The organism is Stenotrophomonas sp. YJH_SMC_73, assembly GCF_059370155.1.
In genome coordinates, this window is the sequence record NZ_JCAFTJ010000002.1 from 1 (window position 1) to 111,014 (window position 111,014).

General features: G+C 66.1%; 107 protein-coding genes, 1 tRNA gene and 1 pseudogene (1 of these 109 running past the window's edge). 46 read left to right on the forward strand and 63 right to left on the reverse strand.

Annotated features, from left to right (window positions below; all coding sequences use genetic code 11):
• From AC5P8R_RS03230 to AC5P8R_RS03290, 13 genes are all read right to left on the reverse strand, one after another.
• A partial coding sequence (locus AC5P8R_RS03230) for a TrbL/VirB6 family protein (protein WP_495222986.1) occupies positions 1–788 on the reverse strand: 788 nt, incomplete at its 3' end.
• Positions 789–864: 76 nt separating this feature from the next.
• Positions 865–1,692, reverse strand: a complete 828-nt coding sequence (locus tag AC5P8R_RS03235; protein ID WP_236636397.1) for a hypothetical protein — start codon at positions 1,690–1,692, stop codon at positions 865–867.
• On the reverse strand, positions 1,689–4,130 hold the full coding sequence (locus AC5P8R_RS03240) for a VirB4 family type IV secretion/conjugal transfer ATPase (protein ID WP_169411838.1): 2,442 nt from the start codon (positions 4,128–4,130) through the stop codon (positions 1,689–1,691). Before AC5P8R_RS03240 ends, AC5P8R_RS03235 begins: the two co-directional genes overlap by 4 nt.
• 80 nt (positions 4,131–4,210) lie before the next feature.
• Positions 4,211–4,519, reverse strand: coding sequence for a VirB3 family type IV secretion system protein (locus AC5P8R_RS03245; RefSeq protein ID WP_019660289.1), 309 nt, complete (start codon positions 4,517–4,519; stop codon positions 4,211–4,213).
• Positions 4,512–4,916 (reverse strand): TrbC/VirB2 family protein, encoded by a 405-nt coding sequence (locus AC5P8R_RS03250; protein ID WP_014647573.1) that lies wholly within the window; start codon positions 4,914–4,916, stop codon positions 4,512–4,514. The genes AC5P8R_RS03245 and AC5P8R_RS03250 overlap by 8 nt, the downstream gene beginning before the upstream one ends.
• 73 nt (positions 4,917–4,989) lie before the next feature.
• Positions 4,990–5,973, reverse strand: a complete 984-nt coding sequence (locus AC5P8R_RS03255; protein WP_014647574.1) for a lytic transglycosylase domain-containing protein — start codon at positions 5,971–5,973, stop codon at positions 4,990–4,992.
• 3 nt (positions 5,974–5,976) lie between these two features.
• Entirely contained in the window at positions 5,977–7,020 is a 1,044-nt protein-coding gene (gene virB11, locus AC5P8R_RS03260) for a P-type DNA transfer ATPase VirB11 (protein WP_014647575.1), read from the reverse strand.
• 14 nt (positions 7,021–7,034) lie between these two features.
• Positions 7,035–8,288: a TrbI/VirB10 family protein gene (locus tag AC5P8R_RS03265; RefSeq protein WP_169411833.1), complete on the reverse strand. Its 1,254-nt coding sequence runs from the start codon at positions 8,286–8,288 to the stop codon at positions 7,035–7,037.
• The gene (locus tag AC5P8R_RS03270; protein ID WP_014647577.1) at positions 8,285–9,064 is read right to left on the reverse strand and encodes a TrbG/VirB9 family P-type conjugative transfer protein; all 780 of its coding nucleotides are present in this window, start codon (positions 9,062–9,064) and stop codon (positions 8,285–8,287) included. The genes AC5P8R_RS03265 and AC5P8R_RS03270 overlap by 4 nt, the downstream gene beginning before the upstream one ends.
• Positions 9,061–10,101 carry a VirB8 family type IV secretion system protein gene (locus tag AC5P8R_RS03275; protein ID WP_014647578.1) on the reverse strand — a complete coding sequence of 347 codons (1,041 nt, stop codon included), beginning with the start codon at positions 10,099–10,101 and terminating at the stop codon, positions 9,061–9,063. The genes AC5P8R_RS03270 and AC5P8R_RS03275 overlap by 4 nt, the downstream gene beginning before the upstream one ends.
• 89 nt (positions 10,102–10,190) lie before the next feature.
• Positions 10,191–10,637: a hypothetical protein gene (locus tag AC5P8R_RS03280; RefSeq protein WP_032957008.1), complete on the reverse strand. Its 447-nt coding sequence runs from the start codon at positions 10,635–10,637 to the stop codon at positions 10,191–10,193.
• 424 nt (positions 10,638–11,061) lie between these two features.
• On the reverse strand, positions 11,062–12,741 hold the full coding sequence (locus AC5P8R_RS03285) for a type IV secretory system conjugative DNA transfer family protein (RefSeq protein WP_014647580.1): 1,680 nt from the start codon (positions 12,739–12,741) through the stop codon (positions 11,062–11,064).
• 35 nt (positions 12,742–12,776) lie between these two features.
• The gene (locus tag AC5P8R_RS03290; RefSeq protein WP_014647581.1) at positions 12,777–13,034 is read right to left on the reverse strand and encodes a hypothetical protein; all 258 of its coding nucleotides are present in this window, start codon (positions 13,032–13,034) and stop codon (positions 12,777–12,779) included.
• Positions 13,035–13,164: 130 nt separating this feature from the next.
• Here AC5P8R_RS03290 and AC5P8R_RS03295 point away from each other — a divergent pair, with 130 nt between their 5' ends.
• Positions 13,165–13,584 (forward strand): HD domain-containing protein, encoded by a 420-nt coding sequence (locus AC5P8R_RS03295; RefSeq protein ID WP_053495383.1) that lies wholly within the window; start codon positions 13,165–13,167, stop codon positions 13,582–13,584.
• A gap of 127 nt (positions 13,585–13,711) precedes the next feature.
• Complete coding sequence (locus AC5P8R_RS03300) at positions 13,712–14,923, forward strand: MFS transporter (RefSeq protein ID WP_495222987.1); 1,212 nt, start codon at positions 13,712–13,714, stop codon at positions 14,921–14,923.
• A gap of 16 nt (positions 14,924–14,939) precedes the next feature.
• Here AC5P8R_RS03300 and AC5P8R_RS03305 read toward each other — a convergent pair whose 3' ends face one another.
• A complete protein-coding gene (locus tag AC5P8R_RS03305) occupies positions 14,940–15,419 on the reverse strand; it encodes a MerR family transcriptional regulator (protein WP_053495385.1) in 480 nt (159 codons plus the stop codon).
• Between the two features lie 89 nt (positions 15,420–15,508).
• Here AC5P8R_RS03305 and AC5P8R_RS03310 point away from each other — a divergent pair, with 89 nt between their 5' ends.
• From AC5P8R_RS03310 to AC5P8R_RS03335, 6 genes are all read left to right on the forward strand, one after another.
• A complete protein-coding gene (locus AC5P8R_RS03310) occupies positions 15,509–16,747 on the forward strand; it encodes an NADH:flavin oxidoreductase/NADH oxidase family protein (protein ID WP_069118283.1) in 1,239 nt (412 codons plus the stop codon).
• Between the two features lie 92 nt (positions 16,748–16,839).
• The gene (locus tag AC5P8R_RS03315) at positions 16,840–17,316 is read left to right on the forward strand and encodes a hypothetical protein (RefSeq protein WP_046431353.1); all 477 of its coding nucleotides are present in this window, start codon (positions 16,840–16,842) and stop codon (positions 17,314–17,316) included.
• A 103-nt stretch (positions 17,317–17,419) separates the two neighbouring features.
• The gene (locus AC5P8R_RS03320) at positions 17,420–17,689 is read left to right on the forward strand and encodes a hypothetical protein (protein ID WP_197621172.1); all 270 of its coding nucleotides are present in this window, start codon (positions 17,420–17,422) and stop codon (positions 17,687–17,689) included.
• Positions 17,690–17,814: 125 nt separating this feature from the next.
• Positions 17,815–18,060 (forward strand): hypothetical protein, encoded by a 246-nt coding sequence (locus tag AC5P8R_RS03325; RefSeq protein ID WP_032957423.1) that lies wholly within the window; start codon positions 17,815–17,817, stop codon positions 18,058–18,060.
• A gap of 114 nt (positions 18,061–18,174) precedes the next feature.
• Positions 18,175–18,423, forward strand: coding sequence for a hypothetical protein (locus AC5P8R_RS03330; protein ID WP_014647589.1), 249 nt, complete (start codon positions 18,175–18,177; stop codon positions 18,421–18,423).
• A gap of 378 nt (positions 18,424–18,801) precedes the next feature.
• Positions 18,802–20,505 (forward strand): ATP-binding protein, encoded by a 1,704-nt coding sequence (locus AC5P8R_RS03335; RefSeq protein ID WP_495222988.1) that lies wholly within the window; start codon positions 18,802–18,804, stop codon positions 20,503–20,505.
• A 7-nt stretch (positions 20,506–20,512) separates the two neighbouring features.
• On the opposite strand, the gene AC5P8R_RS03340 is transcribed toward AC5P8R_RS03335, so the two are convergent.
• Positions 20,513–22,036 (reverse strand): FAD-dependent monooxygenase, encoded by a 1,524-nt coding sequence (locus tag AC5P8R_RS03340; RefSeq protein ID WP_495222989.1) that lies wholly within the window; start codon positions 22,034–22,036, stop codon positions 20,513–20,515.
• Between the two features lie 82 nt (positions 22,037–22,118).
• Between AC5P8R_RS03340 and AC5P8R_RS03345 the strand changes: the two genes are divergently transcribed.
• The 4 genes from AC5P8R_RS03345 to AC5P8R_RS03360 all read left to right on the forward strand — a co-directional run bounded on the left by AC5P8R_RS03345 (position 22,119) and on the right by AC5P8R_RS03360 (position 26,201).
• Positions 22,119–22,763 (forward strand): TetR/AcrR family transcriptional regulator, encoded by a 645-nt coding sequence (locus tag AC5P8R_RS03345; protein WP_046431363.1) that lies wholly within the window; start codon positions 22,119–22,121, stop codon positions 22,761–22,763.
• Between the two features lie 73 nt (positions 22,764–22,836).
• The gene (locus tag AC5P8R_RS03350) at positions 22,837–24,978 is read left to right on the forward strand and encodes a TonB-dependent siderophore receptor (RefSeq protein WP_495222990.1); all 2,142 of its coding nucleotides are present in this window, start codon (positions 22,837–22,839) and stop codon (positions 24,976–24,978) included.
• A gap of 189 nt (positions 24,979–25,167) precedes the next feature.
• Positions 25,168–25,734 carry a putative periplasmic lipoprotein gene (locus AC5P8R_RS03355; RefSeq protein ID WP_032957416.1) on the forward strand — a complete coding sequence of 189 codons (567 nt, stop codon included), beginning with the start codon at positions 25,168–25,170 and terminating at the stop codon, positions 25,732–25,734.
• Complete coding sequence (locus tag AC5P8R_RS03360; protein WP_032957414.1) at positions 25,731–26,201, forward strand: outer membrane lipoprotein; 471 nt, start codon at positions 25,731–25,733, stop codon at positions 26,199–26,201. The genes AC5P8R_RS03355 and AC5P8R_RS03360 overlap by 4 nt, the downstream gene beginning before the upstream one ends.
• A gap of 80 nt (positions 26,202–26,281) precedes the next feature.
• Here the strand turns inward: AC5P8R_RS03360 and AC5P8R_RS03365 are convergent, their stop codons facing one another.
• Entirely contained in the window at positions 26,282–26,563 is a 282-nt protein-coding gene (locus tag AC5P8R_RS03365; RefSeq protein WP_329890004.1) for a hypothetical protein, read from the reverse strand.
• Between the two features lie 210 nt (positions 26,564–26,773).
• Between AC5P8R_RS03365 and AC5P8R_RS03370 the strand changes: the two genes are divergently transcribed.
• The 7 genes from AC5P8R_RS03370 to AC5P8R_RS03400 all read left to right on the forward strand — a co-directional run bounded on the left by AC5P8R_RS03370 (position 26,774) and on the right by AC5P8R_RS03400 (position 33,731).
• Positions 26,774–27,448: a response regulator transcription factor gene (locus AC5P8R_RS03370; RefSeq protein WP_014647595.1), complete on the forward strand. Its 675-nt coding sequence runs from the start codon at positions 26,774–26,776 to the stop codon at positions 27,446–27,448.
• Positions 27,448–28,797, forward strand: a complete 1,350-nt coding sequence (locus tag AC5P8R_RS03375; RefSeq protein WP_197556815.1) for a sensor histidine kinase — start codon at positions 27,448–27,450, stop codon at positions 28,795–28,797. Before AC5P8R_RS03370 ends, AC5P8R_RS03375 begins: the two co-directional genes overlap by 1 nt.
• Before the next feature lie 303 nt (positions 28,798–29,100).
• Positions 29,101–29,550 (forward strand): hypothetical protein, encoded by a 450-nt coding sequence (locus tag AC5P8R_RS03380; RefSeq protein ID WP_080053038.1) that lies wholly within the window; start codon positions 29,101–29,103, stop codon positions 29,548–29,550.
• Positions 29,551–29,685: 135 nt separating this feature from the next.
• Positions 29,686–30,876 carry an efflux RND transporter periplasmic adaptor subunit gene (locus AC5P8R_RS03385; RefSeq protein ID WP_046431376.1) on the forward strand — a complete coding sequence of 397 codons (1,191 nt, stop codon included), beginning with the start codon at positions 29,686–29,688 and terminating at the stop codon, positions 30,874–30,876.
• Positions 30,873–32,837 carry a MacB family efflux pump subunit gene (locus AC5P8R_RS03390; protein ID WP_495222991.1) on the forward strand — a complete coding sequence of 655 codons (1,965 nt, stop codon included), beginning with the start codon at positions 30,873–30,875 and terminating at the stop codon, positions 32,835–32,837. The genes AC5P8R_RS03385 and AC5P8R_RS03390 overlap by 4 nt, the downstream gene beginning before the upstream one ends.
• Positions 32,838–32,927: 90 nt before the next feature.
• Positions 32,928–33,326, forward strand: a complete 399-nt coding sequence (locus AC5P8R_RS03395) for a hypothetical protein (RefSeq protein ID WP_197621176.1) — start codon at positions 32,928–32,930, stop codon at positions 33,324–33,326.
• Positions 33,327–33,353: 27 nt separating this feature from the next.
• On the forward strand, positions 33,354–33,731 hold the full coding sequence (locus AC5P8R_RS03400; RefSeq protein ID WP_014647601.1) for an EF-hand domain-containing protein: 378 nt from the start codon (positions 33,354–33,356) through the stop codon (positions 33,729–33,731).
• 245 nt (positions 33,732–33,976) lie between these two features.
• Here AC5P8R_RS03400 and AC5P8R_RS03405 read toward each other — a convergent pair whose 3' ends face one another.
• The 6 genes and pseudogenes from AC5P8R_RS03405 to AC5P8R_RS03430 all read right to left on the reverse strand — a co-directional run bounded on the left by AC5P8R_RS03405 (position 33,977) and on the right by AC5P8R_RS03430 (position 38,780).
• Positions 33,977–35,299, reverse strand: a complete 1,323-nt coding sequence (locus tag AC5P8R_RS03405; protein WP_495222992.1) for a Smlt3024 family type IV secretion system effector — start codon at positions 35,297–35,299, stop codon at positions 33,977–33,979.
• Between the two features lie 19 nt (positions 35,300–35,318).
• The gene (locus AC5P8R_RS03410; RefSeq protein ID WP_014647603.1) at positions 35,319–36,185 is read right to left on the reverse strand and encodes a Smlt3025 familytype IV secretion system inhibitor; all 867 of its coding nucleotides are present in this window, start codon (positions 36,183–36,185) and stop codon (positions 35,319–35,321) included.
• A 162-nt stretch (positions 36,186–36,347) separates the two neighbouring features.
• A pseudogene (locus tag AC5P8R_RS03415) lies at positions 36,348–36,572 on the reverse strand (Smlt3024 family type IV secretion system effector); the annotation flags it as partial.
• A 31-nt stretch (positions 36,573–36,603) separates the two neighbouring features.
• Entirely contained in the window at positions 36,604–37,467 is an 864-nt protein-coding gene (locus AC5P8R_RS03420) for a Smlt3025 familytype IV secretion system inhibitor (RefSeq protein WP_495222993.1), read from the reverse strand.
• Positions 37,468–37,537: 70 nt separating this feature from the next.
• Positions 37,538–37,945 carry a hypothetical protein gene (locus AC5P8R_RS03425; RefSeq protein ID WP_134809047.1) on the reverse strand — a complete coding sequence of 136 codons (408 nt, stop codon included), beginning with the start codon at positions 37,943–37,945 and terminating at the stop codon, positions 37,538–37,540.
• 487 nt (positions 37,946–38,432) lie between these two features.
• Positions 38,433–38,780 (reverse strand): winged helix-turn-helix transcriptional regulator, encoded by a 348-nt coding sequence (locus AC5P8R_RS03430; protein WP_014037677.1) that lies wholly within the window; start codon positions 38,778–38,780, stop codon positions 38,433–38,435.
• A gap of 103 nt (positions 38,781–38,883) precedes the next feature.
• Between AC5P8R_RS03430 and acuI the strand changes: the two genes are divergently transcribed.
• Positions 38,884–39,873 carry an acrylyl-CoA reductase (NADPH) gene (gene acuI / locus AC5P8R_RS03435; protein ID WP_032957399.1) on the forward strand — a complete coding sequence of 330 codons (990 nt, stop codon included), beginning with the start codon at positions 38,884–38,886 and terminating at the stop codon, positions 39,871–39,873.
• 150 nt (positions 39,874–40,023) lie between these two features.
• Positions 40,024–42,777, forward strand: a complete 2,754-nt coding sequence (locus AC5P8R_RS03440; protein ID WP_495223056.1) for a UvrD-helicase domain-containing protein — start codon at positions 40,024–40,026, stop codon at positions 42,775–42,777.
• Positions 42,778–43,422: 645 nt separating this feature from the next.
• On the opposite strand, the gene AC5P8R_RS03445 is transcribed toward AC5P8R_RS03440, so the two are convergent.
• Positions 43,423–43,512: transfer RNA gene (locus tag AC5P8R_RS03445), tRNA-Ser, on the reverse strand.
• A 124-nt stretch (positions 43,513–43,636) separates the two neighbouring features.
• On the opposite strand from AC5P8R_RS03445, the gene AC5P8R_RS03450 reads away from it, so the two are divergent.
• Positions 43,637–44,710 (forward strand): DUF4241 domain-containing protein, encoded by a 1,074-nt coding sequence (locus tag AC5P8R_RS03450; protein ID WP_032957394.1) that lies wholly within the window; start codon positions 43,637–43,639, stop codon positions 44,708–44,710.
• Between the two features lie 55 nt (positions 44,711–44,765).
• Here the strand turns inward: AC5P8R_RS03450 and AC5P8R_RS03455 are convergent, their stop codons facing one another.
• Positions 44,766–45,758: a LysR family transcriptional regulator gene (locus AC5P8R_RS03455; protein ID WP_005410175.1), complete on the reverse strand. Its 993-nt coding sequence runs from the start codon at positions 45,756–45,758 to the stop codon at positions 44,766–44,768.
• Between the two features lie 127 nt (positions 45,759–45,885).
• Here AC5P8R_RS03455 and AC5P8R_RS03460 point away from each other — a divergent pair, with 127 nt between their 5' ends.
• Both AC5P8R_RS03460 and AC5P8R_RS03465 read left to right on the forward strand, forming a co-directional pair.
• Positions 45,886–46,473, forward strand: a complete 588-nt coding sequence (locus AC5P8R_RS03460) for an FMN-dependent NADH-azoreductase (RefSeq protein ID WP_014647610.1) — start codon at positions 45,886–45,888, stop codon at positions 46,471–46,473.
• A 136-nt stretch (positions 46,474–46,609) separates the two neighbouring features.
• A complete protein-coding gene (locus tag AC5P8R_RS03465; RefSeq protein WP_053495993.1) occupies positions 46,610–46,972 on the forward strand; it encodes an SH3 domain-containing protein in 363 nt (120 codons plus the stop codon).
• Between the two features lie 66 nt (positions 46,973–47,038).
• Here AC5P8R_RS03465 and serS read toward each other — a convergent pair whose 3' ends face one another.
• Positions 47,039–48,319: a serine--tRNA ligase gene (serS, locus tag AC5P8R_RS03470; RefSeq protein WP_014647612.1), complete on the reverse strand. Its 1,281-nt coding sequence runs from the start codon at positions 48,317–48,319 to the stop codon at positions 47,039–47,041.
• A gap of 113 nt (positions 48,320–48,432) precedes the next feature.
• Here serS and AC5P8R_RS03475 point away from each other — a divergent pair, with 113 nt between their 5' ends.
• Together AC5P8R_RS03475 and AC5P8R_RS03480 are read left to right on the forward strand one after the other, a co-directional pair.
• Positions 48,433–49,071 carry an energy transducer TonB gene (locus tag AC5P8R_RS03475; protein WP_495222994.1) on the forward strand — a complete coding sequence of 213 codons (639 nt, stop codon included), beginning with the start codon at positions 48,433–48,435 and terminating at the stop codon, positions 49,069–49,071.
• Positions 49,072–49,190: 119 nt separating this feature from the next.
• Positions 49,191–49,763, forward strand: coding sequence for an energy transducer TonB (locus AC5P8R_RS03480; protein WP_046431429.1), 573 nt, complete (start codon positions 49,191–49,193; stop codon positions 49,761–49,763).
• A gap of 148 nt (positions 49,764–49,911) precedes the next feature.
• On the opposite strand, the gene aroA is transcribed toward AC5P8R_RS03480, so the two are convergent.
• The 4 genes from aroA to AC5P8R_RS03500 all read right to left on the reverse strand — a co-directional run bounded on the left by aroA (position 49,912) and on the right by AC5P8R_RS03500 (position 54,723).
• A complete protein-coding gene (aroA, locus tag AC5P8R_RS03485; protein WP_014647615.1) occupies positions 49,912–51,219 on the reverse strand; it encodes a 3-phosphoshikimate 1-carboxyvinyltransferase in 1,308 nt (435 codons plus the stop codon).
• A 76-nt stretch (positions 51,220–51,295) separates the two neighbouring features.
• Positions 51,296–52,495, reverse strand: coding sequence for a prephenate dehydratase (gene pheA / locus AC5P8R_RS03490; RefSeq protein ID WP_014647616.1), 1,200 nt, complete (start codon positions 52,493–52,495; stop codon positions 51,296–51,298).
• A gap of 51 nt (positions 52,496–52,546) precedes the next feature.
• Positions 52,547–53,632, reverse strand: coding sequence for a 3-phosphoserine/phosphohydroxythreonine transaminase (gene serC, locus AC5P8R_RS03495; RefSeq protein WP_014647617.1), 1,086 nt, complete (start codon positions 53,630–53,632; stop codon positions 52,547–52,549).
• 284 nt (positions 53,633–53,916) lie between these two features.
• Positions 53,917–54,723 (reverse strand): FHA domain-containing protein, encoded by an 807-nt coding sequence (locus tag AC5P8R_RS03500; protein ID WP_032961655.1) that lies wholly within the window; start codon positions 54,721–54,723, stop codon positions 53,917–53,919.
• 125 nt (positions 54,724–54,848) lie between these two features.
• Between AC5P8R_RS03500 and AC5P8R_RS03505 the strand changes: the two genes are divergently transcribed.
• The 3 genes from AC5P8R_RS03505 (at position 54,849) to AC5P8R_RS03515 (ending at position 56,937) form a co-directional block, all read left to right on the forward strand.
• The gene (locus AC5P8R_RS03505) at positions 54,849–55,124 is read left to right on the forward strand and encodes a polyhydroxyalkanoic acid system family protein (protein ID WP_005417302.1); all 276 of its coding nucleotides are present in this window, start codon (positions 54,849–54,851) and stop codon (positions 55,122–55,124) included.
• Between the two features lie 80 nt (positions 55,125–55,204).
• Positions 55,205–55,696, forward strand: a complete 492-nt coding sequence (locus tag AC5P8R_RS03510) for a phasin family protein (RefSeq protein ID WP_014647619.1) — start codon at positions 55,205–55,207, stop codon at positions 55,694–55,696.
• A 236-nt stretch (positions 55,697–55,932) separates the two neighbouring features.
• Positions 55,933–56,937: a restriction endonuclease gene (locus AC5P8R_RS03515; protein ID WP_049442482.1), complete on the forward strand. Its 1,005-nt coding sequence runs from the start codon at positions 55,933–55,935 to the stop codon at positions 56,935–56,937.
• Positions 56,938–57,083: 146 nt separating this feature from the next.
• On the opposite strand, the gene AC5P8R_RS03520 is transcribed toward AC5P8R_RS03515, so the two are convergent.
• The 4 genes from AC5P8R_RS03520 to AC5P8R_RS03535 all read right to left on the reverse strand — a co-directional run bounded on the left by AC5P8R_RS03520 (position 57,084) and on the right by AC5P8R_RS03535 (position 59,889).
• Positions 57,084–57,476, reverse strand: coding sequence for a type II toxin-antitoxin system HicB family antitoxin (locus AC5P8R_RS03520; protein ID WP_041863589.1), 393 nt, complete (start codon positions 57,474–57,476; stop codon positions 57,084–57,086).
• A gap of 8 nt (positions 57,477–57,484) precedes the next feature.
• Positions 57,485–57,667 carry a type II toxin-antitoxin system HicA family toxin gene (locus AC5P8R_RS03525; protein ID WP_080053039.1) on the reverse strand — a complete coding sequence of 61 codons (183 nt, stop codon included), beginning with the start codon at positions 57,665–57,667 and terminating at the stop codon, positions 57,485–57,487.
• A gap of 94 nt (positions 57,668–57,761) precedes the next feature.
• On the reverse strand, positions 57,762–58,490 hold the full coding sequence (hutC, locus tag AC5P8R_RS03530) for a histidine utilization transcriptional repressor HutC (RefSeq protein WP_032957259.1): 729 nt from the start codon (positions 58,488–58,490) through the stop codon (positions 57,762–57,764).
• A gap of 28 nt (positions 58,491–58,518) precedes the next feature.
• Positions 58,519–59,889: a formimidoylglutamate deiminase gene (locus AC5P8R_RS03535; RefSeq protein ID WP_495222995.1), complete on the reverse strand. Its 1,371-nt coding sequence runs from the start codon at positions 59,887–59,889 to the stop codon at positions 58,519–58,521.
• A gap of 67 nt (positions 59,890–59,956) precedes the next feature.
• Here AC5P8R_RS03535 and hutI point away from each other — a divergent pair, with 67 nt between their 5' ends.
• From hutI to AC5P8R_RS03565, 6 genes are all read left to right on the forward strand, one after another.
• Positions 59,957–61,180, forward strand: a complete 1,224-nt coding sequence (gene hutI / locus AC5P8R_RS03540; protein WP_495222996.1) for an imidazolonepropionase — start codon at positions 59,957–59,959, stop codon at positions 61,178–61,180.
• Positions 61,177–62,718, forward strand: coding sequence for a histidine ammonia-lyase (gene hutH / locus AC5P8R_RS03545; protein ID WP_495222997.1), 1,542 nt, complete (start codon positions 61,177–61,179; stop codon positions 62,716–62,718). The genes hutI and hutH overlap by 4 nt, the downstream gene beginning before the upstream one ends.
• The gene (gene hutG, locus AC5P8R_RS03550) at positions 62,715–63,569 is read left to right on the forward strand and encodes an N-formylglutamate deformylase (protein ID WP_014647626.1); all 855 of its coding nucleotides are present in this window, start codon (positions 62,715–62,717) and stop codon (positions 63,567–63,569) included. Before hutH ends, hutG begins: the two co-directional genes overlap by 4 nt.
• Complete coding sequence (hutU, locus tag AC5P8R_RS03555; RefSeq protein WP_495222998.1) at positions 63,566–65,233, forward strand: urocanate hydratase; 1,668 nt, start codon at positions 63,566–63,568, stop codon at positions 65,231–65,233. The genes hutG and hutU overlap by 4 nt, the downstream gene beginning before the upstream one ends.
• Before the next feature lie 148 nt (positions 65,234–65,381).
• Positions 65,382–66,818 carry a serine hydrolase domain-containing protein gene (locus AC5P8R_RS03560; protein WP_169411397.1) on the forward strand — a complete coding sequence of 479 codons (1,437 nt, stop codon included), beginning with the start codon at positions 65,382–65,384 and terminating at the stop codon, positions 66,816–66,818.
• Between the two features lie 194 nt (positions 66,819–67,012).
• Positions 67,013–69,124 carry a TonB-dependent receptor family protein gene (locus tag AC5P8R_RS03565; protein ID WP_495222999.1) on the forward strand — a complete coding sequence of 704 codons (2,112 nt, stop codon included), beginning with the start codon at positions 67,013–67,015 and terminating at the stop codon, positions 69,122–69,124.
• A gap of 46 nt (positions 69,125–69,170) precedes the next feature.
• Here the strand turns inward: AC5P8R_RS03565 and AC5P8R_RS03570 are convergent, their stop codons facing one another.
• The 3 genes from AC5P8R_RS03570 to AC5P8R_RS03580 all read right to left on the reverse strand — a co-directional run bounded on the left by AC5P8R_RS03570 (position 69,171) and on the right by AC5P8R_RS03580 (position 70,335).
• Entirely contained in the window at positions 69,171–69,689 is a 519-nt protein-coding gene (locus AC5P8R_RS03570; protein WP_134967225.1) for a hypothetical protein, read from the reverse strand.
• Positions 69,690–69,817: 128 nt separating this feature from the next.
• On the reverse strand, positions 69,818–70,123 hold the full coding sequence (locus AC5P8R_RS03575; protein WP_401728674.1) for a hypothetical protein: 306 nt from the start codon (positions 70,121–70,123) through the stop codon (positions 69,818–69,820).
• Entirely contained in the window at positions 70,087–70,335 is a 249-nt protein-coding gene (locus tag AC5P8R_RS03580) for a hypothetical protein (protein WP_495223000.1), read from the reverse strand. Before AC5P8R_RS03580 ends, AC5P8R_RS03575 begins: the two co-directional genes overlap by 37 nt.
• Before the next feature lie 252 nt (positions 70,336–70,587).
• Between AC5P8R_RS03580 and AC5P8R_RS03585 the strand changes: the two genes are divergently transcribed.
• Positions 70,588–70,899, forward strand: a complete 312-nt coding sequence (locus tag AC5P8R_RS03585; protein WP_227863918.1) for a hypothetical protein — start codon at positions 70,588–70,590, stop codon at positions 70,897–70,899.
• Positions 70,900–70,933: 34 nt separating this feature from the next.
• On the opposite strand, the gene AC5P8R_RS03590 is transcribed toward AC5P8R_RS03585, so the two are convergent.
• The gene (locus tag AC5P8R_RS03590) at positions 70,934–71,509 is read right to left on the reverse strand and encodes a TetR/AcrR family transcriptional regulator (protein WP_014647633.1); all 576 of its coding nucleotides are present in this window, start codon (positions 71,507–71,509) and stop codon (positions 70,934–70,936) included.
• A gap of 69 nt (positions 71,510–71,578) precedes the next feature.
• Between AC5P8R_RS03590 and AC5P8R_RS03595 the strand changes: the two genes are divergently transcribed.
• A complete protein-coding gene (locus AC5P8R_RS03595; protein ID WP_014647634.1) occupies positions 71,579–72,124 on the forward strand; it encodes a thioesterase family protein in 546 nt (181 codons plus the stop codon).
• A gap of 3 nt (positions 72,125–72,127) precedes the next feature.
• Here the strand turns inward: AC5P8R_RS03595 and AC5P8R_RS03600 are convergent, their stop codons facing one another.
• The 3 genes from AC5P8R_RS03600 to AC5P8R_RS03610 form a co-directional block, all read right to left on the reverse strand.
• Positions 72,128–72,805 carry a hypothetical protein gene (locus AC5P8R_RS03600; protein ID WP_495223001.1) on the reverse strand — a complete coding sequence of 226 codons (678 nt, stop codon included), beginning with the start codon at positions 72,803–72,805 and terminating at the stop codon, positions 72,128–72,130.
• Positions 72,806–72,946: 141 nt separating this feature from the next.
• Complete coding sequence (locus tag AC5P8R_RS03605; protein WP_014647636.1) at positions 72,947–73,729, reverse strand: SGNH/GDSL hydrolase family protein; 783 nt, start codon at positions 73,727–73,729, stop codon at positions 72,947–72,949.
• A 49-nt stretch (positions 73,730–73,778) separates the two neighbouring features.
• Positions 73,779–74,744: a DUF2268 domain-containing putative Zn-dependent protease gene (locus AC5P8R_RS03610; protein WP_032962009.1), complete on the reverse strand. Its 966-nt coding sequence runs from the start codon at positions 74,742–74,744 to the stop codon at positions 73,779–73,781.
• A gap of 138 nt (positions 74,745–74,882) precedes the next feature.
• Here AC5P8R_RS03610 and AC5P8R_RS03615 point away from each other — a divergent pair, with 138 nt between their 5' ends.
• Positions 74,883–75,866, forward strand: coding sequence for a hypothetical protein (locus AC5P8R_RS03615; protein WP_336357231.1), 984 nt, complete (start codon positions 74,883–74,885; stop codon positions 75,864–75,866).
• 13 nt (positions 75,867–75,879) lie between these two features.
• On the opposite strand, the gene AC5P8R_RS03620 is transcribed toward AC5P8R_RS03615, so the two are convergent.
• The 4 genes from AC5P8R_RS03620 to AC5P8R_RS03635 form a co-directional block, all read right to left on the reverse strand.
• The gene (locus AC5P8R_RS03620; protein WP_041863592.1) at positions 75,880–76,200 is read right to left on the reverse strand and encodes a hypothetical protein; all 321 of its coding nucleotides are present in this window, start codon (positions 76,198–76,200) and stop codon (positions 75,880–75,882) included.
• Positions 76,201–76,318: 118 nt separating this feature from the next.
• Positions 76,319–77,017, reverse strand: a complete 699-nt coding sequence (locus AC5P8R_RS03625) for a hypothetical protein (protein ID WP_232503914.1) — start codon at positions 77,015–77,017, stop codon at positions 76,319–76,321.
• Between the two features lie 169 nt (positions 77,018–77,186).
• Positions 77,187–79,649: a S9 family peptidase gene (locus AC5P8R_RS03630; RefSeq protein ID WP_111207043.1), complete on the reverse strand. Its 2,463-nt coding sequence runs from the start codon at positions 79,647–79,649 to the stop codon at positions 77,187–77,189.
• Between the two features lie 168 nt (positions 79,650–79,817).
• Positions 79,818–80,147 carry a hypothetical protein gene (locus AC5P8R_RS03635; protein WP_014647641.1) on the reverse strand — a complete coding sequence of 110 codons (330 nt, stop codon included), beginning with the start codon at positions 80,145–80,147 and terminating at the stop codon, positions 79,818–79,820.
• Positions 80,148–80,613: 466 nt separating this feature from the next.
• Here AC5P8R_RS03635 and AC5P8R_RS03640 point away from each other — a divergent pair, with 466 nt between their 5' ends.
• Together AC5P8R_RS03640 and AC5P8R_RS03645 are read left to right on the forward strand one after the other, a co-directional pair.
• Positions 80,614–81,390, forward strand: a complete 777-nt coding sequence (locus tag AC5P8R_RS03640) for a HipA family kinase (protein WP_014647642.1) — start codon at positions 80,614–80,616, stop codon at positions 81,388–81,390.
• Complete coding sequence (locus AC5P8R_RS03645) at positions 81,368–81,760, forward strand: DUF3037 domain-containing protein (RefSeq protein ID WP_014647643.1); 393 nt, start codon at positions 81,368–81,370, stop codon at positions 81,758–81,760. The genes AC5P8R_RS03640 and AC5P8R_RS03645 overlap by 23 nt, the downstream gene beginning before the upstream one ends.
• Positions 81,761–81,776: 16 nt before the next feature.
• Here AC5P8R_RS03645 and AC5P8R_RS03650 read toward each other — a convergent pair whose 3' ends face one another.
• The 3 genes from AC5P8R_RS03650 to AC5P8R_RS03660 all read right to left on the reverse strand — a co-directional run bounded on the left by AC5P8R_RS03650 (position 81,777) and on the right by AC5P8R_RS03660 (position 84,734).
• Positions 81,777–83,153 (reverse strand): serine hydrolase domain-containing protein, encoded by a 1,377-nt coding sequence (locus tag AC5P8R_RS03650; protein ID WP_249327285.1) that lies wholly within the window; start codon positions 83,151–83,153, stop codon positions 81,777–81,779.
• Entirely contained in the window at positions 83,074–83,766 is a 693-nt protein-coding gene (locus tag AC5P8R_RS03655; protein ID WP_249327283.1) for a DUF4952 domain-containing protein, read from the reverse strand. The genes AC5P8R_RS03650 and AC5P8R_RS03655 overlap by 80 nt, the downstream gene beginning before the upstream one ends.
• 62 nt (positions 83,767–83,828) lie before the next feature.
• Positions 83,829–84,734, reverse strand: a complete 906-nt coding sequence (locus AC5P8R_RS03660; RefSeq protein ID WP_049408602.1) for a LysR family transcriptional regulator — start codon at positions 84,732–84,734, stop codon at positions 83,829–83,831.
• Positions 84,735–84,853: 119 nt separating this feature from the next.
• Here AC5P8R_RS03660 and AC5P8R_RS03665 point away from each other — a divergent pair, with 119 nt between their 5' ends.
• Positions 84,854–85,843, forward strand: a complete 990-nt coding sequence (locus tag AC5P8R_RS03665) for a zinc-dependent alcohol dehydrogenase family protein (RefSeq protein ID WP_046431502.1) — start codon at positions 84,854–84,856, stop codon at positions 85,841–85,843.
• 51 nt (positions 85,844–85,894) lie between these two features.
• Here AC5P8R_RS03665 and AC5P8R_RS03670 read toward each other — a convergent pair whose 3' ends face one another.
• The 9 genes from AC5P8R_RS03670 to ligA all read right to left on the reverse strand — a co-directional run bounded on the left by AC5P8R_RS03670 (position 85,895) and on the right by ligA (position 100,412).
• Positions 85,895–87,526 (reverse strand): peptidoglycan-binding protein, encoded by a 1,632-nt coding sequence (locus tag AC5P8R_RS03670; RefSeq protein ID WP_169411412.1) that lies wholly within the window; start codon positions 87,524–87,526, stop codon positions 85,895–85,897.
• Between the two features lie 47 nt (positions 87,527–87,573).
• Positions 87,574–88,662, reverse strand: a complete 1,089-nt coding sequence (locus tag AC5P8R_RS03675; protein WP_169411414.1) for a lysozyme inhibitor LprI family protein — start codon at positions 88,660–88,662, stop codon at positions 87,574–87,576.
• A 124-nt stretch (positions 88,663–88,786) separates the two neighbouring features.
• A complete protein-coding gene (locus tag AC5P8R_RS03680; protein ID WP_046431508.1) occupies positions 88,787–91,315 on the reverse strand; it encodes a membrane-bound PQQ-dependent dehydrogenase, glucose/quinate/shikimate family in 2,529 nt (842 codons plus the stop codon).
• A gap of 131 nt (positions 91,316–91,446) precedes the next feature.
• Positions 91,447–94,173 carry a DNA gyrase subunit A gene (gene gyrA, locus AC5P8R_RS03685; RefSeq protein ID WP_495223002.1) on the reverse strand — a complete coding sequence of 909 codons (2,727 nt, stop codon included), beginning with the start codon at positions 94,171–94,173 and terminating at the stop codon, positions 91,447–91,449.
• 297 nt (positions 94,174–94,470) lie between these two features.
• Positions 94,471–95,535, reverse strand: coding sequence for an S-methyl-5-thioribose-1-phosphate isomerase (gene mtnA, locus AC5P8R_RS03690; protein WP_014647652.1), 1,065 nt, complete (start codon positions 95,533–95,535; stop codon positions 94,471–94,473).
• A 47-nt stretch (positions 95,536–95,582) separates the two neighbouring features.
• Positions 95,583–96,314 (reverse strand): DUF3011 domain-containing protein, encoded by a 732-nt coding sequence (locus tag AC5P8R_RS03695; protein ID WP_014647653.1) that lies wholly within the window; start codon positions 96,312–96,314, stop codon positions 95,583–95,585.
• A gap of 138 nt (positions 96,315–96,452) precedes the next feature.
• Positions 96,453–97,409, reverse strand: a complete 957-nt coding sequence (gene epmA / locus AC5P8R_RS03700; protein WP_495223003.1) for an EF-P lysine aminoacylase EpmA — start codon at positions 97,407–97,409, stop codon at positions 96,453–96,455.
• Positions 97,406–97,891: a GNAT family N-acetyltransferase gene (locus tag AC5P8R_RS03705; protein ID WP_010480482.1), complete on the reverse strand. Its 486-nt coding sequence runs from the start codon at positions 97,889–97,891 to the stop codon at positions 97,406–97,408. The genes epmA and AC5P8R_RS03705 overlap by 4 nt, the downstream gene beginning before the upstream one ends.
• Positions 97,892–97,940: 49 nt before the next feature.
• Positions 97,941–100,412: an NAD-dependent DNA ligase LigA gene (gene ligA / locus AC5P8R_RS03710; protein WP_169411436.1), complete on the reverse strand. Its 2,472-nt coding sequence runs from the start codon at positions 100,410–100,412 to the stop codon at positions 97,941–97,943.
• A 224-nt stretch (positions 100,413–100,636) separates the two neighbouring features.
• Between ligA and AC5P8R_RS03715 the strand changes: the two genes are divergently transcribed.
• A complete protein-coding gene (locus AC5P8R_RS03715; protein WP_049420860.1) occupies positions 100,637–101,761 on the forward strand; it encodes a pyridoxal phosphate-dependent aminotransferase in 1,125 nt (374 codons plus the stop codon).
• Positions 101,762–101,851: 90 nt separating this feature from the next.
• Here AC5P8R_RS03715 and zipA read toward each other — a convergent pair whose 3' ends face one another.
• The 7 genes from zipA to AC5P8R_RS03750 all read right to left on the reverse strand — a co-directional run bounded on the left by zipA (position 101,852) and on the right by AC5P8R_RS03750 (position 108,794).
• Positions 101,852–102,589, reverse strand: coding sequence for a cell division protein ZipA (gene zipA, locus AC5P8R_RS03720; RefSeq protein WP_014647658.1), 738 nt, complete (start codon positions 102,587–102,589; stop codon positions 101,852–101,854).
• Positions 102,590–102,635: 46 nt separating this feature from the next.
• On the reverse strand, positions 102,636–106,139 hold the full coding sequence (gene smc / locus AC5P8R_RS03725; RefSeq protein ID WP_495223004.1) for a chromosome segregation protein SMC: 3,504 nt from the start codon (positions 106,137–106,139) through the stop codon (positions 102,636–102,638).
• Positions 106,140–106,398: 259 nt separating this feature from the next.
• Positions 106,399–106,848, reverse strand: a complete 450-nt coding sequence (rplI, locus tag AC5P8R_RS03730) for a 50S ribosomal protein L9 (protein WP_014647660.1) — start codon at positions 106,846–106,848, stop codon at positions 106,399–106,401.
• A 105-nt stretch (positions 106,849–106,953) separates the two neighbouring features.
• The gene (rpsR, locus tag AC5P8R_RS03735; protein ID WP_002804494.1) at positions 106,954–107,184 is read right to left on the reverse strand and encodes a 30S ribosomal protein S18; all 231 of its coding nucleotides are present in this window, start codon (positions 107,182–107,184) and stop codon (positions 106,954–106,956) included.
• A gap of 11 nt (positions 107,185–107,195) precedes the next feature.
• Positions 107,196–107,633, reverse strand: a complete 438-nt coding sequence (rpsF, locus tag AC5P8R_RS03740) for a 30S ribosomal protein S6 (RefSeq protein ID WP_006452997.1) — start codon at positions 107,631–107,633, stop codon at positions 107,196–107,198.
• 185 nt (positions 107,634–107,818) lie between these two features.
• A complete protein-coding gene (locus AC5P8R_RS03745) occupies positions 107,819–108,361 on the reverse strand; it encodes a CbrC family protein (RefSeq protein ID WP_014647661.1) in 543 nt (180 codons plus the stop codon).
• 94 nt (positions 108,362–108,455) lie between these two features.
• Positions 108,456–108,794 (reverse strand): HesB/IscA family protein, encoded by a 339-nt coding sequence (locus AC5P8R_RS03750; RefSeq protein ID WP_014647662.1) that lies wholly within the window; start codon positions 108,792–108,794, stop codon positions 108,456–108,458.
• 128 nt (positions 108,795–108,922) lie between these two features.
• On the opposite strand from AC5P8R_RS03750, the gene asnS reads away from it, so the two are divergent.
• The 4 genes in view from asnS to AC5P8R_RS03770 are tightly spaced (at most 30 nt apart) and all read left to right on the forward strand, a layout consistent with a single transcriptional unit that may run on beyond the window.
• Positions 108,923–110,317, forward strand: a complete 1,395-nt coding sequence (asnS, locus tag AC5P8R_RS03755) for an asparagine--tRNA ligase (protein ID WP_014647663.1) — start codon at positions 108,923–108,925, stop codon at positions 110,315–110,317.
• A 30-nt stretch (positions 110,318–110,347) separates the two neighbouring features.
• A complete protein-coding gene (locus tag AC5P8R_RS03760) occupies positions 110,348–110,647 on the forward strand; it encodes a hypothetical protein (RefSeq protein ID WP_005410232.1) in 300 nt (99 codons plus the stop codon).
• 7 nt (positions 110,648–110,654) lie between these two features.
• Entirely contained in the window at positions 110,655–110,969 is a 315-nt protein-coding gene (locus AC5P8R_RS03765; protein WP_006453002.1) for a hypothetical protein, read from the forward strand.
• A 7-nt stretch (positions 110,970–110,976) separates the two neighbouring features.
• A protein-coding gene (locus AC5P8R_RS03770; RefSeq protein WP_014647665.1) for an FMN-binding negative transcriptional regulator crosses the window boundary here: on the forward strand, positions 110,977–111,014 show its 5' portion. It continues 601 nt past the right edge of the window; only the first 38 of its 639 coding nucleotides appear in the window; it begins with the start codon at positions 110,977–110,979; its stop codon lies beyond the right edge, outside the window.

The following is a 111,014-nucleotide window of genomic DNA, read 5'->3' on the forward strand; positions in this document are numbered from 1 at the left end:
ATGCCCTCGGTCAGGTTCGACCCCAGCAGTGCACCCAGCGCAGACGCACCCCAGAACGAAGCCGCCACGCGCGCCACCATTTCCATGGCAATGCCGGTCATCGCAGCCAACACCGCCATCGAGAACATGGTGCCGATGCCATAGAACAACCATCGTTGGAACAGGGACTTTGTCTGCTCAAACAGCAGGCAGAGGATGAACAGTGGACCAAAACCAATGAACAATGACATTGCGATCTGGTACAGCAATAGCATGGCGCCCGCCGTAACGGCTGGTCCGCCGGTGCCCAGCCCAATGAACCACATTGCACGGGTCTTTGCGCTATCCAGCGTTACGTCGCCGGCAACATCCAGCACACTTACCGACGTGAGCGCCAGCTGCATATAACCCAGGTTCTTGTCAATCAGTTCCTCGGCGGTCGACTTCTTTCCGGTCACGATATAGGTGATCTGGTCCTGCACATCGCCAGTCAGGAAGTTCTGCAGCTTGGTCCCAAACATGGCCATCGACGTAGCGACCGTAACGATCAGTGCCGCCCGTGCCATGTTCGTCATCAACGCAGCCATCGAGTCACGGCTTCGCCCAGTCACGATGCGGAAGCCCTGGATGAGCACCCACAGCGTCATCAGCACCAGGGCCATCGTGCCGACCCAGGTCATCATCCGGCTCAGGATACCGTTGCCGAAATTGGTGATCTCTTCGCGCAGATATTCCAGGATCAGCCGGAAGAAGACGAAGTCGCCCACGGAGGCGAACAACGTGCCGTGCAACAGATCATTGAACACCATACCGTGCATCATTCCCTGACTCATCACATCACCCGCCCCGCGTCGGGGCCCTGCTGGAGTGCGTTGCGCACGTGATTCACTTGGTGGAGAGCGCGGCCTTCAGCGCGCCGGCCTTGATGACACTTCCAATCGGGTTGCGCTCGCCCCGCAACGCACGCTCGGCCAGATTCTTCTGCCGCCCCTGCAAGGCAGCGATCTGCTGGTCGTAGACCTTGATGGTGGTCTCCCACTTCTTGAAGGCCTTCTCAAGCTCGACCGAGGTTGCCGTATTGTTGGAGATATCCTCCTGCAGTGCGCCTTCATTCTTGAACGCGTTGCGGATCCGACGCAGCTGCTGAAGCATCTGCTCCATCGCCGGCATGGACATCTGCACGACCTCGACAGTCTCGTTGTACTTCTTGTTCTCAAGCACCTGGATGTAAGAGCAGATCGCACGCTGCTGCGCGCCGATGTCACCGCCCGGGCTCATGTTCAACACTGCCATCAGACCATTCATGCTGATCATGGAATCGCCGCCGCACTTCTCGGCCACGTTCCAGTTCTCGGGAATCTTTGTCAGCGCAGGAGTCGGCGGCATCAGGGGGGAAGCAATGATCTGGGTCCAGTTCTGGAGCTTGGACATCCAGTTGTCGATGGTCTTGGAGTACTGCTGAGCCGTTTCACTCCAACGCTGCGCAGTCTGAAGATATTCCTGACCGGCCTTCATCTCCTGCATGAAATTCATGATCCAGTTGAATGGGTCATAGACCGTCATCGCCTGCGCGGGACTGGTGCCTGTACTGATGGTCATGCCCAGGGTCAACACTGCGGCCATCATCGGCGCGAAGCGCCTGCGTCGCACCGGAGTGCGGCGGAGTTCAGTTGTCATGGGGGTTTCCTTGTTCGTCTGAGCGAGCGTCTTCATGCCGTCTCCTCCTGCTCGGCCCGCTTCCCGGACCCTTTTCGATGTTTGTAGAAGTCTTCCAGCCACTGCTCCGGCGTGAGCTCGTCCACGGTGATCCGGTTGCGGACTGCAGCGGTCTGCAACACGCGATGCATGATGTCGATGTTGTCGGTCGAGGCCGAGATCACCGACAGAATGTCGTCCATGCCACGCAGGTTGAGCTGGCAGACGCTGGACGCATGGCCCTGCTTGACCAGGAAGCAGCGCGAGCGCTCGTCGAGCGCGGTAACCACCTTGAACTCGGCCTCGGTCAGCTTCAGGCCATCCATGTAATCGCTCTTGCTGGCATTCGGGTTCGGCAGCAGGATCAGGGTGGCGGTCTGTTCGATCAGCGCGGCGGAGATATCGCTCTTCAGCGCGTCCTCCGGGCTCTGCGTCGCGAAGATGCCCAGACCGTTCTGCTTACGGATGGTCTTCTGCTTGTTCTTCGCGAATTCCTTCAGGCCACCCTCGCCGTCCAGGATCTTCCAGAACTCATCCATCACGTAGATCAGCGGACGACCATCGATCAGCGACTCCAGGCGGTGCAGCAGGTAATTGATGACCGGCACGCGCACTTCGGGATTGTCGATGATGTCGGTGTAATCGAAGCCGATGATGTTGGCCCTGCTCAGGTCAACAGTGTCGACGGGATTGTCGAAGACCCAGCCCAGCGAATTGCCCGAGGTCCAGCGGCGCATGCGCGCGTAGAGCCCATCGTCGCCCATGTTGGGCAGGCTCTTCTGGAAGTTGGTCATGCTGCGAAGGTGCATCGGCGTATCGAGCATGCTTTCCACCGCGCGGTAGATGTCCTCTTCCTCGCGCGCACTGTACTCACGCTTGCCGGCCAGCACCTTGATCAGGTCGGCCAGGAACTGCACGTTGGCTTCGTTGTTCTCGCACTGGAACGGGTTGAAACCGGTCGGCGCGCCGTTCTCCAGGGCCAGATAGTTGCCACCGCAGGCGCGCACGAAGATCTCCGCACCACGATCCTTGTCGAAGAAGAAGATGGTCGGCGACGGCTCGTACTTCTGCACCTGGCTGAGCAGGAAGTTGATCAGCGCGGTCTTACCGGTACCCGACTTACCAATCACCATGGTGTTGGCAATCGCCTTCTCGCCCAGCGAGTTCTCCGACGGATGGGTCGCGTGGAAATTGAAGTAGTACGGCTGGCCGTTGGTGGTTTGCAGCGTGGTGACGCAGTCGCCCCACGGGTTGTTGTGCTGCTTGCCGGTCGCGAAGTTGTGCAGCGGCGACAGGCCCAGGAAGTTCAGCGAGCTGACATTGGCCAGGCGGGTGCGATAGCGCCAGTTGGCCGGTAGCTGCGAATAGAAGGACGAGGTGACCGCCAGGTCTTCCTTGGTCGACACGAAACCCGCATTGGACAACTCGGCGCGCGTCGTGGCCACGTTCTGCGACAGCTTGGCCTGGCTGTCGCCGTAGACCGTCATGATGAAGTGGTACTCGCCCAGCACGAAATTGCCCGACGACAGCTGGTCCATCGCCTGGTCCAGCTCGACGATCTGGCTGACTGCCTTGTCACCGGAGGAGATCATCATGCCCTTGGTGCGGTCGAGCACCTTGAGTGCGTCCTGACGCCCCATCGGGCTGAACGAATGGGTGATGACGTACTCGTAATCCAGGTACTTCAGGCCATTGAGGATGCCCGGGTAAGTCCCCTCGGCATACTCCTTGATGTTCAGGATGGCGCCGAAGTGGTTGGCACCATTAGGGGTGTTGATGACGAAGTCACCGGTTTTGGCCGAGAACATGTGCCGGCTGACCGGCAGGTAGTCCTTGATCGGTGCCGAAAGCACCGGTACCGGCTCGTCGATGCGATTGATCAGGTAGCCGAACAGCTCCAGCGTTTCAGAGAACACCACACCGTTCTTGGCCTCGTACATGCCCAGGCGATACGGTGCGTAATCGCGGATCACGGCCTCGACGTTGCCGGCCAGCTCCATCAGCTTCTCGATGGCCTGCTCCTGCTCGGCCTGCAAGCGCTCGACATTCGCCGACTTTTCCACGAAGCGTTTCCCGGCGACGACCGGGCGGTAGATCATGGTGAGGTACAGCTCGTTCTGCATGATGCGCTGGGCGGACAGCATGCCCATGTACTGGTCGGATACATCCTGATTGAAGCGCTGGCTGTAGTGGCTCTTGCCTTTCAACGTACGGCGACGGCGAATGTCGTGCACCCAGAAGGCGACATTGACGAAATCCGGTGCCCTCAGCGTCTGCAGCAGGCGGTTGAACGTATTGTGCCGGTGCTCCAGCTCCCATTCCTCGCGACCAACGAACGGCAGTCCTTCCAGATACCAGGTCAACAGGTAGTCGCCGCCCGTGGTCTTGACCACGTTCGGGGCGACATGCGTCGACAGGGGAATGAACTCACTGATGGAGGTGTCAGGGCTGAACATACGACTGCTTCCAAAGAGGTACTGCCAAGAAGTTTCAACAGACCCGACGGACGCTTGCGCCGGCGGGCCGGATCCGGACCTCAATCCATTCGGGCCGGTTTGTCGCGGTAATGGTTGGGGTTGAATACCCACATGCCATCGTGTTCCTGCACGTTGCGGACTTTCAGCTTGAACATCAGGCGCAGGCCCAACAGGCGGAAGATCATTTCGTCACGCTTGGCCATCTGCCGCATGATGAAGACCGCCACCGGAATGGTGAGCAGAAACCAGAAGTTCGTGTACATGCTGAGCAGCAGCAACCCACCTGCCACCATGAAGAATGGCAGGTAGGGAACGCCCAGGAACATTGCCGGACGTGTGCAGCCGCGGAAGACGACGTTCTTATGCACTGTAGTACTGGACAGCCTGCTGGATCAGCATGGAGGTCTTGCCCTCGCAGGTGCCATAGTCGTCACCCAGCAGCATACGTGCGATCTGGCCAGCGGCACCGATCAGTACGCCACCGATCAGGATCGGTGCCACATCACCAATGCGCTTATGCGCAAAGGCAATCTGGTAGCCAGCAAAGATGACGGCAATGGTCACCACGGCGATCGAGGCCATGTTCAGCAGACCATTGATGCTGTCGAAGAAGCCACATACCTTCTTCTCGGTGCCACCATAATTGACGCCGCCCTGATTGGCGAAGACCTCCGGAGCGAACAGCGCACCAACGAAGAGGGTGGCCATCAGCAGAGTCTTCAGCGTGCGCTGGGCCTGGACGAGGTCGAGATTGGATCGCTTCATGGATTGATTTCCTTGTTGATGGACTAACACAACTGAATCGACCAGCCGGGGGACTGGCCGCACCACGACTTCGTCAGAACACGAAGGCCGCATCCCCTGCGGGAATCTGCTGCACCGGCGCAGCCTGCACCGGTGCGTTGAATGAATTGTCGCCACCGGCGACAGGCTGGTTGCGCTCGCTCCAGGGCCGCAGCATCACTGGCCCCTCATTGCCGGCGCCAGCAGCACTTGGCAGCTGCTGCGGCATGGCCATCGCCTGTGCAGCACCCTGCTGAGGCAGCTGCTGCGGCATGCCACCGGCCTGTTGCTGGGGATAGGCGGGCCCTTGGCTGGGCTGCGCCTGAGGCTGCATCATCCTGTCCACTGAACCCAGCACCACCTTGGACAGCGCCTGGTCGGCGAGATTCAGCAGGCTGCCCCGCGCCATCGCACCGGTGGACGGGTACACGACATAGGCGCGTGCGGGATCTTCCGACGGCACGTACACCGGGCCATTGGACTGCGCAACGATGCGGGCCTGCGCCGGAGAGGCCAGCTGCGGATGATGTTCGACCTTCACCGCGCGGCGCTCGCCGCGGCTGACCACGTCGATCGGTGCAACACCATTGCTGGCAAGCATCTGCCCGCGGCGCATCGAGTCATAGACCTTCTGCACGTAGCCGTGACGGAAGCCGGTCTCGAAATTGCCCGAGTAGTAGCAGCTGAACGACTTGCCCCAATCACCACCGGAGCGCTTGTAGCACTCGGCGAGGATGCGCGAACCCGCCTGCAGGTTCGGGCACTGCTGGAAGGCCTTCTCGTAGGAATCCAGGCCGTATTTGCCCAGGTTGTAGCGATTGACCTGGGCCAGCCCGATGGAGAAGTTGTAGCCCTTCTCTTCAAGCATGCGCACCGTCGCCAGCGCTTCGTCCAAGGCCTTGGGCTGGCGCACCAGTGCGCCGCCGACCACGCCGATGGCGTAGGGATTGCGCGACGATTCGACGTTGATTACATGCTGCATCACATCCATCGAGACGGCCATCTCCGGGCACGCCATCATTTCCAGTCCTGGCAGCATCCTTCAGCCCTCCTGCCCCTGGGCACGCCCAGGATTGAAGTCGATGCCGGTGATGTAGCGCGAGCCGGCATGCGCCTTGATATGCACGACGATGTCGATGGTCATCATCAACAGCCGCTTGATCACGTTGAATTCAAGGCCCGAACCTTCGGTCGAGGCCTTCACCATCAATGCCAGCTGGTCCCAGGTCTGCTCTGGACTGCCAGCGTGGCAACTGGTGATCGAACCCGGGTGGCCCGATGCACAGTTGCGAATGAAGTAGAACGCTTCATCACCTCGCAGCTCGGCCAGGATGATGCGTTCGGGCTTCATGCGCAGGCAGGCTTCCATGCAGCTCTTGGCGCTGACATTGCTGGTGCTTTGTCCACCCTTGGAATACAGCAGGTGCACCACATTGGGTTGGGTCAGAAACAGTTCGCGCGCGTCCTCGATCGTGACCAGGCGCTCGTTGTCCGGGATATGATTGACCAACGCTTTCATGAAGGTGGTCTTGCCGCTACCGGTCGCACCGGATACCACGATGTTCTTGCGGTACATCACCGCACGCCGGAAGAACTCGGCGTACTCGCGCGAATGGCGCAGCTCCAGCAGCTCACGATCCTGCTCGCTGATGCTGCCATCGGTTTCCAGGATCTGATTGAAGAAGCCGTCTTCGTGATACTGGCTGAGCGACTTGGTGTGCTTGGACGGCAGACGGATGGTGATCGACACCTTGCCTGCATCACATGCCGGCGGAATCACGAACTGCGCACGCTGGCCAGTGGGGAACGTGAGCGACACGACCGGATCGGCATCGGTGATGCGCTGGCCGGTGTTGCTCTCGTTCACCACCGCCGTGCAGAACTGCCGGGCCCGCTCGAAGGTCAGGCTCGGCACGTCCACCCGCTGCCACCCCGCCCGGGTTTCCAGGTACAGCTCACCGGGACGGTTGATGCAGATTTCCGTCACTTCCGGAGACGTCATGTACTCGGCGATGCCCAGCACTTCGTACTGATAGCGCAGGAAATCGCTGGAGACGAGGGCGAGGGGTGACACTTCGGCGTCCATGATCGTTCGTTGAGTTACCGGCGGGGGTTCAGCACGTTGGTGAAGTCAACGTCCTTGGCGACGTAGACATTCACGATCGTGCCCTGGTTGATCGTGACGGTTGGCGGACGGCGCTCGCTGAGCGCCTCATTGGCAAGTCGCTCCATGGTGCGAGCGGTTGCGCTCTCGTAGGGAGAGCGCACGGCAAAGCCGTTGCTGGCGACCGTTGTCGATTCTGGACCGTGCTCGGCTGCGGCGTACTTGAAGGCGTCAGCGATGAGGCTGATCATCAGCGCCGACGCGATACGGCTACCCCAGTGCGCACTGTACTGGCCAGGATGTCCTGCCCCGCCCAGGCCGTCCGTACCAGGGCTGGACATCGCCACGTCGATGCCATTCGGCGTGGTGATGCGATCCCAGATCACTTCCACCCGCTTGCCGATCGGACCACCGCCGTAGGAGCCATAGATCTTGGAGCCCTTCGGAAGCAGCAGGCTGCGCCCATTGATCGAGTACACCGGCTCGGTCAGCAGGCACGATGTGTAGCCGGCCACGTCGGTGATGATCCGCGTTTCCAGCACGCATCTCAGGTACGTGCCACGAACCAGCAGCGCGTCAGGGCTACGGATATAGGCGGCATTGGAGACATTTTCCACGTCGGGGCCACGACGGACCTTCTGCGGCTGGGTCTGAGGATTTGCTGCCGCCTGCATGGCAGCGATCATCGCCTGGTTGTAGTCAGAGTTCTGGCTACCGGACGACGCGCCCGCGTCGCCCCCCCCTACCCCGGAACCGCCGCCCATGCGCCGGTCCATCAACGTCGGCCCGCGATCTTCTTGTGGCCTACTCGCCGACGGAAAACCGGGCATGGGCACTTCCTGCTGGGGCGCAGGCGGCAGCATCGGAATCGGATCGGCAGCAGCCACCGGCGGCGCCGGATCAGCTGCGGTACCCACGCTCGGCAGCTGTGGTGTCGTCGCACGCGCCTCTTCCCGCGGCTTGTTCTGCTCGGTCGCATCATCCTGCCCCTTGCGGAACAGCAGGAAGCCCATTGCCATCAGCAGCAGCACGATTCCACCGAGGAACAGCAGCGCCTTTCGGTTCAGCCGCTGCTCTTCGGCCGAGCGCAGCTGCGGCGCGGCCGCGTCAAGATCCGGCGCCGGCTCGGCCTGGGCCGTGCCGAAGTAGGGATTCGACGGCGCGTCCGCGGCACCCTGTGCGCCATACGGGCTCTGGCTCTCGTCGCGTCCGTTGTTCGGGTCGTTTCCGGGAGTGTTCTGCTGGCTCATTTCTTCACGTTCCTTCGCAGGCCGACGACGAAGTCGCCGTGGCGGATGACCAAGTACGGGTAGGTCCCGTGCACGATCAGCGTATTGCCTTCAACCGTGGTGTTGACCACAAAGTCCTCACCGTATTCCGTTTCGCGACCAAACACCGCCGGGAAGATGCCGGTCTTGTACTCCGGCGAGTTCGGCAGTTTCAGGTAGGTGAAACGACCATCGTCATAGGCGTTGACCGGGATCAGCCACCCCATCTTCTTCGCCTTGCTGGTCGAATAGGAGTAGTTGAAGTTGTACTGGCGGTCCTTGGCCAGTTCCGAGCTCAACAACGGCTTGGCCTCTTCCTCGACCGCTTCCTGGGCGACGCCGAACACGGTGTCGTTCGGATAGACGAAGGCGATCTTGTACTGCACACCGGCACGACGGGCCTGTTCCAGCTGGCGCCAGTCGGTGGCCACCACCTTCAGCTCGAAGATGTAGGAATGGGTCTCGGTGCGCACCATCATGTTGGTGTCGACGTCGACGTTCTTCGGCTTGAGGTAGAACACGTTCTCGCGACGGGTCAGTTCCCAGCCGCTGCTGAAGCCGGTGCTGTAGTCGAGGATCTTCTCGTTCGGGCTCAACTCGATCTGGGTGGTCAGGCCCAGGCCGGTGCGAACCGGATAGATACGGTCCTTCTCGTACTCGTAGTGGTCAACCGCCTGCGCCATCGCCGCTGCTGAGAACAGCAACGACAACATCGACAGCAGCGCCAGCGCGCCTCCCCTGATATTTCGACTACTCATCGGTTGCTTGCTCCATCAGCAGTTCCGGTGGAATTGTTCTGCGCCGGCCTCATGGCCGGCTGTCCGGGCATGGCCTGCCCCGGCATTGCTTGCCCCTGCACCGGCTGACCCGGCATGGGTTGACCCTGTACCGGCTGGCCCGGCACCTGGCCGTTGACCGGAGCCGCGACCGGCTGGCCGGTGGCCGGATCGATCATGGTGGCCGCGGCCGGATTGTTGGGATCGTAGACGCCCTGTGCCTGCTGCGCCGCCTGTGCGGCCTGCTGCGCCTGCGCCTGCATGGCGCCGTCATCCGGCACCGGCACGCCACGCGAATAGTCGTTGTCGACTCGGTACTCGGTGACCTGGAAGGCCAGCGGATTGAGGATGCGATCCTGTTCGGACAACGCCAGGTTCTGGTTGTACTCGAAGCGCATCGTCACCAGCTGGTTGTCAAGGTAGCTGGATGCTCCGGTCCGCTTGTCCAACAGGCTGCGCTGGATGCGCACCGACGCACCGCGGAAGCTGCCGTTCGGCTCAGCCCCCAGCGGCGTGATGCTCAGGATCTTGACCCGAATGGCCTTTTCGCGGCCGTACATCACAAACGGGTTCTGAGGGTTACTTCCTGCGTATCGCATACGCATGCTCTGAGCAACCGGGCTGCTGGACATCACGAACACCAGTTCCCAGTCACGCAGGCCCATCACCGCCGAGTCATACGATTCGCGCGCGAGCACGTACTGGGCGACGTTGCTGCGATTGATCGCTTCGTTGGTGGTGATCGTCTCGCCCTGGAAGGTGCCACTCAACCGCGCGACGGTCGCTGTGCCGGTGTAGGCATCGGCCATGACCAGGAACGGCACCTTTTCCTTCAGCGGCAGCATGTAGTAGTAGCCGCCCGCCAGTGCGAGCGACATCAGCAACGAGCCTGTGGCGACCCACCATGCGCGCCGCTCGCTGCGGCGTGCCATGTCGGCCACGGTGATCTCGTAGCTGACCGCCTTGGCGACCGACTGCTCGACCTTGGGACTATTGCCGGGATCCTTCTTGCGGAACATGGATTCTTCCGTACTGCTGAAACATCAATGGGCGTGGCACCCCTGCGACAGGCGCGGGGAGCAGCACGTTCGATGATTTCGAGGTGGACTCAGGTGCCGCTGTTGGAATCAGCGCCCTGTGCCGACGCGGTCGGCGTCGAGCCAGCGCTCTGCACAACGATCTGGTTGCCAACGATGGAGACGGAGATGCCCTGCGCTGCATAGGCCGCCGTCAGATCGATCACGGCCTGCTGAGCGTTGGTGGTGTCGATGCTGGAGACCGCGCCGTACAGGGTGAAGTCCGAGCTCAGGCGGTAATCCAGCGTGCGTCCGGAATCCTTGGCCCAGCGCTCGAGCATGGCTTTGAGCGTGCCATCCATCGGCGAGGCCTGGTAGACGTAGCTGGAGTACAGCGGGATCTCCGTGGGTGCCGCAGCAAAGCGGTTGACCGGCTTCCAGCGGCCTCCGAAATCGGGAGCGGACTTGGTGGCGCAACCGGCCACCATCAACGCCGCCACTGCGGCGATGGACATTTTCGCGATAAACGCCTGATTCATACGGGCTTCACTTTGACGTACGAAAAAGCAGTCCCGAGCATTGGCCCCCTGGTCGTCCGGCGCTGCGTCGCGCACGCCGGAATCGGAGCGACGCACTGACTGGCAGCACACCTGCTCCGGCTCCCCTGCAGCCAACGGCTGCCAACCAAGTCGCGGGGCCGCCAGACACTGCCGACGACACACCCGCATACCTCACCAACGTCGAAACCATCCTTGTTTCATGGCACAAACTCCTGGCCACCCTGCTCTACAACATCTGCCATCCATCACACATTTCTGAACGACATGCACAGGGTCGCACAACCACGCGTCAATTCCATGTCAGACAAGTCTGAAAATCCATGAACAAATGCCAAATTCTTGACCTAAATCACGAATTCACATTCTTAACTACGAATGGTGATCACAAATTCAGCGACGTGAATTAGACGTTCAGCATCGGAACGTCCACCTTCGGCAGCAGCCTCGAGGTGAAGTAGCGATCCTTGTAGTACCGGATCTTGTCGCACTTCACCGGGTGAGGTATCCCCTCGTACAGGAACACCTCCATGTCCGGCCCCATCGCCTTCAGCTCCTGCGGCAGCATCAGCGCGCGCCGTTCCTCGGTGAAGTTGTGGGTCTTCTCGCGGGCATGGGTGACGTTCTTCCTGCGCACCGTGGTGTAGCCCAGCATGTCCGAATAGTCGTTGGCATCCTGCTGTTCGCGCGGCGCGTACAGGATCTGCAGCGCGTGGTTGGTGATGATCGTGCGCGAGACTTCCCGGCCGTAGGTGGCGTCGAGTTGGGACATGCTCTGGATGATCGGCAGCAGGCGGATGTTGTAGCCGGCCATGTAAGAGACCGCCGAGGCGATGATCTCCACTTTGCCGATCGAGGTGAATTCGTCCATCAGCAGCAGGCACTGGTACTTCAGGTCCGGGTTGGACTTGGGCAGTTCCTTGGTGTTGAGGTTGATCAGCTGGCTGAAGAACAGGTTGATGATCAGCCGGCTCTCGGCCAGCTTGTTGGGCTGGATGCCGATGTAGATGGTCATCTTCTTCTTGCGAACGTCGGTCAGCAGGAAGTCGTTGCTGCTGGTGGCCTTGTCCAGCACCGGGTTGATCCAGGGATTGAGCGGCTCCTTGAAGGTGCCCAGGATCGAGGCGAAGGTCTCATCGGCCTGCGACAGCATGTTGGCGAACGCCGAACGAGCATTGGCGCTGAGGAACGGTCGCTCCGACAGGGTCTTGAGGTACTTCTTCAGGTCGGTGCCGTCGCCGGAGGACAGACGGTACACCGCACCGAGCGTGGGCGTGCCGGCGCCGCCCGGGAAACCGCTGCTGCGCTCGTCGTCCCAGTTCTCGAACAGGTACAGGGTAAAGGCCATGAACGCATTGCGTGCCTGGCTGACCCAGAACTTCTGGTCCTCGGCCCCGTCTGGGTACAGCATCGCGGCGATGCTCATCAGGTCCGACACCCGGAAGGCCGGATCGTCGGAGACGTAGCTGAGCGGGTTCCAGCGGTGCGTGCGCCGGTCCTCGGCGAAGGGGTTGAACAGGTAGATCTCCTGGCCCTGGCTGGCGCGCCAGCCGCTGGTCAGGTCGAAGTTCTCCTGCTTGATGTCCAGCACCACCAGCGATTCGCCGTACTCCAGCAGGTTCGGGATGACCACGCCCACGCCCTTGCCCGAGCGGGTGGGCGCGGCCAGGATCACGAACTGCTGGCCATCCAGGCGCACCAGCTTGCCGCCATGGCTGCCGACCACGATGCTCTGGCCGGTCTTCTTGAACATGCCGTGCTTGGCCAGGTCGGCACCGGTGGCGAAGCGCGCGTCGCCGTGCAGCGAGCGCTTGTCCTTCTTCAGCAGCAGCACCAGGCCGGCCACCAGCAGCACCAGCAGGGGCAGGCCGAAGCCTACGTAGCCCGCCCATTTGATCTTGCCCACGAAAGGCGCGACCTGCGGTTGGCCGATGGCGTGGACGTACTGGTAGTAGGTGTTCCAGGTGAACAGCTGGGTGTCCAGCCCCAGGAACAGCAAGGTCAAGTAGCCGGAGAACACGAAACCAAGCAACAGGGTCGCCAGCGTGATGATGGCGATGAGCAGATACTTCTTACTGGGCAACACCCGAATCCTCCATGATGCGCACGCGGCGCGACGGCCTAGCGGTGGCGCCAGCGCGACGCCTTCTTCCGCAGGTGGTTCTCGTTTTCCAGCCCGGGCTCCTCGCCCTCTTCACGCACCAGTTGCAGCAAGCGTTGGCGCGCCTCGGCCAGTGATATCAGGTCGGTCAGACGATCCCCATCGTCGGCGACGACCGCATGGCCGACCACATCGCCGGGAGCGTACACCGGCTCGTGGGACACCGCTACCAGCTGGTAGCGGCCACGGGTTTCCAGCACATGCCTGAATTCCTGCATCGCACTCCTCCTTGTCGGGGCAACACTGCGCCCCCTGCCCCGCCATCATGCCGGTGGCAGCGTCATGGGCGCATCCACAACCGCTGCGGCTTCTGCGCGAAACTGTGCGCGGATATCCAAGGAAACCGCAATGGACTGGGTAGCACTTGCCCGCACGCTGGCCACCGAGGCCCACGCGGGGCAGATCGACAAGGCCGGCCAGCCTTACATCGGCCATGTGGCGCGGGTGGCGGCTGCGGTGTGCGGCGACGATGACGCCGAAGTGGTGGCCTGGCTGCATGACGTGGCCGAGGACTGCCCGGCGTTTGCCGCGCGGATCGAGGTATTTCCCGCACCGCTGCGCGAGGCGGTGCAACTGCTCAACCGCGATGCAGCACCCGACGCGGACAGCTACTACGCGCGCATTGCCGCCCACCCGCTGGCACTGAAAGTGAAGCGCGCCGATCTGGATGACAACGCCGATCCGCAGCGGCTGGCAATGCTCGATGCGGCGACGGCCGCGCGCCTGCACGGAAAGTATGCTCATGCCCGGGCGGCGCTGGGCATCTGAGCCGGGCGCGACGAGGCGCGGCGGGCCGGCGTGTCACCGATCAAACGCTGATTTACCCTGAGTGCTGCTGCTCCTGCTGCAGTGCAGCAGTACAATGGGCGGCTCCCGCCCCCCATCGCGCCCCCGCATGAGCCCCAACTCTTCCCTGGCTGCGCGGCTGACGCCCCGCCAGCGCACCCTGATCATCCTCGCCCTTTCACTGGGTGGCTTCGCCATCGGCACCAGCGAGTTCGCCAGCATGGGCCTGATGCTGGAGATCAGCCGCGGCCTGTCGATTTCCGAAACCCAGGTCGGGCATCTGATCAGCGCCTATGCCATCGGCGTGGTGGTCGGCGCCCCGATCCTCGCCTTCGTCGGCGCCAGCTTCCCTCGCCGCAAGCTGCTGCTGGCACTGATGGGCTTCTACGCGGTCGGCAACCTGGCCAGCGCGCTGGCACCGAACTACGGCACGATGCTGGTGGCGCGCTTCGTTGCCGGCCTGCCGCATGGCGCCTACTTCGGCGTGGCGATGCTGGTGGCCGCGGCGATCAGTCCCGCAGGCCAGCGCGGCCAGGCGATGTCACGCGTGCTGCTGGGCCTGTCGATCGCGATCCTGGTCGGCAACCCGCTGACGACCTGGCTGGGTCAGCAGCTGAGCTGGCGCACCGCCTTTGCCCTGGTCAGCGTGCTGGCCATCGCCACCGTGGCGATGATCGCGCGCTTCCTGCTGCCGGACCCGGATGAAGTACGTACCTCGCCGATGCGCGAGCTGCGCGCCTTCAACACGTCCCAGGTGTGGCTGGCGCTGGCGATCGGCGCGGTCGGCTTCGCCGGCATGTTCTGCGTGTTCACCTACCTGGCACCGACCCTGGTGCAGGTCACCGGCGTGGCCGAATCGTGGATGCCGCTGGCGGTGGGCGTGTTCGGCATCGGCGCGATCATCGGCAACATCGCCGGTGGCTGGCTGGTGGACAAGTTCCACTTCAAGGCCGCCGCCGTGGTGCTGCTGTGGTCGATCGTGATGCTGCTGCTGTATCCGCTGGCCGCACAGTCGGTGTGGACCATCGGCCCGATGATCATCACTGTCGGCACCATGGGCGCACTGGCGGCGGTGCTGCAGACCCGCCTGATGGACGTGGCCGGTGAGGCGCAGACGCTGGCGGCGGCCTCCAACCACGCCGCTTTCAATACTGCCAACGCACTCGGCCCGTGGCTGGGCGGCATGGCAATCAGCGCCGGCTTCAGCCCGGCCAGTACCGGCTATGTCGGCGCGGCTACCGCGATCGGCGGCCTGCTGCTGTGGTGCGTGGCGGTGATGCTGGACAAGAAGCGCAGGACCGCCGTCGCCGGCAGTCACTGAACATTGCGCCGGATCGTCAGTCGCTGCCTCTGCGGCGACGGCGATCTGGTCGCAGCAACGCTGTATCGCCGGCCACCAGGGTCGGCCGCGCCAGCTCACCGCGCTTCACACGGTCCAGCACCCGCCGCGAATTGGCTGCACAGTCGATGCCGTCCGGCCGCGCCTGGATGTCCTCGATCAGGGCCAGCAGATGCGCCCGGCTCTCTGCCAGCCGCAGCTGCAACGCTTCGATGTCAGCCACCTTCTGCTGCAGCATCGTGATCAACGCCTCATGCTGCCACTGGCCCATGTCCGGTGGCAGCAGGGCGCGGATCTCTTCCAGGCTGAAGCCTGCACGCTGCGCGCCCGTGATCAACTCCAGCAACAGCACCGCCTGTTCCGGATAGTCGCGGTAGCCATTGGCCTGGCGCTGCGCCACCAGCAGCCCCGCGTCTTCATAGAAGCGAATGCGCGACGCCGCGAGGCCCGTGAGGCGGGCCAGCTCACCGATCTTCATCTGCCTGAATCCTCGCCATGGGAGCCTGTTGACCTTCAATAAAACTTGAAGGTTAGCGTAGCGCCATTCCCCTGTCCTGGAGCTGTCCGATGTCGCTGTTCTCGCCCCTGGCACTACCCTCCGGTGCCATCATCCGCAACCGCATTGCCAAGGCCGCGATGGAGGAAAACATGGCCGACGCCGACCACGCGCCGTCCGCTGCACTGCTGCAGCTCTACCAGCGTTGGGCCGATGGCGGCGCAGGACTGATCATCACCGGCAACGTGATGGTCGATGGCCGCGCCATGACCGGCCCCGGCGGCGTGGTGCTGGAAGACGACCGCCACCTTGACCGCTTCATCGCCTGGGCCGAAACGGCACGCTCACGGGGCGCGCAGATGTGGATGCAGATCAACCATCCCGGGCGGCAGATGCCGGCCGCACTCGGCCAACCGGCACTCGCGCCGTCAGCCGTCGCCCTGGAGATGGGCGCGCTGTCCAGGCAGTTCGCACCGCCGCGGGCGATGACCGAGGCGGACATCGAAGAGGTGATCGCCCGCTTCATCCGCAGCGCCGAGCTGGCCGAGCGCGCCGGGTTCAGTGGCGTGCAGATCCATGCCGCGCACGGTTACCTGCTCAGCCAGTTCCTGTCGCCGCTGTCCAATCGCCGCGACGACCGCTGGGGCGGCAGCCTGCACAACCGTGCGCGCCCGCTGCTGGAGATCGTGCAGGGGGTGCGCGCCACCGTGTCGCCCACGTTCGCGGTGGCCGTGAAGCTCAATTCCGCCGATTTCCAGCGCGGTGGCTTCTCGCCCGAGGATGCGCGCGCAGTGGTGGAAATGCTGGCGCCGCTCGGCGTGGACCTGGTCGAACTGTCCGGTGGCAGCTACGAAGCACCGGCCATGACCGGTGCCGCGCGCGACCAGCGCAGCCTGGCCCGCGAGGCCTACTTCCTTGAGTTCGCGCGTGAGATCGCCACGGTGGCAACCATGCCGCTGATGGTCACCGGTGGCATCCGCCGTCGCGCCGTGGCCGATCAGGTACTTGACAGCGGTGTGGCCATGGTCGGCGTCGCCACCGCGCTGGCGATCGAGCCGGATCTGCCCCACCGCTGGCAGCAGGGCCGCGACCCGGTGCCGGCACTGCGCACCATCGACTGGCGCAGCAAACCGTTGGCCGCCAGCGCACACATGGCCGCAGTGAAGTACCAGTTGACGCGGCTGAGCAGGCTCCGGCCCACGGCGCCGGGTGTTTCGCCCGTCTGGGCACTGCTGCTGGCACAGGCGGCCGCAAAGTGCCGGACCCGCCGCTACCGGCGCTGGATCGGTGCACGCGCAGGAGGATACTGAGCGGGCAGGCTTCTCATCACCGAATCGATGCTTCACCATCTGCACGATCGGCGGCAGCCCGTCGCCGGTCGCAACACGCAGAAGGAACCCTCGTGGCAGCAGGACCAACCAGGAACCACGAAAAGCTGCTCGATGACCTGCTCTCACTGGGCCGCAACTGGGCGCTGGCCATTGCCATCGCAGGTGCCGGAGCTGCGGTCCATTACAGCGAGTCGGTCTACGAAGCAGGCATCTGGCGCGACCTGCTGCCCACGCTCTGCTTCCTGGTCGCCATCGTCTGGATCGTGCTCAGCATCATCCGCTTCGACCTGACCATCCAGCAGCACTTCGAGCGGAAATTGTCACGCTGGCTCAGCCGTCTGCTGTATGTCGTGCTGCTTGGCACCGGCATCACTGCCGTGTTCTTCGTCACCGAACTGGCGGAGAACAATCACATCGCGCGGATGTGCGACTCGGTGGCCAATGAACCCGGCAGCCGCATCCACAGGTCGGCCGAGTGCCAGCGGCTGTACCAGCATCGCGCGGCGTACCGGCAGCGTCTGGAATCGGCCGAGGGTGAGTTCGACTGAACGGGCTTCATCGCGGTCTTCGCGCGCGATGAACACATTTCGTGGATGTGCATTTGGGCACAGTGCAGCCGACGCCGCGCTCTCGGCCCGTACCGGACCCGCAATGCCCCCCCATCGCGCACCTGCCCGCCATGATGCCATCGCCTTGCAGGCCGGCATGCTGGGCAGCGTGTTGGGCGTGGCGCTGTTCAAGGCCATCGCACTGTCTGCGTTGGCGACGGGTTCGATGATGGGTATCGGGCTATGGGTGATGGCCTGCGCGCTGCTGGCAGCGTGGGCGCTCGCAGCCTATCTGGCCTGCCTGGCACTGAGCCGGCGCGTGTTCGTGCTGATGCTGGTGCTGTGCACGATACTGGTGATCTGCATCGCCTGACGCCGGCAGGGACCGGACTATCGCGCATCTGTTATAGAATAACAAGTGCGGTTGGTCCGATTGTGCATGCCCGGTGTCACGGATTTGAATTCCATGGCCATCCCGGCATCACCCGAGGCCCCCCCATGAACCTGCAGCCCCCGCTCCGCGTGACCCTCATTGCCATCGCCCTCGCATCGCTCAGCGCCTGCGCCACCTATGACGACAGCAACATGCATCAAGCCTGCCAGGAGTCGCCGCACCTGAAGGACCTGCCGCCCGAGGTCGCTGCCCGCGAGAGCCGCTGCAACAAGGGCATGGAAGTGTGGTCGAGCGAGCGCAAGGGCAGTGACAAGCCGCTGGACCTGAGCGGAAAGAAGAACAATCCCTGACGAAGGTGCGCGCCCGGTTGCCGCGCCTGTCTTGATCGCGCCCATGCATCCGGCTGACTGCTCCATCACAGCCGGCGCGCGACGATGAGGTCTCCCCACCCTGTCGAGACTCAGATGCCGGACACTGCCCACCCTGTCATTCGCGCGTTCGAGGCCGTGTTCGATCTATCGGGCAGCGTGCAGCGCATCACTGCGCTCACGGTCACCTGCCGGCATTGCTCGTCGACCAGCTCTGCCAGCGAAGACAACCTGGTGCAACTTCCGGGCGGGGCGTTGTTCCGTTGTGACGGGTGCGGCTGCCATCAACCGGTCAGCCACGCCCGCCTGTCGGACTGGCAACCGGCGTCGTTGCTGGGTATCTGAGGGCCGCCACGTGGAAATGACTGCGGAACAGCGGAAAATACTCCAGGCAATCGCCGCTGCAGAGCCGGTGCGCGGCGATGCCGCAACGTGGGCGGTGACCGCCGGATGGGCGGTACAGGCGGAAGACGGGGATATCGATCTGACCGAGGCTGGCCGGGATGTGCTCACCGCGCAGGCAGGTCGTAAGGGCTAGACCCGCCGATCAGGCCAGCTTCGCCTCCCTTCGCGCTGCGCCGCGATAGCGGCAACCTGCTGAACAAAGGGTGCATCCCTGCCACGTCAACGGCGAAGTGGCGAGGCCCTTCATGCCCACGGTGTGCAGGGCGTCATGACATGCGCTCGGCTATGCTGCGCCACCTCCCTGCGCCAATGGCGGCCATGCATCCTTTTCCCCTGCCAGTCTCTGCACCTGATCAGCTCGCCTACCGACTGCTGCAGGACAGTGAATGGGCCCGCTCGGCCACTGCCGCAAGCGCACCCGCCGAACTTCGCACCTTGCTGGCGATGATCCTGGATTCGCCGGAACCCCTGTGGCTTGCCTGGGGCAAGGAAGACAAGGCGTTCTTCTTCAATGATGCCTATCTGCCGATGCTGGGGGAAAAGCTGCACGGCGCGATGGGCAACCGTCTGGAGGATGTCTGGGCGGACGTATGGCCGGACGTGGTGCATGCCGTCGACGACGCCTTTGCCGGCACCAGCCGCAGCTTCAAGAACCTGCCATTGATGATGGATCGCGACGGCACGCTGCGCGAAACATTCTGGACGTTTTCCTATTCACCGCTGCGCGTCGGCTGCGGCAGTGTCGCCGGTATCCTGTGCGTGGTCAGCGAGCAAACCGAACGGGTGATCGAGCGCGACCTGCACAGCCGCCAGGTCGCGGCGATCACCGAGCAGGCGCGGGAGGCCCATCTGGAACTGGTGCGCGCCCGCGAGCAGCTGCGCCAGTCGCAGAAGCTTGAGGCGATCGGCCAGCTCACCGGCGGTGTGGCCCACGACTTCAACAACCTGCTGCAGGTCATCACCGGTTCGGTGGACATGCTCCTGCACACGTGGCCGTCAGACGACACCCGGCGCCGCTACATCCAGGCCATTGCCACAGCCTCGGACCGCGCCACCAAGCTGACCGCGCAACTGCTTGCGTTCTCGCGTCGCCAGAGCCTGTCGCCGGAGGTCTTCGATCTCTGCGAGAGCGTGCACGCGCTTTCGGACATCATCACCACGGTACTGGGTGCACGCATCCAGGTGTCGTTGACGTTGCCCGGCACGCCATTGCCGGTGCTGCTGGACCGGACCCAGCTGGACACTGCATTGATCAACATCGCGGTCAACGCGCGCGATGCGATCGAGGGGCACGGCAGGGTGACCATCGAGGTGGAGCAGGTAACCGCGGTGCCTTCGGTGCGCTTCGCCGCGCCGATGAAGGGCGACTTCGCCGCGATCAGCGTGACCGACACCGGAGCAGGCATCGACCCCGCCGTCGTCGACCGCATCTTCGAGCCCTTCTTCACCACCAAGAGCGTCGGCGCCGGAACCGGCCTCGGCCTCAGCCAGGTGTTCGGCTTCGTCAAGCAGTCAGAAGGCGAGGTGGACGTGCAGAGCCAGGCGGGCGCCGGTACCCGCTTCACCCTGTACCTGCCGCTGGCGCAGGCGAGAGAAATGACGGAACGGCCGGCGACGCTACCGGGGCTGCAGCATGGTCACGGTGTCTGCGTGCTGGTTGTGGAAGACAACGTCGATGTGGCCGAATTTGCCGTCGGCGCCCTGCGCGAGCTCGATTACAACGTGGTACTTGCGCACAATGCGGACGAGGCCCTGGCGGAGCTCGAACGGGATGCCTCCCGCTTCGATGTAGTGTTCAGCGACGTAGTGATGCCTGGCATGAACGGCCTGGATCTGGCCCGTACCATCCGCAGCCGCCTGCCTGGGCTTCCAGTGATCCTTACCAGCGGCTACAGCGAACTGTTGGCCCGGGACCCTGGCCATGGCTTCACCCTGCTGCGCAAGCCTTACTCATTGAAGCAGCTGGCCTCGGTGATGACCGAAGCCGGGCGCTGCGCGCAGGCCGTGGTAGCGTCGCCCTAGCGGGCAGTCACCGCAGCGAACCGAACCAGCGTTCCAGCGAAGGCTCCAGCCCCGACGTGTCACCGCCAGCATCGCAGGCCCAGGCGACGATACCGTCGGGGCGGACCAGCACGGCGCCCAGTCCCAGCGTGTCGCGCGCCGTGGACATCACGCAGGTGACCGACCGCTGCCAGCGCTCAATGATCGGACCGAGCGGATCGCCGGTATCGAGCCCCAGCAGCACGCCCTGCCCTGCACGCAGCAGCTCTCCCATCCGACGGTCATCAGCCAGTTGGACGTCCGGTGCGCTTCGGCCAACCCGCGGATGGCTGCCGTCGAGCACCGGTGGCGGTGCTACACCCCACAGCCGCTCGGCGAGATAGGTGGCACCGTCGCGGGTCGCGGCCAGGTCGGCGATGACCGCCGCCAGCGCGCGCGACCCGGGGCCTGGCCGCATCAACGCCACCTGTGCACGTGACCAGTCGAGCACCTGGGCGCCGATCGGATGGCGCTCAGCCTGATAGCTGTCCAACAGCGACTCTGCCACATCACCTCGCACCACCGCGGCCAGCTTCCACCCCAGGTTCATCGCATCGCCGATGCCGAGGTTCAGCCCCTGCCCGCCCAACGGCGAATGCATGTGCGCGGCATCACCGGCCAACAGCACGCGGCCGCTGCGATAGGCCGTGGCCTGGCGCGCGGCATCGGTCCATGTGGTGGCCAGATGCAACGCCGTGATCGTTGCCTCTCGCCCGGAGACACGCCGCAGCAGCGCCTGGGCGGTGTGCCGGTCCAGCGGCGTGCGATGGCCGGCGCCACCGTCGAAATCGGCCAGCGCCAGCATGCCCGGCGGATTGAAATTGCACATGCCGTGTTCGGTGAACTGACGCCCCGGGACGAGCACCGACGGGTCTGCCAGTTCGACCTGCAGCGTGTGCCCGGTGAACTCCGGCGCCGTCCCTGCGAACACGAACCCCGACTGCTTGCGTACCGTGCTGCGGGCGCCATCGCAACCGACCAGCCAGCGGCCCCGCATCAGCCCGCGACCGGTCTGGACCACCATCTGTGCTTCGCGTGCGTACACCGCCTGCACCGTGCAGCCACGCTCGATCTGTACACCCAGTGACACCGCACGCTCGGCCAGCACCGCCTCCAGCGACTGCAGCTCGACCGCCATCTGGGTGGGCACCGGCGTCGGCAGGCGATGGCGCCAGCGCGCACTGTCCACGTTGTCCAGCGCAAAAGGAATGCCGGCGAAGTGGCCGCCCAGCGGCCGCGGTTGCGCCAGCCAATGGGCGGTGCCGGGCGGCGGTGCGCCGTTGTCCGGCTTCAGCACCTGACTGGCGGCAACCGCATCCAGCAGGCCACGTCGATCCAGGGCCTCCAGGGTGGGCGCGTTCAAGCCGCGCAAGCCAAAGGGCAGGCGTTTCAAGGGTGTCTCGGGCGACACTGCCTGCTCCAGCAACAGGACCGAACAGCCGGCCTGGGCCAGCTCGCAGGACAGGAACAGGCCGACCGGGCCGGCCCCGGCGATGACGACGTCGTACAACATGGGATTTCCCTGTGAGCGCCGGGCCGGCGCTCTGGCGACGCCAATGTTACACTCGGTGTACGTTTCCACAAGTGAACCGCCCATGATCCCGCCCCGGGGCCGCCGCGAGCAGCGCAAGACCGAGACCCGACAGACCATTTCGGACGTCGCCACCGAACTGATCATCCGCCGCGGCTTCGAAGCCGTGTCCATGTCCGAGATTGCCAATGCGGCGGGGGTCTCGCGCAAGACGGTCTTCAATTATTTCGCCAGCAAGGAAGACCTGGTGTTCGACCGCGATGAGGAGGCCCGGACCCTGCTTCGCGAAGGCATGGCGGCGCGCCGTGGCATGGCCCCGCTGGCCGCCTTCCAATCGCTGGTGCGGGAGCTGCTGGACAGCGGCCATCCGCTGTTACGGATCAACTCCGGTGCAGCGGCCTTCTGGGCAACCGTGGCCGACAGTCCGGTGCTGGTGGCGCACGCGCGACGGCTGCAGGCACAGCTGGCCGACGACCTGGCCCAGCTGATGGCCGACGCGGCCGGTCGGCCCGCGCAGGACGCGGAGGCACGCCTGGGCGCAGCCATGCTGCTGGCGTCGATGGTGGCCGCCTATGAGAGTGGACTGGCCAGCCAGCAGAGGGGCGAGGATCCGCGCCAAGCGATGCTGCAGCTGATCGTGCGCGGTGGCACCGGCGTGCTGGTGGCCTTGGCCGGCACCCCATATACCGACCCGGGCCTGCGTCCATAGCGCAATCGGGGGATAGGTCACGAAGCGTTGCAAATGCTACTCTTTCTCATTTGCAGCCCGCCCCGACCCCCTCATGCCGCTTCCAACCCCGCTCAAGCACGCCCTCTGCCTGGCGCTGCCCCTTTCCCTGGCTACGCCTGCACTGGCCTCCGAGGCCTCCGCTGACACCCCGAAGGACCTGGACAAGGTCGAAGTCCGCGGCCGCGCGCAGACCCTGTACCGCGCCAACGATGCGGCCGTCGGCACACGCACCGATACCCCGTTGGAACTGGTGCCGCAGTCGATCCAGGTCGTGCCGCGCGAGCTGATCGACGACCAGGCCGCGCGCCAGGTCACCGATCTGTACCGCAGCATCAGCGGCATCAGCTTCTTCAGCTATGCCGGCGTCACCCTGCGCGGGTTCCGCCAGGAGAACGTTCTCTACGACGGCCTGCGTGGTGATCCCTATGCGGGCTTCTCGGTGCCGCAACTGTTCAATATCGAACGCGTGGAAGTACTGAAAGGTCCGGCCGGTGCGCTGTACGGCGGTGGTGATGCGGGCGGTGTCATCAACTATGTAACGCGCAAGCCCAAGGCGCGCGCCGAACGCCGCATCGAGCTGCAGGCAGGCGACAAGGACTTCCGCGCCGGATCGATCGAAGGCACCGGCCCCTTGAATGCCAGCGGCAGCATTCGCTATCGCGCCGGCCTGTATGCCGACAGCGAGCAGGGCGTGCGCTGGAATGCCGACAGCGAAAGCGTGATCGGCGATGCCTCGCTGGCCTTCGATGTCGGCCAGACCGGCGAACTGGTGCTGCAGTTCACCGACATCACCCAGAACCTGGGCGGCAACCGCCTGCGCGGCGTGCCGGTGAACGATGCCGGCAGCTTCCTGACCGACCGCCGCTGGAACCACAACGAGGCCAGTGACTTCCTCGACATGCGCGCCAAGGTCACACTGGCGCAGTATCGCTTCGCACCGCGCGACAACCTGGACGTGGATCTTGCTGCGCGCTGGTTCAGCAACAACGAGCACCAGATGTACCACGAGCCGATGGGGCTGATTGATCGTGACCGCGACGGCGTGGCCGAGTGGATGACGCGCCAGCTGCGCAACCAGATCCGTGACAACACTGCCTTCACCGCCAGCGGCAATGCCGTCTGGCGGATCAACACCGGCCGTATCGAACACAAGGTGCTGTTCGGCGCCGACGTGTACCAGCTCGACGCCGACTTCACCGCGCAGACCGCCAACAGCGCCGACCTGGCACGCGGCGCCGGCCCGGTGCGGGGCATCGACCTGTTCAACCCGGTCTATGGCGCGAGCACCTGGCATGACTACAACCTGGCCGCTCTGCCCTGGCGCAGCACCGCCACCCGCAGCAAGCGCTACGGCGGCTACCTGCAGGATGAGCTGGCACTGGGCGCGCGCTGGCATGTGCTGGCCGGGCTGCGCTGGGATGGCTTCAAGGATCAGGACCGCATGGGTGGCAGCAGCGTGGATGGCAACGATCTCAGCTGGCGCCTGGGCAGTACCTTTACCGTCCGGGACGGCGTGAACCTGTATGCCAACATCGCCAGCGGCTTCGTGCCGCAGAGTGCCACCAACCAGAACCCGGCGGCCGGCGGACCGTTCGACGCGGAGCGCAGCAGGCAATGGGAAGTCGGCCTGAAGTCCCTGCTGGCCGACCGTGTGACCCTGAACATGGCGGCCTACCGCATCGACCGCAGCAACATCGTGCAGGCCACCGGCGAGGTGATCGGCGGGGTAAACCAACTCGCTGCACTGGGCCTGGTACGCAGCACGGGCATGGAACTGGACCTGCTGGCCGACGTGACCGAGCGCTGGGTGGTGAACCTGACCTACGCCTACAACGACGCACGGGTGAAGGGTGCCGGACCGAACGGCATCACCAATGCCTCCGGCGACCGCTTCGCCAATGCGCCACGCAACAAGCTCGGCGTGTGGACGCGCTACGACCTGCCGTCGATCAACTCGGCCATCGGCTTCGGCGCCGACCATGTGGGCGAGCGTGTCAGCCTGGATGGGCAGGCGGTCAAGGCATACACGGTATTCGACATGAGCTGGAAGACCACGTGGAAGCAGTGGCAGTTCCAGGCCAACGTCAAGAACCTGTTCGACAAGGTGTACGCGGCCAGCGGCTTCATCGAGCGCAACGGGCATTTCCCGGGCGAGCCGCGGCGGGTGTATGTGCAGGCGGCTTACAGCTTCTGAGCGGAGCCACCTGCGTCGCCGGCATCTCGTGCCAGCGTGCCGCCTGCCCGGACGGTAAACCACCCCAATTCAGGTATCCTTGCGCGCAGTCAGCCACGTCTTCATGCGACCGCTGCGGTGCAGCATCGACGTTGCCGACGAACACACGATTCACCATGGATGTTTCAACGTAGTCACAGGGGAAAATGGATGAAGAAGTTCCTGTTCGCGGCGATCATCGCCGTGTCGCTGGCGGGTTGTACCACCAATCCGCCGCTCAATTTCTCGGTCCCGAACGTCGGGGTCAGCAGCAAGAAGATTGATGGCGAACTGAAGTCGCTGACGGTCACGCTGGCACGTCCGGATGAAGCCAAGGGCAAGATTCCCGCGCAGGCCCAGCACGAAGTGCCGCAGATGTGGCAGAACGCGCTGACCGAAGCGCTCAATAAGATGGCGGTGTTCCGCGACGATGCACCGGTGAAGTTGAGCCTGTCGGTGAAGATTCTGGCGATCGACATTCCCAGCTTCGGTGCATCGATGACCACCAAGACGATCGCCCGCTACGAGCTGATCGATCGTGCAACCGGCAGCATCGTCTACACCCAGGATGTCAGCGCATCCGGCGAAGTTCCGTTCAACTATGCCTTCGCAGGGGTAATCCGTGCCCGCGAGTCGATCAGCCGCTCAGCACAGAACAACATCGCCCAGTTCCTGCAGGCGCTGGAAACCGTGGACATTACCAAGCCGATGTTCCCGAACAAGCAGGAAGCGCCATGAAGCGCCTGCTGGTGGCTGCATCCGTTGCTGCGATGCTGACGGCCTGCGCGCCAAATGTGCGTACGGACAGTTATTCCATCGGTTCAGTGGGACAGGTCAATCGAACTGTCGGCGGTACGGTCATCAGCGTCCGCGCGGTCAGTATTGACGGTTCACAGGGCGGCGGTGCCGTTGCCGGCGCTGCGGCTGGCGGTGTGGCCGGCTCCACCATCGGCGGCAGCGACCAGGGGGCGGCCATCGGTGCCATTGGCGGCCTCGTGGTCGGAGCTATTGCCGGTGCAGCCTCCGAACGCGCACTCTCGCAGGCCAAGGGCCTGGAATATGTTGTGCAGACGGAGAACGGCAACCTGATGACGGTTGTGCAGGGCCCCGATCCGGTGTTCACCACCGGCATGCGGGTCCTGGTGCTGTATGGATCGCCCTCGCGCATCATTGCCGATCCGCGACAAGCGAAGACAGCGCCGTAACCCCCAACAATGCCCCTTTCGAGGGGCATCGTTGTATTGGATATCGAGGGGGAGGTGGCAACCCACCTCCCCTGCCCAGGTCAGTGCGAGCAGGACACCAGCATCGAGCGGGTGGCCATCTGGGTAGAGGTGAAGCCGTTCCTGTTGCCCACCGCGATGGCATTTCCTTCATCGCCATCCTTGCTGAAGACCACATAGCCGCCTGGGCACATCTGCCCGGCCTTTTCGTAGCAGCCACTCCAGGAACTGGAACCGCTGCAGTCGATGGAAACACCACGGCGGCCATCGGGGGTGACGGTCATTCTGGCAGTGGTGCAGCCACTCAAGGCGGCAACCAGCAACAGCGGGACGAACAACTTCATGGGCACTCCAGGGGTTGGGGATCAGCGAACGGGCGCCAAGGCTGGAGTGCGCGGATTGCGCGAACCTTGCGCCGGGCGGCCCGCGCCGCAGCGGGTGTTGCGGCGTCACCGGCAGGCCCCGAAGGAACGCCATGTTCACGCAATGTTCCTGTAATACGGTGCCGGCGCTTGCCGCCCGCCTTATGCCTCCTTCCCGCCTGACGCCTGCCGATGCACATCCTGCTGATCGAAGACGAAGCCGAACTGGCTGCCACCCTGAAGTCTGCCCTGCAGCGGGAGCGCTACGTCGTGGACCTGGCCAGCACCCTGGCACTGGCCCGCCAAGCAGCACTTTCCGGATCACACGACCTGGTGCTGCTGGACCGCACCCTGCCCGATGGTGACGGGCTGGGGCTCATTCCCGTGCTGCGCGGGCGCAATCCGGGGGTGCCGATCATCGTGCTCAGCGCACTGGGACAGTTGCCGGACCGCATCGCCGGCCTGGATGAGGGCGCCGACGACTACCTGGCCAAGCCCTTCGCGCTGGAAGAACTGTTCGCGCGGATCCGCGCGGCCGGGCGCCGGCCGAGCGGCATGCAGGTGGAGCCGGTGAGCATCGGCCGGCTGCTGTTCGACCCCACCTCGGGCGAAGCCAGCGTGGGCGGACAGCGACTGGAGCTTCCGCGCCGCGAGATCCGCGTGCTGGCGGCCCTCGCCCGCCGGCTGGGCCGCACCGTGCTTCGCGAATCCATCGAGATGGCGGTGTACGGCTTCGACGACGGCATCCATTCCAACACGCTGGACTCGCATGTCTCACGCCTGCGGCGCAAGCTGGCCGACGCGGATGCGGGGGTGGAAATCCATGCCATCCGCGGTGTCGGCTATCTGATGCGGGAAACGAAGTAATGGCGCTTCGTCCCTCACTGAAGCGCCCGCTGATCGTCAAAACCCTGATCTACCAGCTGCTCGCACTGCTGGTGGCCTTCTTCGCATTGCTGATGGTGCTGGTGCGTGTCGACAGCGGCGGCTACTACACCATCCAGACCTTCGCCCCGGTGGCGGCAGAGGCCGTTCGTCGGGACAGCAAGGGCGAGCTGTATGTGCAACGCACGCCGGCGCTGGACGAGCTGCTGAAGATCGTCCCCGGCGCGTGGTTCATCGCCGAGGATGAGCAGGGCCAACATGTGACATTCGGCCACGTTCCGCCCGCCTACGCCTCGCTGGTCGGCGCCCTCGACGGCATTCCCTATGGCGACCTGCGCGGACGCGGCCGCAACGACGGCCTGGCCGTGGTGATACGCCAGCACAGCGGTCCGGCCGGCAAGCTGACCATCATGGCCCATGGCGAAACCGATTCGCTGACCTGGCAGATGGCGCTGGCCGCACACATCATCACCCTGCCGATCTTCCTGCTGCTGGGCCTGGCCACCATCATCCTGACCCCGATCATCGTGCGCCGCGCCCTGGCTGGCGTGGAGCGCATCGCGCAGGAAGCCCGCAACATCTCTGCCAGCCGTCGCGGCATCCGTCTGACAGAAACCGCCGTACCGGTGGAGATCGCACCGCTGGTGACCGCGGTGAACGAAGCGCTGGACCGACTGGACGAAGGGCACGAACGGCAGCGCCGCTTCATCGCCGCCGCCGCCCATGAGCTGCGTACACCGATCGCCATCCTGCGGGTGAAGATCGACGCCACCGACGATTCCACCTCACGCAGCCTGGCGGTGGAAGTCGCTCGGCTGGCAACGCTTGCCGAGCAGCTCCTGGACCTGCACCGCATGGAAGCCGATGGACCGAAGGACTCCCTCAACCTGGCCCGCGTGGCCAAGCGGGTCGTCGCCGATCTGGCCCCCCTGCTGATCCAGTCCGACAAGACGGTCGCCGTGGCAGTGGAACCGAACTTCCCGGTGCTGGGCGAGTCCGGTGCCATCGAACGGGTGCTCTCCAACCTGGTACTGAATGCCGCCGAGCACGGTGGACGCCATATCATCGTGCGCGTGCAGGGCAGCTGCCTTGAGGTGGAAGACGATGGACCCGGCATTCCAGTCGACCAGCGCGAACGCGTGTTCGAGCCCTTCCAACGCCTGCGGCCCCGGCAGACAGGCGCCGGATTGGGATTGAACCTGGTGCGGCAGGTGATCGACCGCCACGGCGGCCACGTCACGATTCTGGATGCGCCCGGTGGTGGCGCCCTGATCCGCATCGAGTTCCCCGTGCATCCAGGCGTCACCAGCGCATTGGCGCCGGAGTACTGAGCGCATCGCTTCCACGTGGATGACTATGCGCGGATGACTACTGGCTGTCCGCGCGCCAGGACTGCGGTTGATGCGCAAGGTTGCGGCAATGTTCGCTGCCCAGCATCCAGGTGAGCAGCACAGCAGGTGCTGCGTCCGGAACTGACAGGAAGCCTGCATGTGACACAGGGAGCTCTTCCACCGCCCTCTTCCACCCCTGCCCCGCCGCCTCGGAATACGCCCAGCCTGACCGCCGCAGCATGGAACTGCCGCGCGCATGCAGGCCGCGCGCGTGGGTTGGAACACTGGCCGCACTGGCTGCGGATGATTCCCGAACGCGAGCGGGCCGGCGTGCTGATCCGCCTGTTCGCCGCGCTGTTCCTGCTGCTCCCCGGCCTTGCGCTGGTGGCTTCCGCGTATCGGCACGCGCATGCAACGGCCACTGCCGTGCTGGTGTTCGTCGCCGTGCATGCCGCACTGCACATGCTGGCCGTGTGGCGAGGGGCTGCACTACGCCCAGCTCCCCCGCTGCTGCGGACCCTGGATACGCGCGCAGCCGCCGTGATGCTTGCTGCCACGTTGATGATCATCGCGATCGTCGCCGCCACCGCAACCCTGCCGGTTGCGGTCTGCACCGTGCTGCTGGTCGGCGCGTTGTGCCAGCTTTCGACCCTGCCCACGCCGGCGCAACGCCTCCGCCACGTGCTGTTGGCGCTCGGTAGCATGATCCAGTTCATCGCGATGGCACTGCTCACGCAGGGCATTGCCCACTGACACGCCTGCACCATCGCAAGGTTCGCGCAATCCAGCGCATCGAGACTCGACCACCATCCACACCTGTCACCCCAGGCGTGCATTCCAGCAGTCTCGAGGATCCACGATGCCCTGTCTCTTCCGGATGCCGCGCCGATGAGCGCCACACCGCGCAGCCGCCGCCGTGTGCTGATCATTGCTGCCGCACTCCTCTGCACAACGTTGGCACTCTTCGCCTGGCTCCGGCCCGTACCACCACCGAAGCTGCAGGTGGCACCGGTAACCCGGGGCAACATTGAACAGGTCGTTGAAGCCACTGGAACACTGAAGCCCTCGCGGCTGGTGAGCGTGGGCGCGCAGGTCTCCGGCCGCATCGAGGCCCTGCATGTGAAGCTGGGCGACAAGGTGAAGGCCGGCGATCCGATTGCCGATATCGATTCGCGCACCCAGCGCAACGCATTGCTGAGTGCGCAGGCAGCACAGCGCACCGCGCGCGCCAACCGCGATGCGCTGGCCACCGACCTGCGCCAGTTCGAGCTGACATTGCATCGACAGCAGCAGCTGGTGACCTCGCAGTTGGTGGCACGCGCCGACGTCGATGCGGCCAAGGCCAAGGTCGATGCCACCCGGGAACAGATCGCCGCGCTGGAAGGTGAGATCGTGCAGCGGCAGACCGACGTGGATATCGCACAGACCAACCTCGAGTACACCCGTATCACCGCCCCCACCGACGGCACCGTGCTGGCCGTGGTGGCGCGCCAGGGGCAGACCGTGAACGCGGTACAGAGCGCACCGACCATCGTGATGCTGGGCAACCAGGACGTGATGACGGTCTACGCGGAAATCTCCGAGGCGGATGTTGTGCACACGTCCGTTGGTCAGGAAGCGTACTTCACCATTCTTGGCGACGCGGGACGTCGCTACAGGAGCACGCTGCGCGACATCGCCCCGGCTCCGGAATCGATCACCCAGGAAGACGCCTCCGCCCTTGCTTCACCCGCGACCGGCGGTGGCAGCCGCACCGCCATGTACTACAACGGGCAGTTCGACGTCGCCAACGCCGATGGCCGCCTGCGCAGCTACATGACCGCGCAGGTGCGCATCGTGCTGGGTCGCGCCGACAACGTACTGACGCTGCCCTCCGCTGCGCTCGGTGCACGCGCGGCCGATGGCAGCTACAGCGTACAGGTGCGTGGCGCGGACGGGCACGCCCATGCGCGCCGCATCACCATCGGGCTGGACGACCAGATCCAGGTGGAGGTACGCAGCGGCCTGAAAGAGGGCGAACAGGTGGTGCTGGCGCAGGCCCGGGACGAAGCCGCTACCGCACACGCGCCGTCGAAATGAGCACATCCGCCACCGCCCCCTTGCTGCGCGTACGCGGCATCCGCCGCGAATTCGCGGCCGGCGAACAGACGCTGGTCGTGCTCGATGGCGTGGACCTGGACATCCACGCAGGCGAACTGGTGGCCATCGTGGGCCAGTCCGGCTCGGGCAAGTCCACGTTGATGAACATCCTCGGCTGCCTCGATCGCCCTTCCGCCGGTGCATACCAGATCGCCGGACGCGAAACCGCTCAGATGTCGCCCGATGAACTGGCCGAACTACGCCGCGAGCACTTCGGCTTCATCTTCCAGCGCTATCACCTGCTGACCGACCTGACCGCATTGGGCAATGTAGAAGTGCCAGCGATCTATGCCGGCATGGCGGCGGCCACCCGCCGCGCCCGCGCGGCCGAGCTGTTGGCGCGGCTGGGCCTGAGCGAACGTATGCAGCATCTGCCTGGCGAGCTGTCAGGTGGCCAGCAGCAGCGTGTTTCGATTGCGCGCGCACTGATGAACGGCGGCGCGGTGATCTTCGCCGATGAGCCGACGGGTGCACTGGACACCCACTCCGGCAGGGAGGTGATGAAGATCCTGGGCGAGCTGCATGCCGAGGGCCACACCGTGGTGCTGGTGACGCACGACATGGCCATGGCCGAACATGCTCATCGCATCATCGAGATCCGCGATGGCCGGGTTGTCGATGATCGCGCCACGGGCAGGGTCTCTGCCGTGGATGGGTCAGCGGCGGCCCCGCCGCAGCGCGGCGGTGGCAGCGGCTGGCAGGCGGTGCGTGACCGCTTTACAGAGGCGTTCCGCATGGCCCTGCGCGCAATGAACGCGCACCGCATGCGCACCTTCCTGACCATGCTCGGCATCATCATCGGCATTGCGTCGGTCGTCTCCGTGGTCGCGCTGGGTACCGGCGCGCGCCAGGCCATCCTGTCCAACATTTCCTCGCTGGGCACCAACACCATCGAGATCTATCCCGGGTCCGGCTTCGGCGACCTGCACTCGGCGCGGGTGGAAACGCTCACCCCCGGCGACAGCGTGGCCCTGGCCGGGCAGCCGTTCGTGGACAGCGCTACACCCGGCGTGGCCACCACCGGCACCGCGCTGCGCGGCAACCGCTCGGCCAGCGTGCAGGTGCATGGCGTCAGCGAGCAGTACTTCCGCGTGCATGGCCTGAAGCTGGGCGAAGGTGCCTTCTTCGGCCCGGCCGCCGTGGCCGGCTACCAGCAGGTAGTGGTGATCGATGCCAATACCCGCGCCCGCTTCTTCGCTGCGGTGGACAATCCCATCGGCCAGACCCTGCTGCTGGGCAACGTGCCGGTGCGCGTGGTGGGCGTGGTGAAGAAGGACGCCGGCGCGGTCGGCGATGCCTCGCTGCTGCGGGTGTGGCTGCCCTACACCACCACCATGGCGCGCATGCTCGGGCAGAGCCACGTTTCCAGCATCACCGTGCGTGTCTCCGATGCCATCAGCATGGAGGCGGCCGAGCGCGCCATCGGACGATTGCTGGCACGCCGCCATGGCAGCACCGATTTCTACATGAGCAACAACGCGCAGATCCGCCAGTCCATCGAACAGACCACCGGCATCCTGACCATGATGATCAGCTCCATCGCCGCCATCGCGCTGGTAGTGGGCGGAATCGGAGTGATGAACATCATGCTGGTGTCGGTGACCGAGCGAACACGCGAGATCGGCGTGCGCATGGCGGTGGGCGCGCGGCGCAGCGACATCCTGCAACAGTTCCTGATCGAATCGGTCCTGGTCTGCCTGCTCGGTGGCGTGCTCGGCATCGGCGTGGCCCTGGCATTGGGGGCAGGGTTGGCGCTGGCCAACGTGGGTTTCAGCCTTGTGTTCTCCGCCAATTCGATCCTGGCCGCCTTCGCCTGTTCCAGCCTGATCGGTATTGGCTTCGGCTTCCTGCCAGCACGCCGCGCCGCGCAGCTGGACCCGGTCGAAGCACTCGTTCGATAGCCAGTGACGTTACCTGCAGTGACGGCAGGTTCGCGCAATGTCTGCGGGCTCTACTGGAGCTACCAACAATGTCCGCACAGGAGCTGGACGATGTCTCTGAAACCACGAAGAACCGCACTTCTGCTGGCAGCGGCTGCACAACTGATGCTGCTGTTGCCCTACTCCGGCGACGCCCATGCGCAACGCGGTAACCGCTACAACCCGCAGTGGGACCAGGACTACCGTGACCGCGATCGTGATGCATGGGAGCGTCGTGAACGCGAGCGTGAGCGTGACCGGGAACGTGAGCGCCGCCACGATGCCAAGACCACCGGTGTGGTGGTGGGCGTGGTGGGCGCAGCCGTCGTGGCCGGTGTGATTGCCGCAGCCGCCAAGCGCGAACGCGAGACCCGCGAACGCGCCGACTACTGCATTCGCCGCTACGGCAATTATGACCGCCGCAACGATACCTATCGCGGCGCCGACGGCTACACCTATCCCTGCCGCTGACCTGCACATCTCAAGGACATACGACCCATGAAGAAGACCGCTCTGTTGATCGCATTGTGCGCCGCTCCGCTGGCCTCCCAGGCCGCGCCGGCTGACCCGAAGCAGGCCTACATCGATTCCACGTTCACAGCGATGGACACCAACAAGGATGGGCGCGTCGACAAGGCCGAATACACCAGATTCCAGCAGGGGCGCTTCAGCAAGCAGGCCGATTCGATCGACGCCGCGTTCAGTGCCATGGACACGAACAAGGATGGCAGGATCAGCAAGGATGAAGCCACGTTGGTGCCGGAGATTGCGAAGTACTTTGCGGGCCTGGACACCGATGGTGATGGCTATCTGTCGCTGAAGGAGATGCAGCAGGCCATGGTGGCCGCGCAGACGGCAGACGCCCCGGCGAGGTAGCGCCCCGGTACTGGATGCCAATCCACATCGCCTTGGTGGGTGCCCACCCTGGTGGGCACGGCTGCGTCACCGCGCGCCAGGGCCAGAATGCCCACCAAAGTGGGCGGCTACCGCAGCGGTGAAATGGCATCCACCCAGGCGGACATCTACCCAGCTGGTACGCGTCGGTCGCCGAGCGAACTCAGCAATGCCCGCGCACCGAGTTGCAAAGACCGCGTGAGGCGAGGCTGCGACAGGCCGGGACCCTAGCCCATCCGTATCGCCGGGATGTCGCGCGCCTGCGCATCGACCTCCTGCTGGCGCTGCGCGTGTGCCTGTTCACGATCCGCACCGACTGCCTGCAGGGCCTGCAGTGACTGCTCGACCGGCGTCTGCACCGCCCGGTCCGTGGGCATGGAGGCCCGCAGATGCGCCGGATCATTCAACTCGCCCTGCACCACGAACACGTTGCGGCCGGCCGGGTGATCGGCAGTCCGCGCGCTCAGCAGCACATGGTCGGCGCGTTCGAGCTGGTTGTGGCGCGCCAAGGCCATCACGCTCGCCACCAGGCGCTCGCTGTTCTCGTCGTGGGTACGCCCGGCGCCGGCATCGATCGCGGCCACGCCTTCGCGCACCTGCTGCATCAATGCGTACTCACGGTGGCCGGGTCCAATGTCGGCCAGACGGGTCGCTACCTGCGCGGGATCCGGCACGTCGTCCACGGCTGCGGTCAGCGGGCTGCGGGTGATGGTCCGGTACGGGTCGTCCGGGTGGAACTGGGTACGTTTTTCCTGCCGTTCCAGACGAACCTCGCGCGCGTCGTTGAGTTCAGCGATGCGGGCCGGATCGGTGATCTCACGCATCGACATGTGGCCACCACCCGCGCTGACACTGGCCCATTTCCTGTCCGCTTCGAAGTACATCGCGTAGTAGCTGTTGCCACCGATGACGTTCGGATCGACCGCCGAGCGCCCTTCCAGTGCCTGGGTGGCTTCCAGCACGCTCAACCGGGTCAGGTATTGCCCACCCTTCGTCCATCCCATCTGGCTGATGGCATCGATGCTGGTGTTGCCTACGCGCGGGCCTCCGGCGTAGTCATTGTTGAGCATGTTGGTCCAGATCTGTTCCAGCTTCTCGGGGCCGCTCTTCTGCTCAGCCGCCTGCAGCAACACGCGCGGCGTCCAGCAGTTGGGATCGAGTTCATGCCGTTCGAATGCCCGGTCGTGTGCCAGCATCACGTCCTTGCCGGGGAGATTCAGTGCAAATTCGGGACGCCCCTGCTCCATCCAGAACAGGCGTCGCTCCAGGTCCTGGCGCAGAAGCGTCTGCCCAAACATCTCCCATTGCCGCTCGCTCAGCTGCGCGTCGGGAAAGCTGGAGCCCTTGCCTTCCTGATCTCGGGCGTAATCCTGTGCGTAGCTGTTTGCAACGCGGCCTGGCAGGCTGTCGTTGCGAACAACACCCAGCGCAAGCGTGCCATAGCCATCCGCATCTGGCAGCTGCGACAGATAGTTCCAGTACAACTCACGGTTTCCGGCCTTGGCATAGCTGGCCAGAATCCTGAGATTTTCTTGCGTCAATCCGCCCATCGCCTGCTCCTGAATGCACTCACTGCCGGACGCGGGAGCGCGCGAGAAGATCCCGCACCGCATCTTCCATCCGCTTCCAGTCCGCCAGGAAGGCCCGCTTGTAGTTCAGCGAGATGGAAAGCTTGTTCTCCACATCCGAGAAATAGTGGAAGCACCCCGCAGCGGCTTGCCCTTGCTCACTGATGACCTGATCGCCCTGCAGGCGAACGCCATCCCCCCGAAACGCCGTGCTTTCGCATTTGATGAATGTGGTCAGACTGCCGTTTGGAGCGCGCGCGATGTACCAATCATCTTCATAGGCAGGATTACGCGTGGGCGGTTTTCCATAGCGTGCCTCGTATTCCTTCGAGAAAATCCCCATCCTCGTTTCATCGATGGCGTAAGGCGTCAGTCCCATGACGTCGGGCCGCGCAATACGCAGATCGAGTCGATCCCGAGGATCCCCTCGCTCCACCGATCCTTCCTCGGTGGATGCCTGGTTGGAGGACAATCGCTCCAATGATGTTTCGATTGGCGCACGATCGATGTAGTCGATCGCCACAGCAATTTCCTTCCGGAAATCATTCGTACGCGGATTGGCCCGGGCGCCCGGCGCCGTCGGCTTCATGTCCGGCCACTCGATGACCAGCGTCACGCCCTCGCCGGGCCACGGTGCGATCTGGCTGTCCAGGTAGTTGGCCGGAATGCGGAAAGTGTTCGGCCCGAGCTTCACGTCCACGGGCGCATCGGTATAGGTGTGGCCGTTGATCGTGCGGCCGGTCTGCGTCGCGCCGGACATGGCGGGATTCCTTTCGTGTTCGGTGGACGGCGGCCGCGCACACGCGCCGGCACTCACCGCGACGGCAAGTGCAAGCGTCAGGCAACGGCCGGGGGACATCACGTGCATGGGCATTCCATTGCAGAGTTCCCAATCGATTATAGGTAAAACTGCGGAGGCGAACGAAGGGTCCGCGCCCCAAGGCTCGAAGGCCTAGGCGAAAGCCACTTAGGCCCGAGCACATGCCCGGCTCACCCATGGTGCCGGTCGGGCCATCCGCATGGCTGGGGTATTTGAAAACCGGGATCCCTCTTCCTGCTGGGTCTTCGCGTAGTCCTGTGCATAGGAGTTCGCCACGCGTCCCGGCAGGCTGTCATTGCGTACAACACCCAGTGCCAGTGTCCCGTACCCATCGGCTCCCGGCAGTTGCGACAGGTAGTTCCAGTAAAGCTCGCGGTTGCCGTCTCTGGCATAGCTGCCAAGGACGCTCAGATCGCGTTCGGTCAATCCACTCATACCCTTCCCATCCTCTTCCTTGAATCACCGATCACTTGGACCGGGTGCGCGCAATGACGTCCCTGACGGCCTCTTCCATGCGCTTCCAGTCCTTCAGAAACGCTCTCTTGTAGTCCAGGCTGACGGACAGCTTGTTGTCGATGTCCACGAAGTAATGAACGCAGCCAGCTGCTACTTCCCCAGGCTCACTGATCACCTCGCGCCCCTCCAGCCGCACGCCGTCGCGTCGGAATTTCTCGCCGTCACATTTGATGAACGAGCTGATCCGGCCGTCGCCCTGCCGTGCGATGTACCAGTCTCTTTCGTAAGCGGGATTGCGCACAGGCGGCTTTCCGTACCGCGCCTCATACTGCTTCGCGTACACCACCATCTTCGCTTCATCGATTGCATAGGGCGTCAGGCCCAACGTTTCCGGCTGTGCAACGCGTTGATCGAGACGGTCCCTGGGATCCTCCCTTTCCACAGAACCCTCCTCCGTGATGGCTTCATTTGACGACAGCCTTGAGAGCAGTGTTTCGACGGGAACGCGATCAACGTAGTTGATCCGAATGGGAATCTCCTTCCGGAAATCATTCGTACGCGGATTCGCCCGGGCACCCGGCGCCGTCGGCTTCATGTCCGGCCACTCGATGACCAGCGTCACGCCCTCGCCGGGCCACGGTGCGATCTGGCTGTCCAGGTAGTTGGCCGGAATGCGGAAGGTGTTCGGCCCGAGCTTCACGTCCACGGGGGCATCGGTATAGGTGTGGCCGTTGATCGTGCGGCCGGTCTGCGTTGCGCCGGACATGGCGGGATTCCTTTCGTGTTCGGTGGACGGCGGCCGCGCACACGCGCCGGCACTCACCGCGACGGCAAGTGCAAGCGTCAGGCAACGGCTCGGGGACATCACGTGCATGGGCATTCCATTGCAGGGTTCCAGCGCCACTATAGGGAACCGGGCGTCAACGGAACCGCGTCGCAGCCCTTCACGGCACCAGGCAGCGTTCCACCTGCAGCGACAACGCCTGGCAGGCGTTGAACAGGCCTTCGACCACGGCGGCGGAGGGACAGCAGGCAGGATCGTCGCTCTCCCGCGCCACATGCGCAGCGTGCAGCACCGCAGTCAACGCCGTGATGCCCGAAACGCTGCGGGTCGCCAGGGCCATGTCGAAGGCGCGGCCAGGGCTCAGGTGCATTTCAACCCAGGCCTCGCCATCGGCGCGCAGGTTCCTGCCGTGGCCTTTCAGGTGTGCAAAGAATGCCGATGGGGTGACGAACTCGGCGGATTCGCGGAGCGCGTCCTCCAGCGTTTCGGCCAAGGCAGCGGGAAGATCAAGTACAGCGGCACCCAGCAGCGCGTGCAGGCGGGGATGGTCGGGAAGACGTTCGGGCATGACGGCAACCTCACGATGTGGCCACCTGCAGATGCAAGGTGGCGGACGGTGCGGGTTGGCGTGCCGGATACGTAGTACGAAAGCCGACGGGCCCTAAGACCCCCACGCACCATCCGCCATGAACTGACAGAAGGTGCATTGTCGTGATCGCAACATACGTTGCAACTACGACGCCTTGTACTACGTAAGTTCGGGACGCCAATCCCGGCCACGGCGAATGCTTTGGCGCGGCCATGGTTACCGCCCTGAACCGGCGGTGGAAAGCAGGGAAATCCTGATCGATCACGTCGCTACGTTGGTTGCGTCAGTGGATGTCGAGTTGTCCATTGACTGGCGTTCTTCGCCAGCAGGCGACTCCTATCGACGCGTACTTTCCGGACGCCCTGTCCAGCCGTATACGACATGCGCGCTGCCGGTGCCAAAGACCCGCCGCTGGCTGTGGGCGTTCGCGAAACCCGCATGCGGCAAGCGCAAGGCCGCTCAGCCTTCAGCTATCGCCTTGGGTGCTCTGATAGCCACGATAGGTTTCACCCCACTCGCGCATGGCCAGCAGCACCGGTACCAGCGTGCGCCCGAACTCGGACAGCTCGTATTCCACTTTCGGCGGCACTTCCGGGTACACGTGGCGGATCACCACGCCATCGGCTTCCAGTTCACGCAGCTGGCTGGTGAGCATGGACTGGGTGGCATTGGGCACCCGTCGCGTCAATTCCATGAAACGCCGCTTGCCGGTCATCAGGTGAAACAAAATGATCGGCTTCCACACGCCGCCGATCACCGACAGCGTGACTTCCACCGCGCAACCGCTCTTGCCGTCCCACCGTTTGCTACGCATGCATACTCCGGAAAACCATAGTACCTACGGAAAATCGTCGTTCTTGTTGCGATAACGGTGCGAGCCTAGCATGGGGCCATCCACTGAACGTGAGCCCCCAACCATGAGTTTCAAGGCGCTGCTGACCCGCAAGACGAACGACGGCGTATCCACGGAACTGGTCGATTTCAATGAAGCCGACCTGGTGGACGGCGACGTCCTGGTACAGGTCGAGTACTCCACGCTCAACTACAAGGATGCGCTTGCCCTCACCGGCAAGAGTCCGGTCATCCGGACGTTCCCGCTCATTCCCGGCATCGATCTGGCAGGCGTGGTGCTGGAATCCAGCACGCCCGACTTCAAGCCAGGCGACCGCGTTGTGCTCAATGGCTGGGACTTGAGCATGGGCCACCACGGCGGCCTGGCACAGCGCGCCCGCGTACGCGGCGAATGGCTCAACCGGATTCCCGGCAACCTGAGCACCCGCGACGCCATGGCCATCGGCACCGCTGGCTATACCGCGATGCTGTGCGTGCTGGCCCTGGAGCATGCAGGGGTGACGCCTGCACAGGGCGATGTGCTGGTTACCGGTGCCAACGGCGGCGTCGGCTCGATTGCGGTGGCGATCCTTTCAAAGCTGGGTTATCGCGTGGTGGCCGCCACCGGGCGGCCGGAGCACGCCGAGTATCTGCACAACCTGGGTGCGGCCGAGATCATCGATCGTGCGCAGCTTTCGGAGCCGCGCGAGCGGCCGGTGAGTGCCGAGCGATGGGCCGGCGTGGTGGATGTGGCCGGCGGCCCAACGCTGGTCAATGCCATCGCCGAAACGAAGTACCGCGGTGCCGTGGCCGCCTGTGGCCTGGCCCAGAGCGATGCACTGCACGGCTCGGTGCTGCCCTTCATCCTGCGCAATGTGACCCTTGCGGGCGTGGATTCGGTGAATGCCCCACAAGAGGTTCGCCAGCGCGCCTGGGATCGGCTCGCGACCGACCTGGACCCGCAGAAGCTGGAAAGCACCGTGCAGCAGATCGGCCTCGCCGAGGTGCTGGATGTCTATGAGCAGATCATCCCCGGCAAGGTGCGTGGCCGCATTGTCGTGGATGTGAACGCCTGACGCCTGCCGCGCCGGCGAGGGTGCAATGCCATCGCTGGCGCGCGTGCGCGAGTGACCGGAATCCCAGCGCGCCATGCCAAGCCGCCTTATCATGGGGCGGCAAGGGCACTTTACGCCCGGTGACGTACGCAAGGCAGTATCTGGATGTCTATGGAATGGCGCCCCTCGGGCTGGGGCCAGCGTGTGACCCGCTCGCCGGACTGGCAGTTGCAGCTGGATGGCGAACAGCTCGCGCTTTTGATCGACGGCAGGCAGTACCGCCAGCAGGTGGCGAACGAACACAGCGTGCGGGTCGTTCGCGGCGTGCTCTGGTCCCGGGTCGAACTGACGACCGAGCACGGTGAAGCACTGTCCGTGGATGGGCTGCCCAACAGCCAGGGCTCCCGGCTTGCGGCGGCGCTGCAGCAGGTGCGCTTTGCGCGCACCACACGGGGACGCAAGGCCCTGTTTGACACGATCCTGGAGCAGATCCAGGCGTGGTTGCGCGCTGCCGATGCGCTCATCGACCGCGGCAGTGCCGGACGCCGCTGGATCACCCACGAACAGCAGCAGGCGTTGCTGGCCGACCGCCCCGCCCTGCCCCTGCCGCCCGCCGAGCTGGAGCAGCTGTTCCTCGACGAGGAGGTGCACGACGACCTGCACGCGCCCGGCCACCGCATGGCGCTGGACGCCCTGCACGACTGGCAGCTGGATTGGCCCACCGTCTGGGCCGAGGCCAACGCGACCATGGCAGAGCGCGAGCGGGTGCTGGCCAAGGACTTCCTGGACCGGGTCGAGAGCAAGCCTCTGACCGAGGAACAAGCCCACGCCGTCATCTGCTTCGACAACCGGGTACAGGTCGTGGCCGCGGCCGGCTCTGGGAAAACCTCCACAATGGTCGCCAAGGCCGCTTATGCCATCGACCGCGGCTTTGTCGAACCCGAACGGATCGTGATGCTCGCCTTCAACAAGGACGCCGCCCAGGAGCTGGAGGAGCGCGCGCAGCGATGCTTCGACCGGCTCGGCATGGGCGACACCGTGGTGGAAGCCCGGACTTTCCACGCCCTGGGCCTGTCCATCATCGCCAAAGCCACAGGGCGCAAGCCGGATATCCCGGAATGGGCGGTCGACGCGACGCTGGGCTTCAACAAGCTGGCCGAACTGGTGGACGACCTGAAGGACCGCTCGACCCATTTCCGCACCCAGTGGGACATGTTCCGCCTGGTGTTCGGGCGCGACCTGCCGCCGTTCGGTGCCGACATGATGGCCGATGGTTACGACCGCGATGGCACGCCCTACATCCGCACCCTGAAGGGTGAGCGGGTGAAGAGCCTGGAGGAGTGCGTCATCGCCGATTGGCTGTTCTACAACGGCGTGGCGTACGACTACGAGCGGCGCTACGAATTCGATACCGCGACAGACACCCATCGCCAGTATCGCCCGGACTTCTACTATCCGGACGCCCAGCTGTATCACGAGCACTTTGCGCTGGATGCCGATGGCCAGCCGCCGAAGCACTTTGCCAATTACAGCGAAGGGATGCACTGGAAGCGCCAGCAGCATGTGGCGCGCGGCACCGCTCTGGTCGAGACGACGTCGTTTGGCCTGCGCAGTGGACAGGCCCTGCAGCATCTTGCCGAGCGGCTTGGCGCGTCTGATGTCGAGCTCGACCCGAACCCGGACCGCGAGCTGCCTGATCAAGGCGCCAAGCCGATGCCGGACGCAGACCTGATTGGCCTGATGCGCACCTTCATTGCCCATGCCAAGAGCAACTGCCTGACACTGGACGATATGGCGGCGCGCCTGCGGCAGATGCCCGAGGATCAGTTCAAGGAACGCTACCGGCGCTTCCTGGAGATCGCCGGGCCGGTTTTCCAGGCCTGGGACAACGCACTGGCTGACGAGCGCAGCATCGATTTCGAGGACATGCTCAACATGGCGGCCGGGCTGCTGGAACAGGGCCACTATGAGTCGCCCTACGACCTGGTGATGGCCGATGAGTTCCAGGACGCATCGCGCGCCCGCGCGCGCCTCTGCCGTGCGCTGGTCAGCCAACCGGGCCGCTATCTGTTTGCAGTGGGCGATGACTGGCAATCGATCAATCGCTTCGCTGGCGCCGACGTTGCGGTGATGACTGGATTCCGCGAATGGATGGGCCATGGCCAGGTGCTGAAACTGGAGCAGACGTTCCGCTGCCCACAGGCACTGTGTGATGTGTCCAGCCGCTTCATCAGCCGCAACCCCGCGCAGATTGCCAAGGAAGTTCGCTCTGCTGCGCCGGCAATGGGCCCGGTGCTGCAGGCGTTCCAGGTGAACCGGCGCGAGGAGGTGCAGGATGGCGTTCGCCAGTACCTTGCGAAGCTGCACCAGCAACTGTTGTCAGGTGCAGTGCCGCAGGGCCGCACCGGGCGCGTGACGGTCTTTGTTCTGGGGCGGTATCGCGCGGATCGCGGTGCGATGCCTTCGGATTGGAAGACGGCCTTCGGCAGCACGATGGACGTCGAGTTCCTTACCGCACATCGATCGAAGGGGCGCGAGGCGGACTACGTGATCCTGCCGGGCATGATCAACCGCAGCTTCCCGAGCCTGCGCGCGGATGACCCGGTGCTTTCGCTGGCAATGCCGGACGGCGATACCTATCCGCTGAGCGAAGAACGGCGCCTGTTCTATGTCGCGCTGACGCGTGCGCGACGGTCGGTCGCGATGTTCACCCTGCAGGGCAAGCACTCGCCATTCCTGGATGAGCTGGTGAAGGACGGGGCAGTGGAAGTAACCGCGATTTCAGGCGCGGCCATCCACGATGAGCGCTGCCCGGTGTGCAGGGTGGGCGTATTCGTGGACCGGAATGGGCCACATGGGGCTTTCCGGTCGTGCTCGAGTTACCCGTTGTGCCACAACAAGCCAACAGGTGGGCGTCGGGGCTGAATGCCGCTCCCTCCACATATGCCTGCCTGCATCAGGGCACATAGGCACCGTCTCGGTTTCGCCCCCGGCACGATGCGCGCCATGGCGTTTCCGGAAGCGAAAAAGCCCCGGCAGGACCGAGGCTTTTGTCTGGAGGGTGGCAAGGTTGCAGGGTATCGCAAGGTCCCCACACGTCCCCGCCGCGCCCTGCTACGGGATAATGCAGCCGTTCAGACGCAGGCATTGCATATAGTTGCGGGTACAGATACTCAAGTTTGTACCTGACGCCTCGCACGCAATGTATTGGACCTCGCAGACGGAACATGGGCCAGGGGCTTTCGCCGTGGCGCTGCTGATTCCAAAGGTCAACGCACAGGCCGCAACAGCAACAGAAAGCTTGAATCCAATCTTCATGCCATGACTCCGTTGGTCGCCCTCCTTGGGCATCCGAAGCCTAGCGCGGGTGTCTGGCACATTCAAATTGCCCGGCGCCAACGTCAGCGCTTGTGCACCTGCAACGATTACGTCCTTGAATGAAGCAATTCCCTGTTGGGTCAGAGGAATGCACCGGTTCATTCGTTCACCTGACCTTGGTTGCCGGATGGCTGGCCAGCAAGGGCCGTAGCAACAAAAAAGCCCCTGTTCCCAGGGGCTCTTTGAAACAACTGGCGGAGAGAGTGGGATTCGAACCCACGGAAGGTTTAACCCTTCGCCGGTTTTCAAGACCGGTGCCTTAAACCGCTCGGCCATCTCTCCAATCGGGTCCCGGTCGCCCGGGCAGCGCCGTATTCTCGCACGTGAAGGGCATTTGCCCAAGACCACCTTGCCCCTGCCCTCCGCATCCGGCACGGTGGGGGCCTTCACCGCACTCGGAGCCGCCATGGCCCATCTCGATCTGGCCAACCTGCGCACCTGCCTGCTGGACGACACCCAGCTGGCCGCTGTGGCCCTGCACCGCACCTTCGCCGGGCACCTGCCGGTCAGCAGCGGGCACGTGGTGGTCTGCGATCCGCTGGTGCAGGCCGAGGCGCCTGCGCTGGCCGACTACACCGCCCCGCTGGGCCGGCATCCGGTCGAGATCATCGTGCACAGCGGCCGCCCGGCGTTGGCCGTGGTCTGGTTCAAGCCACGCGAAGCTCTCACCGCGACCGCCCTGCACTGGCAGATGGCGCGCTGGACCACGCAGGACCTGACCGGACTGGATGAGGACAGCTTCATCGGCTACCCGGTCGACGCTGGCATCGGTTGCTTCATGGACACCGACACCCAGCAGGCGCTGCTGGCCCTGATCGAACGGGCCGATGGCGACGAAGACGGTGAATGGTCGGATGCACTGATCGACCACGATGGCCTGGATGAAGGCGCCGAATATCGCCCCTGGGGCGAGGACTCGCCGCACGGCCTGGTGGTGTTCACCAGCGGCTGGGGCGACGGTGTCTATCCCAGCTACTGGGCGCTGGATACGTCCGGCATTCCGGTCGCCCTGGTCACCGATTTCCTGTGCATCCAGGGCGGCGACGGGCGCGACGAGCGCGAGATTGCCGACCAGGCCTATCGCGACAACCTGCCAGCTGCGGAAGCCGAGGCGCTGGCGCGGCTGGTGGCTGCAGTAGAACGAGACGACGCGGAGGCATTGCAAACCCTGTTGGAGGATGCGCCGCAGCGCGCCAACCTGATCGAACCGGGCTGTGGCGGCACCGCCCTGTACGAGGCGATCCGCCTGGATCGTCCGCAGGCATTGCGGGTGCTGTTGCAGGGCGGCGCATTGCCGGCAATGCCCGAACGCCTGCACATGAGCAAGGTGACCAGCTATCTGGACTATGCGCGATTCCTGAAGAAGCCACGCAGCGCGGAGCTGATGGCGGTGCTGGAAGCGCCCGTCGTTGCAGCCGGACCGCCACCGGCCGCACCGCGACGCCGTAGTTTCTGGGACCGGCTGTTCGGCCGGAACTGATCGGCGCCGGAATACAGCAACGCCGGGCATGGCCCGGCGCTACCTTCGCGCCTTCTCAGCCGGCATCCACCGCCAGCGCACCCAGTGCACTGGCCTTGATCCGCTCCTTGGCCTTTTCACAGGCGCCACCGCAATCCAGGCGCGAGGCCTCCAGCTGCGGCGGCAGGTGCTCGGCCAGGAAGTCGATGAACACGCGCACCGCCGGCAGCAGGCCGCGGCGCGAGGCGAACACGGCGTGGCACACGCCCTGCGGCAGCGACCAGTCCGGCAGCACCACTTCCAGCTCGCCATTACGCACGGCGTCGGCGCACACGGTTTCCGGCAGCATGGTGATGCCGAAACCGTCCTTCACCATGCTCTGCAGCAGCGGGAAGTCGAAGCCGGCCACGCGCGGCTGCAGGTCGACCCGGCGCACTTCGCCTTCCGGGCCATGCAGTTCCCAGCGCTGGCGGGCTTCGTCTTCGCTGATGCTGAGGGTCACGTGCTGGGTCAGCTCTTCCGGGTCCTTGGGGCGGCCGGCGCGGTCGAGGTACTTCGGGCTGGCCACCAGCAGTTCCTGCACTTGGCCGAAGCTGCGCATCACCAGGCTGCCGTCGTCGTCCAGGCGCGAGCGCACGCGCAGGGCCACGTCGTAGCCTTCGTTGATGATGTCCACGCGGCGGTTGCTGATGTTCAGCTGCAGCCGCACCTTCGGATACTGCTCAAGGAACTTGGGCAGCAGCTTGGGCAGCTGCATCTGCGCCAGTGACACCGGCACGCTGGCGCGCACCACGCCGCGCGGTTCGGCGCTGAGGCGGTCCACCACTTCGCGGGCGGCCTGGGCCTCGGCCAGCATCGTCTGCGCATGGCGGTGCACGCTGGTGCCGACGTCGGTGACCGCGAAACGGCGCGTGGAACGCTGCAGCAGGCGCACGCCCAGGTCGGTTTCGAGCTGGCTGATGCGGCGGCTCAGTCGCGACTTGGGGATGCCCAAAGCGCGCTCGGCGGCGGCGAATCCGCCGTGGTCGACCACCATCGCGAAGTAGTACAGGTCATTCAGGTCATGCATGCCCGAGTTCCATATCTAGAACAATACGTGGCATTCAATCACCTTTATTCCGCCTTTGCAACAACCTATCGTTCTCTCCGTCGGCGGGGCCACCCCGCCCCTTCCTCCCAGAACATAGGTGACTGCCATGAAGCTTCTGCATCTCGACGCCAGCGTGCTTGGCGACAACTCCGTCTCGCGCCAGCTGTCGGCCGCCGTGGTCGCCCGCCTCGCCAGCCAGATCGACGGCCTGCAGGTCGATTATCGCGATCTTGACGCCAATCCGGTACCGCACCTGCGCAGCAGCTCGCTGGCCAAGACCGACGCCGCTGAAGCGACCGATGCTGAACAGGTGATGCAGCAGTTCCTGGAGGCCGACATCGTGGTGATCGGCGCGCCGATGTACAACTTCAGCATCCCGTCCACGTTGAAGGCCTGGATCGACCGCGTGGCCGTGGCCGGCCGCACCTTCAAGTACACCGAGAACGGCCCGGTGGGCCTGGCCGGTGGCAAGCGGGTGATCATCGCCAGCAGCCGTGGCGGCATCTATACCGACTCGCCGGCCGACTTCCAGGAGCCGTTCCTGCGTCAGGTGTTCGCCTTCATGGGCATCAACGAAGTCGAGTTCGTGCGCGCCGAGGGCATCGCCTACTCGCCGCAGCACCGTGAAGACGCCATCGCCGGTGCGCTGGCGGCGCTGCCGTCGCACGAAGCGGCCGAAGCCGTCGCGGCGTAACGCGTTCCAACGTTCGGCGCCCCTCTCTCCTCGTCTGGGCGCTGAACGCGGGCCGGGATCCCCTCCCCCTCCCGGCCCACCCTGGCGGCCCCGCTGTGCGGGGCCGTTTTCTTTTGCGGCGCGCTAGGCTGGGGGCATGAACTACATCGTGACGGCTGCGCACCGCAGCGAATTTCCGCACCCGATCATCCTGCGCCGCGGCCAGGCGCTGGTGGTGGGCGAACGTTATGAAGGCCCGGAGGGCTGGGACGACTGGTTCCTCTGCGAGGCCGAGGGGCAGCAGCCCGGATTCGTGCCGGCGCCGGTGATCGGCCGCGATGCGCAGGGTGGCGCGTTTGCCACGCAGGATTACTGCGCGCGCGAACTGGATGTGGACCCCGGGCAGACGCTGCGCGGGATGCGCACGCTCAATGGCTGGGCATGGTGCGTGCCGGAGAACGGCGAACCGGGATGGGTGCCGCTGGAGAAGCTGCGGGCCATAAAGGAGAGCCGAGCATAGGCTCGGCTCTACACAGATCTGTAGCGCCCGAGCCCATGCTCGGGCGGCGGCGCGCAGCGCCGGCTATCAGCCAATGGTTTCCAGGCCACCCATGTACGGGCGCAGGGCCTCCGGCACGGTGATGCTGCCGTCGGCGTTCTGGTAGTTCTCCATCACCGCGATCATCGCGCGGCCAACGGCCACGCCCGAGCCGTTCAGCGTGTGCGCCAGCTCCGGCTTGCCGGTGGCCGGGTTGCGCCAGCGCGCCTGCATGCGACGGGCCTGGAAGTCACCACAGTTCGAGCACGAGGAAATCTCACGGTAGGTCTCCTGCGACGGCAGCCAGACTTCCAGGTCATAGGTCTTCACCGCCGAGAAGCCCATGTCGCCGGTGCACAGCAGCACCTTGCGGTACGGCAGGCCCAGCTTTTCCAGCACCACTTCGGCGCAGCGGGTCATGCGCTGGTGTTCGGCGTCGCTGTCTTCCGGGCGGCTGATCGAGACCAGCTCGACCTTCTCGAACTGATGCTGGCGGATCATGCCGCGCACGTCGCGGCCACCGCTGCCGGCCTCGGCACGGAAGCACATCGAGTGGGCGGTCATGCGCAGCGGCAGGCGCTCGGCGTCGACGATCTCATCGCGCACGATGTTGGTCAGCGGTACTTCCGAGGTCGGGATCAGGTAACGCGTGGAGTCGCCCACGGCGGTCTTGAACAGGTCGTCCTCGAACTTCGGCAGCTGGCTGGTGCCGCGCAGCGAGTCGGCGTTGACCAGCAGCGGCACGTTGGTCTCCTCGTAGCCGTGCTCGCCGGTGTGCAGGTCGACCATGAACTGGGCCAGGGCGCGGTGCAGGCGCGCGATCGGGCCACGCAGCACGGTGAAGCGCGAGCCGGACAGCTTGGCCGCGGTCTCGCCGTCCAGCCAGCCGTTGCGGGCGCCCAGTTCGACGTGGTCGAGCACCTTGAAATCGAACTGGCGCGGGGTACCCCAGCGCGCCTGCTCGACGTTGTCGTTCTCGTCGGCACCGGCCGGCACGTCGTCGGCCGGCAGGTTCGGAATGCCCATCGAGATCGCTTCGATCTTCTCGCGCAGCTCGTCCAGCGCCACTTCCGAAGCCTTCAGCTCGTCGGCGAAGGCAGCGACCTCGGCCATGATGGCCGAGACGTCCTCGCCCTTGGCCTTGGCCTGGCCGATGGCCTTGGAACGGCTGTTGCGCAGGCTCTGCAGCTCCTGGGTCCGCACCTGGATGCGCTTGCGATCCGCCTCCAGGGACTCCAGGGCAGACACGTCGAGCTCGAAGCCGCGGCTGGTGCGCAGGCGTTCGGCGAGGTCGGCGGGCTGGTGGCGGAGCAGGGCTGGATCAAGCATGGCAGGTGTCGTGGTGGGTATCAGGGATGGGATTATCGCTTGTTATACGGATTTCTGCCGCCCGGTTCATTCCTGGCGTGGCAGAATCGGGCTATTCCGTACTGGTCCGGTCCATGTCTGCACCCCGCTCGTCGTCCGCCAAGTCGTTCACTGTGCATATCCCGCGCAACGCCCTGAAGATCGCCGGCATCGCTTTCGGCGTGGGCGTGCTGTTGTTCGTGCTGGTCTGGTTGACCGGCCGCGACAAGGAGTTCTTCCGTGCCGATCCGGCCGCGCAGACCCCGCAGGAGACCGCGCAGGTGGAACCGCTGCCGGAACCGCTGGCCGCCGCCGCAGGCTCCAGCGACATGCCCGATGCCAAGCCGGCCCCGGTAGAGGACGACGCCCCGAAGCTGGTCGAAACCGCCCCGCCGCCGCCGGCGCCCATCGCTGAACCGGCCCCGGCCACGCCGAGCCCTGCGCCAGCCGCCACCGGCAACAGCCAACCGATGCCGATTGCCGGCCAGTCGCCGCCGCCGGCCTACCCGGCCGCGGCCCTGCGCGCGGGCGAGACCGGCAGCGTGGTGGTGCGCGTGGACGTGGATGCCATCGGCTACCCGAACAATGCCACGGTGATCCAGCGCAGCGGCTCACGCGAGCTCGACCGTGCCGCCACCGACGCCGTGCGCCGCTGGCGTTTCACCCCGGCGCAGAGCAACGGCCAGGCCGTACCGGGCAGCATTGAAGTGCCGTTCGACTTCAAGACCCAGTAACTGAACGTTTCCCGGCAGGCAACCTGAACCCTGCCGGTGACGTTGACGCAACGCTGACACTTCCCGCCACTGGCCCGCGCAACACTCTCACCGTCGTCCATTGACGGAAGGAGTTTGCGATGACCGCCACCACCCACGAAGACCTTCATTCGCCGCAGCTGCAGCAAGACGCCAGCGAACAGCACAAGCCCACGTCGCCCTGGATGTGGATCGCGCTGATCGTGGCGATGTTTGCCGCCGCGCTGCTCTGGCTGCGTCACTCGAATCAGGAAGACGTGGCGCCGGCACCGGTCGGCGAGCGCATGCTGCCCGCCCCCGAGCAGGCGCCGGTGGCCGACGCGCAGGAGCCGGCGGCCCGCCAGGCCGCACCGGTCGGCAACCAGCGCAAAGCCGCCCCTGCGGTACGCAATCGCGAGGCGCGCCCGCTGGCAGGCAACATCAAGCCGACCTACCCCGCCGCCGCGCTGCGTAATGGCGTACAGGGCAGCGTGATCGCCAGCCTGAATGTCGATAGCCGCGGCCAAGTGACCAATGCCGCGATTGTTTCGCGCAGCGGCGAACGCAGCCGTGACCTGGATCGCGCGGTGCTGAGCGCCGTGCAGAACTGGAAGTTCCAGCCGGCGATGCATGAAGGCCGTGCAGTGGCCAGTGTGGTGCGGGTCCCGGTGGATTTCCGTACCGAACAGCGTTGATCGCGGACGAGGGGTTCGTGATGTTTAGACGGAGGCTTCGGCCTCCGTCCTTTTATCTGGAGAGGCGTGCCAACCAGGGTTGGCACCTACCGGGCGATGTGAGCGTGCCAACCAGGGTTGGCACCTGCCGGAAAACGCGATCCGCCGATCAGGCCAGGTTGAAGCCGGCGCTGCGCGCCAGGCCATCGAAGTCCGGGAAGGACGTGGCGACGTTGGCGATGTCGTTGATGCGCACTTCGCCGTCGCTGATCTGGCCGGCAATGGCGAATGCCATGGCGATGCGATGGTCGCCGTGGCTTTCGATGGTGCCACTCCCCAGCCGAGCCCCGCCATGCAGGGTGGCGCCATCCTCGGTCTCGTCCACCTGCATGCCCAGCGCGCGCAGGCCAGTGGCCATCGCCGCAAGACGATCGGATTCCTTCACCCGCAGTTCGGCAGCACCGCTCACCACGGTCTGGCCTTCGGCGGCGGCGGCGGCCACGAACAGCGCCGGGAACTCGTCGATCATGTCCGGCACCAGTGCTTCGGGAATACGCGCGCCCTTCAGCGGAGCGTAGCGCACCACCAGATCGGCCACCGGCTCACCGCCCTGCTCGGCCGGATTCTCTTCGCTGATATCCGCCCCCATCAGGCGCAGCGCGTGCAGCAGGCCGGTGCGACGCGGGTTCAGGCCGACCTGCTTCAGGCGCAGTTCGGAACCGGGAATGATGCTGGCGGCGACCAGGTAGAACGCGGCCGAAGAGAAGTCGGCCGGCACCACGATGTCCGTGGCGCGCAGGCGCTGGCCGCCCCGCAGGCGCGCCTCGCCCGGCGAGAATTCGATGTCCACGCCGAAGGCGGACAGCATGCGTTCGGTGTAGTCGCGGGTCGGGTGGGGTTCCACCACGCGGGTTTCGCCCTGCGCGTACAGGCCGGCCAGCAGCACGGCCGACTTGATCTGTGCGCTGGCCACCGGCGAGGCGAAGTCGATGCCATGCAGCGTCTGGCCGCCATGCACGTGCAGCGGCGGCGTGCCGTCGTCCTGGGTATCGATCCTTGCGCCCATCTGCGACAGCGGGCCGGTGACACGGCGCATCGGGCGGCCGGACAGCGACTCATCGCCGATCAGCGTGCAGTCGAACGCCTGGCCCGCCAGCAGGCCGGCCAGCAGGCGCATGCCGGTGCCGGCATTGCCGCAGTCCAGCGGTGCCTCCGGTGCTTTCAGGCCGTCGATACCCACACCATGCACGATGCGCTGCGACGGGCTGGGGGTTTCGATGCGCACACCCAGCTGGCTGAAGATGCGCGCGGTGGCGCGGGTGTCCTCGCCTTCCAGGAAGCCTTCGATATGCGAAGTACCATCGGCCAGCGCGGCGAACATCACCGATCGGTGCGAGACCGACTTGTCGCCGGGAATGGTCAGGCTGCCCTGCAGCGGCTGGCCCTTGCGGGCGATCCAATGTTGCGCGTTGCTCATCGTTCGATCGTTCCGTAAACGCCGGCAGCGCCGGCGATGCATCAGGGAGCGGCGGCCAGGGCCGCCACAGCAGCACTCAGGGCACGGCCACCGGGTAGGAGCCCAGCACCTTGATCTGCGCCGAGTGCGCTTCCAGTTCGGCCAGCGCCGCCTGCATCGGCGCGTCGTCGATGTGGCCGGCCAGGTCGATGAAGAAGCCGTATTCCCACTTGCCGTGGTGCGACGGCCGCGACTCGATGCGGTTCATGCTGATGCCGTGGCGGGCGAACGGGCTGAGCACATCGAACAGCGCACCGGGCTTGTCATGGATGAACACCAGCACCGAGGTGCGGTCGTGGCCGGAGGTCGGGAAGATGTTGCGGCCCACCACCAGGAAGCGGGTGGTGTTGTCGGCATCGTTCTGGATCGGCTTGGTGACCACCTTCTTCAGGCCGTACACGTGGCCGGCACTCTCGCCGCCGATGGCCGCTGCGTCGTCGGCGTTGCGCGCACGACGCGCACCTTCGGCATTGCTCGAGACCGGAATCTTCTCGGCCTTCGGCAGGTTGGCGCGCAGCCACGCCGAGGTCTGCATGAACGACTGCGGATGCGCGTAGATGCGCTCGATGTCCTCGATGCGGCCGCTGCGCGACATCAGGAACTGCTGCACGCGCAGTTCCACTTCGCCACAGATCTTCAGGTTGGAGGTCAGGAACATGTCCAGGGTGATCTGGATGGTGCCCTGTCCCGAATTCTCCACCGGCACCACGCCGAAATCGGCGTTGCCCGCTTCCACTTCCTGGAACACTTCCTCGATGCTGGCCATCGGCAGGCCCAGCGCGGAGCGGCCGAAGTGCTTGAGCACGGCCTGCTGGCTGAAGGTGCCTTCCGGGCCGAGGTAGCCGATCTTCAGTGGCTCCTGCTGGGCCAGGCAGGCCGACATGATCTCGCGATAGACATGCACCAGCAGCTCGTCGCTGAGCGGGCCTTCATTGCGGTCCACCACCATGCGCAGCACCTGCGCTTCGCGCTCGGGGCGGTAGTAGTCGACAGCGGCGGCCAGCTTGCCCTTGGCCTTGCCGACCTGGTGGGCGAAGCGCGCGCGCTCGGCGATCAGGCTCTGGATGTCACGGTCGATCTGGTCGATCTTCGAGCGCACATCGGCCAGCGCCAGCGGTGCCAGGGTGGGTGCCGGGTTCGAGGCGGCCTTGGCCTTGCCCTTCGCCTTGCTGGGCGCGCTGTCCTTGGCCGGTTCGGCCTTCTTCGGCGCCTTCTTGCTGGATTTGCTGCTTGCCATCGGAATTCCTTGTTGCGGGACCCGCACCCGACGGTGCGCGCCGTTCATTGCTCAGCCGTGACGCTGCTGGAAATCGGCCATGAAGGCGACCAGCGCCTCGGCCCCGGCCAGCGGCATGGCGTTGTACAGCGAGGCACGGATGCCCCCGACCACCTTGTGTCCCTTCAGCGCCAGCAGGCCGGCAGCCTTGGCTTCGGCGACGAAGCGGGCATCAAGCCCGGCATCGGGCAGGAAGAACGGGATGTTCATCCGCGAGCGTGCCGCATGCGCGACCTCGTTCCGGTAGAAGCCGCCGGAGCCATCGATGGCGCCGTACACCAGTGCCGCCTTGGCGGCATTGCGCCTAGCGAATTCGGCCACGCCGCCTTCGGCCAGCATCCACTTGAACACCAGGCCGGCCAGGTACCAGTTCCAGGTCGGCGGGGTGTTGAGCATCGAATCGCGGGCGACATGCGAGCGGTAATCGAAGATGTCCGCGCGCGGCTGGCCAGTGCGCTCGAGCAGATCGCGGCGGACGATCATCACTGCGATGCCGACCGGGCCCAGGTTCTTCTGCGCGCCGGCATAGATCACACCGTAGCGGCGTACATCCAGCGGCTCGCTGGCGATGGACGAGCTGAAGTCCGCCACCAGCGGCACATCGCCGGTATCCGGCACATCACGGAACTCGACGCCGTGGATGGTCTCGTTGGCGGTGATGTGCACATAGGCGGCGTCGGGCGAGAGCTGCCAGTCGGCGCGGGGCGGCAGCGTGCGATAGCCGTCGGGCTCGCTGCTGGCGGCAATGTTGACGTCGACGTAGACGCCGGCCTGCTTGACCGCAGTCTTTCCCCAATGGCCACTGACCACGTAGTCGGCGCGCTGGCCGGGGCTGGCGAAGTTGAGCGGGATGAGCGCCTGCTGGGTGGTGGCACCACCGGACAGGAACAGCACCGCGTAGTCGTCGGGGATATCGAGCAGGCGGCGCAGGTCGGCCTCGGCCTCGGCGGCCACGGACATGAATTCCGCGCCGCGATGGCTCATTTCCACGATCGAGGCACCACTACCGTGCCAGTCCAGCATCTCCGCCTGCGCCTGGCGCAGGACCGATTCCGGCAAGGTCGCAGGGCCGGCACTGAAGTTGAACGCGCGCGTCATGTCACACCTGTGGGGCAAGACCCCTAGTATGCCGCAGTGCACCAGCCTTGCGGCCTAGTGCGGCAAGGGAAATTTGGTTTCATTGGAATCCATTCGCCGCCGGCGTGGCGCCGGTAGTCGCCGACCTCGGTCGGCGTACGCCGTCAGGCGTCATGCCCGCCGAAAAAGCGTGCCGACCAAGGTCGGCACCTACCAAAGCCGTGTGCTGCCAGGCGTCAAGCCCGCCGACGGAGCGTGCCGATCAAGGTCGGCACCCACCAGGGCGCGGACCCAGCGGATTCAGATCAGCGCGCGCCGAACCAGAGCAGCAGGCTGAGCAGTGCGGCCAGCAGCAGCGCACTCACCAGCAGCCACGGCCAGCGCCGGACCCTGCGCGGCGCGGCCGGCAGCACCGGCGCCTGCTCGGCCTCGTGGCTGGCGTCGTCCTCGGCGGGCAGCGGCCGCCGGCGCGGATCGTGCGGCACTTCCAGCACGAACCGGTGCTGGCCATCGAACACGACCTGGTCGCCGGCCTGCAGCCAGCAGTGGCGCACGGCCACGCCGTTGACCCGGGTACCGTCGGCGCTGCCCAGGTCGCGCAGCAGCACGCGCTCGCCGTGCACTTCCACGCGGGCATGCTGTTCGGCGAAGGCCGGGTCATCGATGGCGATGTCGGCCTCGTTGCCGCGGCCGATCAGGCGGGCCTGCGACAGGGTGAAACTGCGGCCATGGTGCAGGCCACCGACACCGCGCAGCAGTCGTTGCTGCTCGTCGCTGCCATCCTCGTTCTTCGGCGCAGGCGCCTGCAGCAGGCTCTCGACTTCGCCCTGCAGCACCATCTCCACGCCATCCACGTATACCGCATCGCCCGCGCGCAGCAGGGCCATCCGGCGCACCGGTCGACCATTGACGTGGATGCCGCGGATGCCATTGCCGACCTGCAGCCAGAGGCCGCGATCGTCCATGCAGAACTGGGCCAGCAGCAGGGCGCCGTGGCCGGCATCACCGAGCCGCACGCTGCCGTTGGCCTGGCGCACGATGCGCTGCACCCCGGGCCGCAGGGGCTGGTCGGGCTGTTGTTGCTGACTGAAGTGAACTAGCAGGTTCTGCACGCGGCGCAGCCTAGCAGGTTGGTCGCCAACGAAGAAGAACCCACGATGAGTGCTTGGCGCGGCGGCCCTTGATGCGCACAATGCTCGCCCTCTTTGATCATCCCCGCCCTGCGCCAGGAGCCTGCATGTCCACCATCGATGTCCGCCACGCCCACGCCCTGCCCGACGCACAGGCGCGCGCCGCGATCGAACAGGTCGCTGCCAAGCTGTCCGAGCGCTTCGGCCTGAAGTCGTCCTGGACCGCCGACGTCCTGAACTTCTCCGGCAGCGGTGTGGACGGTGCGATCGAACTGCAGCCGGGCGCCGTGCGCGTGACCGCCAAGCTCGGTTTCCTGCTGTCGGCGATGAAGGGCATGGTCGAAGGCGAGATCCAGCGCGTGCTGAAGGAAAAGCTGGGCTGAATCCTGGCGGCGGCCATCACGGCCGTGCAACGCCACCGCGCGCTACTCTCGGGGCAGGCCCAACTCCCACGGGAAGTGCGATGAACCACTACGAGAACGACGACCGCCGCAACGACGACGCCTCTTTCGGTGACCAGGCCGAGCGCTTCTCGCGCAAGCTCAGCGATTCGGCGCAACAGGTCTGGCTGGCCGGGCTGGGTGCGCTGGGGCGCGCGCAGGCCGAGGGCAGCCGCTTCTTCGACGGCCTGGTGAAGGAAGGCGAAGCCTGGGAAGCCCGCCGCCGTGAACGCAGCGGCGAACAGGGCCCGGGCTGGCGTGACAACGTCGAATCGTCCCTGGATGAAGCCCGCGAGAAGGCCTCGGGCACCTGGAACAAGGTCGAGAAGGCCTTCGATGACCAGGTGCAGGGCGTGCTCAAGCGGCTGCATGTGCCCACGGCCGACGAGGTGACCGCGCTGGAAGCCCGCATCGATGCCCTGCACGCGCGCCTGGCCAGGCTGGAAAACCGGGCGGCTTCGGGTGCAGATGCCCCCGCCCCGGGCAGCCATCAATCGCCGGACAGCATTCCCTGAGGGCAATTGTTGCAATGCAATAAATTTTGATTGACAATCGCGAGCAACCCGCCAATCGCTTCGGCTGCCGTTTGTTCCCTCCCCTCACGGCTTCAGGATTGGCGGGTTTTTCGTGTCCGCCGTATACCGATCTGCGCGCTCCATCACGCTTCCTGTCAGGAACATCCTGACCCAGCCGGGCACCGCGACCTTTACACTGTCGCTCTCCGCTTTCGCCCCTTCCGCCCTACTCCTGCATGCTCCCCTGGATCCTGGCCCTGCTGTCGGCCCTGCTTACCTGTTCCCTGGCCGTTGTCTATCTGTGGTGGATCAAGCGGCGGCAGAAGGAGATGCAACTCGGCCTGCAGGCCCTGGCAGGCATGCACTGGCGCGAATTCTCGGTTCTGGTCAAGCGCATGCTGCGCGAACAGCGCGGCCTGCGTGAGCTGATCGATCCGGCCGAAGATGCCCGCGAGCCGAGCAGCGACTTCCTGCTCAGCGATGGCCCCAATCAATGGCTGGTGTCGTGCAAGCACGGCCTGGCCTACCGCATCGGCACCGCCGCAGTGAACGAACTGGGTGCGGCCGCGCGCCTGGCCGGCGCCAAGGGTGGCGTACTGCTGACCGAAGGCCGTATCGAGCGCGACGGCCGTGGCGCCGCCGAGAAGCAGGCGGTTGAAGTGCTGGACGGGCCGCGCCTGTGGCCGTTGCTGCAGCCCTACCTCCCTGCCGATATCGAAGCGCGCGTGCGCGCCAGCGCCCGGCACGAAGCGCTGCGCCGCATTGCCATTGCCGCACTGGGTTCGGCCACGCTGGGGCTGCTTGTCGGCCTGGGTCTGCAGGGCCTGCATGTGGAAGAGGCCACTCCGGTCGCTGCGGCGCCGGTGGTGGCAACGCCTTCGGCCGCGCCTTCAGCCGCACCCGCCCCGATCGAAGCAGTCCCTGCGGTCGCCCCCGCTCCCACGCCTGCCGTCGCGCCCGCGACCGACGCGCGCAGCAATCCCGACCCCGATGCCGCCACGCTGGAGCGCTTCCAGGCCGATCTGGCCCGCGCCCTGGCCGGCAAGCCCGGCATCGCCAGCGGTGTCTGGCTGACCCGGCAGACACTGGCGATCAACCGCACCGGCGAACTGGACGCGGTGTGGCCGCTGGTCTGCGAGGAAGTGCTGCACTACCCCGCGCTGCGCAACGTGCGCATCCAGCTCAACGCCCGCCCCGGCGTGGATGAGCCCGTACGCTGGCGGCAGTGCGCTACGTATTGATGGCGCAGCATCCGCGCATGGCGTGGATCTACTGAATCCCGATGCGCGACCCCTTGGTAGATCCACGCCACGCGTGGATGCCTTTGCAGAGTTGAGCCACGCGCGAACAACAGCCGAGCATGGGCTCGGCTCCACATGGCGCCTGCTCAGCCCAATGCCGCGAGATGGGCGATGTAACTGGAGCGCGATTCACCCGCCGCTCTGGCCTGCGCATCCAGCCTCGCCAGGATCCGGCGTGGCAGGCTGATATTGACCCGCTCGATGGTGTCGTCCAGCAGAGCCGGATCAACGCAGATGTACGCAAGAATCCAACAGATGTCCTTGGATGCCTCGGCGGCGATCTTCTGCGGCGCTGAAGGTGTCGGAATCGAGCGCCCCTCATCCAGGGCCACATCAATCCAGGCGAGCGCCGCCTCTTCCGCCGCAGTGAGCGCATCATCAAGCGTGTCGGCCGCTGAGAAGCACCCCGGCAGATCTGGAACGACCACACCCCACGCGGTGCGCTCATCGCCCGCCTCGATCAAGACTGGATATCGCATGGGCCCTCCTACGTCAGTCCTGCGAGCTTCCGCAACGCCTGCACCAGCCCTTTCCCCAGATCCTTCCTTGGGTGAGGAACGGTGATGATGTGAGGGTGCTGCGAGTGCACGAATACATGATGGGATCCGCGGATCCGACGACAGATCCAACCTGCCGCTTCCAGTTCCCGGATGAGGTCCCTGCTCTTCATGCAGGGACGATACACATCGTACACACGCCCCGACAGAGTTCAAGGCGACAGTCGTTTCGGCAGAGTAGATCCACGCCATGCGTGGATGGAATCCCTATCGCGCGCCCGGCGCGAAGCGCGCCACCAGGTCCCAGGCATCCCCCAGGAACACCTGGCGAACGCGGGTGATCGGCTGTTCGCCACGCCAGGTCAGGCGTTCGATCACCAGGCAGGCGGTACCGGGCTTCACATCCAGCAGCCTGGCGGTGGCAGTATCCGCGCCCCAGGCACTGATGCGATGCTGGGCACGGGTCCAGGACACGTTCTGCAGCAGCCAGCTGCCCGGGGCGGTGGTGCTGAAGTCGACCTCCAACACCTCGGGCACGCCCACCGGGCTGATCAGGCGGTGCTCCAGTGCCAGCGGGCGGCCATCGGCCAGGTGCAGGCAGCGCATCGCCAGCAGCATTTCGCTGCCGGCCAGCTCGACTTCGCCGGCATTGCCGGCATCGGCCAGGCGCAGGTCGCGCTGCAGCAGTCGATAGGCGTACTGATGTCCCCGCGAGCCGACTTCCATCGCGATATCGGGAATCTCCAGCGCCACCTGCTCCAGGTGCGGTGGCTGACGCGCCACGAACGAACCCGCGCGACGGCGGCGCTCGATCATGCCGCTCTCGGCCAGTGCGGTCAGCACCTTGTTCACCGTCATCCGCGAGCATCCGTACTGCTCCATCAACTCGTGCTCGTACGGAATCCGGAAGCCCGGCGCCCACTCTCCACTGAGGATGCGGCTTTCCAGATCGCTGCGGATACGCTGGTTGAGCGTGGCGGACTTGCTGGCCTTCACGTAATGGGGTCTCGGTGGCGGGAGGCGATCAGCCCAGCACGCCGCGCAGGGCGGCAGCGAAGGCGCTGGTGATCGCCTCGCGCTGCAGGTGGCGGCCCTCGGCCACGCACTGGCGGCCATGGCGCCAGACCGATCGCAGCGCGCCATTACGTGCGGCGAACACCCAGCTGTCAAGCCATGCGTCATCCTGTCGCGCCTGCAGCGCCGGGTGTGCGGCGTCCAGTTCAACCAGGTCGGCACTGGCGCCGACCTGCAGGCCGGCGGCCACGCCCAGCGCCTGTGCGCCACCGTGCAGTGCACCTTCAAACAGGAAACGACCGCTGCTGCGGGTGGCATCCGGCGCCAGCACGTTGCGCCCGCGCAGGGTAAGCCGTTGGCCGTACTCGAGCAGGCGCAGTTCTTCGGCCGCGTCGATCAGCACATTGGAATCGGAACCGACGCCGAAGCGCCCGCCCTCGCGCGCGAACGCCTGCATCGGGAACAGGCCGTCGCCCAGGTTGGCCTCGGTGATCGGGCACAGGCCGGCCACGGCCTGGCTGGCGACGATGGCCGCGCGCTCGTCATCAGTGATATGGGTGGCATGCACCAGGCACCAGCGCGCATCCACCGGCGCATGGTTGTACAGCCACTGCACCGGGCGCTGGCCGCTCCAGGCCAGGCAGGCCTCCACTTCGCGCACCTGCTCGGCGATATGGATGTGCACCGGGCCGTCGGTCAGCGGCAGCAACGCACTCAGTTCCTCGCCGGTGACCGCACGCAGGCTGTGCGGTGCGATGCCGAGCACCGCGTCGGGCAGCGCGGCCAAGGCCGGCTTGGCGGCCTCCAGCAGCTGCGCGAAGCCGTCCACGTCGTGGATCAGGCGCCGCTGCGCTGGATTCGGCGCCGCCCCGCCGAAATCGGCATGCGCATAGAACACCGGCAGCAGGGTCAGGCCGATGCCGGTCTGGTCGGCGGCGGCGGCGATCCGCGCACTCATCTCGGCGCGGTTGGCATACGGCCGGCCGTCGGCATCGTGGTGCAGGTAATGGAACTCGCCGACGCGGGTGAAGCCACTTTCCAGCATTTCCATATAGGCCTGGGCGGCAATGGCCTGCACCGCGTCTGGGCGCAGGTGGGCCAGGAAACGGTACATCAGCTCGCGCCAGCTCCAGAAGCTGTCACCGTCGCCGCCGCCGATCTCGGTCAGCCCGGCCATGCCGCGCTGGAAGGCATGGCTGTGCAGATTGGGCAGGCCCGGCACCAGGATGCCGACGCGAGTGTCGCCGGCCTGGGCGCCCTGCCCCGTGCTGATCGCCGTGATGCGACCGTCCTGCACCTGCAGGCGGACGTCACGGGCCCAGCCGTCGGCCAGCAGGGCGTGGGCGGCATGGAAACGGTGCGGGGAACGCGAATCGGACATGGCTGGACAACCCGAAATGGACGCCTATATTGTATAGACATATAAGCACAGCCGCGTTGTGGATGCCATGCACGTCGAAACCCTGTGGTCCAACGTTCACCTGATCACCCTCGATGGCGAGGGCCTGGGTGTCATCCGCGATGGCGTACTGGCCTGCGCCGAGGGCCGCATCGTCCATGTCGGCACCGCCGGCAGCGATGCCCACCTGCAGCCGACCACCCGCATCGACGGCGAAGGCCGCTGGATCTCCCCGGGCTTGATCGACTGCCACACCCACCTGGTCTACGCCGGCAACCGCGCCAACGAATTCGAGCAGCGCCTGCAGGGTGTCAGTTATGCCGAGATCGCCCGTGCCGGCGGCGGCATCGTCTCCACTGTGCGCGCCACCCGCGCCGCCACGCCGGAACAGCTGGCCCGCGAAAGCCGCCCACGGTTGCTGGCGATGCGCGCCGAGGGCGTGACCACCCTCGAGATCAAGTCCGGCTACGGCCTGACCCTGCCCGACGAACGCAAGCAGCTGCAGGTGGCGCGTGCGCTGGGCGAGGAATGCCGGGTCAACGTGGTGACCACCTTCCTCGGCGCACACGCGATTCCGCCGGGCCGCGAAGCACAGGAATACACCGACGAGGTGTGCAACGTGATGATTCCGGCCATCGCCGCCGAAGGCCTGGCCGAAGCGGTGGATGTGTTCTGCGAGAACATCGCGTTCTCGCCGGCACAGGCGCGGCAGGTCTTCGAAGCGGCACGCGCCAACGGGCTGGCGGTGAAGATCCACGCCGAGCAGCTGAGCAACCAGCATGGCGCCGAACTGGCCGCCAGCTTCGGTGCACTGTCGGCCGACCATATCGAACATCTGGACGATGCCGGCATTGCCGCGATGGCGGCGGCCGGCACCGTCGCCGTGCTGCTGCCCGGTGCCTTCTATTTCACCCGCGATACCACCCTGCCGCCGATTGCGGCGCTACGCGCGGCCGGCGTGCCACTGGCGCTGGCCACCGACAGCAACCCCGGCACCTCACCACTGACCAGCCCGCTGCTGGCGATGAACATGGGCGCCACCCTGTTCCGCCTGACCGTGGACGAGTGCATCGCCGGCTTCACCCGTGAAGCGGCGCGCGCACTGGGCCATGGCGACCGAATCGGCCGCCTGGCCGTGGGCCTGGACTGCGACCTGGCGATCTGGGACATCGACGCCCCCGCCGACCTGGTCTATCGCATTGGATTCAACCCGCTGCACGCGCGCGTGGTGCGCGGACAGCCCGACCTGCCTGCCTCCTGGAGCAACACATGAGCAACACCCTGGTTCTTCGCCCCGGCCATGTCACTCTCGCCCAGTGGCGGCAGGTCTATCGCGGTGCGCCGCTTGCACTGGACCCGGCCGCGCTGCCGGTGGTGCGCGCCAGTGCGGCGGCCGTCGCCGCGATCGTCGCCAAGGGCGCGCCGGTGTATGGCATCAACACCGGCTTCGGCAAGCTGGCCAGCGTGCGCATCGAGCGCGAGGACCTGGCCACCCTGCAGCGGAACATCGTGCTCTCGCATGCCGCTGGCGTGGGCGAGCCGATGCCTGCCAGCGTGGTGCGCCTGATGATGGCGCTTAAGCTGGTCAGCCTGGCGCAGGGTGCGTCAGGCATTCGCGAGGAGACCCTGCTGCTGCTGGAAGCGATGCTGGTCAAGGGCGTGCTGCCGGTGGTGCCCGCACAGGGCTCGGTGGGTGCCTCGGGTGACCTGGCGCCGCTCTCGCACCTGGCCAGCGTGATGCTGGGCGTAGGCGAAGCCTTCCTTGGCGACGAGCGCCTGCCGGCGGTCGATGCACTGGCACGTGCCGGCCTGCAACCGATCGAGCTGGGCGCGAAGGAAGGCCTGGCGCTGCTCAACGGCACCCAGTTCTCCACCGCCTATGCGCTGGCGGGCCTGTTCGAGATCGAGACCGTGTTCCAGGCCGCACTGGTGACCGGCGCGCTGTCGGTGGAAGCGGCCAAGGGTTCCGACACGCCCTTCGACCCGCGCATCCACGCGATCCGCGGCCAGCGCGGGCAGATCGCCACCGCCGCCACTCTGCGCGCGCTGATGCAGGGCTCGGACATCCGCGAATCACACCGTGACAACGACGTGCGCGTGCAGGATCCGTACTGCCTGCGCTGCCAGCCGCAGGTGATGGGCGCGGCGCTGGACATCCTGCGCCAGGCCGCGACCACGCTGGAAATCGAAGCCAACGGCGTCTCTGACAATCCGCTGGTGTTCACGGATACCGGCGAAGCGTTGTCCGGTGGCAACTTCCACGCAGAGCCGGTGGCCTTCGCGGCCGACATGCTGGCGATGGCGGTGTGCGAGATCGGTTCGATCAGCGAGCGCCGCCTGGCGATGCTGGTGGACCCGGCGCTGTCCGGCCTGCCCGCCTTCCTGACCCCGCGCCCCGGTTTGAATTCCGGCTTCATGATTCCGCAGGTGACCGCCGCTGCACTGGTCTCGGAAAACAAGCAGCGCGCCTACCCGGCCAGCGTTGACTCGATCCCGACCTCGGCCAACCAGGAAGACCATGTGTCGATGGCCGCGCATGGCGCACGCCGGCTGATGCAGATGGCCGAGAACGCCGCCAACGTGATCGGCATCGAGCTGCTGGCCGCTGCGCAGGGTTGCGACTTCCACGCCCCGCTGCGCTCCAGCGCCGCGCTGGAAACCGTGCGCGCCACCCTGCGTGCGCAGGTGCCGACGCTGGAAGAAGACCGCTACTTCCATCCGGACATGGTGACCGCCACGAATCTGGTGCGCAGTGGCGCGCTGGCGCAGGGCCTGACCGACCTGCTGCCAACCGTGGAACCGCAGGCATGAATACCCATCCCGAATGGCTGACGGTGCACGAAGGCGACGCCCCCCTCATCGTCAGCTTTCCGCATACCGGCAGCGAGCTGCCGCACGACCTGATCGGCGACTACCACTCACCGTGGCTGGCCCGCCGCGACACAGACTGGTGGGTACACGAACTGTACGACTTCGTGCGTGGCATGGGCGCGACCACGGTGCGCTCGGCGATCTCGCGTTCGGTGATCGACCTCAACCGCGATCCCAGCGGCGTGTCGCTGTACCCGGGCCAGAACACCACCGGCCTGTGTCCGCTGACCACCTTCGACAACCAGCCGCTGTACCACGCCGGGCGCGAACCGGACGAAGCGGAAATCGCCCGTCGCCGCGACACGTATTTCCTGCCTTACCACGATGCGCTGGCGGCGCAGATCACGCGCCTGCGCGCACGCCACGCTACCGTGGTGGTGTACGACGCGCACTCGATCCGCTCACACATCCCGCACCTGTTCGAAGGCGAGCTGCCGCAGTTCAACCTGGGTACCGCCGGCCCCTCCGGTGCACCGGACACCTCCTGCGACAACGCCTTGAGCGATGTGGTGGAGAACCTGCTGAAAATCAGCGGCATGAGCCAGGTGCGCAACGGCCGCTTCAAGGGCGGCTGGATCACCCGCCACTACAGCAACATCGCCGCCGGCGTGCACAGCCTGCAGATGGAACTTGCCTGCCGCGGCTACATGCACGAGCCCCTGCCGGACCAGGTGGACGAACACAGCTGGCCCACCCCGCTCGACCCCGCCCACGCCGCACCACTGCGCCACACCCTGGCGCAGGTGCTCAACGCCTGCCTTGAATTTGCTACGAACCGGAGCGCCGCATGACCCGCAACGACCCATCCCGCACCGTCGCCGCGCCGACCGGCACCACGCTCAATGCCAAGAGCTGGCTGACCGAAGCACCGCTGCGCATGCTGATGAACAACCTGCACCCGGACGTGGCCGAGCGCCCGCAGGAACTGGTGGTGTACGGCGGCATCGGCCGCGCCGCGCGCGACTGGGAAAGCTTCGATGCCATCGTCGAGACGCTCAAGCGCCTGGACGACGACCAGACCCTGCTGGTGCAGTCGGGCAAGCCGGTAGGCGTGTTCCGCACCCACGCCGACGCGCCGCGCGTGCTGATCGCCAATTCCAACCTGGTGCCGCGCTGGGCCAACTGGGACCACTTCAACGAGCTGGATAGGAAAGGCCTGGCCATGTACGGCCAGATGACCGCCGGCAGCTGGATCTACATCGGCGCGCAGGGCATCGTGCAGGGCACCTACGAGACATTCGTGGAGATGGGGCGCCAGCATTTCGGTGGCAACCTGAGCGGCAAGTGGCTGTTCACCGGTGGCCTCGGTGGCATGGGCGGCGCACAGCCGCTGGCCGCGGTGATGGCCGGCGCCTCCTGCCTGGCCGTCGAGTGCCGCAAGAGCAGCATCGACATGCGCCTGCGCACCGGCTACCTCGACACCTGGACCGATAATCTGGACGAAGCGCTGCGCCTGATCGACGAGTCGTGCAAGGCAGGCACGCCGAAGTCGGTGGGCCTGCTCGGCAATGTGGCCGATGTGCTGGCCGAACTGCTCAAGCGCGGCGTGAAGCCGGACCTGCTGACCGACCAGACCTCCGCGCACGACCCGGTGAACGGCTACCTGCCGCAGGGCTGGACGGTCGAACAGTGGGATGAGAAGCGCGCTTCCGCCCCCAAGGAAGTGGAGAAGGCCGCGCGTGCATCGATGGCCAACCACATCCGCGCCATGCTCGGCTTCCATGCGCTGGGCGTGCCGACCGTGGACTACGGCAACAACCTGCGGCAGATGGCACTGGAAGAAGGCGTGTCCAATGCCTTCGATTTCCCGGGTTTCGTGCCGGCCTATATCCGTCCACTGTTCTGCCGCGGCATCGGCCCGTTCCGCTGGGCCGCACTGAGCGGTGATCCGGAAGACATCGCCAAGACCGATGCAAAGGTGAAGGAACTGATTCCGGACAACCCGCACCTGCACCGCTGGCTGGACATGGCCGCCGAGAAGATCAAGTTCCAGGGCCTGCCGGCACGCATCTGCTGGGTCGGCCTGGGTGATCGTGATCGCCTCGGCCTGGCCTTCAATGAAATGGTGGCCAACGGCGAACTGAAGGCACCGGTGGTGATCGGTCGTGACCATCTGGACAGCGGCAGCGTCGCCTCGCCGAACCGCGAAACCGAAGCGATGGCCGACGGCTCCGATGCGGTGTCCGACTGGCCGCTGCTGAACGCCCTGCTCAACACCGCCAGCGGCGCGACCTGGGTGTCGCTGCACCACGGTGGCGGCGTGGGCATGGGCTTCTCGCAGCACGCCGGCATGGTGATTGTCTGTGATGGCACCGAAGCGGCGGCGAAGCGGATTGGCCGCGTGCTGTGGAACGACCCGGCCACTGGCGTGATGCGCCATGCCGATGCGGGGTATGGCATCGCGATCGACTGCGCGAAGGAAAAGGGACTGGATCTGCCTGGGATCCTCGGCTGATCACGGAGGTGCCGGCCAGCGGCCGGCACTACCGAAACGTGTGGTAGTGCCGGCCGCTGGCCGGCTCTCCCCGATGCGGGAATCGGCGGCCTTGACCCGCTCGTCGGTCGTGACCAACATGCGCCATCACCGCTGATGGATCACCGCGATGTACCGCACGCTCGCTGCCGCACTGCTCTGCACGCTGTTTGCGATCCAGCCCGCTTCGGCGCGTGACGTCCCCACCAATCTCTCCACTCAGCTCGACGCCCAACTGCAGAGCAACCGCGAGCGCTACGGCATTGCCGGCCAGGCGGTACTGGTCGCCCACAACGGCCAGGTGCTCTACCAGGGCGCCAGCGGTGAACGTGATCCCGCTGCCCATGCGCCTGCCACCGTCGAGACCATCTTCGCCGCGCAGTCGATGGCCAAGCTGCTGACCAGCACGCTGGTGATGCAACTGGTCGATCAGGGCAAGGTGGATCTGGATGCGCCGGCCAGCCGCTACGTGCCGGGCCTGCCGATTGCATGGCAGGCGATCCACGTGCGTGATTTCCTCAACCACAGCTCCGGCATCGGCGAGTACTACGACCGGGTGGATAACCGCTGGGTGAGCAAGGGCTACCCCGGTGTAGCGCCTGACCTTGGCGCGGCACTGAAGGTGGCCGGTGCGGCACCGATGCAGTTCGCCACCGGCAGCCGCGTGCAGTACACCCAGGCCAACTACCTGGTGCTGACAGCGCTGCTGGAAGCACACTACCGCACGCCCTACCCGGCCATCGCGCGCGAACGCATCCTGCAGCCATTGAAGATGACCAGCACGTCATGGGGCATCGCCAACGTGCCGGTCGAGCGCGCGGCGGTGCCGTACATCGGCAAGGATGGCGCGTTGCAACCGGCCAATGAAGATCCCTGGCCCAACTACGGCTGGGGGCATGCCGACCTGCAGACCACCGTGGGCGACATGAACCGTTTCCTGCAGGCGCTGGCGACCGGCAAGCTGGTGCGCACGGCGACCCTGGAAAAACTCTGGCAGCCGCAGAAGCTGAGCGGTGGCGGCAGCAATTTCTTCTCCACCGGTTGGGATACCACCCGCAGCGATGGCTACACCCAGGTCGGTCATGATGGCGGCACCCGCGTTCGTGCGCGGTTGGCCTACAAGGGCACGCTGGCCAACGGTTACTGGGTGTTCGTGTACCTGACCAATGGCAGCGCCCGCAATGTCTGGTCCAGCACGCTGGTGGAGAGCACGATGGCGGTGGTTGCGCCCGGGGAGTTTCCGCATGCGGTGTTGTCCGAGCGGCTGATCGGCTATGCGCTGGATGACAGCACCGATGCGAAACCGCAGATGCGTAGCTGGCTGCGCGACAGCAATGGCGTTCCCACCGGCGAACTGGAGCGTGCGATCAACGGTGATGGCTATGCCATCCGCGAGAGTCTTGGTGCCAGCAAGGCGCTGAAAGTGTTCGCGCTCAACGCCGAGCTGTATCCGGATTCGGCCAACGCGTGGGACAGCCTGGCCGAGTGCCATGCGGCATTGGGCGATAGGGAAGCGGCTGATCGGCTGTACGCGAAGGCCAAGAAGCTGGCGAAACCCTCGCCATAAACCCTGCTGTAGCGCCGAGCCCATGCTCGGCTGCTCTTCGCCGCGATGGCAGACAACCCGCGCTGCGCGCGATTAGCCGAGCGTGGGCTCGGCTCTACAGGAACACGGCGGGCGGCCATACGCCGCCGGCGGGTGACGCGGCGCTGTCGACCTGTTAACTTGCGCGCCACTTTCGTGGTTTACAGCATTCCCGCATGTCGCTTCCGTCGTACCGCCCTCACCCGTCGCTGCTGTTCCTGGCTGTTTCCCTCGCCCTGGCTTCCACCGCCGCCGCCGCCCCGCAGGCCACCACCCTCGATGCCGTGCAGGTCACCGCTGCCGCCGATGCCAGCGCGCAGGCGCGCGAGGCCCTGAAGCGCATCCCCGGCGCCAGCAACGTCATCGACGTGGCCAAGGCCGACAGCCGACTATCCACCAGCGCCGATGTGTTGGCCTACCAGCCGGGTATCAGCGCGCAGTCGCCGGGTAATGAGGGCACCAGGATCTCGATCCGTGGCTCGGGCATCAACCGGGGCCCGGGCGCGCACGCCTCGGGCATTGCGGTGTCGATCGACGGCCTGCCACTGACCGGCCCGAGCGGCACGCCCTACGAGCTGCTGGAACCGCTGTGGCTGTCGCGCGTGGAAGTCCTGCGGGGCGCCAACGGCTTCGAGCGCGGTGCGTTGGCGCTGGGTGGTGCCATCGACTACGTCAGCCGCAGCGGTCGTGATTCGGCGGGCGTGCAGCTGCACTACGAAGCCGGCAGCCGTGGCTACCAGAAGCGCGGCATCAGCTGGGGCGGCGTCAGTGGTGATGTCGACTACTTCCTGGCCTACACCGATACCGAATTCGACGGTTACCAGCGTCATGCGCGCGGCGACGGCAAGGGCGCGATGGCCAACATCGGCTGGCAGATCACGCCCGACCTGCAGACGCGTTTCTTCGTGCGCTACCGCGAAACCAATCATGAAACGCCCGGTCGCCTGACCCGCGATCAGATCCGTAACGATCCGCGTGCCGCGAATGCGGCCAACCTGGCCATCGATGCGCGTCGCCCGCAGCCGGGCAGCACCTGGGTGGGCAACGTCACCACGCTGCAGATCGATGAAGACTCCTCGTTGCAGGCCGGGCTGGTCTATCACACGTACCCGATGGACTTGAACGAGAGCCTGTACCGGCAGCAGCTGGACTACGCCAACCTCAACGCCACGCTGGACTACCGCCGCCGCCACCGGCTGTTCGGCCTGGACAGCGAAACCACGGTCGGCCTGCGCGTCACCCACGATCTGGACGCCGACGTGCGCGAGTCGCTGCGCTTTGCCAGCAACGGCTATGCCGCCGGCACGCGCACGCGTGACTTCCGCCACCACGGCACCGACAGCACGCTGCACGTCAGCAATACCCTCGCCTTCAATGACCGCCTGCGCATGCAGGCCGGGCTGGCACTGATCAACACCGGTCGCGATGTGCAGGTGACCTGGCCGAGCAGCGGTGGCCGCCTGCGCGACCACGACTGGGACCATGCGCCGCGACTGGGCTTCACCTGGCAGCACAGCGCCCAGACCCAGTGGTTCGGCAACCTCAGCCGCTCGGTGGAGGCGCCGCACCCGTGGTCGATGATCTGGGGCTCGAACCAGTACTTCGGGCCAGGCAATGGCCCGTCTACCGGCCGCCAGCGCGCGCCGGTGCCGATGCAGAACCAGACCGCCACCACGCTGGAACTGGGCGCGCGCGGTGACGCGGCGCTGGGCCGCTGGGAACTGACCGGCTACTACGCGCACGTGAACCACGAACTGCTGAGCGTTGAACTGCAACCGGTGCCGAACCTGTTCATCGCCGAGAACAACGCCAGCCCCACCGTTCACCGCGGCATCGAGGCCGGATTGGACAGCACGCTGTGGCAGGCTGCACCGGGCCGGCTGTCGCTTCGCCAGGCCTATACCTTCAGCGATTTCCGCTACCGCCACGACGGGCGTTTCGGCAGCAACCGCCTGCCCGGCCTGCCGCGCCACGCCTACCAGGCCGAGCTGCGCTTCGATCATGCATCCGGCCTGTACGCCGCGCTCAATACCGAATACGCCTCGCGCATCGCCGTCGACTACGCCAACAGCTACTGGGCCGACAGCCATGTGATCTTCGGCAGCCGCATCGGCTACGACGCACCCGGTGGCCGCTGGCAGGCCTGGGTGGAGATGCGCAACCTCGGCAACCGCCACTACGCCGCTACGGTCACGCCGGGTTATGACGACGCCGGCAAGGATGTCGCGCGCTCGACCCCGGGCGAAGGTCGTGGCGTCTATGCGGGCATGCGCTGGCGCTTTGACTGATTGCCGTAGGCGGCGCCGGGTGTGATCCGGCGCCGCCGTTCCAGTGTCAGCCGATACGCCAGGCCGGCAGGCGCTCGCTGCGCTTCCAGATGGAAGGCGCCAAGCCGATCAGCACCAGTGCCGCCAACCACTTCGGCGAGGTACTGAGCAGTGTCGAGGTGAGCGAGCCATCGGCGGGGGCGGCCATTTCCTGCCACGGGTTGTAGCCCAGGTAGACGACGCTGCCAGCCCACCACAGCAACGCCAGACCGACACCCACCAGCAGCAGGGCCAGCGTGCGGCAGGTCCAGCGCTGCGAGGTAGTGCCCCATTCCCGCGACGCCGCGGTCAGCAGGCCCACCACCAGCAGCGACACCAGTGCCACCAGGCCGATATCGACCTTGGTTCCAATGCGCTCATAGGTACAGGCGCGGCACTGCGCCTCTTCCGCGGCGGTGGCGGCTTCGGCGCCATCGGCCTGCCCGGTTGCGGGCTGCGCCAGGGCTGCAAACGGCAACAACGCCGCCAGCAGCGTCACCATGATCCAACGAAACAACGTCCTGTTCCTGCGTGCAGCGACATCCATGCGCTCTTCCTCGTCAGTGGTTGTGTGTCCCAGTGGGCGTCCGGCCATCCAGCGCCCCTGTTTCAGATGCAGTACGACAAGCTCCCGATAGGTGACACCGCCGGGACACGAATCCCGGCCGACCGCGATCATAGCCCACTGTTCAGTGCAGCTGAAAACGGGGCGGGTCCAGGCGATATGAAGGAGCCAACCGCACTCCCACCCTGGATGACCTGCAGCAGATGGCTCGCACCCGGCACGCATTCCTGCGCGAGCCAGCCCAGCACGGCGAAAAACAGCAGCAGGCCGAGCAGCGGCCAGATCGTATGCGACACGCATACCCGCCACCATCCCTGTTCCTGCATGCCCTGCATGCGAGGCGATGGGCTGCCACCGCCCACATCCTGCGACAGTCCCTTCAGTACGTTGCCCAGCGCCAGCGGATCCAGATCCACACCAGCAGCAGGAACACGCCATAGGCCAGCAACACGGCCATCGGGTAGCGAAGCAACATCGCGTCGATGCCGGCCCGGCGCAGCAGGTACGAGGCAAGGAATCCGGCCGCACCGGTCAGGGCGACGATCAGCGCCATCTGCAGGCGTGGCCAACCCCGCTGCTGCAGGTACCGGCGCGCACGCACGACTTCGCTGCCGTGGTTTACGGGCAATTTCAGTGGACTGCGTGAAAAATGGCGCGAGCGCTTCATGCCGCCGCGAGGGGGCGGGAGGCAGCGCGGCCAGGGACCTCGGGAACCTGATACTGCATGCGGACATCCTTGCCGGGCACGCGTAGGCGGGGCGGATTCCAGCGCGATGGGGCCGTGGGTCCATCACCCACAGGCCGCACTGGCGCCGGCCTTGTACCCGCGCGCCGGCGGCTGGATCATGACTTTCCGCTACGAAAAAGTATGCTCTACGGCATGCACGTCTCCCAGCTCACCCGCTCCACCGCCCTCGTGATGTTCGTTCCAATGATTGGCCTCGCCGGTTGGGGTTCGTGGTTTGGTAGCCGCTGCATCAGCGATGGCTGCCTCGGCGTCCTGGTGGCATGGCTTGCCGCCGTGGCCACCTTTGCGGTGCAGGCGTTGCTGGTGCTCCCGACGCATGCCTGGGCCCTCAAGCGGCAGGGATCCCCCGCCTCCCGCAGCTACCTGCGTTGGTTGGGCGCGTCGGCCATCGCTGCCTTCCTGCCCATCGGGCTCGGCTGGGGCTATCTGATGATCTTCCGATGACCTGCTGCGCGTCTTCCGCACGCGGATAGCCGGATCAAGGACGCGCGGCCGCCTTCAGCAACTGCGCTGCCACCTGGTCGAACGGGGCGATGTCCTGCAGTGCGCGGCACATCGCAACCGCACCCTCCACACTCGCGATCACCAGGCTGGCCAGCTCGTTCGCAGCCGACTGTTCGTGGCCGTCGGCAATGAAGGCTGCGGCGAGATGCCCCTGCCAGCGCGCGAACACTTCGGCAGCGGCAACGCGTGCCTGGCTGGGCACGGCCTCCACCGGCTCTTCCACTGCCGCGGCCAGCACCGGACAGCCCGCGCGGAACCCGGAACGCAGCAAGCGCTCACGCCACATCGCCAGGAACTGCGGCAGGCCCTGCACCGCCCCCCCCTTCAGCAGCTCCACCAGCAGCGTTTCTACCTTGTCGCCAGCCATGTGGGTGGCGCGCGCCAGCAACTCCTGCTTGCCGCCGGGAAAGTGGTGATAGGTGGAGCCCAGCGGTGCCTCGGCCAGCTTGGTCACCTCACGGATGCTGGTGGCATTGAGACCCACGCGCGCCAGCATCTGTGCCGCAGCATCAATCACGCGTTGTGGCGCATCAGAGGGGCGCGGGCTCACGGCAGGCTCCTTGCCAGGACAGTCGTCATAGATTAGCTTACCGGCGATTCTATAACAGTCGTCATAACCATGAATCTCTGGTTCCGCCTGCTCCACCTGCTGCTGTGCAGCCTGTTCCGGCCGAAGCTGGAGGCGCCGTTCGGGGTCTCGCGGCTGCAGTTCCGGGTGCTGCCCAACGACCTGGACAGCAACCTGCACATGACCAACGGTCGCTACTGGAACATCTTCGATCTGGGCCGGCTGGACCTGATCCTGCGCATGGGCCTGGGCCGGGTTGCGCTGCGCGAGAAGTGGGCACCGATCGTCGGCGCCGGCACCATCCAGTTCCGCCGCGAGCTGAAGCCGTTCCAGCGCTTCACCCTGGAAACGCGCCTGGTGGGCTGGGTCGGCTCGCGCGGCATCATGGAGCAGCGCGTGCTGATCGGCGCCGAGCAGAAGATCGCCACGCGCGCGCTGCTGGTCACCGGCATCTACGACCGGCGTGCGCGGCAGTTCCTGGCCATGCCGAAGATGATGGAAGCGATCGGCGTGGTCGCCCCGCCGTCGCCGCCGCTCAGTGCGGCCGCCGAAGCGTTGCTGGCCGCCGATGCGGCGTTGAAGCAGGACGACGCCTGAGCTTCAGGGGGCCGCCACCGGCACCGCGTGCGGTTCGCGCGACACGACCTGGGTGCGCCCTCCCACGTGCAGCACGTACTCGAAGGACTGCCGCATGCGGCTGTATGCGCCGCCATCCGGCACGCCGTAGTTGGCACCCACGCTGAGGGTATGCCGGCCCGGCGGCAACGGCTTGAGCATTACCCAGTAGCCGTCGGCGGCGGCCAGCCGAGAGTGTTCGTCGTCGGCATCCATGCGGAAGCAGCCTTCGCTGCGGACCCGATGCCTGCGCATGTCGCCCAGTGGCTGGCCGTCCAGCAGCACCACCGCGCTGATCAGGTAATCGTTGTTGACCGCCGCCCCCGCCTGCAGCTCCTTGCAGGACACAGCCTCATCCACCTGGTAGTGCGCCATGCTGATGATCGGCAGCAACAGGTACTTGCCAGCCGGCACCACGCATTCGCGATGTGGCCGGAAACGGCCATTGGTGCCGGCCAGGTTCCAGACCGGGCCTTCCTGGCCCAGATCACACACACGGCCATCCGGGTCGAGATAGGGCGCGCCGCCCTGGCCGTCGGCCCAGCGCCACCAGCGGGCGGTCCATTCGGCCAACGAAACGCCGCCCACCGGTTCACGCGTCAGCGGCGAAGGCACCGCCGTGTCTGCACTGAACGCCGGCACGGCGGCCAGCAGCAAGGCCATCGTTGCGCCAGTGCGGCAAAGCCATCCCTGGATTCCCTTCCGCATCACCCACCCCATCGTTCCTGGCGGCCACGCGGCGTGGCCAGCTTCGGCGCCACTGTACCTTGGCGGGCTGGATCCTGTGCAGTGCGGGTACTGTGCCTACTCCAGCGCCATTGCGCGCTTGACCGCCGCCTCGGCCAACGGCGCCATCACCGCATAGCCCTTCGCCGTGGGATGCACGCCGTCGTCGGCCAGCTGCGGATCCAGCCCTCCGGCGGCATTGGCCATCGGCGTGTAGTAGTCCAGATAGACCAGCTGCTTCGCATCGGCATAGCGCTTCAATGCCGCGTTCAATGCGCGCACCTTGGGCGCAGGTGCCGTGCCCGGCAACCACGGGTAATCGCTGACCGGCAGCACCGATGCCAGCACCACGGCAATGCCATGTGCACGAGCCAGGTCCACCATCGCGTGCAGGTTGTCTTCGATCATCGCCTGCGTGGACGGGCCGGTGTTGCCGGCGATGTCGTTGGTGCCAGCCAGGATCACCACCACCCGCGGCTTGAGTGCCAGCACGTCCTGCGGGAAACGCACCAGCATCTGCGCCGTGGTCTGGCCGCTGATCCCGCGATTGAGCCAACCCTTGCCGGGAAAGAACGTCGCGCTGCCCTCCCTGCCCCAGCCTTCGGTGATCGAGTCACCGAAGAGCACCACGCGTGGTTGCCCCGGTACGGCGGCAGGCAGTCGCGCGTTGGCATCGCGGTAACGCTGCAGTTCCGGCCAATCGGCCAGGCGCTGCTGCATGAAGCGCACCTCGTCCGGGCGCAGTCGCTCGACAGGTTCCACCAACAACGGGTTGACGGCGGGCACGTCGGCCGCCATCCCATGGGCGCTCATCGCGCTACCGAGGGCAACCGCGGCCAGGCCAGCGGACAAGGAACGCATGGGGTCTCTCCGTTGAATGTCTGCGCCAGTCTAGCGCGCGGCCCCGCGCTCAGCGTGCCGCCGACCGCGCCGCCACGCCGGTCACCTTGGCCGGCATCCACATGCCTGGCGTCCAGCCACTGGCGGCCAGGATCGCCTTCGGGTTGTCCTGCTGGATCAGCGCACGCACCGCGTCACGCTTGTCCTTGGCCTGCAGGTAATAGGCCTTGGCGATGCGATAGCCCACCCAGTAGCCCAGATCATAGGGTTCCTGCGAACCGGGCCTGTAGTTGTACAGCCACGGCGACAGATCGGTGCTGTCCACATCCAGTGCGAAGGCGCTTTCGATATGTACTTCCCGGCCACGGGTCCAGGCCGCGTGGCGACCGTTGCCGACATTGCCGGAAATCAGCTCGCCGATGAACTCGGCGATGCCTTCGCCCAGTGAAACACGCAGCACCGTCGCATGCGGGTCGCCCGGCTCGACGTCGGTCAGGCCGGTCTGCTGGATGTGCACGTACTCGTGCGCGATCACGTGCACGAAGCGGTCCTGCACATTGGGATTCATGAAATCGGCTGCGCACAGCGCTTCCAGGCCGATGATCACCCCGCTCTTGGAGGTCAACCCGACCGGTCGGCCGCGGCCGACCGCGATGGTCACCGGCGGAAACGCGGCCTGCGGATAGATCGCCTGCAGGTTGCCGAACACCTGCACCAGGCGCTGCTTCACCGCCGGCAGCTCTGCAAGGCAACCGCGTCCCTGCGCATACACCCCGGGCTGGCTGGCAATGGCCTCGGCCATACGCTCGGGCGTGACCCGGCGCGCCTTCGCCAGTTCACCCAGGCCCGGACTGCCTTCGGCCAGGTAACCGGCCAGCTGGGCGATGCTGGGCTTGCCGCCGGTGCTGTCGTAGAGCGCGTAGAAGCGGCTGGCATCGGTGGTGAGGATCTGCGGCCCCGGCGGGGTTCCCGCCGACGCCACGCCGACCGCCCCGGCACAGGCCAGGGCAAGCAGGCAACGCAGGAAACTGGACATCGCTCCGTCCTTGGTGGAGTGCATGCGAAGCGCGCAATCTACCACTCCGCCCCGGCCACCGCAGCGGGCACATGCAGGCCCTTCGGGGCTGTGCCAGACTCACTCAGGCACCTGCCATGGATGATGGAGCACCGCACGATGATGATCGTTCCCGCGTACTGGGCCGAAGCCCGCCTGCAGGCCCGTTTCCGTGGCCGGCCGATGGTCGTGCGCCGCTTCGGCTGGTCCGACGAGGGGCCCGCCCAAGCCCAGGCCCACGCCGACGCACGTGCCCATGAAGCCCTCAACGCCATCATCGCCGGGCAGGTGCTGCCGCGTCGCGAAGTGCGCAGCAACTACGGTGTGGAGGGCGTGCCGATCCGCGAGCAGATCGTACAGCGCGATGGCGATGTCATCATCACCCGCAACAGCTATGGCGCGCTGTGCCTCAACAGCCCCGACGTGCTGTTCGCCGACATCGACCATGCGCAGCCACCGGCTGGATGTGTGATACCGGCCATCGTCGCGGCGGTCGTGCTGCTTGCCGGCGCCGTCATCGGCACCGTGCTCTGGCATTGGCTGATGGGCCTGGTACTGGGTGTGGCGGCAGTGCTGCTGGTCAACGCGGCACTGCTGATGCGGCGGAAGCAGCGCCTGGCCGCTGCCGGCGGTGCTGAAGGGCTTGCGCTGAAGCGCGTGGACGCCTTCAGCGAGCAGCATCCCGATTGGCATCTGCGCGTCTACCGCACCCCGGCGGGGCTGCGCGTGCTGGCGATGCATGCCACGTTCTCACCCGAGGACGAGCAGCTCCAGGCATTCTTCAAGGCACTGGGCACCGATACCCTGTACGCGCGCATGTGCCGGCTGCAGCATTGCTTCCGTGCCCGACTGACACCGAAGCCGTGGCGCGTCGGCCTGCGTTATCGCATCAGGCCACCGGTGGCTGCGTGGTCAGCCGAACAGGCCAACAACCCGGACCGGTTGGCCTGGATTGCCGATTACGAAAAGAAGAGTGCCGGCTTCGCCGCCTGCGCCTACCTGCGCAGCTTCGGTGATACCACCCGGGTGCATGCCAAGGCCGAGCATGTGCGTGACCTGCATGACCGGCTGTCACGCGCGCAGGATCGCCTACCGCTGGCGTGAGAGTGGCAGACGCTCAATCAGCGCCCTGCACGAACGGCTGCCCTGCCAAGGTAGTGCCCAGCTGCACCGCGATCTGCTGCCCGCCCTTCTCGAAGGTTGTCGCGCACTGCTTTCCGCCCTTCTGGCATCCGACTTCGGGAAAGCCCTCAAGTGACTCGGGGGCGCCCTGTGCCGGACTCGCCTGCCAGCCTGCCGCATCCAGCAGGCGCTTGGCCTTGGCATAGGGCATGCCGGCGACGATGCCCAATTGCGTCAGCTCAGCAGGAAACGACTGGGCATGGGCCGTTGAAACCAGGGCCAACGACAACGTTGCAGCAAGGAGAATGGCTTTCATCGCAGTGACCTGAAACGAGCTATCAGGTTCAGCCTAGATCATTTGCGTGGCGTGCGAATGTGCCGGTAACACGCCGTTACCGTGTCTCCACGGTTGATTTCAGGACATGTGCAATTGATCACATGGCGGATTCCCTGCCCCTGGCGCCACAGTCCAGCGACTCCATCGCGAGATCCCTGCGCAGCCGGTCATGCAACCAGCGCGTCTGGAAACGCCTGCGTGAGTCTTCCCCTTCCGGCAGCAGGGCAATCACCGCTTCGCTCAGTTCCGGGTGCCACTGCTCCTGCGCGTTGTCCAGGTCCTGCTGCTCGAAAACCACCGAGGGCAGGCGTTTCCAGGGCAGCATCATTACCTTCTGTGAGGTCGACACCAGCACCACATCCGGACGCCCCGGCCGGCTCACGACAACCGTCATCATCGGCACATCATCGGTCCAGAGCCCGGAGAAATGGCGGTCGACACGCGACTGCAGGCTCCGTCCGGACAGCGCCTTGCGCGCCCACGCGCGCTGCTGTGCGAACGAGCAGGCATCCGTGTCCAAGCTGTGCAGCCCCGGGTCCAGGGACAGTATTTCGGCGCGATCCAGCCGCGAAGCGATCCGCTGCACCGCGGCCGCCCTGGTCAGCGGGGCGGTCTGAAGCGCGGTGTCGAGCGCCGCCATGGCGCCAAACGGCAGCAGCTCCGGCAATCGCGCCTTGCCGTCGGGCCTCTCCACCACCTGCACGCGGGTGGTCAGGCCATAGGCATCGCGCCGGATCACCCAGTGCTCCGATACCGAGCCCCAGCCGTACCAGTCGTATCTCACATCGACGCTCATCTGTGGCTGTGCCGCCATCGCCGCAGACGATGCGCACACCGCTGTCAGTCCCAACAACCAAGTCTTCATGGAGCTGCCTTGCCTCTGGGGTTCCGACGAACGGCAGCCGAGCATGGGCTCGGCTCTACAGGATGCAGGAAGGCCGCTCTGAGGCGGCCTTCCTGTTCCTTCACTTGGCGTTCTTCACGTAGGTATCGAACCAGTTCAGCATTTCCGCCACCAACTGTTCGTTCGATTCCAGCGCGGTGTACCAGTGCGGCTCGTTCGGCAGCATCACCAGCCGGGTGGTGCCGCCGTTACCGCGGATCGCCTGGTACAGCTTGCGCGACTGGAACGGCTCGGTGCCCGGGTTGGCGTCGTCCTCGCCGTGGACCAGCAGCAGCGGCAGCTTGATCTTGTCGGCATAGAAGAACGGCGAGGCCTTCAGGTACACGTCCTGCGCCTGCCACACCGAGCGACGCTCGTTCTGGAAGCCGAACGGGGTAAAGGTCTTGTTGTACGAACCGCTGGTCGCCACACCGGCCTTGAACAGCTTGGTGTGCGCGATCAGGTTGGCGGTCATCAGGCCGCCGTGGCTGTGGCCGGTCACGCCGATGCGGTTGCGGTCAACCACGCCCATGTCCACGGCCTTGTCCACCGCCGCCTTGGCGTCGGCTTCCAGCTGCTCCAGGTAGGTGTCGTAGGCGTTCTTCGGATCGCCCACGATCGGGAACGAGGCGTTGTCGATGATCGCGTAGCCGGCCAGCAGCATCAGGCGGTACGGCTGCAGGCGGGTGAAGGTCTGCTGCGAACCGGACACCTGCCCCGCCTGCGCGGCGTTGGCGAAGTCGGCCGGATAGGCGTACAGGATCGCCGGCACGCGCTGGCCTTCCTTGTAGCCCGGCGGCGTGTACAGGGTGAACGACAGGTCCACGCCGTCGGCGCGCTTGTAGGTCACCAGCTGCTTCTTGATCTGGCGCACTTCCGGTGTCGGGTCGACCAGCTTGGTCAGTGCGGTCGCGGTGGACGCGAACTGCGCCTCGCCGGCCTTCGCATCAGCCACCGCCTCACCCTGCTGGCGGACGAAGGCATTCGGCGGATCGATCACCGACTGATGCCAGGTCAGGTAGCGGCCCGGCGTGTTGCTGAAACCGAGGAACTGTTCGTAGGCGTCTGCACTGCTGCGGAACAGGCGCTCGCTCTTCAACGTGGCCAGGTCGAGGCGGTCGAGGAACGGACGGTCGCCCTGCGGCGAGGCACCGCGGCCGCTGAGGAACACATGGTTGCCCTCACGGCGCACCACCTGCGCGCCATTCGGCAGGCGGGTGAAGACCAGATTGCCAGGGTTGCCGTACAGCTCATCGCTGGACATGTCCCACAGCAGGCGGCCTTCCTTCTTCGGCTGGTCCACATCCACGATGCGGGTCTGCATCCAGTGACGATTCTCGTCGTTCTCGTACTGGAAGGCCACGGCCGGATCGGCGGTCCACGCGAAGCCTTCGAAGCGCTGCGCGGTGCGGGTGATTTCGGTCGGCTTGCCGTTGAACGGCGCCTTCAGCATCAGCACGCGATCGCGATGCGGCACGTTGACCTTCCAGTCGCCCTTGTCCAGCGCTTCGGCGTAGACCAGGGTAGCCGGATCGGTGGCGCGCCAGTCGAAACCGCGCGGGCCTTCCGGCACGCCGTGCACCGGCACGCGGTCGGCCAGCGGGAGGCTGGCGATCGGCGTGCTGCGGCCACTGCTGATATCCAGCACGGCCACGTCGTTGGCGAAACGCTGGTAGGTCACCGCGTGCGAATACGGTGCCTTGATCGATTCAGTCAGCACGTGCACGCCATCGGGCGCGGCGCTGACTTCGTTGAACAGTGCCGGCTGCCCGACCGGGCGCACGCTGCCTGCGGCGGTATCTACCACGGCCAACTGCGAGGCACCGTAGTAAGCGAACAGCTTTTCGTCGTGCACGCTGGTCAGCGTGTCGCGGGCCTCATAGGTGCTGCTCTCGCCACTGCTGCCCAGCGACTCCTGTGCATCCGGGCCGGTCGGTACGCCGCCGTTGGACGGTGCCGGGCCCTGGTTGGCCGGTACCAGTTTCACCAGCAGATTCTGGCTGCCGCCCAGCCACTGCACGGTGTAGCCGAAGATCGGGTTCAGCTGCACGTTCGGCACCTGCTTCACCTGCCCGGTGGCCGCATCGCCCACCCACAGCTGCACGCTGGTATCGACCGCATTCTGGAAGGCGAAATGGCTGCCATCGGCCGACCAGAGCGCGCCGGTGGCACAGCCCTGCGGCAGGTTGACCTTGGTCTCCTTGCCACTGCCGATGTCGACCAGGGTGAAGTCGGCCACGCAGGCCGGAATGCCATAGCCACCCGGGGTGTCATGGCGGCTGCGGTTCTTCGGCTCCAGCCGCACGCCGGCCAGCTTCAGGTAGGGCTGGGCCACGCGGCTGATCGAGGGGTAGGTCTGCGCGGTGGTCAGCAGCAGGCGCTGGCCGCCCGGGGCCACGTTCGGCGCCGGCGGTGGCGGTGCCTTCAGCACCTTGAGCAGGTGTTCCGGCGGCTTGGCGTAGTCGGCCAAGGCCGGGCCAGCGGCCAACAGGCCGACGGTGGCAACGGCAACAGCCGCCGCCAGAGAGGTTCGACGGATCAGCATCCTTATCCCCTGGGTGTGAATGGGTACCCGGAATCGGGCATGGACCCGAATCTAGCACCGCAGGGGATGGGGTGAATGGGCCGGAAGGGCTAGAGGCCGGATGGGGCAAAGTGGGACACGCCCGGAGAGGCCGGCGATGGACCGGCATCTGCCAGGCGTGGTCTGTCGTCACTGCTGGGCGTGCAGGTCCCAGGCGGTCAGGTAATCGGGGTCGACCACGATCATGCCACTGTTCCGCATGCGGTATTCGCCTGGCTCGGCCCGCTGGTACTGGTCGAGCATGGGCGGCAGGTAGCGCTCATGGCCATCGTCTTCGTCGGCCAGCACCACGCCTTCGTCGGCGCTGATGCGCAGCACGGTGCCCGCGTACTGCTCCAGACCCTGCACTTGGCCGTCGCCACCATAGCGGGTGACACCCACCAGCACGACCTTGCCGATCATTTCCTCGGCCTTGGCATCATCCAGTGGGGGCAGCATGGCATTGAATTCGTCGTTCATCGGTGCACCTCCAAAGCCTGTGGGGATAGCGTGGGTTCGGCGGTCCCACGCTGCCAGCGTCGACGGCAACGCAGGAATCTCTCTCGGGGCGCAAGTAGCTGGATCGCAGGCCCGACCGGGCAACGCGGGGTGCGATGGGTGAAAGGTGTCTGGAACTTGGCTGGAACTGCGGCGGATGGCCATCTGCGCCGATGGCGGGACCGTGTCAGGTCAAGATCAACACCACGCGTTGCGTTGCATACACGGTGAAGCGTGACAGCTGCACTGTAGCGGCATGAGCGCCTCCTGTTGAAGGTCACACGCGGGTGCGTTGCTCCGTTGGAACGAATGCTGCCACTCCACGCGGAAGGAACAAGTGAAGATTGCAGGCGACCTGCAACAAGCGGTTCGCGCGGTACCCGTTCATTAAGCTGGCGCCCCGCTCTGCTGCGGCACGCCTGCCCTGGCAGGACGCTAGAATGCGTCCATGCGCACCGTACATGCCCTCCGCTACATCACCCCGTTACGGGAAGGCGGCTCCCTGCCCGCCGTGGTCGAGACCGACGACGACGGCATGGCCGTGCTGAAATTCCGTGGAGCCGGCCAAGGCCCGAAGGCGTTGATCGCCGAGCTGATCGCCGGCGAGATGGCACGCACGCTGGGCCTGCCGATTCCGGAAATCCTGTTCGTCGAGCTGGACCGCGAGTTCGCCCGCACCGAGCCCGACCCGGAAATCCAGGAGCTGATCCGCGCCAGCGAGGGCCTGAACCTGGGCCTGGACTATCTGCCCGGTGCGATCAATTACGACCCGGCCGCGATGCCGGTGGATGCCGAGCTGGCCTCGCGCATCGTCTGGTTCGATGCATTCACCAGCAACGTCGATCGCACCACCCGCAACCCCAACCTGATGGTATGGCATCGCAAGCTGTACCTGATCGACCACGGTGCGGCCATGTACTTCCACCACGACTGGGCCAGCGCCGGCGATGCCTGCGAGAAGCCGTTCGTGCTGATCCGCGACCACGTGCTGCTGTCGTTCGCCAGCCGCATTGCCGAGGTGGACGCAGAACTGGCTGCGTGCCTGACCAATGCCGAAATCGAGCGCATCGTTGGCCTGGTGCCGGACAGCTGGCTGGTGGACGAACCGGCGTTCGACAGCCCACAGGCCTATCGCCAGGGCTACATCGACTATCTCAAGCACCGCCTGAAAGTGCGTGCGGTGTTCGTGCAGGAGGCCATCCATGCCCACGCTGCACACGTATGACTATGCGGTCATCCGCGTCGTGCCGCGGGTGGAACGCGAGGAATTCATCAATGTCGGGGTGATCGTCTCCTGCCCTGGCGCGCGCCATCTGGAGGCGGCCATCGAAATCGATCCTGAGCGCCTGCGTGCCTTCGCACCGGCGCTGGACCAGGACGCGCTGCAGCCATGGCTGGATGCAATCGTGGCCATCTGCCGTGGCGACGCCAGCGCCGGACCCATCGCAAAGCTGCCCGCGCGCGCCCGCTTTCATTTCCTCACCGCCAAGCGCAGCTCGGTTGTGCAGATGTCGAGCACGCATGTCGGCCGCACTGCGGACCCGGCGGGTGTGGTGGAACACTTGATGACGAAGATGGTGCGGGTACCGGAATGAACGGCACCTGCCGCGTTCACAGTGGCAACCTTCGCGCGATGTAGTTGACCACATTACCGATCGCATCCGGATCGACATTGGCCAGGCCAACGATCACGTAGCCCTGCGCCGGCAGCACCACGATGGCACTGTTCGATCCGGGCGCACCGCCTTCGTGGCCGTACTGATGCTCCCTGCCCTCGCCCTGAACCACGAAACCAAAGCCATACCAGCCCTTGTGGTTCTGCGCCGTAGTGGCCTGCTGCAGCAATGCAGGTGAAACCAGCTTCCCGCCTTGCAGTGCCTCGGCGAATTTCACCATATCGGCCACTGTGCTGTAGCCACCACCGGCCGACATGCCGCGCCAGGGCAGCGACTTCGTTTCACGGACCCATTGCCCATCGTGCTTCGTGTAAGCGACGGCACGCTTTGGAACGCTCGCTGTTTCCGGCTCGAAGCCGGTGCCGGTCATGCCCACCGGGTGCAGGATGTGCTCCTCCACATATGCGTAGTACGACTGCCCAGATACCGCCTCGATGATGCGTCCCAATACGATGAAGCCATAGTTGGAGTAGCTGTCCTGGCTGCCGGGCGTGAACTGCGGCGCATCCCTGGCGAACCGCTGCACGTAGTCATCCAGCGTCTTCAGGGACGCGGAATACTGTTCGAAACCATCGCCAAAGAAGTCCCCCAGGCCACTGGTGTGTGACAGCAACTCGCGCACGGTCACGCTGCTGGCGACAGCCTTGTTCGGATAGTCCGGCAAGTGCTTGCCGATCGTGTCATCGAGACTGAGCCTGCCATCCTGCACCAGCTGCAGGATGGCCACGGCGGTGAACATCTTGTTGGAGGACGCAAGGCGGAACTGCGTCTCCACGCCCACTTCAATTCCAGTGCTGCGATCGGCATCACCACCGCGCCAGTCCAGCAGCACCTTCCCATTCTGTGCCACCTGCAACGCGCCCGACAGCGCGTCCTGTGCCCGCAGCGCCTCCAGCCTTGCTGTGACGTCGGCCATCAGGGCAGGCAATGCAACCCGTGCCGGCTTGTGCTTGTCCGGCGTTTCAGTACCCTCGATCTGGAACTGCATCAGGTGCGACGGATTGGCCGGGTCCATGACGGCGGTCACCCACATCGCGCGTTCGTTCATCTGGCCCATCACCAGCAGCTTCGCTTGGCCGGGTGCACTCTCGGTTGATTCGAGTACGCGCAAGGGGCCTGTGCTTTCGCGGAACTCGAGATAGTCCTTGGGACCGCTGCCTTGCTTCTTCGCGTATCTATCGGCGAATGCCTGCAACCCCTCGAGGCTGCCCGCATTGAAGGCCGCAAGCCAGTCACCGATGGCGTCCTGCGCACGCGGATGTGCACGCACGCTGGAGGCGGCGCCCACTGCCGGAACAGCCCAAAGCGTCATCAGCACCGAACAGGCCAGTACTTTGCAGAGCAGCAGGCATCCAACAGCCTTCATGGCAGTTCCTTTGCGGGTATCCCTGGGCGCATCCTAGATCATGGAACCGCCCGCTGCATCCACGCCAGGGACCCTGCCGCAGCACCTCAACCGTGACGATGAACGCCTCGATGCGATGCCAATCGCCCCGCTCATGCGGCAGCGATTCCACGCCCATGCCGATCTGGTACCTCACCGCATCCGGGCCGTCGCGCCAGTAGTACGGCGCGCCATTGCTCCAGCCGCAACAGGCGTAGCGCAATGCAGGCATGCCAAAGGTATCGCGCAGATAGGCTTCCACCTTCACTGCCTGGGTACCTGGAACGCGGTAGTGGGCCTGCATGGGTTTGATGCAGGACGCGTCGTCCTGGCTGCAGCCGCTGTATTCCAGTCCCGCAGGCTTCCGGCCCATCGCCTGCAGGAAATCCTGGCATTCGATATCCGGTCGCGCCAGGCCATCCGCACGCCCCTGTGCTTCCCACGCGGCCAGCGCCTGCGCAGTCGTCTGCTGCGCAATCACGTTGGCGGCGAACAGCAATGCCGCCAGCCCCAGCAGCAAGCGCGCGCTACGCAGCGGCAACCGGCCAATCGTCTCAGGGCGATCCTTCGCAGGCAGTCACAGGAATGCCAACCGATGCCGTGCTATCGCCTTGCCATCGTCTGCTCGCTGAAGCGTGCCACGCAGAAGTCCAGGAAACTGCGCAGCTTGGGCGTCAGCTGGCGGTCGCGCGGGTACACCAGGTTGATCCACGTCGATACCGGCACGTAGTCCGGCAGCACTTCCACCAGTTCACCACGCGCCAGCGCGGCGGCAAGCATTTCATGGGGCTGCAGGATCAACCCCAGCCCACCGACTGCCGCGGTCAGCAGCGGCTCGGCCTGGTTGACCATGAAGCGGCTGGACACCGGCACGCTCAGCACGCTGCCGTCAGCATCGCGGAAGCTCCAGCGCGTGCGGATGATCGAATGCGCGAAGCCCAGGCACTCGTGCCGACTCAGATCGGCCGGATGGACAATGGCCGGGCGCGATGCGAGGTACGCCGGCGATGCACACAGCACCAGCGGATACGGCCCCAGCCGTCGCGCCACCAGCCCACTGTCGGCCAGATCACCGGTGCGGAACACCAGATCAAAGCCGTCCTCGACGATGTCCACCAGGCTGTTGGACAGGTTCAGATCAACCTGCACGTCCGGGTACTGCTGCAGGTAGGCCACCACCGCCGGCCCCAGTGCATGCACGCCGAAGGTGACCGGTGCGCTGACGCGCAGGCGCCCCATCGGCCGCCCGCGCGCCACTTCGGCCAGCTGCTCGGCGCCTTCCACCTCCTCCAGGATCACCCGCGCACGCGCCAGATAGGCCTGGCCGAAGTCGGTCAGGCTCTGCTTGCGCGTGGTGCGGTTGAGCAGGCGCACGCCCAGGTGTTGTTCCAGCGACTGCACGTGTTTGCCGACCAGCTGCGGCGACAGGTCCAGCGCGTCGGCGGCAGCGGCGAAGGAGCCGACCTCGGCCACTTTGACGAAGGTCCGCAGGGGAGCGATCAGGTCCATTGCAAACAATTGGTTTTCAATGAAACGCCAGATTACCCCTTATTCTGGAGGCAGGCCACGCGCACAGTAGCCTCCACCTTTCCGCCGGCCCCAGCGCCGGCCTTGCCCAGGAGCCCCCCATGAGCCAGGTTGTCCGCATCCACGAATATGGCAGCGCCGATGTGCTGCGCATCGACGACATCGATGTTCCCGCCCCCGCCGCCGACGAGGTCCAGATCCGGGTCAAGGCCATCGGCCTGAACCGTGCCGAGGTGATGTTCCGCAACGGCGCCTATCTGCAGGAGGCGCAGTTCCCCAGCCGGCTGGGCTATGAAGCGGCCGGCATGGTCGAGGCGGTCGGCAGTGCGGTGAGCGGATTCACTGCTGGCGATGCGGTGAGCGTGGTGCCGCCGCTGGACATCGCCCGCTGGGGCACCTACGGCGAGCTGGCCAACGTGCCGGCACGACTGGTGGTCAAGCACCCGCAGGCGCTGGGCTTCGAAACGGCGGCTGCGGTGTGGATGCAGTACGTCACCGCCTGGGGCGCACTGTTGGAGCAGGCGCAGCTGGCCGCCGGGGATTCCGTCATCATCACCGCTGCCAGCAGCAGCGTCGGCCTGGCCGCGATCCAGATCGCCAATGCAGTGGGTGCCACGCCGATTGCGGTGACCCGTGGCCCGGGCAAGCGCCAGGCCTTGCTCGATGCCGGTGCCGCCCATGTCATCGCCACCCAGGAGCAGGACCTGGCAGCCGAGGTGGCGCGCATCACCGGCGGTGCCGGCGCCCGCGTGGTGTTCGACCCGATCGGTGGCCCGCAGTTCGTGCCGCTGACCGAGGCAATGGCCCGTGGCGGCATCCTGCTGGAATACGGCGCGCTGAGCAGCGAACCCACCCCGTTCCCGTTGTTCAACGTGCTGGGCAAGTCGCTGACGCTGAAGGGCTACCTGTACTCGGAAATCGTCTCCGACGATGCCGCGCTGGCACGTGCCAAAGCGTTCATCGTCGACGGCCTGGACAAGGGCACGCTGGCGCCGAAGATCGCGAAGGTGTTCCCCTTCGCACAGATCCAGGACGCCCACCGCTACCTGGAATCGAACGAACAGATCGGCAAAGTGGTGGTGACGCTGTAAACACCCTGCCGGCAGCGACGGACCCACTGCGGGCACGTCGCTGCCGCAGGCTCAGGCCATTGAAGGCCCGCGGTTCTCATGGTGGCGGCTTTCGAGGGTGAGCTGGTGCTCGCGCTGCCGGTTGTCACCGGCCAGATCATTCACCGTTTCCTCCATCGAGCGCGCCGGCTGTGCCGTATCCACACTGGCGCGCTCACCGGGAATCAACCCGGCAACCCACAGGCGATCTCCGGCCATCATCACCCGGTCGACGCGCGCGGCATCATCGATGCCGTTGCGCTTGGACTCCAGCACTGCCTGCATGACGTGCTCGTCGCCGATGGTGCCAGGTACCCCCTGGCGGATGCGCTCGAACAGCGCGGCGTCCCTGGGCGACAGCGATTCCATGCCATTGGGCTGCGGTGCGGGCTCCGGCGCGGCCGGACCAGCGACCGGTGCATTCGCCGCTGCCTGCTGCCGCGCCTGCACCTGCTCCGGCTGGAACTCCGCCCGCGTATAGGGCGGACGCTGCGGCGGCCAGTTCTCCGCGCGGTCGAACTCGGTGGTCGGCGCATGCTCGCGAGCGACGGCGGCATCGTTCAACTGCCGGCGCGCATCCGTGTCGATGACGCCGCCGGGGCGCAGCGGCAGGCCATAGTCCTGCTGGAAGTTGCGCATGGCCGCCTGCATGCCGGCATCAAACGTGCGCGCATCGCGCTCGGCACGTGGGTTCGGTTCGGTCAGGTACCCCAACGCCTCCAGCTGCCGGCGCATTTCGAACACCGGCTCGCCCTTCTCACCGGGGCCCAGGTTGCCGTCGGCCAGCGGCCCGGTCAGGTCGGTCACCGTCCGGCGCTTGAAGTCCGGATCGACCGCCAGCGTGTCGCTGCGCATGCGTTCCAGCAGCGCAGCGTCGATGCGGCCATTGGCCGGGCTGATACCCCGCTCGGTCTGGAAGCGGCGCACGGCCTGCTCGGTGGAGGCGCCGAAATCACCGTCGGGCTTGATCGCGGCATTGGCGTTGTTGCGGACGTCCAAGCGCTGCAGGTACTGCTGCGCTTCCAGCACGTGCTGGTTGGCGTCACCCCGGTGCAGGTCCATCGCCCCGGTGGGCGTCTGGGGGGTCGGCACCGGCATCTGGAAGCCTGGTTGCTGCACACGCTGGACCAGGCCGGCAACCTGGGATTCCCATTCAGTGGCCCGTGTGGCGATGGCGTCTGGATAGGGACTGCCGTTGTTCAGCTCACCGCCATTGACCGAGGCCCGCGCCTGCCGGTAGTCGGCATGGTTGGCGTTGACGTTGTCGGACAGCCGCGCACCAAACAGGCCGTCGCGCATCCCCACCACCAGCACCTTGGTGGCGATGTCTGCCTGGGCAGCCCGTTCCGGATGCTCGACCAGCTCGCGGCCGATCCCCAGCGCCTCGCCCAGCCGCTCGTAGTTGTTGACGTGGGTGAGGTGGGCAAAGCCCCGGCCGAAGTACTCCTCGCCGCCGAAGTAGCGCAGATCCACCGCCTGCTTCCTGCCCCAGTCTTCCTCGGGCGCGGCGAAATCACGCGATTCGTGCTGCGCCGTGGCCAGCACATAGGCAATCTGCCGATGGTCGGTAATGCCGTTGTCGATGCAGGTACGCACGATCATCTCGACCGACTGGTCCCGGGTCAGGCCGAAGCCCGACCCACCTTTTCCATAGCCTTCGCTCATCCTTCAGCTCTCCAGTTCCGGAACGCATCCATTCGTCGGGGGAAGACCTACTTCAGCAGGTCCGGTTCGGTCGGGGCCTCGCCCCTGCAGGTGTCATAGCGGCGCTGCAGCAACGTGCGCGTGCCGGTTCCGCGCAGCTGGATGACCTTGTCCTCGCGCTCGCACGGGCTGACCTTCGCGCGAAGCACGAACCGCCCATTGTCGATATGGTCGATGTCGCGCCCACCGATGGCCGCTTCCAACGCCTTGGCGCGCACATAGCGGTTGCGCTTGGCATCGAACAGGTAGAACGCATGCACCGGAACGTTGTAGACACCGCTGTTGTCCTGCCACACCTGCAGGTCCGGCACGCCATCACCATTGAAATCCGAAACGGTCAGCAGCACGGCGGTCGCACCCTGGGCACCGGTGCCGGCGCGGGTCAGGCGCGGCTGCACGTCCGTGACCACCACGTTGCGCCCACCACGGGTCACGCCCATGCTCCGCACCTGGCAGGTCGTCACGTTGTCGGTGCCGCTGCAATCGGTCACCTGGAAGACCACCTGCAGTGCCGGTGTGAGCCTGCCCTCGCCGGGCCGCAGGACGATCCTGCCCTGCTTGTCGGGCGCGGCATCGGCGGCATGCACAGCGGCCTGCGCCGGCGCCGGGGCCGCCTTGGCTTCCGCCACCAGCGCCGCCGCACCGCCGCCCTGCAACTGGCGGGCACGCAGCAGGGTCATGTGCGTGCGGCACTGCTGTGAATCCAGCTGGGCAACGGCCGTGCTGCCTTCCGGGCACCGGTTGTCGCGCTGGCGCAGCCATTGCCGCTGCAGATCGCGCAGCACCTGCTGATCACTGGCGGTCAGTGTGGAGCGCGCCGCGCTGTAGGCGGCATTGAGTGCATCGTCGTGCACCTTGAGTTCAGCGTCGGCACAACGGCGACGGGCGTCCAGCGCGGTGCCTGCGGCCGCCATGCAAGGCGCATGAGCGGGGCTCAGAGAGCGCGCATCGCCTGCGATCAGTTCGGCACCGCTGGGCACCTTGCGTGCCGCGGGCTGGGGCGACGCCTGCGCGCTTGTCCACAGGCAAGGGCCAAGCAGAAGCAGTCCTGCCAGCAACCGGGTGGCACGCCCCGGCAGGCGTTCGGAGTTCAGCATGCGTTTCCTTCCCTGGGGGCGTTGGCCGGCCCCGTCCTGTTCCGATGATGGATGCTGCCCGGTCGCCAGCGCAACTTCAGCGACCAGCGGTCACAGCCCGTAGGCCGCACTCAGGCCGGCAGCGCTATTTCGGCAGTGCGTAGGCCATCACGTAATCGCCATTCGGGGTTTCCATGAAATGGTGGCCGCCAGCCATGATCACCACGTACTGGCGCCCGCCCTGCGCGTACACCATCGGATTGGCCTGGCCACCCGCGGGCAGCTTGGCATGCCACAGCTCCTTGCCGGTCTTCAGGTCGATGGCGCGCAGCAGGTCGTCGGTGGCGGCGGCGATGAAGATCAGGCCGCTGGCGGTGACTACCGAACCGCCATTGTTCGGCGTGCCGATCTCGATGGGCAGGCCCGAACGGATGCCGAATGGTCCGTTGCCGCGCGCACTGCCGAACGGACGGTCCCACAGCAGCTTGCCGGTGCGCAGGTCGATGGCCCGGATGCCGCCATAGGGTGGCTGCTTGCACAGCAGACCAGTGAACGGCAGGCGCCAACCGGCGTTCACCTGGATGGCGTAGGGCGTGCCCACCTGTGGGTCGCCCGCGCCTTCGGCGCCGCCCTTGTCGAACCGGACCTTCTCGCGTGGCAGCCAGCCCAGCCTGTCGGCCTCGGCGCGTGGCACCAGCCGGTTGTAGTTGGGCATGTCGTTGTAGTTGGCCACGATCACGCCGCGGCGTGTATCGATGGACACACTTCCCCAATCCGAACCGCCGTTGTAGCCGGGATATTCGATGGAATGGCGATCACTGCTCGGCGGGGTGTAGAAGCCTTCGTAGTACGCCTTGCGGAACTGGATGCGGCAGATCAGCTGGTCGACCGGGGTGATGCCCCACATGTCGCGCTCGGTCAGGTCATGCTGCCGGCGCAGCGTGTGATACAGCGAGAACAGCTGCGTGGGTGAGCGTTGTTCCGGTTCGACACCGCCGACCGGCACCCTGCGCTCTTCGGCGGCGGTCAGCAGCTGGCCGTTGCGGCGGTCAAGGATGTAGAGATCACCCTGCTTGGTCGGCAGCAGGAGCGCTGGCACCTTGCCTGCCGCCGTCGGATAATCGATCAGGCTGGCCTGCGAACCCAGGTCGTAGTCCCACACATCCTTGCGCACCGCCTGGAAATGCCAGGCCGGCTTGCCCGTGGCCACATTGATCGCCACCAGCGACGTCGCGTAGCGGTTCTGGTTTTCCGTGCGTGAGCCACTCCAGTAATCGCCAGCGGAATTGCCCAGCGGCAGATAGACCAGCCCCAGCGCCTCATCACCGGTCGCGGTGGTCCACATGTTCGGCGTGCCGCGCGTGTAGGTCTGCTCATGCGGCGGCAGGCCGCTGCGTTCGGGCTGGTCCATGTCCCACGCCCAGCGCAGCTTGCCGGTGATCGCATCGTAGGCCTGGATCACGCCCGACGGCGCGTCGCGGCGCTGACCATCCAGCACCTGGTGGCCGGTGACGATCACCCCGCGCACGATGGCCGGTGGCGAGGTGATCGACACATAGCCCGGTGGCACCTCGCCCATGCCCAGAGTGATGTCGACCTGGCCGTTGTTGCCGAAATTCGCACAGGGGCGGCCACTGTCGGCATCCACCGCGATGATGCGCCCGTCCAGCGTGCCCTCGATGATGCGCGCCCAGCATGCCGGACGACTGCCCGGTGCAGCGCTGCGGGTGGCACTGGGCGGCGGTTCCGGCAACGCCAGATCAGCAGCGGCATCGGCCAATGCGGCATCGGCGAGGATCGGCGTGGCCGGTTGCTCGTAATAACTCACGCCACGGCAGGCGGCGGTGTATGGAATCGAAGCGTCCTTTACCTTCGGATCGAACCGCCACACTTCCTTGCCGCTGGCCGCATCCAGTGCGATCAGGCGGTTGCGGGCGGTGCACAGGTACAGACGGTCGCCGATCTTCAGTGGCGTGGTTTCCGCACCCCAGCGCTTCTTCGGCATATCGCCGGTGCGGAACTGCCAGGCCAGCTGCAGCGTGGCCACGTTGGCCGGGGTGATCTGCTGCAGCGGCGAATAGCGGGTGGCGGCATTGCTGCGCCCCCACGCCGGCCAGTCCCCTTCGGCAGGCTGGTCGGCCGGCTGCAGGCCGGTGGTGTCGCGGGTCGGTTCCAGCCCGACGCTGGCCGCGCCTTCCGGGAACGGCTGGTGCCCGTCCACTTCGCCGTGCGGCGCGAACGCCAATCCGAAGGCAGCGACGAACACCAGCATCAGCACGCCGGCCACGCTGCGCGACAGGCGCCTGGAAACCGGTTGGTGGAGGGTGGGCGCCAGCAGCGCCAGCACGATGCCAAGCGCGGTCACCAGGCCGAGCCGCGGTACCCAGCGCCAGTAGTCGCTGCCCGACTCCCACCAGGTCCACAACAGCGTACCGGCGAACACCAGCGCATACAGCAGCGCGCCGCTGCGGCGATTGCCGAACAACAGGAGGCCACTGGCCAGCAGGCCGGCCCCGGCGATGGCGTAGTACGCCGAGCCGCCCAGGCTGAGCAGCCATGCGCCGAGCCCGCCGATGACCAGGCCGAGCAGGACCAGCAGCAGCGACAGCACGGTAACGAGAGGATGCCGGGAGGCGCGGACGGGAGCAGGAGCGGACGGCGGCGTGGCGGACATCGTCGATCTCCGGGGACAGCATGCGCCGTTATCCCACCGCCGACGTGAAGCGCGCGCGTATGTGCGGCATCCTGATACGACGACGCCGGCACAGGGCCGGCGTCGTCGCGTAGCTCAACCTTGCGGCAGGATCACTCCTGTGCGGCGTCCTCGCTGCTGGAAGCCGCCGGGGCGCCATCGGTCGTGGTCGCGGCCGGGGCCGGGCCAGGCACTGCCATCTCATCCTCGTCCTCGTCGATCGAGGCATCCATGCGCTCCACCGCCTGCAGCTTCTCGTCCTTGGACAGGCGGATCAGGGTCACGCCCTGGGTGTTGCGGCCGACGCGGCTGATTTCCGAGCCACGCGTACGCACCAGGGTGCCACCATCGGAGATCAGCAGGACTTCGTCGCTGGAGCCCATCAGCACTGCGGCGACCAGCTTGCCGTTGCGCTCGGTGGTCTGGATGCCGATCACGCCCTGCGTACCACGGCCCTTGCGCGGGTAGTCCGGCAGCGGGGTGCGCTTGCCGTAGCCGTTCTCGGTGGCGGTAAGGATGTACTGAACGCTGGCGTCGTCGGCGCCGTCGATCACCGCGTCGCCATTGGCAGCGGCTTCCTCGACACCGTTGTCGTCCTCGTTCTCGTCCTCGCTGCCACCGGCACTCTCGGCCACGATCAGGCTGACCACTTCCTCGCCGGCCGGCATCTTGATGCCGCGCACGCCGGTGGCAGTACGGCCCATCGAGCGGACCTTGTCCTCACCGAAGCGCACGGTCTTGCCGTTGGAGGCGAACAGCAGGATGTCGCGCTGGCCGTCGGTCAAGCCGACGCCGACCAGCGCATCGCCCTCGTCCAGGTTGATCGCGATCTTGCCGCGGGCCAGGCGGAAGGCGAACTCGCTCAGCGGGGTCTTCTTGACCGTACCGTTCTTCGTGGCGAAGAACACGAACTGGCCATCGGCGTACTCGCGCACCGGCAGCACGGCCTGCACGCGTTCGCCCGGCTCCAGCGGGATCCAGTTGATGATCGGACGGCCGCGGGCGTTGGAACCGGCTTCGGGCAGCTGGTAGACCGGCAGCCAGAACACCTTGCCCGAACTGGTGAAGGTCAGCAGCGTGTCGTGCGTGTTGACCAGCCACAGCTGTTCGATGAAATCCTCTTCCTTGGTCGCCGCCGCGCTGCGGCCACGGCCACCACGGCGCTGTGCGCGGTATACGCTCACCGGCTGCCGCTTCACGTAACCGGCATGCGACACGGTAACCACCACGTCTTCCGGCGCGATCAGGTCGAGGATGTCCAGGTCCTCTTCGCTGTGGCGGATTTCGGTACGACGTTCGTCGCCGAATTCGGCCTTGACGTTGACCAGCTCCTCGCGGATCACCTGCAGCAGGCGGTCGGGATCTTCCAGGATGTGGATCAGCCCGGCGATCACTTCCAGCAGCTGCTTGTACTCGTCGGTCAGGCGGTCCTGCTCCAGCCCGGTCAGGCGGTGCAGCCGCATCTCCAGGATCTGGGTGGCCTGGATCTCGGTCAGCTGGTAGCCGCCCTCGATCAGGCCCACGCCCTTGGGCAGGTCTTCAGGACGGGAGGCCTCGGCACCGGCCGCACCCAGCATCGCACCGACCAGGCCCGGCTCCCACACGCGGGCCAGCATGCGCTCGCGGGCTTCGTTCGGGTTCGGCGAGGTCTTGATCAGTTCGATCATCTCGTCGATGTTGGCCAACGCAACGGTCAGGCCTTCCAGCACGTGGGCACGGGCGCGCGCCTTGCGCAGCTCGAACACGGTGCGGCGGGTGACCACTTCGCGACGGTGGCGGACGAACGCCTCCAGCATCTGCTTGAGGTTCATCAACTGCGGGCGGCCATCGACCAGCGCCACCATGTTGATGCCGAACACCGATTCCATCTGCGTCTGCTGGTACAGGTTGTTCAGCACAACCTCGGCAGATTCACCGCGCTTGATCTCGATGTAGATGCGCATGCCATCCTTGTCGGACTCATCGCGCAGCTCGCTGATGCCTTCGATCTTCTTTTCCTTGACCAACTCGGCGATCTTCTCGATCAGACGCGCCTTGTTCACCTGGTAAGGAATTTCAGTGACGATGATCGATTCGCGGCCGTTGTCGGCCACTTCGATATCGGCCTTGGCACGGATGCGCACGCGGCCACGGCCGGTGCGGTAGCCGGCGACGATGCCGGCAGTGCCGTTGATGATGCCGGCAGTCGGGAAATCCGGGCCCGGGATGTATTCCATCAGGCCGTCGACATCGATGTCCGGGTTGTCGATCAGCGCGATGCAGGCGTTGATCGATTCGCTCAGGTTGTGCGGCGGAATGTTGGTCGCCATGCCCACCGCGATGCCAGCCGAACCATTGACCAGCAGGTTCGGGAACCGGGTCGGCATGACCGTCGGCTCCAGTTCCTTCTCATCGTAGTTGGGCTGGAAATCGACGGTTTCCTTGTCGATGTCCGCCATCAGCTCATGCGCCAGGCGCGACATGCGCGCCTCGGTGTATCGCATTGCTGCAGCGGAGTCGCCGTCGATCGAACCGAAGTTACCCTGGCCGTCGACCAGCATGTAGCGCAGCGAGAACGGCTGTGCCAAGCGCACCAGCGTGTCGTACACCGACTGATCGCCATGCGGGTGGTACTTACCGATGACGTCACCGACGATACGCGCCGACTTGAAGTAGGGCTTGTTGCTGTGCGCGTTGAGTTCGTTCATCGCGTACAGCACGCGGCGATGCACCGGCTTGAGGCCGTCGCGCGCATCCGGCAGCGCGCGGCCCACGATCACGCTCATGGCGTAATCGAGGTAGCTCTTGCGCATCTCGTCTTCCAGGTTGACCTGGATGATTTCCTTGGCGGTTTCTGCCATTCGGGTTCCGTTGTCTGGTAGCGGTCCAGTCCGGCGCAGCCCTCTGCGGGAGGGGGTCGCGCCGGAACCTCGATTCAACCTGCGGATACTACCACAACAGGCCGTTTTCCGCCTCCCTTTACGGGGATTTTACCGGCACAAATCAGGAACTTAGAGCCCCATACCGCCCCTGTAGAGCCGAGCCCATGCTCGGCTGCGCGAAATCAGTAGATCCACGCAGTGCGTGGATGAGGCCTGCCTGGGGTCAGAGCCCTTTCCTGCGAAAAGGGATCCGACCCCGGGACCTTCCTGCCCGCCTCAGCCGCCGAAGGCGGTGCGCATGTTCCCGGCGGTCGGGTTCAGGATGACCCCGCGCTCGGTCACGATGGCGTCGATCAGCTCGCCCGGGGTGACGTCGAACACCGGGTTCCAGGCAGCAATGCCCTCGGCGACGGTACGGGTACCCCCCACGCCGTACAGCTCACCCGGGTCGCGCTGCTCGATCTCGATCTGGCTGCCGTCCACGGTCTCCATGTCCACGGTCGAGGACGGTGCGACCACCATGAACTTGACGCCGTGGTGGCGGGCGGCGATGGCCAGCTGGTAGGTGCCGATCTTGTTGGCGGTATCGCCATTGGCGCAGATGCGGTCCGCGCCCACGATCACCCATTGCACGGCGCCGGTCTTCATCAGGTGCGAGGCAGCCGAATCGGCGATCAGGGTGGCATCGATGCCGTCCTGCTGCAGTTCCCACACGGTCAGGCGTGCCCCCTGCAGCCACGGCCGGGTCTCGCCGGCGAACACGCGGGCGATGCGGTGCTGGGCCATGCCGGCGCGGATCACGCCCAGCGCGGTACCGAACCCCGCAGTGGCCAGCGAGCCGGTATTGCAGTGGGTCAGCACGCCGCTGCCAGCCTCGATCAGGCCCGCGCCCAGTGCACCCATGTGGCGGTTGGCGGCCAGGTCTTCCTCGGCGATGGCCTGCGCTTCCGATTCCAGCAACGCCTTCCAGTCGGCGCCGGCGGCGTTCAGGCAACGGCGCATGCGCGCCAGCGCCCAGGCCAGGTTGACCGCAGTCGGGCGCGATGCATTGAGGCGCTGCAGGGCCGGTTCCAGCTGCTGCAGGGCGTGCGCACCATCGGCGGCCTGCACCTCGCGTGCAGCCAGCACGACACCCCAGGCAGCGGCAATGCCGATCGCCGGCGCGCCACGCACGGTCAATGCGTGGATCGCGCTGGCAACCTCGTCGCTGTCATGGCAGACCACGTGCTCGACCACGAACGGCAGCTTGCGCTGGTCCAGCAGTTGCAGGGCATCGCCGGTCCACAGGATCGGGCGGATGTGGTCGTAACGGGCGTAGTCGATGTCAGAGGCAGTGTTCATGGGCCCATTGTAGGGCCACGCCCCGCAGGGTTGGAGCCTGCCCGGGCTCAATTCACCGAGAATTCGGCGCGGCAGCCGCCGTCCACCCAGATCCCGTTGCGGCTCCAGCCCCAGGTACTGCCTTCCTCGCAGGGCGTGCTGGACAGCTGCTCGGAGACCACGGCGCCAACCGAGATGCTGGCACCGCAGAAGCGCCGCTTCTTCGACTTCGATTCGCAGGTCAGGCGGCGCGGCATGTCGACGAAGCGGCCATCGTCATCGGCCACTTCGAAGTCACCCTGGCAGCCACGGCTGGTCCAGACTTCATTGCGCTTGTAGCCCCAGCCCTGCCCTTCGCGGCACGGCAACACCGACAACTGGCGCAGCAGGCGCACCGGCGCGCCATCGAGTCGTACCGGGCAACTCTGCGGACGGCCATTGGACTCGCAGCGCACCACACGGCGCACCAGGCGCTTGCCCGAGCTGTCAGCCGGCGGCGCCGCGCCCGCTGCGCGCCGGGCGCGGAACTCGGCACGGCAGCCCAGGGTGACCCACACACCACTGCGGTCAGTACCCCACTCGCTGCCGCGGATGCAGCTGTTGCTGGACAGCTGGCGCACCAGGTCGACGCCGTTGGCAACCTCGATATCGCAGTGCACCCAACCCATGTCGCGTGATTCGCAGGTCACCACTTCATCGTCGTAGCCCACCTGCTGGGCCGACGCCGGCGACGGCAGCCAGGCACCCCAGAGCGCAATGGAGTACACCGGTGCAGCGACAACCGCGAACCACTTGACCAAAGCCTTCCCCAGCAGGAATGGATGAACTGGATGCCAGTGTCCGGCATTGGCCGTGATAAGAGCATCATCGTGCTTACCGACGCAAGCGCACCGAACCCGCGTTTCGTTCAGCCTGCGATGTTCAGCAACACGCGGGGATCACGCGTGGGCGAAGTCGTAGGCCAGCACATCGGCGATGCGTGGCGTGCGGTTCATCGCCATCAACAGGCGATCGACACCCACCGCCACGCCGGCACAGGCAGGCATCGACGGCAACGCCGACAGCAGTGCCTCGTCCACGGCCGGCTGCACCTGTCCACGTTCGTGGCGGCGCTGCTGGTCCCGCTGGAACCGGGCGCGCTGCTCGTGGGCGTCGTTCAGTTCGTGATAGCCGTTGGCCAGCTCCACTGCACCCAGGTACAGCTCGAAACGCTCGGCCAGCGGCGGCGTGCCCGGACGGATGCGGGCCAGCGCGGCCTGGCTGGCCGGCCAGTCATGCACCACGGTCATCACCGCGTCATCGAACTGCGGCTGGATGTGGTGGGTCATCAACAGGTCCAGCCAGTCATCACGGGTCAACCCGTCCGGGTCGATGTGCACGTCGCCAAGCGCAACACGCAGCGCGGCTTCATCGGCCTCGAACGGATCCAGGCCCAGGTGCTGCTGGAACAGCTCGCGGTAACTCAACACACGCAGCGTTGCACGGCGTCCGACCAGGGCCAGCGCCTGGCCGACCAACTCGGCGGTTTCCTCCATCAACCGGTGGTGGTCCCAGCCGACCCGATACCACTCCAGCATGGTGAATTCCGGGTTGTGGCGGCCGCCGGCCTCGCCGTTGCGGAACACCCGGCCCAGTTCGTAGCAGTCGCCCACACCGGCCGCCAGCAGGCGCTTGAGCGGATATTCCGGCGAAGTGCGCAGCCAGCGACGACGGCCACCGGCATCGACATGGCCGGTGAAATCGGTATGGAAGCTGTCGATGTTCGGCTCGGTGTTGCCTGCCACCGACAGGATCGGCGTTTCCACCTCCAGCACATCGCGCTCGGCGAAGAAGCGGCGCACCAGCGTATTGAGCGTGGCGCGCTGCTGCAGCGCGCGCAGCAGGGCCTCGCTCACAGGATGCCCTCCGGGCGCGGATGGTCGAGCGGCAGGGTCAGCAGATCGCGGGTGTCGTCGATGTAGCCGCTGGCCAGGTACAGGCGGCGGGCCAGTTCGTTGTGGTGGTTCACCTCCAGGCGCAGGCGGCTGACACCACGCCCGCGAGCGCGCTGTTCACAGATGGCCAGCGCCTGCTTGCCGCGACCACGACCGCGCGCGCGATGGCTCAGGTACAGCTCGTCCAGCAGCATGAAGTGGCCGCCCTGCTCCAGGCTGAAGCCCATCGCGATCACCGCGTAGCCGACCACCTCGCCGGCCTCGTCCAGCCACAGCAGCACTTCGCCATTGCGCGGATCGGCCAGCAGCGCGTCCACGCCGCGACGCACGCGCGCGTCATCGAAGTCGATCCTGTCTTCGGCGTAGAACTCGCGCATCAACGCGATCAACAGTTCTTCGTCGGCACGGGTGGCCAGGCGGAAATCCAGCGGGGCGGTCTGCATCGGCGTTCCTTTGTCTTTCATGCCGGGCGCCAGGCACCCGGCGGGGTCATCATTCGTGTTCGGCGAGGTAGGCCAGCAGGCGGTCTTCGTCCCACACCGGCACGCCCAGCGATTGCGCCTTGTCCAGCTTGGAGCCGGCCTCGGTGCCGGCGACCACGAAGCTGGTCTTCTTCGACACGCTGCCGGAGACCTTGGCACCCAGCGCTTCCAGGCGTTCCTTGGCGGCATCGCGGGTGAGCTGGGCCAGGGTGCCGGTCAGCACCACGGTCTGCCCATCCAGCGGGCCGGCCACGATCTCGGCCAGCGCCGGCGCCTTGGCCAGGATCTGCTGCATCGCCTTCTCGGCTGCCAGCAGCATCGCGCCATGGCCATCGGCATCGAGCCAGTCGGCCAGACCGCGCGCAGTGTCGTCCGGCAGGCCGGCGTTGACGAACTGGCCATGCTCGGCATCCAGCACCGCCTGGGCACCCGGCAAGGCAGCCACCAGCTTCTCCGCACGCAGGCGGGTGATGCCGGGGATTTCCGATTCGACCAGCAGTTGCGCCAGATCCAGGCCTTCGCGCAGCTTGGCACTGGGCGCGTGCACATCACTGATGCGCACCTGCCCGACCTGCAGCAGGTCGTCGATGGCCTGCTGGTTGCCCTGCTGCTCGAAGAAATGGCCGAGAGAACGCGCCACTTCGCCACCGATGTCCGGCACGCGCTTGAACAACGGCCATGGCAGGTGGCGGATCAGTTCCAGGTCACCGAACCACTGCGCCAGCGCCTTGGCCGTGCTCTCGCCGACGTGCTCGATGCCAAGCGCGAACAGCAGGCGCTCCAGCGTGGCTGCGCGACTGGCGTCGATTGCCGCGATCAGGTTGTCGGCCCATCTGGTGGCGATCTTCTTCGTGTTCCATTCGAAGCTGGCCGGCTTTGCCAGCGCCTGCGCGCGCCACGCCGGATCGTTGCCATCCAGCTTGAGCACCGCATTGAGCACCGCGCCGCTGCCTTCTGCCGGCAGGTGCAGCTTCAGCGCGGCGGCCAGTGCGGAAGGGTCCCCGGCATCCAGCACCAGCTTCAGGTGCAACAGCTGGTCGCGGTTGAGCCGGTACAGATCGGCCACGCTCCTGACGATGCCGGCGTCGACCAGGGTTTCGATGTACTTGTCGCCGAGGCCGTCGATATCCATCGCACGGCGCGAAGCGAAATGGGCAATGGCCTCCTTGCGCTGCGCAGGGCAGGACAGTTCGCCCGAACAGCGCCACGCAGCTGCACCTTCCTCGCGCACGATTTCCGAGCCGCACACCGGGCAGCGCGTCGGCATCTGCCAGGGCGAGGTGCCCTGTGGACGGCGGTCGAGGATGACGCTGACCACTTCCGGAATCACGTCGCCAGCACGTCGCACGATCACGCTGTCACCGACACGCACATCGAGACGCGCGATCTGATCGGCATTGTGCAACGTGGCATTGGACACGATCACGCCGGCCACAGCCACCGGTGCCAGCCGCGCGACCGGCGTGGCGGCACCGGTGCGGCCGATCTGGATCTCGATCGCCTCCACCGTGGTGCTCTGTTCCTGTGCCGGGAACTTGTGCGCGATGGCCCAGCGTGGCGCACGCGAGACAAAACCCATGGCCTGCTGGCCGGCGCGGTCATCCAGCTTGTAGACCACACCATCGATGTCGAACGGCAGGCCATCGCGACGCTCGCCGATGTCACGGTAGTAGCCGAGCAGGCCGTCGGCGCCTTGCACCACCTTGCACAACCCGCTGACCGGGAAGCCCCAGGCGCCGAGCTGGGCCAGCGTGCCCGAATGGGTGTCCGGCAGCTCGCCGCCCTGCACTTCACCGGTGCCGTAGGCGAAGAAACTCAGCCGGCGCTGCGCACTGATCTTCGGATCGAGCTGGCGCAGTGAACCCGCTGCCGCGTTGCGCGGGTTGGCCAGCACCTTGCCGCCCTGCTGGCGCGCACGTTCGTTGTAGGCCTCGAAATCGGCGCGGGCCATGTACACCTCGCCACGCACCTCCAGCACATCCGGCCAGTCCTTGCCGTGCAGGCGCTTGGGAACATCGCCGATTTCACGCAGGTTGGCGGTCACGTCCTCGCCGGTACTGCCATCACCGCGGGTTGCGCCGAGTACGAAATGACCGTCCTCGTAGCGCAGGCTGATCGCCAGGCCATCCATCTTCGGTTCGGCCGAGAACTGCAGGCTGCGGCGGCCCAGGCGCTCATCGATGCGGCGCACGAAGTCGGCCACTTCCTCATCGCTGAAGGCATTGGACAGCGACAGCATCGGCACCGCATGGCGCACTTCGGGGAAGCGGCCGGACGGACGTGCACCGACCTGTTGGGTCGGGCTGTCGGCACGGGCCAGTTCCGGGTGCTCGCGCTCCAACGCTTCCAGCTCGCGCACCATCCGGTCGTAGTCGACGTCGGGGATCTCCGGCGCGTCCAGCTCGTGGTAGGCGCGGTTGGCCTGGGCGATCTGCCGGCGGAGATCTTCGGCGCGTTCGGCGGGGCTGGGGCTCATCGGGATCCGGTGGTTCTGGGATGGCCGGGGATTCTACCGCGCCCGGCCGTCAGGCCCTGTAACGCCCCGCCTTTGCAGCGTCGAGCGTGCTCGACGGGCACTCCCCGCTCCGGTAGGTGCCAACCTTGGTTGGCACGTCTGTGGTCGAGCATGGCTCGACGCCACAAAAAGCAGCTTGCCGCCCGCTCACGCCGGCGCTAGCGTGCGACGGCCCCATCGGAATCCTGCCCATGACCCTGCCTGACTCCCGTAGACGCTTCCTGCAGCTGGCCGGTGCCAGCCTTGCCGTCGCCGGCAGCGGCCTGCCGCTGCGTGGCCAGGCCCAATCCGCGGCCACCGTCGGTGCGGCCCCTGCCGAAGGCGCGGTACTACTGAACTTCAACGAATGCCCCTACGGCCCCTCCCCCGCTGCCCAGCAGGCGGCGCGCGACAGCATCGCCAGCTGCGGCCGCTACCGCTTCGCCCTGGCGGCACAGGTACGCGATGCCTTCATCGAGCAGGCCCGTATCCCGGCCGACCATGTGCGCCTCTATCCGGGCTCGAGCGAACCGTTGAACCGCGCCGCCACGTTGTGGACCGGCCCGCAGGCGGGACTGGTGGTGGCCGACCCCACCTTCGAGACCCTGGGCGAGGTCGCTGCCGCACATGGTGCACACGTGCAGAAGGTGCCGCTGCGCAATGACGGCGCACACGACCTGCGTGCGATGGTCGCAGCCGCGCATGCGCGCCCGACCGGGCTGCTGTACGTGTGCAATCCGAACAACCCGACCGGTTCGATCAGCCCACCGGATGAGCTCGCCTGGCTGCTGGCCCACAAGCCTGCTTCCACCCGCGTGCTGGTCGACGAGGCCTACCTGCAATACAGCGAGCAGCCCAGCCTGATCGCGCAGGTGGCGCAGCGCGACGATCTGATCGTGCTGCGTACCTTCTCCAAGCTGTACGGCATGGCCGGCCTGCGCCTGGGCCTGGCGGCCGCACATCCCGAGCGTCTGCGCGAGCTGGCCAGCCCCGGCGACAACCCGCTACCGGTGCCCGCGCTGGCGGCGGCGCTGGCCAGCCTGCAGGATCCGCAGCTGATTCCGCAGCGTCGCCTGCAGAACGCCAAGGTGCGCCAGGCCACCATCGCATGGCTGGGCAAGCGTGGTTTCAGCTGCCTGCCGTCGGAAGCGAACTGCTTCGTGGTCGACGTGCAACGCGACGGCAGCACGTTCGCCAAGGCGATGGCCGACAACGGTGTGGTGATCGGGCGCAGCTGGCCGATCTGGCCGCAGCACGTGCGCGTGACCGTCGGCAGCGAGGACGAGATGGCCGCGTTCCGCCGCGCGTTTGCCAAGGTGGCCGGCGTACCGGCGTAGACCCCATCCACGCAGGGCGTGGATCTACTGTTGTGGGTGCCGACCGTTGGTCGGGGTGGGTGCCGACCGTTGGTCGGCACGCCATGGCGCTCACCAGCGCGGGGTCTTGGTCAGCGGCGGCGCCTGGTGCTGGCGGTCGTAGGCGCGCAGCTCGTCACGGATGTGCGCGATGCGCTGGCGACCCAGGGCGTTGCGGCTGTCATCCAGCACCACGCCATCCAGCAGTTCGGCCATGCGCTGCACCGTCGGCAGCATCTTCTCCCAGGCATCCAGCGCGGTCAGCGGCGCCGGCAGGGTCAGGAAGAAGGCGATGGCCGGGGTTTCCATGGCACGGATGTTGGCCATGTCGAAGCTGCCTGGCTTCATGATGCTGGCCATCGAGAAGATCGGCCCGCGCTCGGGATGGCCTTCCACCAGACGGTGGAACACGTTCATGTGGCCGAACACCAGGCCGGTCTTCTCCGCCGCTACCACGATGTCTTCGCCGCGCAGCTGCTCGCCGGCCCGGGCGGCCACGAACAGCGAAACGATCTTGTCGAAATCCTGGGTGGCGCGCTTGCCGAGATCGCTGGCGCCCGGGTCGGTATCGCCCAGGCCGAGTTCGGCCTGTTCGCCTTCCGTGCCCATGCCCGGTTCGACGCGGCCATCGGCCACGACAACGCCATCCTCGCCCAATACCGGTTCGCGGCGCTCGCCGCTGGCCGGTTCCGCGCTTTCCACGCGGCGTCCCTGGGGCTTCTTCTTCGGACGGCCAAACAGGAAGATCGCGGCGATCAACAGCAGGCCGGCGGCCAGGATGCCGATGCGCAACAGTGCCGTGTCGGACATTCGATAGGTTCTCCGGCTAGTTCATTCAGGTAACTAGGATGGCACGTCAGGCCGCGCCCGCCAATCGCGCGGCTTCTTCCAGGTCCACGCTGACCAGGCGGCTGACGCCCGGTTCGCGCATGGTCACGCCCGAGAGCTGGTGCGCGGCCTCCATCGTCGCCTTGTTGTGGCTGACGAACAGGAACTGCACCTTCTCGCTCATTTCCTTGACCATGTTGGCCAGCCGGCCGACGTTGGCTTCGTCCAGCGGCGCGTCCACCTCGTCCAGCAGGCAGAACGGCGCGGGGTTCAGCTGGAAGATGGCGAACACCAGCGCCACTGCCGTCATCGCCTTCTCGCCGCCGGACAGCAGCGAGATGCTGGACACGCGCTTGCCCGGCGGGCGCGCCATGATGGTCACACCGGTGTCGAGCAGGTCTTCACCGGTCAGCTCCAGGTAGGCGTGGCCGCCACCGAACAGGCGCGGGTACAGCGCCTGCACGCCAGCATTGACGCGGTCGAAGGTGTCCTTGAAACGGCCGCGGGTCTCGCGGTCGATCTTGCGGATGGCATCCTCGAGCGTTTCCAGCGCCGTAGTCAGGTCGGTGTGCTGCGAATCCAGGTAATCCGAGCGCTGCGAAGCCTCGCCGTACTCGTGGATGGCGGCCAGGTTGACCGGCTCCAGCCGGCGCATGCGTGCGTCGATCTGATGCACGGCCTGCTCCCAGTCGCCCAGGCGCGCATCCTCGGGCAGTGCGTTGAGCACGTCCTGCAGCACGAAACCGGCCTTCTCCACCGCGCCCTGCAGGGTGTCCGCGCTCAGCACCAGCGCCTGCTGGTCCAGCTTGCGCTGCGAAATACGCTCGCGCTGGGCCAGCGCCTGTTCGTCGCGCTGGTGGCGGGTCTGCTCGTAGTTGCGCAGCTCGGCGTCGATGCCGTCCAGCAGCGTCCGCGCCTCGGTCAGCACGCGATCGGCGCGCACGCGCTCTTCCAGCGCGTTCTGGTGTTCGGCCTGCAGCGCTTCGACCGGCGAATCACCTTCGTCCAGCTGCGAGTGCAGCTCGCCCAGTCGCGAATCCAACTGCCCACGCTGGGTGCCCATGCGCTCCAGCGCCTGGCTCAACGAGGCCAGCTGCGCACGCTGCGATTCCAGGGTCAGGGCCAGCGAATGCGAGCGCTCGCGCACTGCACGGGCAGCATCGCGGGCCAGGTCGCGCGACTCGGTCAGCTGGCGGCGCTCGCCCTCCAGCCGCTGCCGGGTCGACTCCAGGTCACCCATGCTGCTGACCGCGTTCTCCAACCGCGAGCGCGCTTCGCGCGCCTGCGCGTTGTTGGCTTCAATCGTTTCCTGCAGTTGCTTCAGCTCGCCTTCGATGCGGTCGATGCGCGTGCGTGCAGCCTCTACCTTGCCCTGCTGACCCTGCAGCTGGCCAGCCAGCTCGGACACCGCGCGATGGGCCTGGTACAGCGCACGCTGCGCGTCTTCGCGCTGCTGTTCAGCCGCCTGCAGCTGCTCGCGGAAACCGGCCAGCTGTTCTTCCAGCTCGGCCTCGCGGTCCTGCAGCTGCTCGATCTGCTCGCGCAGCTCGTTGATCTCGCGTTCGCGCAGCAGCGCGCCCTGCTGGGCTGCACCGGAGCGCGACACGCGCAGCCAGCCCTGGCCCAGGCGCTCGCCGCTCTGGGTGATGATCGAATCGCCTTCCGGAAGGCTGGACTGCAGGGCCTTCGCCTCGGACAGGTCGCGGGCACCATGCAGGTGCGCCAGCAGGCGACGGATCGCCGCCGGGCCACGCACGCGTGCGGCCAGCGACGTCGGTGCAGCCTTGACCTCGGCATCCGCGCTGGCGACCAGCGCAATGTGGCCGTCGCCGAGTTCGCCGAGGGCGTTGACCAGGCTGCCCGGGTCATCGACCAGCACGCCTTCGATCAGCTGGCCGAGCGCACTTTCCACCGCGTTTTCCCAACCGGCATCGACGTCCAGGCGTTCGCCGACACGTGCCGCCGAATCCAGCCCGCGCGCCTTCAGCCACGCGACGGCCGCGCCCTGCTCCTGGCCCAGCGCGGCCTGCTGCAGGGTTTCCAGCGAGGCCAGGCGACCGCGCAGGCCGTTGGCCTGCTTGCGCAGTTCGGCCAGTTCGTTCTGGCCATTGCGCTGCTGTTCCTGTACGGCCGCCACGCCCTGCTTGCGCAGCTCGACGTCTTCGCTCAGTTCATCCAGCGCGGCCTTCTGCGTGTCGTGCTGCAGGTGCAGCTGCTCGAAGGCCTCTTCCAGCGCGTCCACGTCCAGCCCGGCGCGCTCGGCGGCCAGGGCCTCGCGACGCCGGTCGGCGTCGAGGATCTGCTTGTCCAGGTAGTCCACGCGCGTGCGCTCGACATCACCGGCGCGCGACGCCTCCGAACTCTGCGAGGTGTGCTGCTCCCAGCGCTGCTGCCAACTGGCCAGCCGGTCTTCGGCCTCGCGCAGGCTTTCCTGCTTGATCTCGTTCTCTTCCTGCAGCGCCTCCAGCTGCGGGGTGGCGGCCTCCACTGCCTCGCGCAGCACCCTCAGTTTGGCCTCGTCGCCGCTGATGTGCTGGCCCAGTTCGGCCAGGGCCTGCTGGGTTTCATCGCGCGCCTTGTGCAGGCGCTGCGACAGCTCGCGCTGGTGCTGGATCTGCTGTTCCAGGCGCGCCAGCGTGCTGCCGACCTGGTAGACCGCGGCCTGCGCGGTGTTGAGCGCGTCGGCGGCCTCTTCGCGCCGCGCGCGCGAGGTCTCGATGCGGGCCTCGGCATCACGCTGGTCGGCGATCAGCTGCTGCAGCTTGGTCTCTTCCTGCGACAGGCCTTCGCGCAGCTTCGACAGGCGACCGTCGAGACCACGGAATTCCAGCGCCTTCCACTCGGCATCCTTGACCCGGCGCTCTTCCTGCAGGGCCTGGTACTGCTCGGCCTGCCTGGCCTGGCGCTTGAGGTGTTCGAGCTGCTTGCTGATCTCGTCGCGCAGGTCGCCCAGCCGGTCCAGGTTCTCGCGGGTGTGGCGGATGCGGGTCTCGGTCTCCTTGCGGCGTTCCTTGTACTTGGAGATGCCGGCTGCCTCTTCCAGGTACACGCGCAGGTCTTCCGGGCGCGCCTCGATGATCTGGCTGATCATGCCCTGCTCGATGATCGAGTAGCTGCGCGGGCCCAGGCCGGTGCCGAGGAACAGGTCGGTGATGTCGCGACGGCGGCACTTGGTGCCGTTGAGGTAATAGTTGCTGGTGCCGTCGCGGCTGACCGTGCGCTTGACCGAGATTTCGTTGAACGAGGCGTATTCGCCGGAGATCGTGTGGTCGGAGTTGTCGAAGATCAGCTCGACGGTAGCCTGCGAGACCGGCTTGCGGGCATTGGACCCGGAGAAGATCACGTCGGTCAGCGAGTCGCCACGCAGGCGGCTGGCCGAACTCTCGCCCATGACCCAGCGCACGGCATCGATGATGTTCGACTTGCCGCAGCCATTGGGGCCCACCACGCCGGTCATGTTGGTCGGCAGGTGCAGGGTGGTCGGATCGACGAACGACTTGAAGCCGGACAGCTTGATCGTGGAAAGACGCATAGGGGTTCCGGACTGGGGCCGGCAAGCGGCCTGCGTTTACCCTCCAAGTCATTGATCCTGCTGGGATCGATGCCCGTGGAACGGGTGTGACGCCCTGAGTATACCGATGTGGCCGTGTTCTACGAATGGGCGTGGAACATTGTCCAGCCCCACCCCGTCGGCCGGACGTGGCCGCACGCCACGAAACGGAGCCATAAAACAAAACGGGCACCCTTGCGGGCGCCCGTTCTGCGGTGATGCCAGGCCTTGCGGCGTGGGATCAGGCTTCGGCGACGACGACGACCTTGACGGTGGTCTCGACGTCGGCGTGCAGGTGGATCAGCACGTCGTACTCGCCGATGTTGCGGAAGGCGCCTTCGCCCAGGATGACTTCGCTCTTGCTGACCGGCAGGCCGGCAGCGGTGAAGGCATCGGCGATTTCGCGGGCGCCGACCGAGCCGTACAGCTTGCCTTCGGTCGAAGCGTTGGCCGGGATGGTCACGCTCGCGCCGTCCAGCTTGGCCTTGCGGGCGTCAGCGTCGGCGTGGATGGCCTGGGCCTTGGCTTCGTATTCGGCGCGCTTGGCTTCGAACTCGGCCTTGTTGCTCTCGGTGGCCGGAACGGCCTTGCCCTGCGGCACGAGGAAGTTACGGCCGTAGCCCGGCTTCACGTCGACCAGGTCGCCCAGGTTGCCGAGGTTGGTGACTTTCTGCAGGAGGATCAGCTGCATGGTATTGCTCCAGATGAGTTATTCGTTAGCGAGGCGATGCCCCGCAACAAAGGCTGTCCGAATAGCTGGCACAGCGGGGGCGGCGCCGGGCCGCCCCGCCGGGCATCAGACGTCGTGGTTGTCGGTGTACGGGATCAGGGCCAGGAAGCGAGCGCGCTTGACGGCGGTCGCCAGCTGGCGCTGGTACTTCGACTTGGTACCGGTGACGCGGCTCGGCACGATCTTGCCGTTCTCGGTCAGGTACTGGCGCAGGGTGTTGAGATCCTTGTAGTCGATCTCCTTCACACCTTCAGCCGTGAACTTGCAGAACTTGCGGCGACGGAAGAACTTGGACATGGGAAGGCTCCTTAGGCGGCGGAAGCGGCGTCGTCGCCGGCTTCGTTGTCAGCGGTGGTGGTGGACTCGCCCTCTTCGTCGTCACGACGACGGCGCTCACCGCGCTCCGGCTTGTCACCCTTCTCGTCCTTGCTCTTCATGATCAGCGACTGCTCGGTGTCAGCCTCGTCACGCTTGATGACCAGGTTGCGCAGCACGGCGTCGTTGAAGCGGAAGCTTTCGGTCAGTTCGTTCAGAACGGCCTGGTCGGCTTCGATGTTCATCAGCACGTAGTGGGCCTTCACCAGGTTCTGGATCGGGTACGCCAGCTGGCGGCGGCCCCAGTCTTCCAGACGGTGGATGGTGCCGTTGCCGTTCTCGACCAGCGACTTGTAGCGCTCGATCATGGCCGGGACCTGCTCGCTCTGGTCCGGGTGGACCATGAACACGATTTCGTAATGACGACTCATGTTTTTTCTACCTTTCGGATGTGGCCTTGCGGCCGGACAGCCCCCCGCCGTTGAGACCGCGGTGGGGCAAGGATTCCCGCCGGGAAGGCAGGAAGCCGCGCATTATGCGGCAAGCGGCGCCACCGGGCAACCGGGCGCAAACCGGGCAACCTGAACGGGAGCGCCGGCCCATGTCCGGCACGTGCTCATTCCAGATCGACGTGAAGACGATGCTGGCCGCATTCCAGGCATTGGAACAGGCAGCCGACCATCATCCCGTCCCGGCTCAGATGCTCCAGCACCCAGTCGGCGTCGCGCGGATTGACCGCCGCCACGTCCGGCCGGACCTGGTCGAGGATCGGCAGCAGATCGTCGCTGCCGGCGTAGCCGAGGAAGGCGCAGGGCCGTTCGCAATGGCTCAACCAGACCGATTGCTGCCAGGAGGAGTAGCCCGGGGTGCGCTCGCAGATCTCCAGCAGCAGCTCACGGGCGATGGTCGGCGGCGGATCAGCCGGATCCGGGGATACCCCCTCGATATCGCTCCAGCCGATGAACTCCCCCTCGTAACTGGCCGCAGCCCTGCCATCGGCGATACACCAGGGGCACAGGTAATCCGGGCGCAGGCGGGTGTAGAACGGTCCGCGATAGCGCAGTGCGCGCGCCTGTCCGCAGCAGTCGCAGATCCCCTCGACCTCTTCGAAGGAGAGGTCGTAGGCATTGGGGTGATAGGTGAAAAGCGGTCGTTCCATCCGTGGGGTCCCTGCCGAGCCCAGCGTGCCGACCAAGGTCGGCGCCCACCAGAGCACGCCTGGTCAGCGTCGGGCCATGCCCGGTGGCCGGCCCTCAGGCCTTGTCGGCGTCGGTGGTGAAGCTCTCGCCGCAGCCACACTCGGCGGTGGCGTTCGGGTTGCTGAACGTGAAGGTCTCGCTCAGGCCGTGCTTGCCGAAGTCGATCACGGTGCCGTCCACCAGGGCCAGGCTCTTGGCGTCGACGTAGATCTTCACGCCATCCTGCTCGAACACCGTGTCGCCCTCGCGCTCTTCGCGGGCCAGGTCGGTCACGTGGCCCCAGCCGGAGCAGCCGGTCTTGGTCACGCCGAAACGCAGGCCCAGCGCGCCGGGGGTCTGGGCGACGAAGCGCTGCACGCGCTCGAAGGCAATGGGGGTCAGGCTGACGGCCATGGGGCTACTCCAGAGGTACGGGGACATTATAAGGAGCCGTTGCCACGAAAAATGCCTCGCAAGCAGAACGCTGCAACCGGTAAACTCCCGTGTTCACAGATCGAGTCGATCAGCAGAGGATTCAAGTCATGACGGTGGTCAGCGTTGAACATGCGCTTGCCGGGAAGATCCCGGAAGGCGGCGAAGTCACGGTACGCGGATGGGTGCGCACGGTGCGCGGTTCAGCGAATCTGGCCTTCGTGAATGTGAGCGATGGCTCCTGCTTCGCCCCGATCCAGGTCGTGGCCGGCGACAGCCTGGCCAACTTCGATGAGATCAAGCGCCTGACCAGCGGCTGCTCGGTCATCGCCACCGGCACGCTGGTGAAGTCGCAGGGCAAGGGCCAGTCGTTCGAGATCCAGGCCAGCACGCTGGACGTGGTCGGCTGGGTCGAAGACCCGCTCACCTACCCGATCCAGCCCAAGCCGATGTCGCCGGAGTTCCTGCGCGAAGTGGCGCACCTGCGTCCGCGCACCAACCTGTTCGGCGCGGTCACCCGCATCCGCAACTGCCTGGCCCAGGCCGTGCACCGCTTCTTCCACGAGAACGGCTTCAACTGGATCAGCACCCCGATCATCACCACCTCCGACGCCGAAGGCGCCGGGCAGATGTTCCGTGTGTCCACCCTGGACATGGTGAACCTGCCGCGTGACGAGAAGGGCGCGATCGATTTCAGCCGCGACTTCTTCGGCAAGGAAACCTTCCTGACCGTGTCCGGCCAGCTGAACGTCGAGGCTTACTGCCTGGCGCTGAGCAAGGTCTACACCTTCGGCCCGACCTTCCGCGCCGAGAACAGCCACACCACCCGCCACCTGGCGGAGTTCTGGATGATCGAGCCGGAAATCGCCTTCGCCGACCTGGCCGAAGACGCGCGCCTGGCCGAAGAGTTCCTGAAGTACCTGTTCCGCGCAGTGCTGAACGAACGCAGCGACGACCTGGCCTTCATTGCCGAGCGCGTGGACAAGAACGCGATCACCAAGCTGGAAGATTTCATCAACGCACCGTTCGAGCGCATCGACTACACCGACGCGGTCAGCCTGCTGCAGAAGTCCGGCAGGAAGTTCGACTTCCCGGTCGAATGGGGCCTGGACCTGCAGACCGAGCACGAGCGCTGGCTGACCGAGGAACACGTCGGCCGCCCGGTGGTGGTGACCAACTATCCGGAGCACATCAAGGCCTTCTACATGCGCCTGAACGACGACGGCAGGACCGTTGCCGCGATGGACGTGCTGGCCCCGGGCATCGGCGAGATCATCGGCGGCAGCCAGCGCGAAGAGCGCCTGGACGTGCTGGACGCGCGCATGGCCCAGTTCGGCCTGGATCGCGAGCACTACAGCTGGTACCGCGATTTCCGCCGCTATGGTTCGGTGCCGCACGCCGGCTTCGGCCTGGGCTTCGAACGCCTGGTGGTGTACGTCTGCGGGCTGTCCAACATCCGCGATGCGATCCCGTACCCGCGCGCGCCGGGCAGCGCGGACTTCTAAGCCCCACACGACCACGGAGGTACCGCCCCCATGACCCTGTTCTTCGCCCTCTGTTTCGTCGGCGTTGCAGTGGCCGGGTTCAGTGCCTTCGTGATCTTCTGGCCGCTGACCCTGGTGCACGTGCGCGACCGCCATCCGGCGCTCGCCGCGCGCTTCGGCAGCGGCGCCTTCCTCAAGCCCGATGCCCTGGCCTGGCTGCTGCGACGCGACTATCGGCAGCAACCGGACCGCTCGCTGTCCGGGCTGGCGACACCGGCCTGGGTATCGCTGCTGACCCTGCTGGCCGGACTGGGCATGGCCGCCCTGCTCTGGCTGGCCTCGCTCTGGTAATACGCTCATGAATGACATCACCGCCTCGCGCGACAGCTGGTGGCTGGCCAGCCTCGGCAACACCCTCATCTGGGCGCGCCTGCGCGTTCGCCCGGCCGGCACCGCCGAAGTGCTCGACAGCGATGGCAACACGCTGAGCTACGACAGCGAAGACACCGCCCGTTCGCAGTTGTTCGACGCCGAGTTCGTCGAGTACGACGGCCTGGACGAGGAGGACGCACTGGTGCGCGGCTTCAGCCTGCACGAAGTGCAGCCGCCGCAGGCCGACAGCGACGAGGGCCTGCGTGGCCGCATGATCCAGTCACTCGGCGGGCGCGCCTGACCCCTGCATGTTCACCCCGCGCGCCTTCGCCGAGACCGACCTGCT

What these genes read in the sequence shown, in the direction of transcription:
- AC5P8R_RS03450 (WP_032957394.1), top strand. Translation starts at nt 43,637, where the DNA reads ATGGCCCATCTCGATCTGGCCAACCTGCGCACCTGCCTGCTGGACGAC.
- AC5P8R_RS03385 (WP_046431376.1), top strand. Translation starts at nt 29,686, where the DNA reads ATGAGCGCCACACCGCGCAGCCGCCGCCGTGTGCTGATCATTGCTGCC.
- AC5P8R_RS03310 (WP_069118283.1), top strand. Translation starts at nt 15,509, where the DNA reads ATGTCGCTGTTCTCGCCCCTGGCACTACCCTCCGGTGCCATCATCCGC.
- AC5P8R_RS03305 (WP_053495385.1), bottom strand. Translation starts at nt 15,419, where the DNA reads ATGAAGATCGGTGAGCTGGCCCGCCTCACGGGCCTCGCGGCGTCGCGC.
- AC5P8R_RS03620 (WP_041863592.1), bottom strand. Translation starts at nt 76,200, where the DNA reads ATGAAAGCCATTCTCCTTGCTGCAACGTTGTCGTTGGCCCTGGTTTCA.
- AC5P8R_RS03365 (WP_329890004.1), bottom strand. Translation starts at nt 26,563, where the DNA reads ATGAAGTTGTTCGTCCCGCTGTTGCTGGTTGCCGCCTTGAGTGGCTGC.
- AC5P8R_RS03330 (WP_014647589.1), top strand. Translation starts at nt 18,175, where the DNA reads ATGCCGGACACTGCCCACCCTGTCATTCGCGCGTTCGAGGCCGTGTTC.
- aroA (WP_014647615.1), bottom strand. Translation starts at nt 51,219, where the DNA reads ATGAGCAACGCGCAACATTGGATCGCCCGCAAGGGCCAGCCGCTGCAG.
- AC5P8R_RS03400 (WP_014647601.1), top strand. Translation starts at nt 33,354, where the DNA reads ATGAAGAAGACCGCTCTGTTGATCGCATTGTGCGCCGCTCCGCTGGCC.
- AC5P8R_RS03255 (WP_014647574.1), bottom strand. Translation starts at nt 5,973, where the DNA reads ATGCTGCCAGGACTGGAAATGATGGCGTGCCCGGAGATGGCCGTCTCG.
- AC5P8R_RS03640 (WP_014647642.1), top strand. Translation starts at nt 80,614, where the DNA reads ATGCGCACCGTACATGCCCTCCGCTACATCACCCCGTTACGGGAAGGC.
- AC5P8R_RS03570 (WP_134967225.1), bottom strand. Translation starts at nt 69,689, where the DNA reads ATGGATGTCGCTGCACGCAGGAACAGGACGTTGTTTCGTTGGATCATG.
- AC5P8R_RS03300 (WP_495222987.1), top strand. Translation starts at nt 13,712, where the DNA reads ATGAGCCCCAACTCTTCCCTGGCTGCGCGGCTGACGCCCCGCCAGCGC.
- AC5P8R_RS03515 (WP_049442482.1), top strand. Translation starts at nt 55,933, where the DNA reads ATGCTCCCCTGGATCCTGGCCCTGCTGTCGGCCCTGCTTACCTGTTCC.
- AC5P8R_RS03410 (WP_014647603.1), bottom strand. Translation starts at nt 36,185, where the DNA reads ATGCACGTGATGTCCCCCGGCCGTTGCCTGACGCTTGCACTTGCCGTC.
- AC5P8R_RS03295 (WP_053495383.1), top strand. Translation starts at nt 13,165, where the DNA reads ATGGACTGGGTAGCACTTGCCCGCACGCTGGCCACCGAGGCCCACGCG.
- AC5P8R_RS03425 (WP_134809047.1), bottom strand. Translation starts at nt 37,945, where the DNA reads ATGCCCGAACGTCTTCCCGACCATCCCCGCCTGCACGCGCTGCTGGGT.
- rpsF (WP_006452997.1), bottom strand. Translation starts at nt 107,633, where the DNA reads ATGAGTCGTCATTACGAAATCGTGTTCATGGTCCACCCGGACCAGAGC.
- AC5P8R_RS03475 (WP_495222994.1), top strand. Translation starts at nt 48,433, where the DNA reads ATGTCTGCACCCCGCTCGTCGTCCGCCAAGTCGTTCACTGTGCATATC.
- asnS (WP_014647663.1), top strand. Translation starts at nt 108,923, where the DNA reads ATGACGGTGGTCAGCGTTGAACATGCGCTTGCCGGGAAGATCCCGGAA.
- AC5P8R_RS03715 (WP_049420860.1), top strand. Translation starts at nt 100,637, where the DNA reads ATGACCCTGCCTGACTCCCGTAGACGCTTCCTGCAGCTGGCCGGTGCC.
- AC5P8R_RS03630 (WP_111207043.1), bottom strand. Translation starts at nt 79,649, where the DNA reads ATGCTGATCCGTCGAACCTCTCTGGCGGCGGCTGTTGCCGTTGCCACC.
- zipA (WP_014647658.1), bottom strand. Translation starts at nt 102,589, where the DNA reads ATGTCCGACACGGCACTGTTGCGCATCGGCATCCTGGCCGCCGGCCTG.
- AC5P8R_RS03560 (WP_169411397.1), top strand. Translation starts at nt 65,382, where the DNA reads ATGTACCGCACGCTCGCTGCCGCACTGCTCTGCACGCTGTTTGCGATC.
- AC5P8R_RS03320 (WP_197621172.1), top strand. Translation starts at nt 17,420, where the DNA reads ATGCCCCCCCATCGCGCACCTGCCCGCCATGATGCCATCGCCTTGCAG.
- AC5P8R_RS03650 (WP_249327285.1), bottom strand. Translation starts at nt 83,153, where the DNA reads ATGACGCTTTGGGCTGTTCCGGCAGTGGGCGCCGCCTCCAGCGTGCGT.
- serS (WP_014647612.1), bottom strand. Translation starts at nt 48,319, where the DNA reads ATGCTTGATCCAGCCCTGCTCCGCCACCAGCCCGCCGACCTCGCCGAA.
- AC5P8R_RS03660 (WP_049408602.1), bottom strand. Translation starts at nt 84,734, where the DNA reads ATGGACCTGATCGCTCCCCTGCGGACCTTCGTCAAAGTGGCCGAGGTC.
- AC5P8R_RS03375 (WP_197556815.1), top strand. Translation starts at nt 27,448, where the DNA reads ATGGCGCTTCGTCCCTCACTGAAGCGCCCGCTGATCGTCAAAACCCTG.
- AC5P8R_RS03480 (WP_046431429.1), top strand. Translation starts at nt 49,191, where the DNA reads ATGACCGCCACCACCCACGAAGACCTTCATTCGCCGCAGCTGCAGCAA.
- AC5P8R_RS03465 (WP_053495993.1), top strand. Translation starts at nt 46,610, where the DNA reads ATGAACTACATCGTGACGGCTGCGCACCGCAGCGAATTTCCGCACCCG.
- AC5P8R_RS03670 (WP_169411412.1), bottom strand. Translation starts at nt 87,526, where the DNA reads ATGAGCGAAGGCTATGGAAAAGGTGGGTCGGGCTTCGGCCTGACCCGG.
- AC5P8R_RS03675 (WP_169411414.1), bottom strand. Translation starts at nt 88,662, where the DNA reads ATGCTGAACTCCGAACGCCTGCCGGGGCGTGCCACCCGGTTGCTGGCA.
- AC5P8R_RS03645 (WP_014647643.1), top strand. Translation starts at nt 81,368, where the DNA reads ATGCCCACGCTGCACACGTATGACTATGCGGTCATCCGCGTCGTGCCG.
- AC5P8R_RS03390 (WP_495222991.1), top strand. Translation starts at nt 30,873, where the DNA reads ATGAGCACATCCGCCACCGCCCCCTTGCTGCGCGTACGCGGCATCCGC.
- AC5P8R_RS03420 (WP_495222993.1), bottom strand. Translation starts at nt 37,467, where the DNA reads ATGCACGTGATGTCCCCGAGCCGTTGCCTGACGCTTGCACTTGCCGTC.
- AC5P8R_RS03535 (WP_495222995.1), bottom strand. Translation starts at nt 59,889, where the DNA reads ATGTCCGATTCGCGTTCCCCGCACCGTTTCCATGCCGCCCACGCCCTG.
- AC5P8R_RS03280 (WP_032957008.1), bottom strand. Translation starts at nt 10,637, where the DNA reads ATGAATCAGGCGTTTATCGCGAAAATGTCCATCGCCGCAGTGGCGGCG.
- AC5P8R_RS03745 (WP_014647661.1), bottom strand. Translation starts at nt 108,361, where the DNA reads ATGGAACGACCGCTTTTCACCTATCACCCCAATGCCTACGACCTCTCC.
- AC5P8R_RS03455 (WP_005410175.1), bottom strand. Translation starts at nt 45,758, where the DNA reads ATGCATGACCTGAATGACCTGTACTACTTCGCGATGGTGGTCGACCAC.
- hutI (WP_495222996.1), top strand. Translation starts at nt 59,957, where the DNA reads ATGCACGTCGAAACCCTGTGGTCCAACGTTCACCTGATCACCCTCGAT.
- rplI (WP_014647660.1), bottom strand. Translation starts at nt 106,848, where the DNA reads ATGCAGCTGATCCTCCTGCAGAAAGTCACCAACCTCGGCAACCTGGGC.
- AC5P8R_RS03600 (WP_495223001.1), bottom strand. Translation starts at nt 72,805, where the DNA reads ATGGCCTTGCTGCTGGCCGCCGTGCCGGCGTTCAGTGCAGACACGGCG.
- hutG (WP_014647626.1), top strand. Translation starts at nt 62,715, where the DNA reads ATGAATACCCATCCCGAATGGCTGACGGTGCACGAAGGCGACGCCCCC.
- AC5P8R_RS03250 (WP_014647573.1), bottom strand. Translation starts at nt 4,916, where the DNA reads ATGAAGCGATCCAATCTCGACCTCGTCCAGGCCCAGCGCACGCTGAAG.
- AC5P8R_RS03635 (WP_014647641.1), bottom strand. Translation starts at nt 80,147, where the DNA reads ATGAACGACGAATTCAATGCCATGCTGCCCCCACTGGATGATGCCAAG.
- AC5P8R_RS03605 (WP_014647636.1), bottom strand. Translation starts at nt 73,729, where the DNA reads ATGCGTTCCTTGTCCGCTGGCCTGGCCGCGGTTGCCCTCGGTAGCGCG.
- acuI (WP_032957399.1), top strand. Translation starts at nt 38,884, where the DNA reads ATGAGTTTCAAGGCGCTGCTGACCCGCAAGACGAACGACGGCGTATCC.
- AC5P8R_RS03615 (WP_336357231.1), top strand. Translation starts at nt 74,883, where the DNA reads ATGATGATCGTTCCCGCGTACTGGGCCGAAGCCCGCCTGCAGGCCCGT.
- AC5P8R_RS03595 (WP_014647634.1), top strand. Translation starts at nt 71,579, where the DNA reads ATGAATCTCTGGTTCCGCCTGCTCCACCTGCTGCTGTGCAGCCTGTTC.
- AC5P8R_RS03705 (WP_010480482.1), bottom strand. Translation starts at nt 97,891, where the DNA reads ATGCAGACCGCCCCGCTGGATTTCCGCCTGGCCACCCGTGCCGACGAA.
- virB11 (WP_014647575.1), bottom strand. Translation starts at nt 7,020, where the DNA reads ATGGACGCCGAAGTGTCACCCCTCGCCCTCGTCTCCAGCGATTTCCTG.
- AC5P8R_RS03325 (WP_032957423.1), top strand. Translation starts at nt 17,815, where the DNA reads ATGAACCTGCAGCCCCCGCTCCGCGTGACCCTCATTGCCATCGCCCTC.
- smc (WP_495223004.1), bottom strand. Translation starts at nt 106,139, where the DNA reads ATGCGTCTTTCCACGATCAAGCTGTCCGGCTTCAAGTCGTTCGTCGAT.
- AC5P8R_RS03505 (WP_005417302.1), top strand. Translation starts at nt 54,849, where the DNA reads ATGTCCACCATCGATGTCCGCCACGCCCACGCCCTGCCCGACGCACAG.
- AC5P8R_RS03350 (WP_495222990.1), top strand. Translation starts at nt 22,837, where the DNA reads ATGCCGCTTCCAACCCCGCTCAAGCACGCCCTCTGCCTGGCGCTGCCC.
- AC5P8R_RS03440 (WP_495223056.1), top strand. Translation starts at nt 40,024, where the DNA reads ATGGAATGGCGCCCCTCGGGCTGGGGCCAGCGTGTGACCCGCTCGCCG.
- AC5P8R_RS03340 (WP_495222989.1), bottom strand. Translation starts at nt 22,036, where the DNA reads ATGTTGTACGACGTCGTCATCGCCGGGGCCGGCCCGGTCGGCCTGTTC.
- AC5P8R_RS03235 (WP_236636397.1), bottom strand. Translation starts at nt 1,692, where the DNA reads ATGAAGACGCTCGCTCAGACGAACAAGGAAACCCCCATGACAACTGAA.
- AC5P8R_RS03265 (WP_169411833.1), bottom strand. Translation starts at nt 8,288, where the DNA reads ATGAGCCAGCAGAACACTCCCGGAAACGACCCGAACAACGGACGCGAC.
- AC5P8R_RS03335 (WP_495222988.1), top strand. Translation starts at nt 18,802, where the DNA reads ATGCATCCTTTTCCCCTGCCAGTCTCTGCACCTGATCAGCTCGCCTAC.
- AC5P8R_RS03510 (WP_014647619.1), top strand. Translation starts at nt 55,205, where the DNA reads ATGAACCACTACGAGAACGACGACCGCCGCAACGACGACGCCTCTTTC.
- hutU (WP_495222998.1), top strand. Translation starts at nt 63,566, where the DNA reads ATGACCCGCAACGACCCATCCCGCACCGTCGCCGCGCCGACCGGCACC.
- serC (WP_014647617.1), bottom strand. Translation starts at nt 53,632, where the DNA reads ATGACGCGCGCGTTCAACTTCAGTGCCGGCCCTGCGACCTTGCCGGAA.
- gyrA (WP_495223002.1), bottom strand. Translation starts at nt 94,173, where the DNA reads ATGGCAGAAACCGCCAAGGAAATCATCCAGGTCAACCTGGAAGACGAG.
- AC5P8R_RS03585 (WP_227863918.1), top strand. Translation starts at nt 70,588, where the DNA reads ATGCACGTCTCCCAGCTCACCCGCTCCACCGCCCTCGTGATGTTCGTT.
- pheA (WP_014647616.1), bottom strand. Translation starts at nt 52,495, where the DNA reads ATGGCAAGCAGCAAATCCAGCAAGAAGGCGCCGAAGAAGGCCGAACCG.
- AC5P8R_RS03370 (WP_014647595.1), top strand. Translation starts at nt 26,774, where the DNA reads ATGCACATCCTGCTGATCGAAGACGAAGCCGAACTGGCTGCCACCCTG.
- AC5P8R_RS03625 (WP_232503914.1), bottom strand. Translation starts at nt 77,017, where the DNA reads ATGAGCGTCGATGTGAGATACGACTGGTACGGCTGGGGCTCGGTATCG.
- AC5P8R_RS03355 (WP_032957416.1), top strand. Translation starts at nt 25,168, where the DNA reads ATGAAGAAGTTCCTGTTCGCGGCGATCATCGCCGTGTCGCTGGCGGGT.
- AC5P8R_RS03240 (WP_169411838.1), bottom strand. Translation starts at nt 4,130, where the DNA reads ATGTTCAGCCCTGACACCTCCATCAGTGAGTTCATTCCCCTGTCGACG.
- AC5P8R_RS03360 (WP_032957414.1), top strand. Translation starts at nt 25,731, where the DNA reads ATGAAGCGCCTGCTGGTGGCTGCATCCGTTGCTGCGATGCTGACGGCC.
- AC5P8R_RS03270 (WP_014647577.1), bottom strand. Translation starts at nt 9,064, where the DNA reads ATGAGTAGTCGAAATATCAGGGGAGGCGCGCTGGCGCTGCTGTCGATG.
- rpsR (WP_002804494.1), bottom strand. Translation starts at nt 107,184, where the DNA reads ATGTCCAAGTTCTTCCGTCGCCGCAAGTTCTGCAAGTTCACGGCTGAA.
- AC5P8R_RS03610 (WP_032962009.1), bottom strand. Translation starts at nt 74,744, where the DNA reads ATGTCCAGTTTCCTGCGTTGCCTGCTTGCCCTGGCCTGTGCCGGGGCG.
- AC5P8R_RS03380 (WP_080053038.1), top strand. Translation starts at nt 29,101, where the DNA reads ATGATTCCCGAACGCGAGCGGGCCGGCGTGCTGATCCGCCTGTTCGCC.
- AC5P8R_RS03525 (WP_080053039.1), bottom strand. Translation starts at nt 57,667, where the DNA reads ATGAAGAGCAGGGACCTCATCCGGGAACTGGAAGCGGCAGGTTGGATC.
- AC5P8R_RS03405 (WP_495222992.1), bottom strand. Translation starts at nt 35,299, where the DNA reads ATGGGCGGATTGACGCAAGAAAATCTCAGGATTCTGGCCAGCTATGCC.
- AC5P8R_RS03760 (WP_005410232.1), top strand. Translation starts at nt 110,348, where the DNA reads ATGACCCTGTTCTTCGCCCTCTGTTTCGTCGGCGTTGCAGTGGCCGGG.
- AC5P8R_RS03765 (WP_006453002.1), top strand. Translation starts at nt 110,655, where the DNA reads ATGAATGACATCACCGCCTCGCGCGACAGCTGGTGGCTGGCCAGCCTC.
- AC5P8R_RS03275 (WP_014647578.1), bottom strand. Translation starts at nt 10,101, where the DNA reads ATGTTCCGCAAGAAGGATCCCGGCAATAGTCCCAAGGTCGAGCAGTCG.
- AC5P8R_RS03460 (WP_014647610.1), top strand. Translation starts at nt 45,886, where the DNA reads ATGAAGCTTCTGCATCTCGACGCCAGCGTGCTTGGCGACAACTCCGTC.
- AC5P8R_RS03680 (WP_046431508.1), bottom strand. Translation starts at nt 91,315, where the DNA reads ATGTCCGCCACGCCGCCGTCCGCTCCTGCTCCCGTCCGCGCCTCCCGG.
- AC5P8R_RS03290 (WP_014647581.1), bottom strand. Translation starts at nt 13,034, where the DNA reads ATGCAGGAATTCAGGCATGTGCTGGAAACCCGTGGCCGCTACCAGCTG.
- AC5P8R_RS03395 (WP_197621176.1), top strand. Translation starts at nt 32,928, where the DNA reads ATGTCTCTGAAACCACGAAGAACCGCACTTCTGCTGGCAGCGGCTGCA.
- AC5P8R_RS03665 (WP_046431502.1), top strand. Translation starts at nt 84,854, where the DNA reads ATGAGCCAGGTTGTCCGCATCCACGAATATGGCAGCGCCGATGTGCTG.
- mtnA (WP_014647652.1), bottom strand. Translation starts at nt 95,535, where the DNA reads ATGAACACTGCCTCTGACATCGACTACGCCCGTTACGACCACATCCGC.
- AC5P8R_RS03345 (WP_046431363.1), top strand. Translation starts at nt 22,119, where the DNA reads ATGATCCCGCCCCGGGGCCGCCGCGAGCAGCGCAAGACCGAGACCCGA.
- hutH (WP_495222997.1), top strand. Translation starts at nt 61,177, where the DNA reads ATGAGCAACACCCTGGTTCTTCGCCCCGGCCATGTCACTCTCGCCCAG.
- AC5P8R_RS03520 (WP_041863589.1), bottom strand. Translation starts at nt 57,476, where the DNA reads ATGCGATATCCAGTCTTGATCGAGGCGGGCGATGAGCGCACCGCGTGG.
- AC5P8R_RS03750 (WP_014647662.1), bottom strand. Translation starts at nt 108,794, where the DNA reads ATGGCCGTCAGCCTGACCCCCATTGCCTTCGAGCGCGTGCAGCGCTTC.
- AC5P8R_RS03565 (WP_495222999.1), top strand. Translation starts at nt 67,013, where the DNA reads ATGTCGCTTCCGTCGTACCGCCCTCACCCGTCGCTGCTGTTCCTGGCT.
- AC5P8R_RS03430 (WP_014037677.1), bottom strand. Translation starts at nt 38,780, where the DNA reads ATGCGTAGCAAACGGTGGGACGGCAAGAGCGGTTGCGCGGTGGAAGTC.